Source organism: Ectobacillus antri, assembly GCF_003852715.1.
Classification (GTDB): Bacteria; Bacillota; Bacilli; order Bacillales; family Bacillaceae_G; genus Ectobacillus; species Ectobacillus antri.
Genome location: NZ_RIAV01000002.1, coordinates 173,015 through 288,357, shown reverse-complemented (window position 1 = coordinate 288,357; position 115,343 = coordinate 173,015). Strand labels below are relative to the sequence as shown.

At 39.3% G+C, this 115,343-nt stretch carries 126 protein-coding genes, 3 pseudogenes and 3 riboswitches (2 of these 132 running past the window's edge); of the genes and pseudogenes, 25 read left to right on the top strand and 104 right to left on the bottom strand.

Annotated features, from left to right (window positions below; genetic code table 11):
* Window positions 1–290, bottom strand: the beginning of a protein-coding gene (locus tag EEJ45_RS03940; RefSeq protein ID WP_124563478.1) for an aromatic acid exporter family protein. It extends 691 nt beyond the left edge of the window; only the first 290 of its 981 coding nucleotides appear in the window; its start codon is at window positions 288–290; its stop codon lies off the left edge, out of view.
* Window positions 291–409: 119 nt separating this feature from the next.
* Between EEJ45_RS03940 and EEJ45_RS03935 the strand changes: the two genes are divergently transcribed.
* A complete protein-coding gene (locus EEJ45_RS03935) occupies window positions 410–694 on the top strand; it encodes a hypothetical protein (protein WP_124563477.1) in 285 nt (94 codons plus the stop codon).
* A 27-nt stretch (window positions 695–721) separates the two neighbouring features.
* Here the strand turns inward: EEJ45_RS03935 and EEJ45_RS03930 are convergent, their stop codons facing one another.
* From EEJ45_RS03930 to EEJ45_RS03875, 13 genes and pseudogenes are all read right to left on the bottom strand, one after another.
* Window positions 722–1,444 carry an amino acid ABC transporter ATP-binding protein gene (locus tag EEJ45_RS03930; protein WP_124563476.1) on the bottom strand — a complete coding sequence of 241 codons (723 nt, stop codon included), beginning with the start codon at window positions 1,442–1,444 and terminating at the stop codon, window positions 722–724.
* Window positions 1,437–2,096 (bottom strand): amino acid ABC transporter permease, encoded by a 660-nt coding sequence (locus EEJ45_RS03925; RefSeq protein ID WP_124563475.1) that lies wholly within the window; start codon window positions 2,094–2,096, stop codon window positions 1,437–1,439. Before EEJ45_RS03925 ends, EEJ45_RS03930 begins: the two co-directional genes overlap by 8 nt.
* 134 nt (window positions 2,097–2,230) lie before the next feature.
* On the bottom strand, window positions 2,231–2,998 hold the full coding sequence (locus EEJ45_RS03920; RefSeq protein WP_124563474.1) for a transporter substrate-binding domain-containing protein: 768 nt from the start codon (window positions 2,996–2,998) through the stop codon (window positions 2,231–2,233).
* 370 nt (window positions 2,999–3,368) lie between these two features.
* Window positions 3,369–4,361: an anti-sigma factor domain-containing protein gene (locus EEJ45_RS03915; protein WP_124563473.1), complete on the bottom strand. Its 993-nt coding sequence runs from the start codon at window positions 4,359–4,361 to the stop codon at window positions 3,369–3,371.
* Window positions 4,354–5,073 (bottom strand): RNA polymerase sigma-I factor, encoded by a 720-nt coding sequence (gene sigI / locus EEJ45_RS03910; protein ID WP_124563472.1) that lies wholly within the window; start codon window positions 5,071–5,073, stop codon window positions 4,354–4,356. The genes EEJ45_RS03915 and sigI overlap by 8 nt, the downstream gene beginning before the upstream one ends.
* Window positions 5,074–5,146: 73 nt before the next feature.
* Window positions 5,147–6,100: a DUF5667 domain-containing protein gene (locus EEJ45_RS03905; RefSeq protein ID WP_124563471.1), complete on the bottom strand. Its 954-nt coding sequence runs from the start codon at window positions 6,098–6,100 to the stop codon at window positions 5,147–5,149.
* A gap of 112 nt (window positions 6,101–6,212) precedes the next feature.
* Window positions 6,213–6,414 (bottom strand): annotated as a pseudogene (locus tag EEJ45_RS19010) (IS4 family transposase); the annotation flags it as partial.
* A gap of 77 nt (window positions 6,415–6,491) precedes the next feature.
* Complete coding sequence (locus tag EEJ45_RS03900) at window positions 6,492–6,926, bottom strand: BrxA/BrxB family bacilliredoxin (protein ID WP_124563470.1); 435 nt, start codon at window positions 6,924–6,926, stop codon at window positions 6,492–6,494.
* Between the two features lie 59 nt (window positions 6,927–6,985).
* Window positions 6,986–8,080 carry a methylmalonyl Co-A mutase-associated GTPase MeaB gene (gene meaB, locus EEJ45_RS03895; RefSeq protein WP_124563469.1) on the bottom strand — a complete coding sequence of 365 codons (1,095 nt, stop codon included), beginning with the start codon at window positions 8,078–8,080 and terminating at the stop codon, window positions 6,986–6,988.
* 3 nt (window positions 8,081–8,083) lie between these two features.
* Window positions 8,084–10,234 (bottom strand): methylmalonyl-CoA mutase, encoded by a 2,151-nt coding sequence (gene scpA, locus EEJ45_RS03890; protein ID WP_124563468.1) that lies wholly within the window; start codon window positions 10,232–10,234, stop codon window positions 8,084–8,086.
* Window positions 10,231–12,102, bottom strand: coding sequence for a methylmalonyl-CoA mutase subunit beta (locus EEJ45_RS03885; protein WP_124563467.1), 1,872 nt, complete (start codon window positions 12,100–12,102; stop codon window positions 10,231–10,233). Before EEJ45_RS03885 ends, scpA begins: the two co-directional genes overlap by 4 nt.
* 135 nt (window positions 12,103–12,237) lie before the next feature.
* Complete coding sequence (locus tag EEJ45_RS03880; RefSeq protein ID WP_124563466.1) at window positions 12,238–12,696, bottom strand: NUDIX hydrolase; 459 nt, start codon at window positions 12,694–12,696, stop codon at window positions 12,238–12,240.
* 60 nt (window positions 12,697–12,756) lie between these two features.
* Window positions 12,757–13,452 (bottom strand): DUF421 domain-containing protein, encoded by a 696-nt coding sequence (locus EEJ45_RS03875; protein ID WP_124563465.1) that lies wholly within the window; start codon window positions 13,450–13,452, stop codon window positions 12,757–12,759.
* Window positions 13,453–13,565: 113 nt separating this feature from the next.
* On the opposite strand from EEJ45_RS03875, the gene EEJ45_RS03870 reads away from it, so the two are divergent.
* Window positions 13,566–13,721 (top strand): YflJ family protein, encoded by a 156-nt coding sequence (locus EEJ45_RS03870; RefSeq protein ID WP_124563464.1) that lies wholly within the window; start codon window positions 13,566–13,568, stop codon window positions 13,719–13,721.
* 12 nt (window positions 13,722–13,733) lie between these two features.
* Here the strand turns inward: EEJ45_RS03870 and EEJ45_RS03865 are convergent, their stop codons facing one another.
* The 8 genes from EEJ45_RS03865 to EEJ45_RS03830 all read right to left on the bottom strand — a co-directional run bounded on the left by EEJ45_RS03865 (window position 13,734) and on the right by EEJ45_RS03830 (window position 23,964).
* Entirely contained in the window at window positions 13,734–15,071 is a 1,338-nt protein-coding gene (locus EEJ45_RS03865; protein WP_124563463.1) for a dihydrolipoamide acetyltransferase family protein, read from the bottom strand.
* 17 nt (window positions 15,072–15,088) lie between these two features.
* A complete protein-coding gene (bfmBAB, locus tag EEJ45_RS03860; protein WP_124563462.1) occupies window positions 15,089–16,072 on the bottom strand; it encodes a 3-methyl-2-oxobutanoate dehydrogenase subunit beta in 984 nt (327 codons plus the stop codon).
* 13 nt (window positions 16,073–16,085) lie between these two features.
* Window positions 16,086–17,090: a thiamine pyrophosphate-dependent dehydrogenase E1 component subunit alpha gene (locus EEJ45_RS03855; protein WP_124563461.1), complete on the bottom strand. Its 1,005-nt coding sequence runs from the start codon at window positions 17,088–17,090 to the stop codon at window positions 16,086–16,088.
* An 18-nt stretch (window positions 17,091–17,108) separates the two neighbouring features.
* Complete coding sequence (gene lpdA / locus EEJ45_RS03850; protein ID WP_124563460.1) at window positions 17,109–18,530, bottom strand: dihydrolipoyl dehydrogenase; 1,422 nt, start codon at window positions 18,528–18,530, stop codon at window positions 17,109–17,111.
* A complete protein-coding gene (gene buk / locus EEJ45_RS03845) occupies window positions 18,514–19,626 on the bottom strand; it encodes a butyrate kinase (protein WP_124563459.1) in 1,113 nt (370 codons plus the stop codon). Before buk ends, lpdA begins: the two co-directional genes overlap by 17 nt.
* A 54-nt stretch (window positions 19,627–19,680) precedes the next feature.
* A complete protein-coding gene (gene bcd / locus EEJ45_RS03840) occupies window positions 19,681–20,775 on the bottom strand; it encodes a branched-chain amino acid dehydrogenase (RefSeq protein ID WP_124563458.1) in 1,095 nt (364 codons plus the stop codon).
* A 17-nt stretch (window positions 20,776–20,792) separates the two neighbouring features.
* Window positions 20,793–21,680 carry a phosphate butyryltransferase gene (gene yqiS / locus EEJ45_RS03835; RefSeq protein WP_124563457.1) on the bottom strand — a complete coding sequence of 296 codons (888 nt, stop codon included), beginning with the start codon at window positions 21,678–21,680 and terminating at the stop codon, window positions 20,793–20,795.
* 193 nt (window positions 21,681–21,873) lie between these two features.
* A complete protein-coding gene (locus tag EEJ45_RS03830) occupies window positions 21,874–23,964 on the bottom strand; it encodes a sigma 54-interacting transcriptional regulator (protein ID WP_380018252.1) in 2,091 nt (696 codons plus the stop codon).
* A 121-nt stretch (window positions 23,965–24,085) separates the two neighbouring features.
* Between EEJ45_RS03830 and EEJ45_RS03825 the strand changes: the two genes are divergently transcribed.
* Window positions 24,086–24,319, top strand: coding sequence for a DUF2627 domain-containing protein (locus EEJ45_RS03825; protein WP_124563456.1), 234 nt, complete (start codon window positions 24,086–24,088; stop codon window positions 24,317–24,319).
* 32 nt (window positions 24,320–24,351) lie between these two features.
* Entirely contained in the window at window positions 24,352–24,492 is a 141-nt protein-coding gene (locus EEJ45_RS03820) for a YycC family protein (RefSeq protein WP_124563455.1), read from the top strand.
* A 197-nt stretch (window positions 24,493–24,689) separates the two neighbouring features.
* On the opposite strand, the gene EEJ45_RS03815 is transcribed toward EEJ45_RS03820, so the two are convergent.
* The 12 genes from EEJ45_RS03815 to nusB form a co-directional block, all read right to left on the bottom strand.
* Window positions 24,690–25,190 (bottom strand): hypothetical protein, encoded by a 501-nt coding sequence (locus EEJ45_RS03815; RefSeq protein ID WP_124563454.1) that lies wholly within the window; start codon window positions 25,188–25,190, stop codon window positions 24,690–24,692.
* Between the two features lie 74 nt (window positions 25,191–25,264).
* A complete protein-coding gene (gene spo0A, locus EEJ45_RS03810) occupies window positions 25,265–26,053 on the bottom strand; it encodes a sporulation transcription factor Spo0A (protein WP_124563453.1) in 789 nt (262 codons plus the stop codon).
* A gap of 316 nt (window positions 26,054–26,369) precedes the next feature.
* Window positions 26,370–27,668 (bottom strand): SpoIVB peptidase, encoded by a 1,299-nt coding sequence (gene spoIVB, locus EEJ45_RS03805; protein WP_124563452.1) that lies wholly within the window; start codon window positions 27,666–27,668, stop codon window positions 26,370–26,372.
* 99 nt (window positions 27,669–27,767) lie between these two features.
* Window positions 27,768–29,501, bottom strand: a complete 1,734-nt coding sequence (recN, locus tag EEJ45_RS03800) for a DNA repair protein RecN (protein WP_124563451.1) — start codon at window positions 29,499–29,501, stop codon at window positions 27,768–27,770.
* A gap of 21 nt (window positions 29,502–29,522) precedes the next feature.
* A complete protein-coding gene (gene ahrC, locus EEJ45_RS03795; protein WP_124563555.1) occupies window positions 29,523–29,972 on the bottom strand; it encodes a transcriptional regulator AhrC/ArgR in 450 nt (149 codons plus the stop codon).
* Between the two features lie 171 nt (window positions 29,973–30,143).
* Window positions 30,144–30,974 (bottom strand): TlyA family RNA methyltransferase, encoded by an 831-nt coding sequence (locus tag EEJ45_RS03790; RefSeq protein ID WP_124563450.1) that lies wholly within the window; start codon window positions 30,972–30,974, stop codon window positions 30,144–30,146.
* A gap of 3 nt (window positions 30,975–30,977) precedes the next feature.
* Window positions 30,978–32,867, bottom strand: a complete 1,890-nt coding sequence (gene dxs, locus EEJ45_RS03785) for a 1-deoxy-D-xylulose-5-phosphate synthase (protein WP_124563449.1) — start codon at window positions 32,865–32,867, stop codon at window positions 30,978–30,980.
* Window positions 32,868–33,132: 265 nt separating this feature from the next.
* Window positions 33,133–34,020 carry a polyprenyl synthetase family protein gene (locus tag EEJ45_RS03780; protein ID WP_124563448.1) on the bottom strand — a complete coding sequence of 296 codons (888 nt, stop codon included), beginning with the start codon at window positions 34,018–34,020 and terminating at the stop codon, window positions 33,133–33,135.
* Entirely contained in the window at window positions 34,017–34,241 is a 225-nt protein-coding gene (locus EEJ45_RS03775; protein WP_124563447.1) for an exodeoxyribonuclease VII small subunit, read from the bottom strand. The genes EEJ45_RS03780 and EEJ45_RS03775 overlap by 4 nt, the downstream gene beginning before the upstream one ends.
* Entirely contained in the window at window positions 34,219–35,583 is a 1,365-nt protein-coding gene (gene xseA, locus EEJ45_RS03770; RefSeq protein WP_124563446.1) for an exodeoxyribonuclease VII large subunit, read from the bottom strand. The genes EEJ45_RS03775 and xseA overlap by 23 nt, the downstream gene beginning before the upstream one ends.
* A gap of 12 nt (window positions 35,584–35,595) precedes the next feature.
* On the bottom strand, window positions 35,596–36,453 hold the full coding sequence (folD, locus tag EEJ45_RS03765; protein WP_124563445.1) for a bifunctional methylenetetrahydrofolate dehydrogenase/methenyltetrahydrofolate cyclohydrolase FolD: 858 nt from the start codon (window positions 36,451–36,453) through the stop codon (window positions 35,596–35,598).
* Between the two features lie 20 nt (window positions 36,454–36,473).
* Window positions 36,474–36,866: a transcription antitermination factor NusB gene (gene nusB / locus EEJ45_RS03760; RefSeq protein ID WP_124563444.1), complete on the bottom strand. Its 393-nt coding sequence runs from the start codon at window positions 36,864–36,866 to the stop codon at window positions 36,474–36,476.
* A gap of 338 nt (window positions 36,867–37,204) precedes the next feature.
* On the opposite strand from nusB, the gene EEJ45_RS03755 reads away from it, so the two are divergent.
* Window positions 37,205–37,435, top strand: a complete 231-nt coding sequence (locus EEJ45_RS03755) for a hypothetical protein (RefSeq protein WP_124563443.1) — start codon at window positions 37,205–37,207, stop codon at window positions 37,433–37,435.
* Between the two features lie 159 nt (window positions 37,436–37,594).
* Here EEJ45_RS03755 and EEJ45_RS03750 read toward each other — a convergent pair whose 3' ends face one another.
* The 16 genes from EEJ45_RS03750 to EEJ45_RS03675 all read right to left on the bottom strand — a co-directional run bounded on the left by EEJ45_RS03750 (window position 37,595) and on the right by EEJ45_RS03675 (window position 48,700).
* Window positions 37,595–37,987, bottom strand: coding sequence for an Asp23/Gls24 family envelope stress response protein (locus EEJ45_RS03750; RefSeq protein WP_124563442.1), 393 nt, complete (start codon window positions 37,985–37,987; stop codon window positions 37,595–37,597).
* Between the two features lie 20 nt (window positions 37,988–38,007).
* Window positions 38,008–39,360, bottom strand: coding sequence for an acetyl-CoA carboxylase biotin carboxylase subunit (accC, locus tag EEJ45_RS03745; RefSeq protein WP_124563441.1), 1,353 nt, complete (start codon window positions 39,358–39,360; stop codon window positions 38,008–38,010).
* Between the two features lie 32 nt (window positions 39,361–39,392).
* Window positions 39,393–39,875 (bottom strand): acetyl-CoA carboxylase biotin carboxyl carrier protein, encoded by a 483-nt coding sequence (accB, locus tag EEJ45_RS03740; protein ID WP_124563440.1) that lies wholly within the window; start codon window positions 39,873–39,875, stop codon window positions 39,393–39,395.
* A 621-nt stretch (window positions 39,876–40,496) separates the two neighbouring features.
* Entirely contained in the window at window positions 40,497–41,018 is a 522-nt protein-coding gene (locus EEJ45_RS03735; protein WP_124563439.1) for a SpoIIIAH-like family protein, read from the bottom strand.
* Window positions 41,019–41,030: 12 nt separating this feature from the next.
* On the bottom strand, window positions 41,031–41,669 hold the full coding sequence (spoIIIAG, locus tag EEJ45_RS03730) for a stage III sporulation protein AG (protein ID WP_124563438.1): 639 nt from the start codon (window positions 41,667–41,669) through the stop codon (window positions 41,031–41,033).
* Entirely contained in the window at window positions 41,656–42,273 is a 618-nt protein-coding gene (gene spoIIIAF, locus EEJ45_RS03725; protein WP_124563437.1) for a stage III sporulation protein AF, read from the bottom strand. Before spoIIIAF ends, spoIIIAG begins: the two co-directional genes overlap by 14 nt.
* A 10-nt stretch (window positions 42,274–42,283) precedes the next feature.
* Window positions 42,284–43,450: a stage III sporulation protein AE gene (gene spoIIIAE, locus EEJ45_RS03720; RefSeq protein ID WP_124563436.1), complete on the bottom strand. Its 1,167-nt coding sequence runs from the start codon at window positions 43,448–43,450 to the stop codon at window positions 42,284–42,286.
* A gap of 3 nt (window positions 43,451–43,453) precedes the next feature.
* A complete protein-coding gene (gene spoIIIAD / locus EEJ45_RS03715; RefSeq protein WP_124563435.1) occupies window positions 43,454–43,843 on the bottom strand; it encodes a stage III sporulation protein AD in 390 nt (129 codons plus the stop codon).
* A gap of 20 nt (window positions 43,844–43,863) precedes the next feature.
* Window positions 43,864–44,067, bottom strand: coding sequence for a stage III sporulation protein AC (spoIIIAC, locus tag EEJ45_RS03710; RefSeq protein WP_124563434.1), 204 nt, complete (start codon window positions 44,065–44,067; stop codon window positions 43,864–43,866).
* Window positions 44,068–44,077: 10 nt separating this feature from the next.
* The gene (spoIIIAB, locus tag EEJ45_RS03705) at window positions 44,078–44,593 is read right to left on the bottom strand and encodes a stage III sporulation protein SpoIIIAB (RefSeq protein WP_124563433.1); all 516 of its coding nucleotides are present in this window, start codon (window positions 44,591–44,593) and stop codon (window positions 44,078–44,080) included.
* Window positions 44,587–45,501, bottom strand: a complete 915-nt coding sequence (gene spoIIIAA / locus EEJ45_RS03700; protein ID WP_124563432.1) for a stage III sporulation protein AA — start codon at window positions 45,499–45,501, stop codon at window positions 44,587–44,589. The genes spoIIIAB and spoIIIAA overlap by 7 nt, the downstream gene beginning before the upstream one ends.
* Before the next feature lie 72 nt (window positions 45,502–45,573).
* On the bottom strand, window positions 45,574–45,813 hold the full coding sequence (locus EEJ45_RS03695; RefSeq protein ID WP_124563554.1) for a YqhV family protein: 240 nt from the start codon (window positions 45,811–45,813) through the stop codon (window positions 45,574–45,576).
* A 167-nt stretch (window positions 45,814–45,980) separates the two neighbouring features.
* Complete coding sequence (gene efp / locus EEJ45_RS03690; RefSeq protein WP_124563431.1) at window positions 45,981–46,538, bottom strand: elongation factor P; 558 nt, start codon at window positions 46,536–46,538, stop codon at window positions 45,981–45,983.
* An 18-nt stretch (window positions 46,539–46,556) separates the two neighbouring features.
* A complete protein-coding gene (gene pepQ, locus EEJ45_RS03685) occupies window positions 46,557–47,618 on the bottom strand; it encodes a Xaa-Pro dipeptidase (RefSeq protein WP_124563430.1) in 1,062 nt (353 codons plus the stop codon).
* Window positions 47,611–48,051 carry a type II 3-dehydroquinate dehydratase gene (gene aroQ, locus EEJ45_RS03680; protein ID WP_124563429.1) on the bottom strand — a complete coding sequence of 147 codons (441 nt, stop codon included), beginning with the start codon at window positions 48,049–48,051 and terminating at the stop codon, window positions 47,611–47,613. Before aroQ ends, pepQ begins: the two co-directional genes overlap by 8 nt.
* A 145-nt stretch (window positions 48,052–48,196) precedes the next feature.
* Complete coding sequence (locus tag EEJ45_RS03675; RefSeq protein ID WP_124563428.1) at window positions 48,197–48,700, bottom strand: YqhR family membrane protein; 504 nt, start codon at window positions 48,698–48,700, stop codon at window positions 48,197–48,199.
* A gap of 172 nt (window positions 48,701–48,872) precedes the next feature.
* On the opposite strand from EEJ45_RS03675, the gene EEJ45_RS03670 reads away from it, so the two are divergent.
* Window positions 48,873–49,796 carry a DUF1385 domain-containing protein gene (locus tag EEJ45_RS03670; protein WP_124563427.1) on the top strand — a complete coding sequence of 308 codons (924 nt, stop codon included), beginning with the start codon at window positions 48,873–48,875 and terminating at the stop codon, window positions 49,794–49,796.
* A gap of 53 nt (window positions 49,797–49,849) precedes the next feature.
* Entirely contained in the window at window positions 49,850–50,218 is a 369-nt protein-coding gene (locus EEJ45_RS03665) for an SA1362 family protein (protein WP_124563426.1), read from the top strand.
* 11 nt (window positions 50,219–50,229) lie between these two features.
* Here the strand turns inward: EEJ45_RS03665 and EEJ45_RS18305 are convergent, their stop codons facing one another.
* The 3 genes from EEJ45_RS18305 to splB all read right to left on the bottom strand — a co-directional run bounded on the left by EEJ45_RS18305 (window position 50,230) and on the right by splB (window position 52,065).
* Window positions 50,230–50,403: a hypothetical protein gene (locus EEJ45_RS18305; protein WP_164464192.1), complete on the bottom strand. Its 174-nt coding sequence runs from the start codon at window positions 50,401–50,403 to the stop codon at window positions 50,230–50,232.
* 107 nt (window positions 50,404–50,510) lie between these two features.
* Window positions 50,511–50,939, bottom strand: coding sequence for a transcriptional regulator MntR (gene mntR, locus EEJ45_RS03660; RefSeq protein ID WP_124563425.1), 429 nt, complete (start codon window positions 50,937–50,939; stop codon window positions 50,511–50,513).
* Between the two features lie 100 nt (window positions 50,940–51,039).
* Complete coding sequence (splB, locus tag EEJ45_RS03655; RefSeq protein WP_124563553.1) at window positions 51,040–52,065, bottom strand: spore photoproduct lyase; 1,026 nt, start codon at window positions 52,063–52,065, stop codon at window positions 51,040–51,042.
* Between the two features lie 188 nt (window positions 52,066–52,253).
* Between splB and EEJ45_RS03650 the strand changes: the two genes are divergently transcribed.
* Complete coding sequence (locus EEJ45_RS03650; RefSeq protein ID WP_124563424.1) at window positions 52,254–53,105, top strand: mechanosensitive ion channel family protein; 852 nt, start codon at window positions 52,254–52,256, stop codon at window positions 53,103–53,105.
* Window positions 53,106–53,253: 148 nt separating this feature from the next.
* Complete coding sequence (locus EEJ45_RS03645) at window positions 53,254–54,027, top strand: NADH-quinone oxidoreductase subunit E (RefSeq protein WP_124563423.1); 774 nt, start codon at window positions 53,254–53,256, stop codon at window positions 54,025–54,027.
* A gap of 27 nt (window positions 54,028–54,054) precedes the next feature.
* On the opposite strand, the gene EEJ45_RS03640 is transcribed toward EEJ45_RS03645, so the two are convergent.
* Window positions 54,055–54,891, bottom strand: a complete 837-nt coding sequence (locus tag EEJ45_RS03640; RefSeq protein WP_124563422.1) for a lipoate--protein ligase family protein — start codon at window positions 54,889–54,891, stop codon at window positions 54,055–54,057.
* Window positions 54,892–55,048: 157 nt separating this feature from the next.
* Between EEJ45_RS03640 and EEJ45_RS03635 the strand changes: the two genes are divergently transcribed.
* On the top strand, window positions 55,049–55,432 hold the full coding sequence (locus EEJ45_RS03635) for a rhodanese-like domain-containing protein (RefSeq protein ID WP_124563421.1): 384 nt from the start codon (window positions 55,049–55,051) through the stop codon (window positions 55,430–55,432).
* 29 nt (window positions 55,433–55,461) lie between these two features.
* Here the strand turns inward: EEJ45_RS03635 and EEJ45_RS03630 are convergent, their stop codons facing one another.
* From EEJ45_RS03630 to gcvT, 5 genes are all read right to left on the bottom strand, one after another.
* The gene (locus EEJ45_RS03630) at window positions 55,462–55,842 is read right to left on the bottom strand and encodes a BsuPI-related putative proteinase inhibitor (protein WP_164464191.1); all 381 of its coding nucleotides are present in this window, start codon (window positions 55,840–55,842) and stop codon (window positions 55,462–55,464) included.
* A gap of 439 nt (window positions 55,843–56,281) precedes the next feature.
* Window positions 56,282–56,473 carry a hypothetical protein gene (locus EEJ45_RS03625; protein ID WP_124563419.1) on the bottom strand — a complete coding sequence of 64 codons (192 nt, stop codon included), beginning with the start codon at window positions 56,471–56,473 and terminating at the stop codon, window positions 56,282–56,284.
* A 150-nt stretch (window positions 56,474–56,623) separates the two neighbouring features.
* Window positions 56,624–58,081, bottom strand: a complete 1,458-nt coding sequence (gcvPB, locus tag EEJ45_RS03620) for an aminomethyl-transferring glycine dehydrogenase subunit GcvPB (protein WP_124563418.1) — start codon at window positions 58,079–58,081, stop codon at window positions 56,624–56,626.
* A complete protein-coding gene (gene gcvPA / locus EEJ45_RS03615) occupies window positions 58,078–59,421 on the bottom strand; it encodes an aminomethyl-transferring glycine dehydrogenase subunit GcvPA (protein ID WP_124563417.1) in 1,344 nt (447 codons plus the stop codon). Before gcvPA ends, gcvPB begins: the two co-directional genes overlap by 4 nt.
* A gap of 17 nt (window positions 59,422–59,438) precedes the next feature.
* Window positions 59,439–60,536, bottom strand: coding sequence for a glycine cleavage system aminomethyltransferase GcvT (gene gcvT, locus EEJ45_RS03610; RefSeq protein ID WP_124563416.1), 1,098 nt, complete (start codon window positions 60,534–60,536; stop codon window positions 59,439–59,441).
* Between the two features lie 235 nt (window positions 60,537–60,771).
* Here gcvT and EEJ45_RS03605 point away from each other — a divergent pair, with 235 nt between their 5' ends.
* Together EEJ45_RS03605 and EEJ45_RS03600 are read left to right on the top strand one after the other, a co-directional pair.
* On the top strand, window positions 60,772–62,451 hold the full coding sequence (locus tag EEJ45_RS03605; RefSeq protein ID WP_124563415.1) for a DEAD/DEAH box helicase: 1,680 nt from the start codon (window positions 60,772–60,774) through the stop codon (window positions 62,449–62,451).
* Window positions 62,438–63,232, top strand: coding sequence for a YqhG family protein (locus EEJ45_RS03600; RefSeq protein ID WP_124563414.1), 795 nt, complete (start codon window positions 62,438–62,440; stop codon window positions 63,230–63,232). Before EEJ45_RS03605 ends, EEJ45_RS03600 begins: the two co-directional genes overlap by 14 nt.
* A 237-nt stretch (window positions 63,233–63,469) precedes the next feature.
* Here the strand turns inward: EEJ45_RS03600 and EEJ45_RS03595 are convergent, their stop codons facing one another.
* The 13 genes from EEJ45_RS03595 to comGA form a co-directional block, all read right to left on the bottom strand.
* On the bottom strand, window positions 63,470–64,297 hold the full coding sequence (locus tag EEJ45_RS03595) for a MetQ/NlpA family ABC transporter substrate-binding protein (RefSeq protein WP_124563413.1): 828 nt from the start codon (window positions 64,295–64,297) through the stop codon (window positions 63,470–63,472).
* A 16-nt stretch (window positions 64,298–64,313) separates the two neighbouring features.
* The gene (locus EEJ45_RS03590) at window positions 64,314–64,979 is read right to left on the bottom strand and encodes a methionine ABC transporter permease (RefSeq protein ID WP_124563552.1); all 666 of its coding nucleotides are present in this window, start codon (window positions 64,977–64,979) and stop codon (window positions 64,314–64,316) included.
* Entirely contained in the window at window positions 64,969–65,982 is a 1,014-nt protein-coding gene (locus EEJ45_RS03585; RefSeq protein ID WP_124563412.1) for a methionine ABC transporter ATP-binding protein, read from the bottom strand. The genes EEJ45_RS03590 and EEJ45_RS03585 overlap by 11 nt, the downstream gene beginning before the upstream one ends.
* Window positions 65,983–66,051: 69 nt before the next feature.
* Window positions 66,052–66,157, bottom strand: a riboswitch (SAM riboswitch).
* Window positions 66,158–66,294: 137 nt separating this feature from the next.
* Entirely contained in the window at window positions 66,295–66,441 is a 147-nt protein-coding gene (locus tag EEJ45_RS18300) for a hypothetical protein (RefSeq protein ID WP_164464190.1), read from the bottom strand.
* Between the two features lie 256 nt (window positions 66,442–66,697).
* Window positions 66,698–66,925, bottom strand: a complete 228-nt coding sequence (locus EEJ45_RS03580; RefSeq protein WP_124563411.1) for a hypothetical protein — start codon at window positions 66,923–66,925, stop codon at window positions 66,698–66,700.
* Window positions 66,926–67,282: 357 nt separating this feature from the next.
* Complete coding sequence (locus EEJ45_RS03575) at window positions 67,283–67,486, bottom strand: YqzE family protein (RefSeq protein ID WP_124563410.1); 204 nt, start codon at window positions 67,484–67,486, stop codon at window positions 67,283–67,285.
* Between the two features lie 43 nt (window positions 67,487–67,529).
* Window positions 67,530–68,021: a shikimate kinase gene (locus EEJ45_RS03570; RefSeq protein ID WP_124563409.1), complete on the bottom strand. Its 492-nt coding sequence runs from the start codon at window positions 68,019–68,021 to the stop codon at window positions 67,530–67,532.
* The gene (comGG, locus tag EEJ45_RS03565) at window positions 68,018–68,377 is read right to left on the bottom strand and encodes a competence type IV pilus minor pilin ComGG (RefSeq protein ID WP_124563408.1); all 360 of its coding nucleotides are present in this window, start codon (window positions 68,375–68,377) and stop codon (window positions 68,018–68,020) included. Before comGG ends, EEJ45_RS03570 begins: the two co-directional genes overlap by 4 nt.
* 4 nt (window positions 68,378–68,381) lie before the next feature.
* Entirely contained in the window at window positions 68,382–68,804 is a 423-nt protein-coding gene (locus tag EEJ45_RS03560) for a competence type IV pilus minor pilin ComGF (protein ID WP_124563551.1), read from the bottom strand.
* Window positions 68,805–69,079: 275 nt separating this feature from the next.
* A complete protein-coding gene (comGD, locus tag EEJ45_RS03555) occupies window positions 69,080–69,529 on the bottom strand; it encodes a competence type IV pilus minor pilin ComGD (RefSeq protein ID WP_124563407.1) in 450 nt (149 codons plus the stop codon).
* Window positions 69,516–69,815 (bottom strand): competence type IV pilus major pilin ComGC, encoded by a 300-nt coding sequence (comGC, locus tag EEJ45_RS03550; protein ID WP_124563406.1) that lies wholly within the window; start codon window positions 69,813–69,815, stop codon window positions 69,516–69,518. Before comGC ends, comGD begins: the two co-directional genes overlap by 14 nt.
* Before the next feature lie 12 nt (window positions 69,816–69,827).
* On the bottom strand, window positions 69,828–70,865 hold the full coding sequence (gene comGB / locus EEJ45_RS03545; protein ID WP_124563405.1) for a competence type IV pilus assembly protein ComGB: 1,038 nt from the start codon (window positions 70,863–70,865) through the stop codon (window positions 69,828–69,830).
* Entirely contained in the window at window positions 70,843–71,895 is a 1,053-nt protein-coding gene (gene comGA, locus EEJ45_RS03540; protein WP_124563404.1) for a competence type IV pilus ATPase ComGA, read from the bottom strand. The genes comGB and comGA overlap by 23 nt, the downstream gene beginning before the upstream one ends.
* Window positions 71,896–72,112: 217 nt before the next feature.
* Between comGA and EEJ45_RS03535 the strand changes: the two genes are divergently transcribed.
* The 3 genes and pseudogenes from EEJ45_RS03535 to EEJ45_RS03525 all read left to right on the top strand — a co-directional run.
* A complete protein-coding gene (locus EEJ45_RS03535; RefSeq protein WP_124563403.1) occupies window positions 72,113–72,799 on the top strand; it encodes a helix-turn-helix transcriptional regulator in 687 nt (228 codons plus the stop codon).
* Window positions 72,800–72,886: 87 nt separating this feature from the next.
* Window positions 72,887–73,129, top strand: coding sequence for a DUF2626 domain-containing protein (locus tag EEJ45_RS03530; protein WP_124563402.1), 243 nt, complete (start codon window positions 72,887–72,889; stop codon window positions 73,127–73,129).
* A gap of 190 nt (window positions 73,130–73,319) precedes the next feature.
* Window positions 73,320–73,591 (top strand): annotated as a pseudogene (locus EEJ45_RS03525) (cation:dicarboxylate symporter family transporter); the annotation flags it as partial.
* A 55-nt stretch (window positions 73,592–73,646) separates the two neighbouring features.
* On the opposite strand, the gene EEJ45_RS03520 reads toward EEJ45_RS03525, so the two are convergent.
* From EEJ45_RS03520 to EEJ45_RS03485, 9 genes and pseudogenes are all read right to left on the bottom strand, one after another.
* A complete protein-coding gene (locus tag EEJ45_RS03520) occupies window positions 73,647–73,850 on the bottom strand; it encodes a DUF3912 family protein (RefSeq protein ID WP_124563401.1) in 204 nt (67 codons plus the stop codon).
* 274 nt (window positions 73,851–74,124) lie between these two features.
* A complete protein-coding gene (locus EEJ45_RS03515; protein ID WP_124563400.1) occupies window positions 74,125–74,595 on the bottom strand; it encodes a hypothetical protein in 471 nt (156 codons plus the stop codon).
* A gap of 5 nt (window positions 74,596–74,600) precedes the next feature.
* The gene (locus EEJ45_RS03510) at window positions 74,601–74,990 is read right to left on the bottom strand and encodes a group-specific protein (protein WP_124563399.1); all 390 of its coding nucleotides are present in this window, start codon (window positions 74,988–74,990) and stop codon (window positions 74,601–74,603) included.
* A 16-nt stretch (window positions 74,991–75,006) separates the two neighbouring features.
* Window positions 75,007–76,101 carry a CapA family protein gene (locus EEJ45_RS03505; RefSeq protein ID WP_124563550.1) on the bottom strand — a complete coding sequence of 365 codons (1,095 nt, stop codon included), beginning with the start codon at window positions 76,099–76,101 and terminating at the stop codon, window positions 75,007–75,009.
* A 140-nt stretch (window positions 76,102–76,241) separates the two neighbouring features.
* Complete coding sequence (locus EEJ45_RS18295) at window positions 76,242–76,412, bottom strand: hypothetical protein (RefSeq protein WP_164464188.1); 171 nt, start codon at window positions 76,410–76,412, stop codon at window positions 76,242–76,244.
* Between the two features lie 63 nt (window positions 76,413–76,475).
* Window positions 76,476–76,749 (bottom strand): annotated as a pseudogene (locus EEJ45_RS18640) (NADP-dependent oxidoreductase); the annotation flags it as partial.
* Between the two features lie 44 nt (window positions 76,750–76,793).
* A complete protein-coding gene (locus EEJ45_RS03495; protein ID WP_124563398.1) occupies window positions 76,794–77,858 on the bottom strand; it encodes an undecaprenyldiphospho-muramoylpentapeptide beta-N-acetylglucosaminyltransferase in 1,065 nt (354 codons plus the stop codon).
* 60 nt (window positions 77,859–77,918) lie between these two features.
* Window positions 77,919–81,302, bottom strand: coding sequence for a methionine synthase (gene metH, locus EEJ45_RS03490; RefSeq protein WP_124563397.1), 3,384 nt, complete (start codon window positions 81,300–81,302; stop codon window positions 77,919–77,921).
* Window positions 81,299–83,107: a bifunctional homocysteine S-methyltransferase/methylenetetrahydrofolate reductase gene (locus tag EEJ45_RS03485; protein ID WP_124563396.1), complete on the bottom strand. Its 1,809-nt coding sequence runs from the start codon at window positions 83,105–83,107 to the stop codon at window positions 81,299–81,301. The genes metH and EEJ45_RS03485 overlap by 4 nt, the downstream gene beginning before the upstream one ends.
* A gap of 82 nt (window positions 83,108–83,189) precedes the next feature.
* Window positions 83,190–83,300, bottom strand: a riboswitch (SAM riboswitch).
* A 166-nt stretch (window positions 83,301–83,466) separates the two neighbouring features.
* Window positions 83,467–83,578, top strand: a riboswitch (SAM riboswitch).
* A gap of 173 nt (window positions 83,579–83,751) precedes the next feature.
* On the opposite strand from EEJ45_RS03485, the gene EEJ45_RS03480 reads away from it, so the two are divergent.
* The 3 genes from EEJ45_RS03480 to EEJ45_RS03470 all read left to right on the top strand — a co-directional run bounded on the left by EEJ45_RS03480 (window position 83,752) and on the right by EEJ45_RS03470 (window position 86,706).
* A complete protein-coding gene (locus EEJ45_RS03480; protein ID WP_124563395.1) occupies window positions 83,752–84,861 on the top strand; it encodes a methionine biosynthesis PLP-dependent protein in 1,110 nt (369 codons plus the stop codon).
* A complete protein-coding gene (gene metC / locus EEJ45_RS03475) occupies window positions 84,858–86,027 on the top strand; it encodes a cystathionine beta-lyase (RefSeq protein WP_124563394.1) in 1,170 nt (389 codons plus the stop codon). The genes EEJ45_RS03480 and metC overlap by 4 nt, the downstream gene beginning before the upstream one ends.
* Window positions 86,028–86,418: 391 nt before the next feature.
* Window positions 86,419–86,706 carry an ArsR/SmtB family transcription factor gene (locus tag EEJ45_RS03470; RefSeq protein WP_124563393.1) on the top strand — a complete coding sequence of 96 codons (288 nt, stop codon included), beginning with the start codon at window positions 86,419–86,421 and terminating at the stop codon, window positions 86,704–86,706.
* Window positions 86,707–86,836: 130 nt separating this feature from the next.
* Here the strand turns inward: EEJ45_RS03470 and EEJ45_RS03465 are convergent, their stop codons facing one another.
* Together EEJ45_RS03465 and EEJ45_RS03460 are read right to left on the bottom strand one after the other, a co-directional pair.
* The gene (locus EEJ45_RS03465; RefSeq protein ID WP_124563392.1) at window positions 86,837–87,955 is read right to left on the bottom strand and encodes a class I SAM-dependent methyltransferase; all 1,119 of its coding nucleotides are present in this window, start codon (window positions 87,953–87,955) and stop codon (window positions 86,837–86,839) included.
* A gap of 1 nt (window position 87,956) precedes the next feature.
* Window positions 87,957–88,586: an MBL fold metallo-hydrolase gene (locus EEJ45_RS03460; protein ID WP_124563391.1), complete on the bottom strand. Its 630-nt coding sequence runs from the start codon at window positions 88,584–88,586 to the stop codon at window positions 87,957–87,959.
* 188 nt (window positions 88,587–88,774) lie between these two features.
* On the opposite strand from EEJ45_RS03460, the gene EEJ45_RS03455 reads away from it, so the two are divergent.
* The gene (locus EEJ45_RS03455) at window positions 88,775–88,954 is read left to right on the top strand and encodes a DUF2759 domain-containing protein (protein WP_124563390.1); all 180 of its coding nucleotides are present in this window, start codon (window positions 88,775–88,777) and stop codon (window positions 88,952–88,954) included.
* A 235-nt stretch (window positions 88,955–89,189) separates the two neighbouring features.
* Here the strand turns inward: EEJ45_RS03455 and EEJ45_RS03450 are convergent, their stop codons facing one another.
* The 11 genes from EEJ45_RS03450 to sodA form a co-directional block, all read right to left on the bottom strand.
* Window positions 89,190–90,146 carry an ROK family glucokinase gene (locus EEJ45_RS03450; protein ID WP_124563389.1) on the bottom strand — a complete coding sequence of 319 codons (957 nt, stop codon included), beginning with the start codon at window positions 90,144–90,146 and terminating at the stop codon, window positions 89,190–89,192.
* 13 nt (window positions 90,147–90,159) lie between these two features.
* Window positions 90,160–90,363 (bottom strand): YqgQ family protein, encoded by a 204-nt coding sequence (locus EEJ45_RS03445; RefSeq protein ID WP_124563388.1) that lies wholly within the window; start codon window positions 90,361–90,363, stop codon window positions 90,160–90,162.
* A 99-nt stretch (window positions 90,364–90,462) separates the two neighbouring features.
* The gene (locus EEJ45_RS03440) at window positions 90,463–91,026 is read right to left on the bottom strand and encodes a 5-formyltetrahydrofolate cyclo-ligase (protein WP_124563387.1); all 564 of its coding nucleotides are present in this window, start codon (window positions 91,024–91,026) and stop codon (window positions 90,463–90,465) included.
* Window positions 91,027–91,313: 287 nt separating this feature from the next.
* Window positions 91,314–91,463: a 50S ribosomal protein L33 gene (gene rpmG / locus EEJ45_RS03435; protein ID WP_028399211.1), complete on the bottom strand. Its 150-nt coding sequence runs from the start codon at window positions 91,461–91,463 to the stop codon at window positions 91,314–91,316.
* A gap of 70 nt (window positions 91,464–91,533) precedes the next feature.
* On the bottom strand, window positions 91,534–93,858 hold the full coding sequence (locus tag EEJ45_RS03430; protein WP_124563386.1) for a sugar phosphate nucleotidyltransferase: 2,325 nt from the start codon (window positions 93,856–93,858) through the stop codon (window positions 91,534–91,536).
* A gap of 5 nt (window positions 93,859–93,863) precedes the next feature.
* Window positions 93,864–95,045 (bottom strand): glycosyltransferase family 4 protein, encoded by a 1,182-nt coding sequence (locus tag EEJ45_RS03425; protein ID WP_124563385.1) that lies wholly within the window; start codon window positions 95,043–95,045, stop codon window positions 93,864–93,866.
* A 150-nt stretch (window positions 95,046–95,195) separates the two neighbouring features.
* Window positions 95,196–95,852 carry a phosphate signaling complex protein PhoU gene (gene phoU, locus EEJ45_RS03420; RefSeq protein ID WP_124563384.1) on the bottom strand — a complete coding sequence of 219 codons (657 nt, stop codon included), beginning with the start codon at window positions 95,850–95,852 and terminating at the stop codon, window positions 95,196–95,198.
* A 25-nt stretch (window positions 95,853–95,877) separates the two neighbouring features.
* Window positions 95,878–96,693, bottom strand: a complete 816-nt coding sequence (pstB, locus tag EEJ45_RS03415) for a phosphate ABC transporter ATP-binding protein PstB (protein WP_124563383.1) — start codon at window positions 96,691–96,693, stop codon at window positions 95,878–95,880.
* A 420-nt stretch (window positions 96,694–97,113) separates the two neighbouring features.
* The gene (locus EEJ45_RS03410) at window positions 97,114–99,246 is read right to left on the bottom strand and encodes a peptidoglycan D,D-transpeptidase FtsI family protein (RefSeq protein ID WP_124563382.1); all 2,133 of its coding nucleotides are present in this window, start codon (window positions 99,244–99,246) and stop codon (window positions 97,114–97,116) included.
* Window positions 99,247–99,330: 84 nt separating this feature from the next.
* On the bottom strand, window positions 99,331–100,602 hold the full coding sequence (locus tag EEJ45_RS03405; protein WP_124563381.1) for an MFS transporter: 1,272 nt from the start codon (window positions 100,600–100,602) through the stop codon (window positions 99,331–99,333).
* A 142-nt stretch (window positions 100,603–100,744) separates the two neighbouring features.
* Window positions 100,745–101,356 carry a superoxide dismutase [Mn] gene (sodA, locus tag EEJ45_RS03400; protein ID WP_124563380.1) on the bottom strand — a complete coding sequence of 204 codons (612 nt, stop codon included), beginning with the start codon at window positions 101,354–101,356 and terminating at the stop codon, window positions 100,745–100,747.
* Between the two features lie 228 nt (window positions 101,357–101,584).
* Between sodA and EEJ45_RS03395 the strand changes: the two genes are divergently transcribed.
* From EEJ45_RS03395 to ispG, 3 genes are all read left to right on the top strand, one after another.
* Window positions 101,585–102,340, top strand: coding sequence for a DUF1189 domain-containing protein (locus tag EEJ45_RS03395; protein ID WP_124563379.1), 756 nt, complete (start codon window positions 101,585–101,587; stop codon window positions 102,338–102,340).
* Window positions 102,341–102,415: 75 nt separating this feature from the next.
* Window positions 102,416–102,736, top strand: a complete 321-nt coding sequence (locus tag EEJ45_RS03390; protein ID WP_124563378.1) for a LysM peptidoglycan-binding domain-containing protein — start codon at window positions 102,416–102,418, stop codon at window positions 102,734–102,736.
* A gap of 115 nt (window positions 102,737–102,851) precedes the next feature.
* Window positions 102,852–103,934 carry a flavodoxin-dependent (E)-4-hydroxy-3-methylbut-2-enyl-diphosphate synthase gene (gene ispG / locus EEJ45_RS03385; protein ID WP_187695345.1) on the top strand — a complete coding sequence of 361 codons (1,083 nt, stop codon included), beginning with the start codon at window positions 102,852–102,854 and terminating at the stop codon, window positions 103,932–103,934.
* Between the two features lie 23 nt (window positions 103,935–103,957).
* Here the strand turns inward: ispG and EEJ45_RS03380 are convergent, their stop codons facing one another.
* The 4 genes from EEJ45_RS03380 to EEJ45_RS03365 all read right to left on the bottom strand — a co-directional run bounded on the left by EEJ45_RS03380 (window position 103,958) and on the right by EEJ45_RS03365 (window position 107,162).
* On the bottom strand, window positions 103,958–104,371 hold the full coding sequence (locus tag EEJ45_RS03380) for a Fur family transcriptional regulator (RefSeq protein ID WP_124563376.1): 414 nt from the start codon (window positions 104,369–104,371) through the stop codon (window positions 103,958–103,960).
* 13 nt (window positions 104,372–104,384) lie between these two features.
* Window positions 104,385–105,218 carry a metal ABC transporter permease gene (locus EEJ45_RS03375; protein ID WP_124563375.1) on the bottom strand — a complete coding sequence of 278 codons (834 nt, stop codon included), beginning with the start codon at window positions 105,216–105,218 and terminating at the stop codon, window positions 104,385–104,387.
* Window positions 105,215–105,991 (bottom strand): metal ABC transporter ATP-binding protein, encoded by a 777-nt coding sequence (locus tag EEJ45_RS03370; RefSeq protein ID WP_124563374.1) that lies wholly within the window; start codon window positions 105,989–105,991, stop codon window positions 105,215–105,217. The genes EEJ45_RS03375 and EEJ45_RS03370 overlap by 4 nt, the downstream gene beginning before the upstream one ends.
* 292 nt (window positions 105,992–106,283) lie before the next feature.
* Window positions 106,284–107,162 carry a YitT family protein gene (locus EEJ45_RS03365; protein WP_124563373.1) on the bottom strand — a complete coding sequence of 293 codons (879 nt, stop codon included), beginning with the start codon at window positions 107,160–107,162 and terminating at the stop codon, window positions 106,284–106,286.
* Window positions 107,163–107,282: 120 nt separating this feature from the next.
* On the opposite strand from EEJ45_RS03365, the gene EEJ45_RS03360 reads away from it, so the two are divergent.
* Window positions 107,283–107,534, top strand: a complete 252-nt coding sequence (locus EEJ45_RS03360; protein WP_124563372.1) for a DUF2624 domain-containing protein — start codon at window positions 107,283–107,285, stop codon at window positions 107,532–107,534.
* Here the strand turns inward: EEJ45_RS03360 and EEJ45_RS03355 are convergent, their stop codons facing one another.
* Window positions 107,535–108,431: a deoxyribonuclease IV gene (locus tag EEJ45_RS03355; RefSeq protein ID WP_124563549.1), complete on the bottom strand. Its 897-nt coding sequence runs from the start codon at window positions 108,429–108,431 to the stop codon at window positions 107,535–107,537. It lies immediately after the preceding gene.
* A 42-nt stretch (window positions 108,432–108,473) separates the two neighbouring features.
* Complete coding sequence (locus EEJ45_RS03350; protein WP_124563371.1) at window positions 108,474–109,778, bottom strand: DEAD/DEAH box helicase; 1,305 nt, start codon at window positions 109,776–109,778, stop codon at window positions 108,474–108,476.
* Window positions 109,779–110,140: 362 nt separating this feature from the next.
* Between EEJ45_RS03350 and vrrA the strand changes: the two genes are divergently transcribed.
* Together vrrA and EEJ45_RS03340 are read left to right on the top strand one after the other, a co-directional pair.
* On the top strand, window positions 110,141–110,827 hold the full coding sequence (vrrA, locus tag EEJ45_RS03345) for a VrrA/YqfQ family protein (protein ID WP_245999818.1): 687 nt from the start codon (window positions 110,141–110,143) through the stop codon (window positions 110,825–110,827).
* A gap of 82 nt (window positions 110,828–110,909) precedes the next feature.
* Window positions 110,910–111,851: a 4-hydroxy-3-methylbut-2-enyl diphosphate reductase gene (locus EEJ45_RS03340; RefSeq protein WP_124563370.1), complete on the top strand. Its 942-nt coding sequence runs from the start codon at window positions 110,910–110,912 to the stop codon at window positions 111,849–111,851.
* Between the two features lie 83 nt (window positions 111,852–111,934).
* Here EEJ45_RS03340 and EEJ45_RS03335 read toward each other — a convergent pair whose 3' ends face one another.
* The 4 genes from EEJ45_RS03335 to rpoD all read right to left on the bottom strand — a co-directional run.
* Complete coding sequence (locus tag EEJ45_RS03335; RefSeq protein WP_124563547.1) at window positions 111,935–113,056, bottom strand: Nif3-like dinuclear metal center hexameric protein; 1,122 nt, start codon at window positions 113,054–113,056, stop codon at window positions 111,935–111,937.
* Window positions 113,056–113,760: a tRNA (adenine(22)-N(1))-methyltransferase gene (locus EEJ45_RS03330; RefSeq protein ID WP_124563369.1), complete on the bottom strand. Its 705-nt coding sequence runs from the start codon at window positions 113,758–113,760 to the stop codon at window positions 113,056–113,058. The genes EEJ45_RS03335 and EEJ45_RS03330 overlap by 1 nt, the downstream gene beginning before the upstream one ends.
* 141 nt (window positions 113,761–113,901) lie before the next feature.
* Window positions 113,902–114,261, bottom strand: a complete 360-nt coding sequence (gene cccA / locus EEJ45_RS03325; RefSeq protein ID WP_124563368.1) for a cytochrome c550 — start codon at window positions 114,259–114,261, stop codon at window positions 113,902–113,904.
* Between the two features lie 392 nt (window positions 114,262–114,653).
* On the bottom strand, window positions 114,654–115,343 hold the 3' portion of the coding sequence (rpoD, locus tag EEJ45_RS03320; protein ID WP_124563367.1) for an RNA polymerase sigma factor RpoD. 426 nt of this gene lie beyond the right edge of the window; 690 of the gene's 1,116 nt are visible here — the last part of the coding sequence; its start codon lies off the right edge, out of view; its stop codon occupies window positions 114,654–114,656.

Below are 115,343 nucleotides of genomic sequence, written 5' to 3'. Positions count from 1 at the left end.
GGCACGCGAAGCATTACGGCAGTAGGTATGTATAAAAGCAATAAAATGCCAACAGCTAATGGATGATAGCCAAGAATTTCAAATATTACAAAGGAAAATAACATTGCCAATAAACATGCGCCAAACCTTTGCAATGATACCTCAAGTGATTTTTTCTTTGTGTTTTGTACACATAAGATGACTAAAATACCTGCTGAACTGTAAAACTGCAATTCAAACAATTGTGCAATAAAAATAGCAAATGCGGCGCCAACAGCTGTTTTTAAGGTCCGGTATCCAATTCTAAACATTATTATTTCACCTCTTATGTTTATTTTAAAGGAAAGCAGGTGAAAATGTACTACGTATTGCATAAAATTATACTTTTGCGAATATATTGGACGCACCAATCTAATTTAAAGGAGGATATATGCGCGCAATTCGCTTTTATCTCGGCGTTTCTTTATTATACGGTCTTTATAAAGCATTATTTTTATTTTTACATTTAGAACTGCGCATTACCATTCCATACGAAGCATTGTTGCAAGGTACAGGTTTTATTTTGTACATGCTTTTTTCATTCTCTGTTTCCCCTGCATATTTTAAACATTGGCGCTATACATTCGCTTTTCTGATTACTTCTGTTATTTGGACGTCTGACATTGTATGGATCTGGCTTTACCTACATATATTTCTTCCTTTTGTCATGTACTAAAAAACAAAAAAAGAGGCACTTTGGCCTCTACAACATTTTTTGTAAAAATTCCTGTGTACGTGCACTCTTTGGTGCGCTAAAAAATTCGTGTGGGGGCGCATCTTCAACAAGGTAACCACCATCTAAGAACAACACACGGTCTGCTACTTCTTTCGCAAACCCCATTTCATGTGTCACGATTGCCATTGTCATACCTGTATGCGCTAATGACTTCATAACTTCAAGCACTTCTTTTACCATCTCCGGATCAAGAGCCGATGTTGGTTCATCAAACAACATCACCTCAGGCTCCATCGCTAGAGCACGTGCAATCGCTACACGTTGCTTTTGGCCGCCTGACAAACGCCCTGGAAACTCGTTAGCTTTCTCTAGCAACCCAACTTTCCCAAGTAGCTCTTTTGCTTTCTGCTCTGCAGACGCTTTAGCTACTCCCTTTACTGTCACTGGTGCATACGTTAAGTTTTCCAACACAGTCATATGCGGAAATAAGTGAAAGTGCTGAAACACCATCCCTACATTTTGACGTACTCTCATAATATCTGTTTTTGCATCTGTAACCTCTTTATTGTTAATCCAAATACGGCCAGAAGTAGGCTGCTCTAACAGGTTCATACAGCGTAAAAATGTGGATTTTCCGGATCCAGAAGGACCTATAATAGCAACAACTTGTCCTTGCTCAATCACTGTGCTAATATTTTTTAAAACTTCTAGCTTGCCGAACGATTTGTGAAGTCCTTCAATCTTAATCACCTTTTTTCATTCTCCTTTCAATCGCTTTTCCGAGAAGCGTCAACAGCATAATGAGTAAGTAGTAAATAGCACCTACAAACAGAAGCGGTTCAAAGTAAGAATATGTTTCGCCGCCGACAATATAGGCACGGCGCATCAAATCAGCTGCACCAATAACTGTTACAACAGCTGATTCTTTTGTAAGAGTGATGAATTCGTTCATTAAGGCCGGTAGGATATTTTTAAGAGCCTGCGGTAAGATAATATTTAACATCATCTTACGGTATGGAATACCAAGAGCCATCGCAGCTTCTGTTTGTCCCTTATCAACAGCTTGAATACCAGCTCGAATAACCTCTGACATATATGCACCGGAGTTTAGTCCAAACGCAAGAACTGCTGCTAAAAACGCGGTAATATCATAGCCGGTGAGCTGCGGCAAGCCGTAATAGATAATCATGAGTTGTAGTACAAGTGGTGTCCCGCGAAATACAGACGTATACGCATCTGCGAACCAGCCTAAAGCTTTAATTCTAGCAATCTTACATAATGCCAGAAGAGTACCTAGGGTAAAGCCAAATATTGCAGACACAGCTACGATTTGAAGTGTAACTTGTAAGCCTTTTAGTATATACGGTAACGATGGCGCAATTTGTGAAAAATCAAGATTCATCTATATGCCGTCCTTTCCTCTCAAATCAGCTATCCAAAAGTACAATTAAAGTAACTTTCGAACATTTTTGTTATACCTTCATAAAGGCAATAAGGAATCTCCTACATTCTTTGAGGAGATTCCCATATTTATACTTATTGTTCGTCGCCGAACCATTTCTTAATTAACTTTTCCATCTCACCATTATCTTGCATCTTTTTAATTACTTTATTGAATTCTTCTGTTTGCTTGCTTCCTTTTGGAAATGCGATAGCCGAACCAGCCTCATCAGCAGCTTCAGGGATTTCAATGCTTTTTAGCTCGGACATTTTTGCTAAATAACCCTTTGCTACTGTGTCTTCAATGATAATTGCATCAACGCGACCTGCTTTTAGCTCTTCAAACAACTCAGGAATACGGTTTCGGTCTGTAATCTTAATTTCTGTTGCTTTTTGAATGTCCTTCGCTTTTCCTTCTTGAATAGATCCTGTTTGGACACCCACTGTTTTACCTTTTAAATCTTCTACTTTTTGTACTGCGCCATCCTTGGAGATTACCAGATTTTTAGCTGTAAAGTAAATATCTGTAAAGTCAGCATTTTTCTTACGCTCTGCTGTTGGTGTCATACCAGCCATAACAAAATCAACTTTTTTGGCTTCCATTGCAGCCAATAAACCCGTAAAGTCCATATCCTTAATCTTAATCTCGTATCCTAGCTCTTTAGCAATATATTTTGCTATATCTACATCAAATCCAATAATTTCATCACTCTTTGCTGAATCAATGTATTCGTACGGCTTATAATCTGCGGATGTTCCCATTACAAGCACTTTCTTTTTGTCTGAAGTCTCTTGTTTAGAACAAGCACCCAGAATACCTACAACAAGTAAGCTGGCCAATAAAATCGACAATAACTTTTTCATTATAATTCCCCCTGTTTTAAATTTTCTGAATTTACTTACTTATTATGTGGTAAACAAACCACATATGCAAGAAGATTTTTTGTTATTTTTATTCTACAAAATGTATTTTAACACATTTTTATATTTATACAATATTCTTTTTAAAATTTTCTATCTGTATTTTTCTTACATTATCAGTGAATTTCAATAAAACACCTATAAAACAAGGTTTTATTATTAAAAACCCCTAAATTATTCTAAAAAAATGTGCAACATTAAGCTTAACAAGTGAATATTTATGCTTTTTCATACAATTAATATAGTAGTATTATTTATTCCAAAACAAAAAAAGCAGAGCCTAAAGCTCTGCTTTTTAACAAATATATACATCTTATCTAGGCTCTTTTTCCCATTTTTTCTCAGGCTTTTCTTTATGTTCTGGCTGCTTCCCATGATTGGAACGATTGCCTTGTTCAGGTTTGTGCTGCGGCTGAACACGTTCCTTTTTTTGTTCAAACTTGTGCTTATCTTCATTCGAGCGAGACTGGTTAACAGGATGTTTCTGTTTCTGTTTCTGTTTCTGTTCCTGTTTCTGTTCCTGTTTCTGTTCCTGTTCCTGTTCCTGTTCCTGTTTCTGTTTCTGTTTCTGTTTTGGTACAACAGGCATAGCAGGAGGAGCATCCTGTGGAGGCACTGTTATGTGTGACTCATTTGAATGAATTATATCTTGTTGGTTTCTGTCTTCTTGTTGCTTTGGTTGTTTAAATTGCTTGTTTTGTTTTTGTAGGTACTTTCCTGTACTAATGCCTTGCTTTTTAGCAATAGCTCGTTGTTCTAGCGTACTTTGCTGATAGACAACTTGAACGCTTTGCGCTTCATAAGTAGCCTTCAAGTCTTTCAGATTCTGATTCAATCTGTCAGACATTTCCTTTTCCTTCGTAACAGCCGTAAATGTAATGCCCTGTTCCTTTAAGTAACCTTCTTCTCTACTTTCTGCTACGATATTGTTAATAACATTTTGCAAGGACTGATGTTTCCAATTTGATAAATGCTGAATAATACGCTTTCCATCTTTATTATACGCATACAATTCAACCACGCGGAGCTGGTCTGTTACTCCTACCTCTAAGCTCGGATTAATATCAATAGCAACATATGCTAACACCCGATCTGGCCGGTTACTATATAGCATCATCAAAAATACACAACACAAAATAGCAACTGCTGGCTTTAAAATAGAAAAGCTCCAACGCTGAACAGGTCTTATTGAGACTTCTTGTCCAATCGTATATGCCTGCTCTCGCTTGCATGTGATAAATTCTCCACTTGGGGTCAGAACGACCACAGTACTTCGTTTCATTTCCATAATAATCCCTTTATTCATCGCTCTTTCCTCCTTGTATATACTCCAAAATATGAGTATATTGGTTCACAAACACAATGCAAATGGCGATAATATAGCGACGATGACTTTCTAAGACCTTTCTACTTACATGAAAGGAACTTTCTATTCGTCTTAAAGGTAGCTTTTTCTTTTGAAACAATTCTTGTAACAACTCTTCTTCATGCGCCAATTGCTGCGCAATACACATGAGCTTTTGCCGTGTATCTCGATGCTTTGGAGAGTCTTTTACCAAATCGGAAAAAGAGATTTTAAATTCACTCAATACTGTCTGAAAATGCAGTATTTCGTCTTTTCGATCTGATGTTTCCAGTTCTTTCATATATTCAGACAAAGCCATTTTTATTTCAATGGCTTCTTCTTGCTGGTCTTCTTGTAAAAAGACAAGATTATGTTTAAATTCTTTACGCATATGATCAATAATATCTCTTTTTATAAGAAGCTCAGCAAATGCAAAAAATGACTTTCCCTTCTTATATGAATATTGCTGAATTGCTTGATGAAAAGCAAACAATCCGATGCTGTATTCGTCATCTTGCTCCGTAATATAGCGACGACAAACTGTTGAAACTGTTTTTCTTATAAAAGGGCGGTACTTCGTAAGAAATTCATCTAAATCTCCTTTGCCGGATTGGAGCTGCATAACAAGCTCTTCCGCGCCCGGTCTTTTCACTTTAAACAACAAACTTAACACAAGTAATTCTCCCCTCTTCTGTCAATAGCAGAATGGTCACTTCTTTAAGAAGTGACCATTATACCACAGGGTCTTACTGCTTGTCTTGATGCTTTTTGTGACCTTGTTTTCCTTGCTCTTTCTTTTCATGACCATGCTTTTGACCGTTATCATGGTGTTCTTTCTTTTCTTTTGGACCTTGTGTATGCTCAGGCTTTTGCACCGCTGGTTTTACCGGACGTTTCGCTGGTGTTGCAGGTACTGCTGGCGTTGCAGGTACTGCTGGCGTTGCTATTTCTAGTTGTGCCGGTGCTGTAACCGCCTCTTGTTCTTGTTCCGGCTGCATCACCTGTACATCCACAGACTCCTCAGGTTTTGTCTCTATTTGTTTCTGCTTGCTTTCCCCTATAATAACAAGTTCTTGCTTTGCTTGCTTTTTTTCTATTTTATTCGCAAGTTTTACAAAGCTTTTCTCTATATTTTTAGCAATGGCGGCTTTTGCCTTCGGATTCTTTACTTTATCGAGTACTTTTGCTAAAGCCTCAATATTGTGTCCGATATGAATTTTCACCTTTTCTTTTTCTGTAACAGGTTTTGCTACCTCTGTCTCTGTCTCTGTTTCTGTCGCTTCTTCCTCCGTTTTATCAGAAGCGTCATCTGCTACTACTATCAATTGATCTGTTTCAGAAGGCGTTTGCTCTGTATCTTCTCCCAAAAGTTCATCTGCTTTTTCTAATTTATCGGCAGCTTCTTTTAATGTATCTTGTGTGTAATTGTCTTTCCCCTCTTGGATCAATACACGCGCTTGTGCAATACGATCTGCGGCTTGTTCAGATAAGAGCTTCGCTTTGTCTAAATCGTTTGTCGCTAGTGCCAAACGAATATCTTCCATCATCGTTTTGATGAAATAAAAGAAATCGCCTTGCACAAGTGCTGGTGCTTCTTCTGTTGTTTTCTCCGTGTTTGTGTCTGCATAGGCCGTTCCCACCAAAAACGGACTGCACAGCAATATGGTTGTCATAGTGCCTTTTACGAATACGTTTTTCATATTACCTTCCCCCATTTGCTTAGGTCACTATATATATTCGGGGGCTTACTTATTTTTAAGGGGGTCGCATAAAAAATTTTTTAAAAAAGTTTTTAAGTTTGAACCTAATTACTCAACTTTCACAGAATGAAATTGGTAAATAAACCTTGATATATCTAGAAATTCCGTTAATCCATTGCTGAATTTGACTCTCAATCAGTTTTTAACTGTTTTATGACATCCTGAAGAATCTCGATCATCTACTGAAGAGCGACAGCCCAATTCAGTTCCTGCATTTCATCGCAAAGATCGTAAAATAAACCGCAAATCGTACGGGAAGTGTTCGTCAGAATGCTCACTTTTCCAATCGTAGGTGCAATGGGGAAATAAAAAAGCTGACAGCTGTCAGCTTTTATACTTCTTCACAATATTGATCGAAATACCCTTGTAATTTTTCAACAACCTGCATTGGAGAATGTCCTTCAATTTCGTGACGTTCAACCATCGTTAAGATTTTTCCATCCTTTAAAAGTGCAAATGAAGGTGAAGAAGGCGGATATCCTTCAAAATACTCACGCGCATGTTGTGTCGCTTCTTTATCTTGCCCTGCAAATACCGTTACAAAATGGTCAGGACGCTTATCGTAATGTACAGAATGCGCTGCTGCAGGACGAGCCACACCGCCTGCACACCCACACACCGAGTTAATCATTACAAGCGTAACACCCGGGCGTTTGAATGCATCGTCTACTTCCTCAGGCGTTGTTAGCTGCGTATAACCGGCTGCTGCAATTTCTTGACGTGCTTGTTGTACAACGTCGTTCATAAAAAAGTTAAAATTAACCATAATAAATCCTCCTTTGTGTAGCTATTATCATTTTATCAATTCCCTAGAAGGATTGCCATTTACAGCGCTTCATAATATGTCAATAGTTCCGCTACAGCTGTGGTTACCGTTTTTTTACCTTGCAAAATATCACGCTCACAAGCAAAAATATGCGCTCTCATTTCAGGTTGCGAAAAAAAGCGTTGCTCTAATTCCTCTCGGATTGAAGTGTATAGCCATTTCTTTTGTTGCTGTAAGCGCCGCTGTTCAAATACGCCAGAGGACTTCGTTTCTGCTTCAAACATGCGTACTGTCTGCCAAAATTCCGTTATCCCTTCACCTAAAAGAGCTGAGCATGTAGAAATGTTAACAGTCCATCCGTCTGTGATAGGCTGAAACACATGGGCCATACGTGTATATAAGGAAGCTGTTTGCAATGCTTGCACTTTATTTTCTCCATCTGCCTTGTTAATTAATATAGCATCGGTTAACTCTAAAATACCGCGCTTTATGCCCTGTAATTCATCTCCTGCTCCAGTCAATGTAAGGAGAAGGAAAAAGTCAACCATATCTCGAACCATACCCTCACTTTGACCGACACCAACTGTTTCTACAATAATAACGTTGTAACCCGCAGCTTCACATAGAAGCATTGTTTCTCGTGTCCGGCGATTCACACCGCCAAGTGCTCCTCCTGAAGGAGAAGGGCGTACAAAAGCATTTTTCTGCTGAATAAGACGTTCCATTCTCGTCTTATCTCCTAAAATACTACCTCGCGTCAGCGTGCTACTTGGATCAATAGCAAGCACTGCCACTTTATATCCCTGCTCACATAGCATCGTACCAAACGCTTCAATAAATGTACTCTTACCAGCACCGGGCACACCTGTAATTCCAATCCGAATGGATTTTCCTGTGTCAGGAAGCAGCAACTTAAGAAGTTGCTGCGCTTTGTCTTTATGTTTTTGCGCATTGCTTTCAATCAATGTAATCGCTTGGGCTAAAAATGCCCGATCGTTACACTTCACACCTTGTGCTAGCTCCTCCACAGAAATATTTCTTTTCTTAATGGGGGGATTTTCAGGAAACGGGGGCTTTGTCCCGTCCATAATCGTGGATGCAAAGGCTTCTGATTGTTCTATAGGAACCCATTCCGGTCGCTTCTCTTCTTTCATAATTTACTCCGTTTCTCCGACAAGACGACTTTGAATTTCTTCAAGAATCTTTTCTGCCGCCTGCGGGATCACAGTACCAGGTCCAAAAATCGCAGCTGCCCCTGCTTTATATAAAAACTCGTAATCTTGCACAGGGATTACTCCCCCTACAATGACAACAATGTCTTCTCTCCCGAATTTTTTAAGTTCTTCTACTAATTGTGGAAGCAAGGTTTTATGTCCTCCTGCTAACGAACTCATCCCAATGCAGTGTACATCGTTCTCTACCGCTTGCCGTGCCGCTTCTTCTGGTGTTTGAAATAGCGGCCCGATATCAACGTCAAAACCAAGATCCGCATAAGCGGTTGCCACAACTTTTGCGCCGCGATCATGCCCATCTTGTCCAAGCTTAACAATTAAGATGCGCGGACGACGACCTTCTTCTTCCGCAAATACATCTATTTTATCACGCACTCGTTCAATTTCCTGCCGGTTTTCATATTCCGAACCATATACACCACTTACAGATTGAATAACCGCCTTGTGCCGACCTGCCACCTGTTCAATTGCATCTGAAATCTCTCCAAGCGTTGCACGGACGCGCGCTGCTTGCACTGCCAGCTCCAAAAGATTATCATTTCCTTTTGCAGCCTCCGTTAAAGCTCTAAGCGCTATTTGTACTTGTTCCTCATCTCTTGCTTGCTTCAAAGCTTCAAGACGTGCTAGCTGGTTTTTAAGCACAGCGGTATTGTCTATATTTAAAATATCAAGCGGTTCTTCTTGCTCTAACCGATATTGATTTACACCGATAATTGGTTCTTTTCCAGAGTCAATATGTGCTTGCCTTCGTGCTGCAGCTTCTTCAATACGCAGTTTTGGGATGCCCTTTTCAATCGCTTTCGTCATACCACCTAATGCTTCTATTTCTTCAATATGCGTCCAAGCTCTTTCGACAAGAGCATTTGTCAATGACTCTACATAATAAGACCCTCCCCACGGATCAATAACCGAGCAGATTCCCGTTTCTTCCTGTAAATATAATTGTGTATTTCGCGCAATACGCGCGGAGAAATCTGTTGGCAGTGCAATTGCTTCATCAAGAGCATTTGTATGTAGGGACTGCGTATGACCGAGCGCAGCAGCCAATGCTTCGACACATGTACGTGCTACATTGTTGAATGGATCTTGCTCAGTCAAGCTCCAGCCCGATGTTTGAGAATGCGTCCGCAAAGCGAGCGACTTTTCATTCTTGGGGTGGAATTGCTTCATTAGCTTTGCCCAAAGCAAGCGACCAGCCCGCATTTTAGCAACTTCCATAAAATAATTCATACCAATCGCCCAGAAAAATGAAAGGCGAGGAGCAAACATATCAACATCTAGACCAGCTTGTATACCGGTACGCACATACTCTATACCATTTAATAGTGTGTACGCCAGCTCAAGGTCAGCTGGTGCACCCGCTTCCTGCAAATGATAGCCTGAAATACTGATACTATTAAACTTTGGCATGTGTTTTGAGGTATAAGAGAATATATCAGAGATAATTCGCATGGACATTTTTGGTGGATAAATATAAGTGTTTCTTACCATATATTCTTTTAAAATATCATTCTGGATCGTACCCGATAATTGCAAAGGTTGTACGCCTTGTTCCTCTGCCGCAACAATATAAAAAGCCATAATAGGTAAAACAGCACCGTTCATTGTCATGGAAACGGACATTTGATCAAGAGGAATATCTTCAAACAATATCTTCATATCCAAAACAGAGTCAATTGCTACTCCTGCTTTCCCAACGTCACCAACAACGCGTGGATGATTAGAATCATAACCGCGATGCGTAGCCAAATCAAACGCCACAGACAGTCCTTTTTGTCCCGCCGCCAAATTGCGCTTATAAAAGGCATTACTCTCTTCAGCGGTCGAAAAACCAGCATACTGACGAACTGTCCAGGGTCTGTTTGTATACATAAGCGCATAGGGGCCTCGGTGATAGGGTGCTACCCCTGGTTTACCGTCTAAATAATCCAAGGTTGCAATATCTTGTTCTGTGTATACCGTTTTAATATCAATTTTTTCATTTGCTTTATATGCCAAAGATACCTCTTGCTGCGGGCTGCTTTCTCTTTCAAATAGTGAGTCAAATTCTATCTTTGTAAAATCAGGAAACTTCATAATGCCACCTCCTGCATTTGATAAAAGTCCTCCAAAAATGTCAGTAAGTCTGCCGGGTGTTGAATGCAGCGTTCATATTCGTTCGCTTTTACACCGACAAGTGCTGTATATGCAATCGCTGTTTTTTTATGCATTGCTTCACTTCCATATACTAGCCTGATATCTGCTTGTACTTCTTGACTTTCCACAGAGAAACCACATGCAGTTAATAATGAAACAACATAGAAAGGAAGTTCGCCCTCTCCCATTTTCACAAGAGCTGCAATAGGCCGGGAGCCTCGTACTACTTTATGCCGTTCTGCTGCTTCTCGCAATCTTTCAATGTCTTCTGCATCTCGCATAACAGGTAAAGCTTTCATCTTCTCTCCCTGTGTTGCCCATGATGCCGTTACTTCACCAATTGTTGCGCCATTCTTAAAGGCAGTAATACATGCTTCTACATCACATGTTGGCAAAAGCACAGTAGCATGTCGCCCTGCTTTATACGCTTGTAGTGCCATCAACCGGTTTACCTGCACAGTTTCTGTTAAGAGCTTAGAAGTTTCATTATGGTTTATATACACGTTTGTACCTATTATTTTTTTGTGTGAAAGTAAAACATCTGTTTTTCGTTGTTCAGCTACTTTAGCAATCTCTTTATGTAGCCAGCCATCTTTTAAAACGATACTCATCCCACCTGCTTGTTCAATCCGGCAAAACAACTGCCATGCTCGCTCCGCAATTTCCTTTGTTAACGTTTCTATATAATAAGAGCCTCCAGCCGGATCTAATACTTTTGTCAAGTGCGATTCCCCGCGTAAAATATGCTGAATGTTTCGAGCCCAGCGTTCACCATTTTCATCGTTGTTACAGAGTGCTTCATTGTATACACTTACATGAAGTGTATCGGCTCCCCCTATAACAGCTGAAAAAGCTTCTGTTGTCGCTCGTAATAAATTTACATGCGGATCATACTTTGTTTTTGTACGACCAGATGTCCGAATATGCATGTGTATATCTCCTTGAGCTCCAAACATCTCGGCAATTTTCTTCCACAGAACGCGCGCTGCACGAAGCTTAGCGATTTCAGTAAACAACTGCGTATCTACGCACAAGCTGAACATCATTTGCTGCGCTATATGTACTGGATTCAAACCACGTTTTATTCCCTCGCGCATATACTCTGCTCCTGTTGCTAAAGCAACAGCCAGCTCCTGCACACTATTTGCACCAGCCTGATGATATGCATCTGTTCTGACAAATATAGTACGTAAACCCGGAGCCTTCTTCCTGCTCCAAGATATCGCTTCTTTCATTGCATCGTAACAAGCCCCAAAAGTTACCGGCATATGACCTGTTTCCGCCATATGCCCAAGCGGATCAGCACCCACGATACCTTTCATATCACTAGTGTTTGGATAGATTGATGCAATCATCCCGATCAGCGGTACTGCATGATATCCTGCATATAAAAAGATAGGATGATTTTCTATATCTACGCCCTGTAAAACGCTTTCAATATCTTGTTTACAACTAAGCGGAATCCCCTTTTTGGTCTTTTCGTTTGAATCTTCTCCTTGTCGCGTCGCTTCATCCACCACTAGGTGAAGAATAGATTGTCCATGCGCAATCGCACGCTTTACAGCCGCATTGGCTTCTTCAGGGGTTAACGCGGACAGCTCTTGCGCAATACCATCCTTATTCTCCTGCAATAGCTTAGGTCTTACAAAGGCCTGATTGTGTTTTGTATACAAAGGCTTTATTACAATATCTTCATATGTTTTTTGTTCTAGACTTTCTACACATTTCCCCTTTAGTGCTTTTCCAGCCAAACGCTTCCACTCGTCATACGATACCTCTTCAAATTCACGAAAGGTATATTTGTTCATATCCGAGTCCCCCTTTGCCACAATTAAAGTGATGAAAATATAAAATTTTCTAAATTATCACTCATATAAATCTTATTATAATTTTTCATATGGCGCAAAGGGCAAATTCAAAGTAACATGACAAAAGCACGCTTTTCAAGCGCGCTTTTCCATCAACGATTTATATGTTTCTATAATGATTTGATGTGAACCTACCATACAATCAGGTAAGGCATTCAGCGAGAAGAACTGCAACTTCAACGTTTCCTCATTTTGCTTGAACTCCCCATTAAACATTTTTGTATGATAGGCTACTGTCACAGTTTGAAATTCATCACCATTTGGGAGCTTCACTAAGTAATTTTTACCTGAAAATACTTCAATGAGCCGCAAATCATCCACAAGTAAACCAGTTTCTTCTTCTACTTCTCTTTTTGCTGTTTCTTCGGGTGATTCGCCCAGTTCCATCAACCCACCCGGCAGCCCCCATCTTTGCTGCGGTTCATTGCGTTGCTGCAACAAAACTTGTTCGTTACGTAAAATTAATACTACTGCTCCTACCAAAATAAGAGCTCTATGCCCAACAAGAGCTCTTAGGTTCTCCACGTATCCCATAAAAACCTCCATCTCATACTCTATATACTTTATTCTGATATATTGCATCTAAAGCAGCAACTATTTTTCTAAAATGAGATGGACAATTCCTTTGCTATTAGCTGTTGCTAATAAAACATTAGTAAGGACTATATCCTGCAATTGTTCATGTATCCAAGCTTCGCTGTTTCCGAGAGATGCTAGTGCTTCTTTACGAATTTTCCCTTGCTTAATTACGATAACAGGCAGCTCCGTTGCTTCCCCTTTTATATTTACATCTCTTCGAGCAAGAGGCTCATATTCAGGTTTTAGAAAAGCAGAAATATTTCCCCCAGGTTCCCAAAATGCTACTCCAACCTTATCAAACGTATCAATATTTTGCAGTCGTAATTCTGAAAAAAGATAATCAATACTAATTCGCGCACGCTGTAAATTCTTTAATTGCAAATCCCCGTTCCGAATTAATAAAAGGGGAGACGGTTCCAAAAAAGTTCTCCATCGTTCCCACTTCAAACTTAAGGCAGAGCTGGATGCATGTAATACGATTAAAACAAAGGTTGTAATCATAGCTCCCCCCAAATCTAACCTTTCATCTGTCAATGGATTAGATAGGTTTCCTCCTAACAACAAAGCCAGCACCACATCCGCAAATCGCAACTGTGCAATGGATCTCTGCCCCATTAACTTGGCAGCCAGCAGTAAAAACACGTAAGCAATAACGGCACGAAGAATCCATTCTATAGCTGTCAAATGCTCGGCATGTGAAAACAAATGCATAGCTTCCCTCCTTTTTTATAGTTTGAACCAATTCCTCAGCGATATATGTATTTTGTTCTTCTTAGACTATTTTTGCATATATACAATAATAGTCATTTATGAGGAGGGCGTATATGGCACACATTTATTCAAAAGGCTGGTATATCCAGCAGTTAAAATCAGTTGGTATTTCCAAGCATGAACAACGGAAATTAGAGTTGTATCGTACTCATGTTTTAGCAAATTTGTATCGTACCCACGTGGAAAACAAGAAAAAGCTCACCGAGTAGGTGAGCTTTCATTTAATAAACCGATGTATTTTCTTTTGATACATTCTCCAAAATTTCTTTTACACGGGCTAAAAACTTGCCACAAATGAGACCATCAAGAACACGATGGTCAAGAGATAAACAAAGGTTTACCATGTCACGTGCCGCAAACATACCACCTTCCATAATGACCGGACGTTTTACGATGGATTCAATTTGTAAAATAGCAGCTTGTGGATAGTTGATGATACCCATAGATTGTACTGATCCGAAAGAGCCAGTATTATTAACAGTAAACGTTCCACCTTGCATATCTTCACTCTTTAATGTTTTTGTTCTTACTTTATGAGCCAATTCCGTGATTTCCCGTGCAATACCTTTAATGGATTTTTCATCCGCATGTTTGATTACTGGTACGAACAATTCTGTTTCAGTTGCTACAGCAATGGAGAGGTTAATATCTTTCTTTTGAATAATTTTGTCGCCCGCCCACATGGAGTTGATTTGCGGGAATTCTTTGAGCGCTTGTGCCACTGCTTTCACAAAGAAAGCAAAGAACGTCAAATTGAAGCCTTCACGCTTTTTAAACTCATCTTTTAAGCTATTGCGATACGTTACCAGGTTGGTTACATCTACTTCCACCATCATCCATGCATGAGGTGCTTCATGCTTACTACGTAACATATTTGCGGCAATTGCTTTACGTACACCGGAAACAGGAATCTCAATATCCCCTGGCATCGCAGATATAGAAACTGACTTTGCAGCTTCAGCTGTTGGAGCTGCCACTTTCGGTTGCTCTATTTTTGCGGCTTCAATAACTCGTGTTGAAACTGCCGCTTTCGGTTGCTCTGCTTTTGTGGCTTCAATAACTGGTGTTGAAGCTATAGATTGCGCCACTGCCACAGGTGCTGGAATGTTTCCAGTTTCAATTATTTTCAGCAAGTCTTTTCTAGTAATACGGCCATTCATACCTGTTCCTTGTACTTGATTCAAATCAATGTTATGCTCACCTGCAAGTTTTAAGACAGCCGGAGAGTAACGCGCTTTCGGTACATCACTTTTTACCAGCGCTGCTTCAGCTTTCATTTCAGTTTCTGCCTCTACTGCAGGTGTTGAAACCTCAGTACCTTCTAATTCTATAAGACAGATAACTTCTCCCACTGCTAATGTATCTCCTTCACCAGCAATTAATTCTTTAATAATACCGGCAAAAGAAGATGGAATCTCGGCATTCACTTTATCAGTCATTACTTCTGCAAGTGGATCGTACTTATTCACACGATCTCCTACAGCTACAAGCCATTTACTAATTGTGCCTTCCGTTACACTCTCACCGAGCTGAGGCATCGTAATTTTTTCTACAGACATCCCAATTTCCTCCTCAATCAGAATGCAGCCAAATCGCGCATTGCTTTTTCTACTTTATCCGGATTAACCATAAAGAATTTTTCCATTGTTGGTGCATATGGCATTGCAGGTACATCCGGACCAGCCAAACGTGCAATCGGTGCATCTAAATCAAACAAGCAATGCTCGGCAATAATAGCAGCTACTTCACTCATGACGCTACCTTCTTTGTTGTCTTCAGTAACAAGAAGTACTTTACCTGTTTTAGATGCCGCTTCGATAATCGCTTCTTTATCAAGTGGATAAATCGTGCGCAAATCTAATACATGGGCAGAAATACCATCTTGCGCCAAGCGCTCTGCTGCCTGCAGAGCAAAGTGTACGCAAAGACCGTATGTGATAACAGTAATATCATCACCTTCACGTTTCACATCAGCCTTACCAATCGGTAATACATAATCCTCTTCCGGTACTTCACCTTTAATCAAACGGTACGCACGCTTGTGCTCGAAGAATAATACCGGATCTTCGTCACGGATTGCTGCTTTTAACAGTCCTTTAGCATCATAAGGCGTTGATGGAATAACAATTTTCAAACCAGGTTGATTTGCAAATACCGCTTCGACAGATTGAGAGTGATATAAAGCACCGTGCACACCGCCACCAAACGGAGCGCGAACTGTAAGAGGACAAGTCCAATCATTATTTGAACGATAACGAATGCGTGCCGCTTCAGAAATAATTTGATTGACAGCCGGCATAATAAAATCTGCAAATTGCATTTCTGCAATAGGACGCATACCATACATTGCAGCGCCAATTGCTACGCCAGCAATGGCAGATTCAGCAAGTGGCGTATCCATTACACGGTCTTCTCCAAACTGATCATACAATCCTTGCGTTGCTTTGAATACTCCGCCCTTTAAACCAACATCTTCTCCTAATACAAATACGCGCTTGTCGCGTTCCATTTCTTCGCGCATTGCCAAAGTAATCGCGTCAATATAAGACATTACAGCCATTAATACTTCCCCCTTATTCCGCGTATACGTGCTTTAATGCAGATTCCGGATCCGCGTATGGCGCTTTTTCCGCATAATCTGTTGCTTCGTTTACAACTTGCATAATCTCGTTCGTAATTTGTTTTTCCAACTCATCTGTTAACAAACCAACTTCTTTTAAGTACAATCCAAACGTATAAATCGGATCTTTTTGTTTCGCTTCCTCCACTTCTTCTCTGGAGCGATATGCGCGATCATCATCATCACTGGAGTGCGCTGTCAAACGATAAGAAATCGTCTCAATTAACGTCGGGCCTTCGCCACGTCGACCACGATCCGCCGCTTCTTTTACAGCTTTATATACCTCTAGAGGATCATTTCCGTCTACTGTAAATCCTGGCATACCATAACCGATTGCACGATCAGAAACCTTTTCGCAGGCAAGTTGCTTCTCAATTGGTACTGAAATTGCATATTTATTATTTTCACACATGAAAATAACAGGCAACTTATGCACACCTGCAAAGTTAGCACCTTCATGGAAATCTCCTTGGTTAGAAGAGCCTTCACCAAACGTAACGAATGTTACTAAATCTTTGCCTTCCATACGACCTGCAAGTGCTACACCTACCGCATGAGGTACTTGCGTTGTAACCGGTGAAGAACCTGTTACAATACGATTTTTCTTTTGACCAAAGTGTCCAGGCATTTGGCGGCCGCCTGAGTTTGGATCTTCCGCTTTTGCAAAAGCAGAAAGCATTAAGTCTTTTGCTGTCATACCAAATGTTAATACAACGCCCATATCACGATAATAAGGAAGAACATAATCTTTATTGCGATCAAGTGCGAATGCTGCTCCTACTTGCGCTGCCTCTTGACCTTGACAAGAAATAACAAATGGAATTTTACCGGCACGGTTTAACAGCCACATGCGCTCATCAATCTTACGCGCCAATAGCATCGTACGATACATTTCTAATACTGTTTCATCACTCAAGCCTAGCTCTTCATGACGTTTCGCTTTTACATTTTCAGTCATGTTCATATCCTCCCGAAATTAAGAATGCAATGCTTTTCCGTACACTGCAAGCGCCGCCTCACCAATCGCCTCCGACAAGGAAGGATGGGGGTGAATCGTTTTAGAAATCTCCCAAGGTGTTGCGTCCAATACACGTGCAAGTCCCGCTTCCGAAATCATATCTGTCACATGAGGACCAATCATATGCACACCAAGTAAATCATCTGTTTTTTCGTCTACAACCAGCTTTACAAAACCATCAGCTTCTCCATATACAAGCGCTTTGCCAATGGCACGGAATGAAAACTTACCTGTTTTCACCGTAAATCCTTTTTCCTTTGCTTCTTGTTCTGTATAACCAACTGATGCAACCTCAGGGCTACTGTACACGCATTTTGAGATAAGTGACGCATCCAATACATCGGGATTTTGACCTGCGATGTGTTCTACCGCGACAATTCCTTCATTCGAAGCAACATGCGCAAGCTGTAAGCCACCAATCACATCTCCAATTGCGTATATATGTGATTCCTTCGTTTGATAGTAAGCATTAGTTTTAATGTAGCCCTTTTCAACTATAATATCAGTATTCTCAAGACCAATATTTTCAATATTAGCTTGACGTCCTACAGATACAAGCATTTTTTCAGCAGAAAACTCTTTCTCTACCCCATTATGCTCAGCTTTAATAGAAACACCTTCTGCTTTTACAAGCGTATCAGGCAATACTTTTGCATTGGTTACAACTTTTATGCCCTTTTTCTTAAATAGACGCTGCATTTCTTTAGAAATATCTTGGTCTTCTAAAGGTAAAATACGATCCGCATATTCAATCACTGTTACATCAACACCGAAATCAGACAGCATAGACGCCCACTCAATTCCAATTACGCCGCCTCCTACGATAATGATTGATGCAGGTAATGTTTGAAGTTGCAAGGCATGGTCCGAAGATAACACATGCTCTCCATCCAATTCTAACCCTGGAAGTGATTTTGGACGAGAACCTGTTGCAATAATTACATTTTTCGGAATTAGCATTTCATTTTCAGAACCATTGTTCATTTCTACGGACACTGTACCCGGCATCGGTGAAAAAATAGACGGTCCAAGAATACGTCCATATCCCTCATACACATCTATTTTTCCTTGTTTCATTAAATGTTGCACACCTTTGTGCAATTGATCAACTATGTTATTTTTTCTCTCTTGTACCTTCGTGAAATCCAATGTTACATCACTCGTCATAACACCAAATTCAGCACTTTTTTTCGCCGTTGCAAATACTTCCGCACTACGAAGCAACGCTTTACTTGGAATACACCCAGCATGTAAACACGTTCCGCCAAGCTTACCGCTTTCCACCAAAGCTGTCTTTAATCCTAATTGTGAAGCGCGTATAGCAGCTACATAACCACCTGTTCCGCCTCCGATGATGACCAAATCATACTCTGTTGCCATAGGAATCCCTCACTTTTTTCCCTACCGTATATTCTTTTGCTTCTTCTTCTTCGCGAAGTACACGCAGCGCACCTTCTGTCAAAGCCTGTAATTCGTTTTCACCAGGATGTACAATCACATCAGCAATCCAATCAATATGGGATTTAATGTCTTCGACTAGCCTTTTGCTGTAAGCTAGCCCACCGGTTAAAATAATGGCGTCGACCTTACCACGAAGTACAGCGCTAGCCGCTCCAATTTCCTTCGCAATTTGATAAGCCATTGCCTTATATACAAGAGCAGCTTCTTGATCCCCTGCTTCAATCCGCTCCTCAACTTTCCTTGCATCATTCGTGCCAAGAAGACCAACCAGTCCCCCTTGACCAACAAGCTTCTTCATAATTTCATCTCGGTAGTATTCACCGGAAAAGCACATTTCAACAAGCTGACCTGCAGGTACAGTACCTGCACGCTCAGGGCTAAATGGACCGTCCCCATGTAGTCCGTTATTTACATCAATGACACGCCCTTGCTTATGAGCACCAACTGTAATGCCTCCGCCCATGTGTGTCACAATTAAATTCAACTTTTCATACTTTTGCTTCAAACCTTTGGCAACACTGCGCGCTACTGCCTTTTGGTTTAATGCGTGAAAAATACTTTTGCGCTCGATTCCAGCCACACCACTTATCTTAGCAACTTTCTCCATTTCATCAACCACAACCGGGTCTACAATAAATGCAGGGATATTTAATCCTGTTGCAATCTCATGCGCTAAAATCCCGCCCAAGTTTGAAGCATGATGACCACTATAGCCAGCACGCAAGTCAGCAAGCATTGCTTCATTCACTGCATAAGTTCCGCCCTCAATCGGACGAAGCAATCCACCTCTGCCACAAACAGCACTTAGCTTTGATATATTAATTCCTTGCGCATGCAACACTTCTAGGATGGTTCTTTTTCTAAATTCATATTGATCAATGATGCGTTTGTATTTTGCAATTTCTTCTTCATCGTGACGAATAGTTTCTTCAAAAATTGGACGTTCATCATCAAACACACCAATTTTAGTGGATGTACTTCCGGGATTAATTACAAGAATACGAAAACTAGACAATGTTTTTCCCTCCATAAACTTACAGGAAGATGAGTTTCCTCATCTTCTTGGTCATTAACGGCGGCTTAAAATGTGGTGGCCGTTTTTTAGAAATGTGCTTCTAGAATTTTTCATACGCTCAATGCGCTCTTCTGCAAGACGATCTGCAGCTAAGTACGTTGGAATTCCGTCACGTTTAGAAATCTCAATAACCTTAGCAATATTATCGTAAATACCTTCTACCTTCTTCAGCGCACGCTCTCTGTTATAACCATAAAGTTCATCTGCAACGTTGATTACACCACCTGCGTTGATTACATAATCCGGCGCATATACAATCCCCATTTCATGAATGATGTCACCATGACGAGCTTCTTTTAACTGGTTATTCGCAGCGCCCGCAATCACTTTCGCTTTTAATTGCTTAATTGTTTCATCATTTACAGTTGCACCTAATGCACAAGGTGCATAAATATCACACTCTACACCGTAAATATCTTCTGGACTAACCGCTTTAGCACCAAACTCTTCTACAGCACGCTGTACAGACTCTTTATGGATGTCTGTAACAATTAGCTGCGCACCTTCGGCATGTAAATATTTACATAGGTTGTATGCTACATTCCCTACCCCTTGAATCGCAATTACTTTTCCTTCCAAGCTATCCGTTCCGAATGCTTCTTTTGCCGCTGCCTTCATACCACGGTACACCCCAAAAGCTGTTACAGGAGACGGATTACCAGAAGAACCGAAAGAAGGTGAAATACCTGTTACAAAATCCGTTTCCTCATGAATAATATCCATGTCATCCACAGTTGTACCAACATCTTCGGCTGTGATGTAACGTCCGTTTAATCCTTGGATAAAGCGACCAAATGCACGGAACATCGCTTCATTTTTGTCCTTTCTTGCATCACCAATAATAACTGTTTTACCACCGCCAAGGTTAAGACCCGCCGCTGCGTTTTTGTACGTCATACCACGCGCAAGACGAAGTGCATCTTCAATAGCTGCTTCTTCAGACGCGTATTGCCACATTCTTGTTCCACCTAAGGCTGGACCTAACGTTGTATCATGAATTGCAATAATCGCTTTTAAGCCTGACTCTTTATCTTGACAGAATACCAATTGCTCGTAATCATATTTCTCCATATATTTGAAAATTTCCATTGTAAAATCCCCCTTTTTTATAATGAAGCAGTTGCAACGGCAAGTGCAATTGAATACAACTTGGCTTCCGCTGAATCCGCTCTTGATGTTAATACAATCGGTGCCTTCGCACCCGCAATGATCGCTCCTACTTTCGCATTCGCAAAGTACACTAGCGATTTATAAAGTACATTTCCACTCTCAATATTTGGAACAAGTAAAATATCTGCCTGACCTGCAACATCCCCTGTGATACCTTTATGTTCAGCTGCTATTTTTGAGATGGCGTTATCCAATGCCAATGGTCCGTCTACTATACAATTGGTAATCTGCCCACGACGATTCATCTGTGCTAAAAGCGCCGCATCTATAGTAGCCTGCATTGCAGGATTTACTACCTCTACTGCTGCAAGAGGCGCCACCTTCGGCATTTTGACACCAATGGAGTTCGCTACCTGTACAGCATTTTGTATAATAGCGACCTTTTGTTCTAAATCAGGCGCAATATTCATTGCAACATCTGTCAAAAAGATCAAGCGATCATAACCAGGCACTTCAAACAGCGCAACATGCGATAGAACCTTTCCTTTTCGAAGGCCATACTCTTTATTAAGCACTGCCTTTAAAAGAGTTGCCGTTGCAATATTCCCCTTCATCAAAATATCTGCTTTTCCTTCTTTGACAGCACGTACAGCCATTTCAGCAGGCTGTGTACAATGACGTACTGTAACTGCAGCAGAATCGGAGATGTTGTAAAATCTTAACAAACCTTCAATTTTGGTTTCATCTCCAAATAATATAAAGTGAGCTAATCCTGCCTGTATGGATTTTGCTACAGCTTCTATTACTTCATTATCTTCAGCCGCCGCTACAGCTATTACTTTGGGCTGCAATGCGGCGCGGTCGATAAGCGTTTCTAACTTCATATGCATTCAATCCTTTCTCATCGCCGTCACTCTTAATAAAGCAAATAGCATGCCAACTTTTAAAAATACGCATTATTTTTAAAAACCTCTCATATTATTCCCATAATAGCAAGGGATAACGCTTACAAACGAAATTTTCTGTATCTTAACAGTCAGGCGAAATAACCATGCAATAAATTGCGTTATACGCAATTTATTGCATGCTATTTTTTGCACGATTATATTTTTCAAGTTTGTAATATAAATTTCGTACGGAAATACCGAGCATCTTGGCCGTTTGGGTTTTGTTTCCTCCACAACGCTCTAAGCATTCAACTATTCTTTCTCCCTCAAATTGCACTACCATATCTTCCAAGGACCCTTCTGAAACCGAACCAACATGAACGCGTGGTACAGGTGAAGACTTCCCGAGTGTCGGTAAGTGCAATACATCAATATACAAATCTCCTGACGCCATAAAGATGATAGCTCTTCCTAGAATATTTTCGAGCTCCCTTACATTCCCTGGCCATTCATGATTTTGCAGTACACGTATTGCATCACCGGTCAACCCTTCTACATTCCGCCCATAATCTTGGTTGATTTTTTGAATCAACCTCGTTGCTATACTCTCTATATCTTCTTTACGCTCCCGTAACGGAGGGATATAAATTGGAATTTTGTTCAAGCGATAATATAGATCTTCACGAAAACGTCCTTCTGCAATTGCCTTTTCTAAGTTGACATTAGTAGCAGCAATAACCCGTACATTAATCGGAATTGCTTTTGTTCCTCCAACACGAACAATTTCTTTTTCTTGCAAGACACGTAATAATTTTGCCTGTGTGCCAGCAGAAAGTTCTCCAATTTCATCCAAAAAAATACTTCCATTGTTCGCTTCTTCAAAAAAACCTCGTTTGCCTCCGCGCTTTGCTCCTGAAAAGGCACCCTCTTCATACCCAAACAATTCGCTTTCCAATAAAGATTCAGATATAGAAGCACAATTGACTCGAATAAATTTGTTATATTTACGGCTGCTTTCATTATGAATCGCATGAGCAAACAATTCTTTTCCAGTTCCGGACTCACCGCGCAAAAGTACAGTTGCCGGTGTATCGGCCCCCATTTTTGCTTGCTCTATAGCTGAAGTGATACCTTCAGATACACCGATAATATCTTCAAAAGAATACTTCGCCTCTAAAGTTCGGATAATTTGTCGTGCACGACTTAATTCATTAGTCAATTTCTGAATTTCAGATACATCACGAATGACTCCCACACTTCCCTTAAGTACGCCATCTACAATAACGGGTGCAACATTGACCACCACATCTCTTTTTTTAGGACCTACCTTCATTTGAATACCTCTTACAGGACGACGCGTTTTTAATACGCGCATATGCATACTTTCTCCTTCTGCGATATCCGCTGTCGCTGGCTTTCCGATAACTTCCTCCTGTGACAATCCAGTCATCCTTGTATATGCTGGATTAATAAGGAGACCGCGACCTTGTTCATCCACTACTGAAATCGCTTCTTCCGAAGATTGAATAATTGCTTGCAAAAGTGTGTGGACCTCTTTAAGATCAGTCACCTCTTCGGCCAAATTTACAATTTCTGTAATATCTGTAAATACCGAAAAAGCACCTTGCAACTCCCCTCGCTCACCAATAATCGGAATTCTGGTTGAGATAATGCGTTTGCCATTTTCAAGTTCTACTTCTTGATGCACTTCGATTTGTTTTGTTTCTAAAACACGTGGCAACTGACTCTTCGGCACGATTTCCAAGATATACTTGCCAATTACGTCAGCTTTATTATACCCAATCATCTTTTCTGCACTATGATTAAAGAGTAGAATTTTTCCTTTTGGGTCTACAACAATCATGCCATCGTGAGCCGAATTGAAAATAAGATCTCGCTGATGAGTTTGCTCTTCTAAACGTCTAATAAGTTCATTCTTTTCAGTAAGCAGACGCACAATAATATCGGACATAGCTCCGGACACCACAAACGTTTCTTCCCCGTATCTTTGCACAAGCTCTTCATATACATAGCGATTACCTGTTGCATCAAACACAATATCAGCTTGAGGCGCGTTAGACCAATGCACATACGTAGCAACCCCTATATCTTTCGCCAACTGAATTCCCTCTGCATTGACATTAATATCAACCACCGCTATTACCTCAGCAACGTTCGAACGATGTATAAGCCTTAAAATAGCCGTACCACCCACTCCGGCTCCTACAATCATGACTTTTCGCTTCATCATGACACCTCTCACATATGCAAATTTTTTCATACTCTCATCTTACCTTACCAATATACACTTGACAAATTCACAATATATATAAGATGCTGTTAAAGAGAAATGTAATTCACTGTATTAGGCAACAGAGGGACGAATGAAAGGGGGACTTACCTTGCATCGCTATATCGCACTACTACTTGCTCTTATTCCCGTTATTATGGCAATTATCGGCATTAAATTAATGCGGGATACTGTATTTGGCATTTTGTTATCTCCCATTCCTTCACTGCCCCTGCAATTTCTTGTGGGCGCCGCAAGCTTCGCGATTGGTATTTACATATTCGGAGGCTTTATTCTTCACCGCGACCGAAAAAGAAACAAGGTGCAAGCTCGCTTTAAACGTTAAACATTCACTTAGAAAAAGGAGGGACCCACGCTATGCGACCATTACAATTATCACCTGAAACTGCAGTTAAGTTAGCAAAAGCATTAAATGTACCATTAGAACAATTAATGCATATGCCGCAGCATATTTTAGTTCAAAAGCTTGTTGAACTTGAAAAACAAAAAAGCGACTAAACAAAAAAGCACCTGCAAAAATCTTGTCAACAAGATTTTTGCAGGTGCTTTTTAACCGATAGCTACGTTAAAACCCTATGTTGATAATGGCAACAGAGAGACCACAGGAGCGTAGCCATTTAGGGAGGCTCCCTGACCGCCAGGCGGAAAGCAAACTCCTACAACGGAAACCAACAGGCACTCTTAACAGAGGCTAGCTATAAAACACCGGCGTCTTGTAACATATCTTCAATCATTAAAGAAGGCATATCTAGCACAGGTAATCCAGCTGACAATAACACATCTTTTACATATAAAACCATGTCCTCACGTTCTTGTTCCGTGCAATCATTCCATATTTGCTTTAATACAGGATTGGTTTTTACAATTACATGAAACAATGCATCAATAAAATCATAATCCAGTAACTCAAAATATTGCACTAACAAAGAAATACCTTGCTGCTTACGTCGCACATAAAATGAAAAGGTCGCTTCTGCAATACCTGTCGACCGTAACTGCACTGTGCTTTTCTCAATATTATGATAAGCAACAATCTCGTATAATATTTCATCCGGTGCAAAAGGATTGTAAATTTGCCCTAAAAAGCCTTTTTCAGCCCCTTCATCTTGCACACTGTGTAGCATACGATATTCTTTCCCTTGTAACGTTTGTTTTAAATTGTGTAGTGCTTCTTCTAAGTTTTCTTTAACAATCATGTATATGACTCCTCCTGTTAGTACTGAAAAGCAAAAAACACTGCCTTACAGACAGTGTTTCAAGCCTAACTCTCTCAAGATGCCTTATGCTCTAGTCTTAGTTTGTCTGCGACCATTGCAATAAATTCGGAATTTGTCGGCTTCGCTTTTGACATAGAAACCGTATACCCGAACAAAGACGAAATGGAATCGATATTTCCGCGGCTCCACGCCACCTCAATGGCATGACGAATGGCTCTCTCCACTCGACTTGCAGTTGTATTATATTTTTTTGCAATATCCGGATACAGAACTTTCGTAATTGAACCAAGAAGTTCAATATCATTATACACCATTGAAATCGCTTCACGTAGATACATATAACCTTTAATATGGGCAGGAACACCAATCTCGTGAATAATCGTTGTAATGCTAGCATCTAAATTTTTCGGCTTTCCATCTGTATTTGTACGAAATACAGGGAGTGGGCGTTTAATAATGGAATTTGTCTTTCCACTCACCTGACGAATTTGATTTGTTAAATTTTCCATATCAAATGGCTTTAATACAAAATAGGAAGCACCTAAATCTACAGCTTTCTTTGTTACATCCTCTTGTCCAAACGCCGTCAACATAATTACATTGGGTTGTTTCAATTTATCCATCGCGCGCAACTTTTCAAGTACAGCCAACCCATCAAGATGGGGCATAATAATGTCCAACACAAGTACGTCCGGGTTCTTTTCCTTCATTAAATCAATGCACTCTTGCCCATTGTACGCAACACCAATCACTTCCATATCATTTTGGGCAGATACATATCCTTCTAGCATGGATACTAATTCTTTGTTGTCATCGGCAAGACACACCTTAATCTTCTCCACAGCTTTTCCTCCCCCTATTTACTTCTCCCTAAACGAAAACACAGGTTTGTACATGTAGTTTTCGACAATTGTTTAATATATCCTTTTAACTTTTACTTAATTTACTAAAAAAGCAAAAAAACCTCTGTTTTGCTCCTTTTTACTCGTTTTTTCGTCAATTTCCTATCATATTTATCATAATGTCACAAGAGTATCAACATTCACAATTGTATTATGTTTATTTACGAAACAAAATATGCATTTATATTCTATTGTACAACAAAAAGCAGTACTTAGAAACCTTAGAAAGGACAAAAACTAAAAAGCGAGCTGTATTTCAGCTCGCTTTCTTCCCATGTTCTTGCTGCTCATAAATATTGATACCTGCTTGATGAAGCATCCACTCAATATGAACACCATAACCTGAGGTAGGATCGTTTACAAATACATGCGTTACTGCACCAATAAGCTTACCATCTTGTATGATAGGGCTTCCGCTCATCCCTTGTACAATACCACCTGTTTTTTCAAGTAAACGTTTGTCCACAATTTTTACAATCATACCTTTTGTTGCAGGTGCTTTTTGAGGAACACTGCTTACAACTTCAATATCAAAAGCCTCTACCTTATCTCCCTCAACCACTGTTAAAATTTGCGCTTTGCCTTCTTTTACTTGACTAGATAAAGCAATTGGGAGCGCTTGATCCATAATACCATTACGGATTTGAGTGTCCAATTTACCGAATATCCCAAACGGACTATTGATTGTAATGTTTCCAATTACTTCACGATCTGGTGAAAAACGCGCTAATTTTTCCCCCGGATCTCCATTGCTTCCTTTTTGAATGGACGTTACAGTGGAGCGCATAATTTGTCCATCCTCTACTTCAATTGGTTTTTTTGTATCACTGTCTGAAATAACGTGTCCTAGCGCCCCGTATTTCATGGATTCAGGATGCACGAAGGTCATTGTCCCAATTCCAGCAGCAGAATCTCGAATATACAATCCAATTCGATAAGAAGAATCACCTTTGTCCTTTACAGGCTTAAGTTTTGTTTGAATGTACTTAGAATCACGGAGAACGACAAGATCAAGTGCTTCGCCCGTTGTACCACTATTTTGAATAAACGGCGCAACATCACTCATTCGTTCAATTTCTTTACCATTAATCTTTGTAATCATATCGCCAACTTTGATACCTGCAATTTCACCAGGCGATACTTTTCCGGTTTCTGTTTGGATTAAATGATGACCTACTACCAATACGCCTTTTGCATTTAATTTGACACCTATTGATTGTCCACCAGGAAGAACTTTGAAGTCTTTCAATACCTTTACATTTACTGTTTTGACAGGAAATCCAGCTAGCTGCAATACCATATCCGCTTCTCCACTTTCATGAGCAGCTACAGCCATAGTCTCTTTACTATCTACAGTGAAAATGGAAGGATTTGAAGAGATAACTTCAAATACGCGCTTACCTGACAACTTAGAATGTTGTCCCTCAAATAAAACAACGTCCTTCGGAATTGCAATCAATTCTCGAACGGGCGTACAAAATCCCATTACAAGAAGCGAGATAAGGAGAAATGCACCAAATAATTTCCGAATATGTTCCAATTTCAATCCTTTCACTCTCCTCGCTTCTACCCACATTCAGCCAAGTGGCTTCATCTTTTAATTTCTCCTTGTATGGCTCTGTTTATAACTGGGAGATGCAAAAAAGCTATCCTATTATTGGATAGCTTCTGCTTTTAGATTATGTGCTTGCTGTAATAATTCACGCGCATGTTGCGTTGTAACCTCTGTTATTTCCACACCTGAAATCATACGAGCAATTTCAATTACCTTTTCTTCGTCCCTAAGCTTTGCTACAGATGTTTTTGTACGGTTATCTTCAATTTGCTTACGAATGAACAAATGCGTATCCGCCATTGAAGCAACTTGCGGAAGGTGAGTGATACATAACACTTGAGAGCCGATAGAAACTCGATAAATTTTTTCTGCAATGGCTTGTGCAACTCTGCCGCTAACGCCAGTGTCTACTTCATCAAAAATAACAGAAGTAACACCTTGATGCTTACTAAAAATACTTTTAAGCGCTAAAATAATGCGTGATAATTCGCCGCCGGATGCAACCTTAGATAACGGTTTGAGCGGTTCACCTGGATTAGTGGAAATGTAAAATTCTACTTGGTCGTAGCCTGTTGATGTTAACCGTACTGATACACCATCTACCACAGGATCATCCGCGCCGCCCAATTGCTTGTCTAACATAATTTTAAAAGTGGTTTTTGCCATATACAATTCCTGCAACTCTTTATGAATGGCTTCTGTCAGATGCACCGCAAGGCTATGTCGCAAATCACTTAACCTAACAGCTTCTTTCATTACTTGCTCTTCTAACTGCTTTAGTTGCTTTCGAGTCGCTTCAATATGTACATCTTTATTCTCAATGGTTGCTATTTCTTCTTCTATTTTATCCGCATACATTAAAATATCTTGGACAGATTCACCATATTTACGCTTTAATGTACGAATTTCATTCAGTCTCGTTTCAATATAATCAAGACGAGCCGGATCATATTCCATCATATCTAGCTTCTCACGTAACTGATAACTCATGTCCTCAAGTACATAATAACTATTAGCAACACTTTCATGGATACCTTGTAATGAAGTGTCCAAATCAGAAACAGCCTCTACCTCATTCATCGCGTAACGAACATGGTCTAAACCACAATCATCCCCTGCTAAAGAACGATATGCATCACTGAGAGATTTGTAAATTTTTTCGAAATTAGAGATTTTCACACGCTCTTCTAAGAGTTCCTCATCTTCTCCCACTTGTAAATCTGCTTTTCTAATTTCTTCGAGCTGAAATTGAATTAAATCCAAACGATGAGCCATTTGCTGTTCATTATTGGTCAGCGCGTTCAGTTTTTTCTTTGTTTGCTCGTATTGTTCAAAAAACGAGCGATAACGCTCCAATTGCTTAGATACAGCATCATTATCAAATGAATCCAATAAGAACATGTGTCTATCTTCCGACATAAGATCTTGTGTTTCATGCTGCCCATGTATATCCACTAATGTTTTACCAACATCTTTTAGCATACTAAGCGTAACTAACTTTCCGTTAATTCGACAAGTACTTTTGCCAGTTGCTGAAATATCTCGCTTTAAAATCATCATTCCATCAGAGACATCAATATCAAACTCTTGCAGCTTTTCTATACAAGGGTGTTGTTCATCATCTAAGTAAAATAATCCTTCAATTTCAGCCTTCTCTGTTTCATAACGGACGAATTCCGCAGACCCTCTTCCTCCAACCAACAAATGAATGGCGTCAATGATAATGGATTTACCTGCCCCCGTTTCACCGCTAAGCACCGTAAGGCCTTTTTCAAATGAAATATTCAATGCTTCTATAATAGCAAAGTTTTTAATTGATAACTCCGATAACAATGCTTATTCACCTCATTAACATCATAACATATTTAGGAATTTCTCCGACACCACGTTCGTATCTTCCGGAGTTCGACAAATAATCAAACATGTATCATCTCCGCAAATGGTTCCTAAAATTTCATCCCACTCCAAATAGTCTATCAAAGCCCCTAAAGCGTTTGCGTTTCCAGGTAGTGTTTTCAATACAATCATATGACCTGCTGTATCCATTTTTACAAATGCATCCACTAAATTGCGTTTTAATTTTTGCAATGGATTAAATCGTTGGTCCGCTGGTAAACTGTACTTGTATCTACCATCATGTAAAGGTACCTTTACTAAATGTAATTCTTTAATATCTCGCGACACTGTTGCTTGTGTCACATTAAAGCCACTATTTCGCAAAATATCTACAAGCTCGTCTTGTGTTTCAATTTCTTTGCTTGCAATAATTTCTCTAATTTTAATATGGCGCTGACCCTTGTTCATCACTTGCACCTCACACAAACTTAAAAATTTTTCCGTCGTCATCCCTAATGTTAACTGATAGTACAAAGATTGTACATATTTGTTTTGTAACACTATAAGGCTCCCATATATTTTGTTTCTGTTATTACACCATAATTTACTGACTGTTTACAAAAAGAGGAGCAACGCTCGTTACTCCTCCTTAGCTTGTTTCAAGATATGATGTGCCTCTTCCACAACTTGCCCAAAAGTTTGCTTCATATAATTTTCTCCACATTCCTTGTTTCCTTGCCATTTTAAATGGACTAAAAATTCAATATTACCGTCTCCTCCTGTAATTGGAGAATACGTTAACTGATGCACATCATATCCTTGATCCAATGCAAATATCACAATGTTTTCAATAACCTTAACATGTACCTTTGCGTCCCTAACAATTCCTTTTTTTCCTACTTGATCTTTTCCGGCCTCAAATTGTGGTTTAATAAGGGCAACAACATCACCACCTGGCATAAGCATCGTTTTTAAAACAGGCAAAATCAACCGCAATGAGATAAACGATACATCAATACTCGCAAATTCCGGTAGACCTTTTTGCAAATCCGCTGGTGTAACATACCGAAAATTTGTACGCTCCATTACAATAACACGGGGATCTTGACGAAGTTTCCATGCAAGCTGATTATATCCTACATCAAGTGCATAGGACAGCTTCGCTCCATTTTGTAACGCACAATCAGTAAAGCCACCTGTAGATGCTCCGATGTCAATCATAATCTTATCTTGTAAATGAATATCGAACTCTTGTAGCGCTTTTTCTAACTTATAGCCACCTCTACTCACATAAGGCATAAGTTGACCTTTTACTGTTATTACTGCATCAGATGAAACTTTTTCACCTGGCTTGTCTACACGTTCTTCATTCATATACACAAGTCCAGCCATCACGGCGCGCTTCGCTTTTTCTCGCGTTTCCACGAGACCGCGTTCTACTAACAAAACATCAATTCTTTCTTTTTTCATACATTACGCCCTTTTTTCTTTTGACGGCAACAACGCTTGTACACGCTCTACCGTATCTTTTGTTGTCATGCCAATCTCTTCAAGCAACTTATCTACACTGCCATGCTCGATAAATACATCCGGAATTCCCATGCGGTCAATTTTCGCTTGATAGCCTTTTTCTTGGGCAAACTCTACAACTGCACTTCCGAATCCACCAGCTAAGCAAGCTTCTTCAATGGTTAGCACTGGCATATTTGCACCAAGAAGTTCATGTAAATACACCTCATCCATCGGCTTAATAAAGCGCGCATTAACAACTTTAACAGATATCCCGTTTTCTGCAAGAATTTCAGCGGCTTCCATTGCCATAGGAATGGTTGTACCAAACGTTAAAATAGCCGCATCTTCACCTTCACGTAAGGTTTCCCACGTACCGATTGGGATTGCTTTTAGCTCTTCCTCCATTTGTACACCATACCCATTACCGCGCGGATAACGCAAAGCAATTGGACCTTTGTCATAAGAAAGAGCCGTATATACCATATGCTGTCCTTCGTTTTCATCCTTAGGCATCATAATGACCAAGTTTGGCATATGGCGTAAAAATGCAATGTCAAATACACCTTGATGAGTCTCTCCATCTGCTCCTACCAATCCAGCACGGTCAATTCCGAAAAACACATTGAGGTTCTGACGACATACATCATGTAGAACCTGATCGTACGCGCGTTGCAAGAATGTAGAGTAAATTGCCAAAAACGGTTTCATCCCTTGTGTTGCAAGCCCTGCTGCCATTGTTGTCGCATGTTGTTCTGCAATTCCCACATCAAACATACGATTTGGAAATTCCTTCGCAAAGTTTTCTAATTTAGAACCCACTGGCATTGCCGGTGTAACAGCTACAATGCGCGAATCTTCCCTCGCCAGTTTACGGACCGTTTCACTGATTACTTTACTCCATGCTGGCGGTGCGCTGGCAGGCCCAACAAAATTGCCTGATTCGATTTTATAAGGACCTGTTCCGTGCCAAGTACCAATTACATCACTTTCAGCTGGTTTATAACCCTTCCCTTTTTTCGTAATTACATGAACAAGAACAGGCCCTTTGGTCTTCTTAGCATAATGCAAGTTTTCCAACAAGCTTTCAAAATCATGCCCATCCACTGGACCGAGATAAGTAAAGCCAAGTTCTTCAAAGAATACACCAGAGACAAGCATATATTTTAAGCTATCTTTCAAACGCTCCGCTGTAGCAGCAACCTTGCCGCCTACTGCTGGGATTTTTTTTAGTAGATACTCTAGTTCATCTTTTACCCAATGATATTTTCCTGCTGTACGCAAACGTCCCAGTACATTGTGCAATGCCCCTACGTTCGGGGCAATGGACATCTCATTATCATTTAAAATTACAGTAATATCTGTTTTCTCATGACCAATATGATTTAGTGCCTCTAATGCCATACCACCCGTTAAAGCACCGTCACCGATAATTGGTACAATGTATTCCTTTGTTTTCTTTAAATCACGAGCAATCGCCATCCCCATTGCAGCGGATAGAGACGTTGAGCTATGACCAGTTTCCCATACATCATGCTCACTTTCACAACGTTTAGGAAACCCACAAAGTCCTTTATATTGACGAAGTGTTCCAAAATCTTTAGCTCGCCCTGTTAAAATTTTATGTACATAAGATTGATGTCCCACATCCCACAAGAATTTATCTTGAGGACTGTTAAATACTTTATGAAGAGCAATCGTCAACTCGACAACTCCAAGATTAGGCGCAATATGTCCGCCGGTCGTAGACAATTCCTTAATTAAAAACTCACGTATATCTGCGCTCAACGCCACCAGTTCGTCAACTGACATCTTTTTCAAAAAACCTGGATTTTGAATTTGCGTCAGATCCATCAGGACCACTCACTTTCATCTCATAATCGAAATTATTTTTATCCGGAAACCCTCACCATGTAACAGGCACTCTTGTATTCCACCGCATATACCCTTAAGTCAGCTAAACAGCGTGCAAGACACCTTTTTAAAGGGTTATGAAAAAATAGCCGCTAACACAAAGTGATAACGGCTACCATTTCTATATAGTTTTACCGATGATAATGAAAAAAACTTTGTGTTTCATTTATACCATAAAATGAAATATTGCTCAACAAAAGTCCCTTTAATTGTTTCTGTTTACTACCAGGTCACAAAGCGCGTGCAAGTAGACCGTATTCAATTCCAGGTCATCAATAGCGTTTCTTGCTTTTTCTGCTGTTTCATACAGAGCTATTTTCGCACCTTCTATTGAAAGTAACTCTGTATACGTACTCTTTCCGTTTCCGATATCGCTGCCCACCGGTTTACCAATCTCAGCTTCTGTTCCCTCTACGTCTAAAATATCATCACGAATTTGAAACGCCAACCCTAGATTTGCAGCAAATACAAGCAATTTGTCAACCTGTTCCTCATTCGCTCCTGCTAATACTGCACCTGCTAGTACCGCAAACTCCAACAGTCTTCCTGTTTTACGTCTGTGAATATACTCTAAATCAACAACAGACAACGATTGTCCTTCTCCTTGCATATCCGCTACTTGACCAGCGACCATTCCCTCTGGACCGGCGGCATTAGCCAATTCAGAAATGATGCGTAGCCTGATTTCTGGTGTTACATCACTATGTGAGTAACGTGCAATAACCTCGAATGCCATCGTAAGTAAAGCGTCTCCCGCAAGCGTGGCGATTGCCTCTCCAAATACTTTGTGGTTAGTTGGTTTACCCCTGCGCAGATCATCATCATCCATACATGGCAAATCATCGTGAATTAAAGAGTACGTATGAATCATTTCTAATGCACATGCTGTTGCCATTCCTAATTCCTTTGGTTTACCAAAAGCCTCAAGTGTTGCAAACAATAACAACGGTCGCACTCGCTTTCCACCTGCTTGTAACGAATACAACATGGATTCCTTCAAAATGGATGGACTCTCTAATCGTTCAACAAAAGCTATGAGCTCATGTTCAATAAACTGTTTGTTTTCTTTTGCGAAAGTTGTAAAATTCATCATGTGCCTTCCCCTTGAAACGGGCGCAGTTGACCGTCTTCACTTAAAATAGTCGTCATTTGTTGTTCCACATGTTTTAATTTATCATCACAGAGTTTAGAAAGCTCCATTCCTTCTTTGAAATAGGTGATCGCTTCTTCAAGCGGTACATCACCTTGTTCAAGCTTCAATACAATCTGCTCAAGCGCGGCAATAGCTTCTTCAAAGTTCATTTGTTTTTTCATTCAATTCACGCTCCTCAATTCCCCATACATGACAATCTGCAATTCCATCTGTTAGCCTAACTGAGATTGTATCACCCGGCTCCAATTGCTTTACGCTGTTTACAATCCGTTGTTCTTTATAAGCCACGCTGTATCCGCGAATCATTACTTGCAATGGACTTAAAATCGCTAGCTTTTCCGCAACTCTTAAAAATGTATGTTCATGAGCTGATAGTATATCTTTCATTTCTCTTTCAAGCTGCTTACGAAGCATGTAAGCTTGCTGCTTGGATACAGCTATCTTTTGGGCAGGATGTTCTGCCTGCAAACGAAGCTGTAAACGTTCAAGCAAACGTTGCTGATTTTGCTGATAGCGTGTCGCACCTTGTGCTAATCGATCGATCAGCCGGTCTAAAAGCTCTTCCTTTTGCATGTACAACTGCTTCGGATGTCGAAGTATATAGGAAGATTGCAATGATTGAAGCTGCTCTTTTTTACTATTTATAACCTCACGCAATGCGCGTTGCAATCTAAGTCTTCGCTGCCCAATTCTCTCTTCAATTTCTACCATACTCGGAACCGCCAGTTCAGCAGCTGCGGTTGGTGTAGGTGCTCTTAAGTCAGCTACAAAATCTGCAATTGTGAAATCTGTTTCATGTCCTACCGCAGAGATAAGTGGAATGTGACTGTTAAAAATAGCACGTGCCACGGGTTCTTCATTAAATGCCCATAGCTCTTCAATAGAACCACCACCACGCCCTACGATTAATACATCGATATCACTGCGCAAATTTGCTTGTTCAATAGCCCGCACGATAGAAGCTGCGGCAAACTCTCCTTGTACCAAAGCAGGCAATATCATAATATCAGCAATAGGGTATCGCCTTTTAATCGTAGTTACAATATCGCGAACTGCAGCGCCGGTTGGAGAAGTGATGACACCAATGGTACGTGGATAAGCAGGCAATGGTTTTTTATACACTTGAGAAAACAGACCTTCGCGTTCTAACTGCGCCTTTAACTGCTCGTAAGCGAGATACAAATTTCCTATTCCATCAGCTTGCATATCTTGTACATACATTTGATAGTTTCCACCCGCTTCATATATACTGATTTGACCTTTAACCAGTACCTTCATTCCATCTTCGGGACGAAAAGCCATTCTACGATTCGCGCTGGCAAACATAACTGCTGAAATGCGTGCTTGTTCATCTTTTAAGGTAAAATACATATGCCCACGGCTATGATATTTAAAGTTTGAAATTTCTCCCTTTAGCCAAACTTGCTGCAAATGCACATCCCTATCCATTTTCGCTTTTAGATAACGGGTTAACGCTGTAACCGTTAAATATTGTTTTTCCATTGTCTTCTTCCCTTAGTTGCTTGCAACTGTACGTTCTGCCGATAATACTGTGTTATGAAGCAACATTGTAATTGTCATCGGTCCGACACCTTTTGGAACCGGAGTGATGTAGCCAGCCACCTGTTCTACTTCATCAAAATCCACATCTCCGCAAAGTTTTCCTGTTTCTAAACGGTTTACACCAACATCAATAACAACAGCGCCTTCTTTGACATAATCTGCTGTAACAAACTTCGCCTTGCCGATCGCGACTACAAGAATATCAGCCTGCTTTGCAAGTTCTTTTACATTTGGCGTGCGAGAATGACAATAGGTAACTGTTGCATGTTCATTTAAGAACAGTTGTCCCACTGGTTTACCGACAATATTACTCCGTCCAATAACAACAACATGCTTACCGCTAATTTCAATATTTTTTTCTTTAACCAATTCAATAATACCGTGCGGTGTACAAGGTAAAAATGTATCTTGTCCTATCATCATGCGACCGATATTAATTGGATGAAAACCATCCACGTCTTTTTCAGGTGAGATTCTTTCAATAACAGCTTCTTCGTGAATATGCTTTGGCAGCGGAAGCTGAACGAGAAGACCATGAATACGCGCATCCTCGTTGATTCGATCAATTTCCTGTAAGAGCTGCTCCTGTGTAATGGTTTCTGGCATTTCAATTAATTCAAAGTATATACCAGCTTCTTCACTTGCTTTTCCCTTTCCAGTAACATACGAACGAGAAGCTGGATTATTACCGACTAAAATTACAGCCAACCCTGGTGTAACCCCCTGGCTTTTTAGTACATTTACTCTTTCTTTAATTTCATTGCGTTTCTTTTGTGCAATTTCCATTCCTTTAATGAGCTCTGCTGCCATCTCTTACTCCCCCGTATCTGTTAAATTGTTTCTTTTATTTTGGATAAAACGCCGTTGATAAAGCGGCGAGATTCCTCATCACCAAACGTTTTTGCCACTTCAATAGCTTCATTAATGGAGACACTGTGCGGGATATCTTCCATATATTTCATTTCATATACAGCAATACGCAGGATATTGCGATCAACAATCCCAATGCGATCCATTTTCCAGTTATCCAGGCTTGGCGCAATCAGAGCATCCAATTCTTCCTTATGCGCAGTGCAACCTGTTACCAACTTTTCTAAAAATTCATTATTACTTTCTTGCTCTTCTAATGTATTTTTTATAGCTGACATTGCATCCAATTCACTCGTTATATCCATTTGGTACAAAGCCTGCATAGCTTTTTCCCTTGCCTTTCTTCTTTTCATACGTAATTCTCCTTTTGTTTTCTATTTATATTTTGTTATAGTATCGCAATTTATCACATGTTGTACAGATTATGTTATTCTTGCACAATATCATGATAATACCACAATTCCTCTTTTTATACACTTCTTCTTACTAGATAAAAGTGAAAAATATGAACTACAATACCCGTAACCACACAAAATGTACGGATTTTTCAGACAAGAACAAGTATGAGTTTTCAATTCCTGTCATTACTTAGAAACAACGTATACATGGTGAATTCTTTTTAAATACTAATCCTAAAACGTTTCATACTCATCACTTTTATCATACAAATGCTTATTATAGGGGGGACATCATGGAATTTCGTATTTTAACAACAGAGGAAATTCATGACTTTTGGGAGTTACGGTTGCATGGTTTGCGTGAGCATCCCGAGTCATTTAGTGCGAGTTACGATGAATTTGTAAAACACCCCATTGGAGAGATCATGGAAAGCTTTCCAACAGAAAATAATCATTTTGTTCTCGGCGCATTCTCAGAAGGTCAATATGTTGATGAAGCACATATGGTTCTAATGTTGGATTAAATCTTATACTTCTTGAGGGCAAGCGTTTCTTGCTTACTTGATAAACGAGTACCTAGGAGGTATTTAAAGAAAAAGCTCAGTTACAGTTCGTTGTTGATTATCAACATAAAGCTTTAACACAGCCAAATAAAAAAGACTTGCGCCTGCGCGCAAGTCTTTTTACAGACCTTCTATCTCTGCTTTTTGCGTTTCAAAAGTAACTCCCACAACATGAACATTAATCTCTTTTAATTCAAGTCCTGTCATCGTTAAAAGCGCTTGACGGATGTTGTCTTGAATTTTTTGTGCAGTCGTCGGAATTGATACTCCAAAAAACATTTGCACATATACGTCTACAAGAATACCTTCATTTGTTAGCTCTACTTTTACGCCTTTACCGTGATTTTTCTTACCTAGCTTTTCAACAACACCTGTAGCAAAGTTACCGCGCATCGCAGCTACACCATCTACTTCTGCAGCTGCAATACCTGCAATGACTTCAATGACTTCAGGGGCAATTTCAACTTTACCAAGCGTTGTTTCTTGTCCCATATCTAACATATGCTCAGTCATGTGTGAACCTCCTTTTTGATTTATCTCATAACAATCTCATGCTCTTCTAAAAACTTTGTATTAAAGTCACCTTCTACAAATGCAGGATGCTCCAAGAGTTGTAAGTGAAACGGAATTGTAGTATGCACACCTTCAATTACAAATTCACTTAACGCTCGCTTCATCTTCGCAATTGCTTCTTCACGCGTCTTTCCATGCGTAATCAACTTTGCCACCATGGAATCATAATAAGGCGGGATGACGTATCCAGGATACACGGCTGAGTCAACACGTACACCATACCCTCCCGGTGGAAGATACATTTGCACTTTTCCTGCAGAAGGCATAAAGTTTTTAGCCGGATTTTCAGCATTAATTCGACATTCAATTGCCCATCCTTGGAATTGAACATCTTGCTGCTTCAAAGATAATGGTTCTCCGGCTGCCACACGTAATTGCTCTTTTATTAAGTCAACGCCGGTCACCATTTCAGTAACAGGATGCTCTACTTGAATTCTTGTATTCATTTCCATGAAATAAAATTTCTTTTGCTTATGCTCGTAGATAAACTCAACTGTGCCGGCACCGCGATAATTTACGGCTTGTGCTGCTTTCACCGCGGCTTCACCCATTTGGGCGCGAATCTCTGCATCAAGAGCAGGAGATGGTGTTTCTTCAAGCAATTTCTGCAGGCGTCGCTGAATGGTACAATCCCGTTCTCCCAAATGAATAACTTGTCCATGCGAATCAGCTATAACTTGGATTTCAACGTGACGGAAATCCTCTATGTATTTCTCGATGTACACGCCAGGGTTTCCAAAAGCTGTACTTGCTTCCTGCTGTGTAATCTGGATGCCTTTTACAAGTTCCTGCTCGGTTCGGGCTACGCGAATTCCTTTCCCGCCACCTCCGGCCGTTGCCTTAATAATAACAGGATAGCCCATTTTTGATGCAAGTTCAACTGCAGACTCTACACTTTTGATGATTCCTTTAGATCCAGGTACAATTGGAACACCCGCCTGCTCCATTGTGTCACGCGCTACATCCTTTGTTCCCATTTTAGATATAGCCTCGGGGCTAGGACCAATAAAAATTAAATTGCATTCTTCACATAGTTCCGCAAAATCAGCGTTTTCAGCCAAGAAGCCGTAACCAGGATGAATAGCATCACATCCTGTTAATTTTGCTACACTAATAATATTTGTAAAGTTCAAATAGCTTTCTTTAGATGCTGTAGGTCCTACACAATAAGCCTCATCTGCAAGCTGTACATGAAGTGCTTCACGGTCAGCTTCAGAATAGATGGCAACAGTCTCAATACCTAATTCTTTGCAAGCGCGAATAATGCGTACAGCAATCTCACCTCGGTTTGCTATCAATACCTTTTTAATCATAAGACAAAACTCCCTCTTACGTGCTTAGTCAATTATCGTACTAAAAATAAAGGCTGTCCGTATTCTACAAGTTGTCCGTTTTTCACTAGGATCTCTACGATTTCTCCCTCAACTTCTGCTTCGATTTCATTGAATAGTTTCATTGCTTCTACAATACATACCACTGTATCTGCAGAAATGCGGTCACCTACTTTTACATAAGCCGACGCATCCGGAGATGGGGAAGCGTAGAATGTACCTACCATTGGCGAAGTGATTTTATGGAGATTGTCTTCAGAAGTAGCCGCTTTCGGAGCTTCTTGTACCGGCACTGAAACAGGTACAGAAACAGGTATAGATTCCGTTGCAGCTGCTTTTTCTTCCACTATCATAGAACGAGGTGCTTCATAAGTTAGCGCAGTACTGATTTGCTTCTTCATCCTAATAGTCGCACCATCTAAAGTGTATTCAAATTCATCAATGTTTGAGTTATCAATCAACTTAATCAATTCACGTACTTCTTGAATTTTGAACATTATCATTCACTCCCATATACTTGTTTACTACTTTATCTTACGACAGTTTTTTGAAAATTCCAACCACGCAAAATTTTAACATACCTTCTCTGTTAATATAGCTAAATATTATTACCTAGTAATAATATCAACTACAATACAAAATTGGCAAGACCACTTTCAAAATAAATTATATCACATTTTATGGAAATCAATAAGGAATTGTAATACTATCCTTTTCGCCATAATCTTTAACATTTCCTTCACAGACGATTAATATAAGACTGCTATGATGTTCCTGTAATTTAATTCCTCGTTAAGGAGCGTGTGTCATGAACATTTGGTTGTTTTTGTTCGTTCCCATGGTTTTCGTGTGGCTTGCCGTTGTATGGATCGAGTATCAAGCAAAGAAAAATGCCCGAATGCTACAAGAACCCTCCATTTTCCACATGAACACACATCACTTGTTATACAGAGAAAGATATTGTGTTATAGAAAAACGCCCCATTCGAAACTGACACGTTTTTTTTCGCGTTTCTCTACTAAACAAAAGGCTTATTACAGTTTGATATTGATAATTAACATCAAGCTGTAGCAGCGCTATACAAAAAGAGAAACCGCCATGAAAGGCGGTTTCTTCATTTACTTGGCTGGATCAAAACGTACTGCAACTTTTTGTGCGCCAATTTCTTTTGTGACAAGCTGGATGATGTTGTTTGCTTCTTTGCTGGAGTACTTATCAGCTTTAACAGTAATTTGTACATCTGTTCCGTCAGCTCGTACTAAAGCGTCTTTATAGCCCTGTGATTTAATTAATGTCTCTAACACTGCTTCTTTCGCAGACACTTTTTCAATTGCTTCTAGTTGATCTTTTGCTTTGCTTTTTTCTTCTGCAGAAGTGCCAACTGATGTAATTACTTCTTGTAATTTCTCTTTGGCTTCGCTGCGCTTATCTTCCATTTCCAAACGCAGCTGTGCAAATTGCTCATCACCAGATGTTTTGACTGCTATTTCACCCGCTTTTTTGCTGTCAGTTCTTAGCTGTTCTACAGACTTGCTCACCATATCAGATTTCGGTCCATCTGGCGTTGTTACATAATATACGGACAATACAACCACTAAACTCAGCATTGTTAACAACCAAATCGTTTGCTTTTTTACCATTTTAAATCCTCCTCAGCTCTTTTTAGGTGCTACAGATACGCGGTGACTTGGAACATCTAAGTAACGCGTAACCATTTCAATCATTGCTTTTTTCACTTCTATGTTGTCGGCTCCTTTTGCCGTAATGGCCACTCCTCGCACAGGCGGTTTATCTTCCTTAAGTACAATGGGCTCTTCCTTGTCACCTACGCGGATGGTCTTTGGTCTTTCTTCCACAGATTCATCTTCAACGGTTCGTGTCCCACCGTCACGATCGGTTTCATTCGTTTTTTGATGGCGGTTAATGCGCTCTTTTTCTAGCACTTTCACTGCAGTAGAGTCCAAGTTTACAATTACTGTTACATCCTTAACTCCTTGCATCCCTTCCAGTAGCGCCTGTAAATCTTCTTCATACTGCTTTTCGTATTTTTCAATGGCAGAACCGCTTGTACTTTTTTGCGCAAAAGCAGCTACATCTTTAGGCTCTTCTGGATCGGTACGAAATACAGGCGCTTCCTGCGGTTTGCTTTGAAACAAACTCCCGGAAAACATCAGTAAAATGCCAGCGACCAGCAACAGCGCAATGAACTTCGGGTTAAACTTTTTCCGCTTCTTCTCTTCTTCATTTGGCCGTAGCCACTTTTGCCAAACACTTTGTTTATTGTCGTTCATGTCCCCTCCCTCCTTCCTGTACCATTATTTTGCTTTCCTCTAGTTGCCACTCCCGCGCCAGGAATTGTTGTATATCTTGTGTTGCTTGCTTGTCGACGGTCTGCTGATGTGGCGTGCTTGTGTCAATTTTAATGCGCTTCACTGCTTCAACTGTACCAGATGTTTTTCTGTCCGCTTCTTTGAAAGTGACTGAGATTTCTTGAATATCTTCTGGTGATTTTACTTCACTCACAGCAGTAATACGTAAATCGACCACTTGCACGCCATATTCGACTTCCAGATCTTTTGCAACCTGTTTTTTCATTTGGACAGCCATCTGTTCTAAAATATATGCACGTTGTGAGGCTTGTATTTCTTTTTTCTTCTGATCTATTACATTTTCTATATTTTTTTTTGATGCAGAAGTGTTAAAGCCGGCAATGACCTCTTGTACGTCTGTGCGCAATAATTTAAAAACAGGTGTAAGAATTAATACGATAAGCAATAGACTCACCACAAACTTAACATATTTTTGTAAGCTCGTATTCGGAAGCAACATGTGAAGTACGGTTGCCAGCAGCAAAAAAACGATAATGGTTCGGATCCACTCTGTAATATAAGCCACGATATCCCTCCTACCGCATCATCAACGTGACATTACCAGCCGCGATAATAATGGTAATACTTAAAAAAAACATGAGAGAAACAATTGCCAAACATGCAAATACATAAATAATACTTTTTCCGATAATATCCAAACATTGGATGATAGAACCGCTACCTACCGGTTGTAAAATTGCAGCGGCAAATTTATAAATAAACGCAATCGCAAAGATTTTTATCGCCGGAAAGATAACAATCAACAGCAGAATGATGACACCCGCAATTCCTACTGTATTCTTCAGCAATGCGGAAGCAGTCACAACCGTATCAGCAGCCTCGGTAAACATGCGTCCGACTACTGGAATAAAATTACCCGTAACAAACTTAGCTGTCTTAACCGCAATACCATCCGCTACCGCCGTTGCAGTTCCTTGTACGGACAAAACGCCAAGAAAAACCGTTAAAAAAATTCCTATTAATCCTACGCTTACATTTTGAAACAACTTCGCCAATTTTGTTACCTTGTATTGATCACTCATCGTACTCACAATGCTTAAAATCGTTGCCAAGAATAAAAGAGGTAGTACAACATAATTCATGAGCACACCACTCGTATTCATGAGAAATACGATAATTGGGTGAAAGAAAGATACGGACACAACACCGCCGCCTGCGGCAATCAACCCCAATAGAATCGGTAGCAATGCCAGAATAAAATCAATCATCATTTGAATCGTGTCTTTAGCATACGTTGTAACAACATAAAAGCTATTAAGCGCAAAAATCATCAGCACCATGTAAACGACCACATCGGCAATTTTACCCACATTACTTTTATCAAATGCAGATTGCAAAGACTGTAGCAACGCGCTGAAGATTGTTAACATAATCAAAGTACCAAGCAACTTGCCGTTGGCAATTAATTCATGAAATAAGTAAGAAAGAAATCCACCAACCCATTCTTCTAATGAAAATTGTTTCTCTCCTTTAATAAATTCCATAAAACTTCCCTTTTGACTTTCCGGCAAATACACACCGTATTTGCTGACAAGCTCGTCCCAGTACTGCTTAATCTCTGTAACACCAATCTGTTCTAGCTGACTATTTGCAATTTCTTGTTGTACAGGGGAGGCTTGTACAGATACGGAACAAAAGAAAAGAAAGAAAAAGAGAAACAGCATACCTCTTTTTCGCTTCATTGTTTATCCTCCCTTTGGTAAAAAGCCTAAAATAGTTTCAATAACTACTGTTAAAATGGGGATGGCCATTACAAGAATAAGAACTTTACCAGCTAATTCAATTTTAGAAGCAATTGCTCCCTGCCCTGCATCCTTTGTAATTTGTGCACCAAATTCAGCAATATAAGCGATGCCGATAATTTTTAGTAACGTTTCTACATACACGTTATTCACGTTCGCTTCGCTAGCGATGCGCTGAATCATGTCCAATATGGCCCCAATTTGATCAATTAAAAGCAAAAACATCACTGCACCGACAAACACGATAAACATCGAAGTAATGCTTGATTTTTGCTGATTTAACACTGCCGCTAAAAAGGTGGCAATTAATCCGAGACCTACAATTTGTAAAATTTCGATACGTAGCGCCTCCTTTACTGAAACAAAAACACACTCTTGATTTTATCGAACAAACTATTGATTAATGCTGCAACATGAAGCAGGATCACAACAAAGCCAACTAAAATGGTCCAGTTTGCAATATCTTCTCGCTTCAGCTCTTTTAACACTGTGTGAATGAACGCCAAGATAATACCGATGCCTGCGATTTGAAAAATAAGTCCTACTTCCATAGACATCACAATCCCCCTAGTACAATAAAATGACGATGAGCAGCCCAGCTAATATTCCCAAACTTTTCATCATTTTTTCATATCGTGCCTGCGCATCCTTTGCCTCGTCTTCTTCTCGCTCCAGATGATTAATACAAAGGAGGATATGCTTTTGCTGTGATTCTCGATCATGCTGACCAAGCGTCTCTCCAAACTGTTTTAAAATTTCTTTCTCTGTTTGCTTTAACGCCGTAAGCTTCCATATCTCTCCCAAACTGTCATCCCACGCCTCACGAACCGTTTGATTTCCGTTCTCCAAGCGCTTTTGAAAGCTTTGAAACAACCAATTGATTGGTTTTGGCATTTGTGCTTCAAGTCGCTGTGCTGCTTCTCGCAAAGGGGTATGTCCATACATAATCTCTGCCTCTAGCGACTGCAATGCTGTTTTAAGAAGTCGAATCTGTCGTGGACGCTCGCTCATTTTTTTTGCGTATTGAAATCCAATACATGTCGTTGCGCTGACCACTAGTACCGCACCAATCAACTTCAACATATTTGCCCCGCCCCCTGTACTCGAAGCATCTGACCTTGACCCGTTTTTACAGCTACAATCGTTCCAGGTCCTTTTGTTTTAGAAAGCTCAATCACGCGGTCAAATACACCATACTCTATCATCTTTCGTAGAGAAGGTCGTTTTTTCACGTCTTCATACCCATAACCGTGCGCTGTAATAAATAAACCAACACCTGCATAAACCGCTTCTAATATCGCTTCGACGTCTTCTTCTCTTCCAACTTCGTCCGCAATGACTATTTCAGGGCTCATTGAACGAATTAACATCATCATCCCTTCTGCTTTTGGACAAGCATCCAACACGTCTACTCTTACCCCAAGCTCATATTGCGGGACCCCTTTGACTGATCCGGCAATTTCCGAGCGCTCGTCCACAATACCTACCTTTGCCGAAGGAATTCCTTTGTGGCCTATGCTGATAATTCGTGCAAAATCTCGTAGCAATGTGGTTTTCCCTGTTTGGGGTGGACCGACAATCATTGTATTTTTCCAATTGTTTTCATAGACGTATGAAAGTAGCGGTTCAGCAATCCCTAGCTTTTGTCTGGCAATTCGAATATTGAATGAAGATACGTCACGAATCAATTTAACAAATCCTTTTTCTGTAACAACTCGTCCTGCCAACCCAATACGATGTCCACCTCGTATAGTGATATATCCTCTGCGTAGCTCTTCCTCTAGTGTATAAATTGAAAATTGACTAATTCTATTTAGCAACTGCATCGCATCTTCTGTTGTCACAACATAGGGATATACTTTTACACAACCGGCGGCACTGCATTCTAACGGGCGCTGCACACGCATACGAATTTCTTCTAAATCATCTAACTGTACAGTCTGCAATATTTCTTGTACTCGCATTGGTAACATTTCTAACAATTCCCTCATACGCGGCTCCTTATCATTGTAGTTCTGTCAAAGTTCTGTACTGATTGTCGATAGTTGGTTTTAACATAGCCATCATTTTAAAAGTGCGATAAATATACAGCCAACCCCTAAAATCAGAAAGAACAGTTTTACAAACGACAGGCCGCCTGCCACTTGCGTCACACCGATAATCATGGTAATGACCAATACAGTCGGTCCGACAAGAGCTAACATCCCATTAATGAATAACGCTTTTTTTACATCATTTACATACAGCATGGACAAGGCGGCCGTAATCTCAATGCTACCTGATATGAGCCGAAGCAATGCCATTGCCAATACGGCAGACTCAATCCACGTCAGCCATTTCAACGATCCACCTTCTTTCCATTCGCAAAATACGTTTTGTAACACATTATGCAGAGGTTGTCCGTTTCAGAACAATTTTGCATGTAAATACGCGCATAAGAAAAAGGCATTCCCTAGGGAATGCCTTTTTCTTATGCGCGTGAAACGTATTTCGCTTCGGCTGTATTAATAACCAATATTTCGCCTTCGTTGATGAAAATCGGAACTTGCACTACAAGTCCTGTTTCCATTGTAGCTGGCTTTGTAACGTTAGAAGCTGTATCACCTTTGATACCAGGCTCTGTTTCTACAACTTTTAACTCAACTGTATTTGGAAGCTCAACACCAAGCACTTCTCCTTGGAAAGTCATAATATACACTTCCATATTTTCTTTCAAGAATTTCAACTCGCGCTCAATACGTTGAGTTGGTAATTCTAATTGCTCATAGCTTTCGTTATCCATAAATACATGCTCATCACCCATTGCATATAAATATTGCATGCGGCGGTTTTCAATGTGCGCTTTTTCTACTTTTTCACCTGCACGAAATGTTTTCTCTTGAATTGCACCTGTACGTAGGTTACGCAGTTTAGAACGTACGAAAGCCGCTCCTTTTCCAGGCTTTACGTGTTGAAACTCCAATACTTGCCAAAGACCGCCGTCTGTTTCGATTGTTAAACCAGTACGAAAATCATTTACTGAGATCATGAAAAAAATCCTCCTGTATTATAGAATAATCAGCTCTTTTGGTGAATGCGTTAAAATTTCATTGCCTTCTGCAGTAACAAGCACGTCATCCTCAATGCGCACACCGCCAAGACCCGGAACATAAATGCCAGGCTCTACTGTTACAATCATGCCCGGTTCCAGTATCACTTCAGAGCGGAACGCTAATCCCGGTCCTTCATGAACCTCCATACCGATTCCGTGTCCTGTAGAATGACCGAAATACTCACCATAGCCTTTTTCCGTTATGTAATCACGAGTCAAAGCATCTGCTTCGCGTCCCGTCATACCTGCTTTAATGCCGTTTACACCACGCAACTGCGCTTCTAAAACAATATCATAAATATTCTTCAAATCAGCTGCAGGTTCTCCGACAGCAACCGTGCGCGTAATATCAGAGCAATAGCCTTTATAGTATGCACCAAAATCAAGTGTAATCAATTCGCCTTGTTGTATCACTTTGTCAGAAGCTACGCCATGTGGCAATGCCGAACGAAGTCCTGAAGCCACAATAATGTCAAAGGAAGAAGAAGTGGCCCCTTGCTTGCGCATGAAAAATTCAAGCTCATTAGAAACCTCTAATTCTGTAACACCCGGTCGAATAAAAGACAAAATATGAGTAAACGCCGCATCTGCAATTTGAGCCGCATCCTTTAATATCTTAATCTCAGATTCCGTCTTAATCAAGCGTAACTTTTCCACAAGTCCAGATGTTGGGACTAAATCCGCTTCTACTGCTGTTTCATATAATTTAAAAGAGGCGTATGTTAATGCATCTTGTTCAAAACCCAGCTTTTGAATGCCTAATTCCTTCACTTGTTTTGCCACTTCTTCTACTAACGTACCTGTATGTTGCACAATCTCATACCCAACCGCTTGGTTTTGCGCTTGTTCCACATAACGAAAATCTGTAATGAAGATAGCACGATTATTTGTAATGACTGCAACACCTGCTGAGCCAGTAAATCCTGTCATATATGTACGATTATACTGACTTGTGATTAATAACGCATCAATTTCCTTGTTGGCAAACAAAGAACGTAATTGTAATAACTTATCCATTATGTTCCTCCCCCAATAATGCCAAAACGGCTAGTTTGTATCCATAAAACCCCAGACCTACAATTTGTCCTGCTGTAACTGGTGCTGTAACTGAAATATGACGAAATTCTTCACGCTTATGAATGTTAGAAATATGTACTTCAATTACAGGAACTGAAATGCTTGCAATTGCATCCCGGATTGCATAGCTGTAATGCGTGTAAGCGCCAGGATTCAGTACAATCCCTTCATATAGTTCATCCGCTTCATGTAACTTATTAATAATAGCGCCTTCTAGATTAGATTGAAAGCAATCAAGTACAGCACCGTGCTCACTTGCAAATTGACGCAATCCAGACTCAAGGGACTGCAAGGTTTCGACGCCATACACGCCAACTTCTCGCACACCAAGACGATTTAAATTAGGTCCATTAATAAGTAGTAATTTTTTCATCGCAAACTCCTTATCAAGTAAAACTTCCATCAATACGAACTACTCTTCTGATGGATAGCAAGCTAGATCATATCGCCTCGTATAGAACTGCTTTGTGTTAAAACGTGACAAAAAAGAATGTTCATACAACATTCTACCATACCCTTTACTTATTTGAATAGTTCGCCTCTTTCCCTACACCCGTCAATTTTTGTTCGCTTGCTTCAAAAGAGACGGAATAGGCGATGAATACACCGTGTAAGATGAAAATACATATAGTTGTAACGAGTGTAGCTCTTGAAAGTTCAAAAGGCATATCGACAACAGGGGATAGAAAGCCAATTCCAAAAAATAAAATACTCCACAATATTAACCCCTGTATCACACCGGGTATAACCCCCTGAAACTTCTTAAAGAATGCACCGTACAATATCGCAAGTAAAATGGACAAGATTGTCATGACGATTACCCCGGATAAATTTCCCCATACCCCTTCCTTCCATTTTCCTAAAGCAAACGGCATAAGGAGATGATTCGGTCCAACATTTGTAAAGGAAAAGATATGAAAGAAATACCAGACCAATCCCCAAAAAAGACCGGCAAATAAACCAATTTGTATTGCTTTTTTCGCTAACGATGTTGGTTTTGATTGATTTTTATGATTATTCAATAGGTACACCTCCGCTCGTTAGTATATCCTTCCTATGAAAAATCATGTCGGTTAGTACGGCTGAATTTGTAGCTAACTTTATACACTTTGACATAGCCCCTTTCAGTTTCTCTTGTCATGCGGTTAGTTTTACAGATACAATGAAGAAAAACAAATGCAGGTTGGTGTTTACATGACAGAGGAGACAAAACAAATATATGGGGGACAAGCTGTTGTAGAAGGAGTTATGTTTGGCGGTAGAGAATATACAGTTACAGCAATTCGTCGAAAAAATAAAGAAATTGAATTTTTTCGATTACCTCGAACAAATAACAGGCTTTTGCAAGTTACAAAAAAAATTCCTTTTATACGCGGTATCGCAGCAATTGTACATGCCAGTGCAACTGGAGCTAGGCACTTAAACTTTTCTTCGGAACGATTTGGCGTAAATCCAGAAGACGATGATGAGATTGCTAAGCAAAATGAAAATCAATCCAAACTGACGATGCTACTTGGGGTTGCAGTTGTAGGTGTTTTATCTTTTATCTTTGGCAAAGTGGTTTTTACGGCAGTACCTGCCATTCTTGCAGCCTTAGCTAAACCCATTTTTCCAACACACACTGCGCAGGTACTTTTAGAAAGCATCATAAAATTGTTCTTTTTATTAGGTTACATTTATATGATTTCGCTTACACCGCTCGTAAAACGAGTTTTTCAATATCATGGGGCTGAACACAAAGTAATTAATGCATATGAGAACAACTTACCACTTACCGTAGAGAATGTGCAACTTCAAACGAGACTTCATTATCGCTGCGGTAGCAGTTTTATTCTCTTTACCGTTATCATCAGTATGTTTATTTATTTATTGGTGCCAACAGAACCGCTTTGGCTACGTCTTGTAAACCGCTTAGCATTAATCCCTGTGGTTCTTGGTATCTCATTTGAAGTACTGCAGCTCACAAACAAATTGCGAGACGTTCCGGTGCTTCGCTTTCTGGGCTATCCGGGACTTTGGTTACAATTGCTTACAACAAAAGAACCGAATGACCAACAGGTTGAGGTTGCGATTGCTTCTTTTAATGAATTACTTCGTTTAGAGCAAAAGCATTCATAAATATTCCGCTCTTCTCAATATGATTAAATAAATGCCTTTAGGAGGTGTGTGCCGTGAGCGGCCGTTCATTTGCGCTAATTCTATTTCTACTTGTTATTGGGCTAGCAGCATATCAGATGATTACTTCCACTATGAATGACCCGGCAGGTATGATCCAAAACGTGTTGACTATTGGTATTGTTATCGGCGCCTTCTTTTTGCTATTCAAGTTATTTTCCAGTAGCGGAAGTGCGCGCTCATCTTATAATCGTGCTGCAAAGCAATCAAAACGTAAGTATGCAAAATCATTTACTGCACCATTGAAAATGCAGGATGCGCAGAAGGGAAAAAACGGCTCTGTATTTAAGAAAAAGCGCAAACCATCCCACCTGACTGTTATTGAAGGAAAAAAAGGTAAAAAGAAAGACCGTGCTTCATTCTAGCACGGTCTTTTTTAGATTTCATATGGATTACCACTTATCACAGCGCGCATATCAGGAGTAATTTGAATAATCGGGGCTGTTGCAACTTGCACATGTTTCCCCTTTTTTTCTTCAGTCAATAATTTGCTCTTTTCAAAGCCGTATGGATTGCCACTTAAGTACTTACGCATCTCTTCTGTAATCAATTCACACCTCCTAATTTTACCTTTATATACAAATTATACATGTTTAAACTTTAAGAATAAACAGTTTTTTACAATAAAAAAGAAAGCTGTACAAACACAGCTTCCTGTCATTGATTTTGTTCTTCATTCACTTTTTGGATAGCACGTAATACCTCAATGCGCGTTTTATCTTCTTCAAAAAATTGTACTAAATCACCAATGCGATCAATCGCTTCCCAGCTTAGGTGATGCTCGATCCCTTCTACATCGTCATAAATCTTGGCTTCGTTCAGTCCGATGATACGCATGAACTGTTCTAATAATTCATGACGATATACAAGGCGTTTGCCAATTTTTTTACCTTTTGTCGTTAAAATAAGGCCTCTGTACTTTTCATAAATCAAATATTCATCTTTATCAAGCTTTTGTACCATCTTAGTAACCGAAGATGGGTGTACATTTAGCGCTTCTGCAATGTCTGAAACGCGTGCATACCCTTTTTCTTCAATTAACAAATAAATTTGTTCTATATAATCTTCCATACTCGGAGTAGGCATTGGTTTCCTCCATCCAAACGTTTTCTTCGCTTTTTTTCCGTCTCTAAGCAATCAATAAAATCATACAACAGAAACAGCGAAGTGACAAGGGAAGAAACCTTTAAGTAAAGTATTGTATATGGGCATCAGGAAAGTAAGTATTGATATACGAACGAATAGTTTTTTCTAAAAGAGCCGCTTCTTCAGTAGGATACACATACTTTCCAATTCCGTATCTACCCCATTTATATTTACGCTTTTCTTCATCCATCTCAAGCTTTGTATTTGGATACCGCTTTTCAATCACCTTTTTCGCTGGTTTGGTAAAACGATGTTGAATCATTTCAAAAGATAAATTGGGTAAACTTATGTCTTTAAGAGAAGCATGCAATCGTTCAAATAATTCTCGATACCCCTCTTCCCAATCATCGTGCATATAAATGGGGGCTACAATAAACCCAAGCGGATAACCGGCATTTGCTACCTTACGTGCCGCTTCAATTCGGTCTTCAAACGGCGATGTACCGGGCTCAAAGTTTTTAATAACATAACGTGAATTAATGCTAAAGCGAAAACGCGTTTTCCCATTATGCTTCGCATTTAGGAGATGATCGACATGTGAATACTTCGTTACAAACCGCAATTGTCCGTATTCAGTTTGACCAATAAATTCTATCGTTTTCTTTAAAGCATGTGTTAAATGATCAATACCAACAATGTCTGATGTACATGCTGCCTCAAAACGAGTTATCTCCGGAGCACGCTCTTCCATATACTTTTGCGCTTGTTCAAAAATTTCCTCTAAATTGACATATACACGTACATACGGTTTGCTCCCTAACGTTGTCTGTAAGTAACAATAATGACAATGTCCCATACAACCTGTCGCCAACGGAATGGCATATTCAGCTGATGGCTTAGACGTATCAAATTTTAAAGTCCGGCGCACACCTACAACAAGCGTCGCTTTAGCATATCGATACTTTTGTAGTTCATTTTCTCCAGGCAGATCACGAATTTGATTATGTGAAGTAGTTTCTCTAATTTCAAGGCCCATTGCTGTAAACTGTTCGTACAACTCTTTTCCAAGTGGATATTCTAAGGCCTGTGGCTCAAAATATACCAATTTGGGCAAAAATGGCTTCAAGCGACTCATTCCCTTCGTTACTTTCTCTTTATGTAGTATAAGCGCTGCACATTTTTTCATCAGCCACCACAACCATCAATAATTTCCATATAAAAATTCTCCTTCTCTTCACTCAAAAAACTCTTGCCAATCACTTTTTTCTTTGTAATGCTATATGATTGGGGACTATAGTAAAAGGAGGCGATTATATGCTAGAAACAATTCTTTCCTTAGACTGGAGTAAAACAAAAGCATATATCTTTTCTGTGTTGCTCACATTTTTTATCTCCTACTTTGGATTTGCGTTAATACGCTATTTTTTACATCAGCTTTTTCAACGAACCAATCTCATTGAAGAGAAAAAAGAACAAACGATTGAAACGGTCGTAAAAAATACATCGAAATATGCAACCTTAATTATTGTGTTGCTAGTAGCTATCAAACCTTTTATTGATTTAAAGCAGTTGCTCGTGGCTGGAGGAGTTATCGGGATTATCATTGGCTTTGGCGCGCAGTCTGCAATTAGAGATTTTCTGTATGGTTTTTTCTTTTTATTTGAAGGTCAATTAAAAAAAGGGGATTTTGTAACGATAAACAATGAACAAGCAGGTTCTGTAGAAGATTTAGGATTTCGAGTTGTCAGCGTCCGATTAATGGATGGCAAATTGATGACCGTGTCAAACGGAGAAGTGCGCAAAGTGGTTAACGGGAATGTACATCATCGTCGTATTTTCGAAAGTGTGGTTGTAGGATTTCAAGAAGATCCTACTCGTATTCGCATATTCCTTGAAGAAGTTTGCGAATTATTAAATGAACTGCACGATGACTATTTACTCCGTCACCCACACGGTGAAATTGTAGAGCCATATCAGTATTGGGGCATGTCTTCACTTGATGCATGTCCATACGGATTTCGTTTCTCCATCGTAGCAACAGTACATGATGTTCACTACTTAAAAGCTGCACAAGAAACCAAATTTTTGCTGGCTAAAAAAATACATGAGGAAGGTATCATCTTGCCAACCGTGCAAGCGGTTTATACAAGATCCATGCAGAGCTAAACGCATTTCCAAAATTTAAAACTTTCATAAACAGCTGACAAAATAGAAAAATACAGATAGAAACAGTTGACGCATCTCTTTTCTTACCAGTATTATATTTCTTCGTGAGCACATAAAGGACGACATAAAAGACGAGAGGGGAAGCAGAATGTCATTAAAGAAAAAAACAGAAGTACGCACAGGCAAGATGGTTCGAGAACTCATGCTTGCAGACTTAGACGTCACAGCATCTCTAGTGATGGTATATAGTGAGTCAAATGTAAATAAGGAAATTAAGGTGGAGGGCTTAAATCCAAAATCTAACGAAGAACTATTCATTAGCGGAGATATAGATTGGAACAGTAACGTTATATATAAAATCGTGGATTTCTCAGGCAAGGTTGAGGTAGGGAAAGCCATTCTAACAGAAATGAAAAAAAATAACTTATCCCTTTCCATTGAGCGGATTATGTGGAGCAAGGATAAGCAAGGCCATATCGAAACAGCTCCCGAACCTAAAACACCAGAGCCTGAAGCTACACTAACTCTTGTTCCTGAAAAAGCCGCGCCCCAGCCTATGACACAAACTGTAGAAACAAGTCAAAAAGCAAAAACGATTACAGTAGCAAAACCTGTAGAAGCAGCGCAGGCTGAAGAACCACTGATGCAAACAGTGAAAAACACTTCCCAAACCATTCCCTTACAAACACCATCAGCAGAATGGCAGGAACGCTACAGCCGCTTAATTGCAAAAGCAGTCAGTGTATGTCAGGATTATGAGCTGGGCATGGACGTGGATGATTCTATCTCCGACTTAAAAGGCGAGCTAGAAATACAAGGGGTTAAAGTAGTACCTGATAAAGATATTTTAGACATAGTAGCACAACTGCGCACATTAAAATTAAAAGGCATTGACCTTCATAAAATTTTAGACCTTGTATGATAAAAATGAGAGGCACTCTAGTGCCTCTCATTTTTTATAATTCCATTCTTTTGTTTCATACTTCTCTTTCATAAGCTGCTCTACTTCAGCTTTTTGTTCGTTCGTTAACTCATACGTCTGCAATTCTACATGAAGTCCCTTTTCAAAACCATCTCGGAATGCTTCTTTTAACTGCTTTATCGTAAATGTTTTATCTGTTAACGCATTTACAGCGACTGCTTTAGAAGAAAACATGCTCTTCATTCTTTCTTTAATGCGTTCATTAGGAAACAAAAATAAATCATAGAGCGTGTCTAAGTCAATTTCAAGCGGAATTGAACCATGTTGCAAAATAACACCCTTTTGGCGCGTTTGCGCGCTACCGGCAATTTTTCTTCCTTCTACAACAATTTCATACCAAGAAGGTGCATCAAAACAAACGGAAGAGCGTGGATTTTTCAAATCATCTCGCTCTTGCTGCGTTTTAGGAACAGCGAAATAAGCATCCAAGCCGAGCGATTGAAATCCTTCTAAAATTCCTTGTGAAATGACCCGATATGCTTCTGTAACCGTTTTCGGCATATCCGGATGATCTTCTGATACAATTACGCTGTACGTCAATTCTTTATCATGAAGAACACTGCGGCCTCCCGTTGGACGACGTACAAATTCAAAACCTCTTTTTTCGACTTCATCCATATTAATTTCCTTTTCTACTCTTTGAAAATAACCAATAGACAAAGTCGGTGTTGCCCATTGATAAAATCGAACAATAGGAGGCATTTTTCGTTCACTTTGCCAATTTAATAAACATTCATCAAGTGCCATATTATAAGCAGCGGAACGCGCACCTGAATCAATATAATACCATTTTTCTTTTTCCATAATTAACACCTCATGCTGTAGTCATAGCTTTTCTTTCACTTTAGTGTAACAAATCAGATACACTTTGTGAAAAGATATGAAAATGAACCTTGTTCTTGCATAAATAGGCACGAACATTATAATATTGATGATAGATAAGATAAAGGGGGCAATTTTGGTGTCAACAAGCTTAATTATCATTTTAGGCACTGTAGTGGCGCTCGTTGCATATAGTGTGGCGATGTACTTCTATCAGAAAAAACTGATTAAAAATTTAAATGAAGAAGAGTTTCGTGCCGGTTATCGAAAAGCACAGCTTATCGATATTCGTGAGCCGGATGAATATAAAGCAGGTCATATTCTCGGCGCGCGTAACATCCCGCTCTCACAACTTAGAATGCGCTATAAAGAAATTCGTGCTGATCAACCTGTTTACTTCTACTGTCAAAATGGATTGCGTACAGGCCGTGCTGCACAGCTCCTCAAGAAAAAAGGCTATAAAGAGCTCTATCAGCTACAAGGCGGTTTTAAAATGTGGACAGGAAAAATTAAAGCAAAATAAACAAGGTGTCCTGACATAGGACACCTTGTTTATTGTTCCTGCTTAGCTCCCCCAACCAATAGTACTTTTTGAAATGCACCCGGCTTGACACTATCATCGTTAACCTCAATTGGTTGTAGCCCTGCCACCACTTTATAACTTTTTTCTTTAGCGCCCGGTACATCGTATTTCCAAGCGGTTTTCCAAATCTTTGTTTCACCCGGTTCTAACTCGACTTTTGTAAGTGCCTGTGAAAACATTTTATCGGCAGAATATTTATAGACCTGTCTCTCTTTTGTCGAAATGATTACTTCAAATTGTTGCGAAGAAGGAAATGTCATAATCAATTGATTTTCACTTGTGTTTGTTAACGTTAAGCGCACTTCTAATTGACTCTCTTGCGGCTGAGCTTCTACCTCAAATGTGTACATATCGTCCTCCTCCTTTTGTACCTCTGTTTTAGATTTTTCCTTTGAAGAAACTTCTCTTATTTGTCCATCCTTTTCCACTCCGCACCCTACAAGACATAGCAAGAAAAGAATAAATATAACCCTAACCTTCATCCCTGCCACCACTCCCTTCTTTTTTAATTTAGACGTCTACTTCTTTTCTATCCACAATCTACCATCTTTAAGCATATATGTCCACACCATAGATATACATTCTATACAATCGCCAGTAACTCCTCAGATAACAGCGATAGAAATAAAGAAAATGTAAAAAAGGAAATGACAACTTAAGTTACTGAGTGAGATTTGTTTATAGAAGTGCGGGAGGAGTACAATTAAGACACACCAAGAAAAGCGAGCGCAACAAGAAACTTTAACAGCGTCAAAATTAAAAAGCTGAACAACTGTTCAGCTTTTTACATTACTTCTCAAAGCGACGAAGCATTTCTTCTCGCATACCAAAGCTTACAACTGCTAATCCGATGTACATAAATAAAAGTACATAAGAGTTTACCGCTCCGTACCATCCGTTATCAAAAATTAAGTAGACAGTCAAAGCAGCAACCAAAACAAATGCTGTTAAAAACAAATAAAAACTCACCTTTTGGTTCATCCGATTCCCTCTTTTCCTACAAACTCAACGTTTAAATGTTTATTGTAACGAAACTTGTTCTATGCCACAAGTGTAAAGAAAAAATAATAAAAAATCCCCCTACTAGTTTGTCTTGTAGGGGTAAGTCCGTTTATACAAAGAAAGAATTGCTTACTTTTCATATTTAAGAATTGGTTTACGCGCTGCCATTGTTTCATCCAAACGCTTAATAACAGTTGTATGAGGTGCTTCTTGCACAATCTCCGGATTTTCTTCTGCTTCTTTTGCAATTTGAATCATTGCATCAATGAATGCATCTAATGTTTCTTTTGACTCTGTTTCTGTTGGTTCAATCATAATACATTCTTCCACATTGAGCGGGAAGTAAATTGTTGGGGGATGATACCCAAAGTCAAGCAAACGCTTCGCAATGTCAAGCGTCCGAACACCAAGCTTTTTCTGACGCCTTCCAGATAATACAAACTCATGCTTACAATGCTTATCAAATGGCAAATCATAGTACGGCGCCAAACGTCGCATCATATAATTTGCATTCAGAACCGCTTCTTCTGTTACCCGTTTTAATCCATCAGGTCCCATAGAACGGATGTACGTATATGCACGTACGTTAATCCCGAAGTTTCCGTAATATGGTTTTACTCGCCCAATTGATTGCGGGCGGTCATAGTTGAAACGATATCCTTCTGCTGTCTTTTCTAAAATTGGTTTTGGCAAATATGGAATTAAGTCCGCTTTCACGCCAACTGGACCTGAACCCGGACCACCGCCACCATGAGGACCTGTGAATGTTTTGTGCAAGTTCAAGTGCACCACATCAAAGCCCATATCACCTGGACGCGCTTTACTTAATACAGCGTTTAAGTTCGCTCCATCATAATATAGCTTACCGCCCGCCTCATGGACGATTTCTGCCATTGCTAAAATATGCTCCTCAAACAAACCGAGCGTATTAGGATTGGTCAACATAAGTGCAGCTGTATATTCATCAACAACACGTTTTAAATCTTCAAGATCAACAAGCCCAGCTTCGTTAGATTTTACAGTGATTGTTTCAAACCCAGCTACCGTTGCAGAGGCTGGATTTGTACCGTGTGCAGAATCCGGTACAATAACCTTTGTACGTTTAAAATCTTGCCGTGCCTCATGATAAGCACGAATGAGCATTAAGCCTGTCCATTCACCATGCGCACCGGCAGCAGGCTGAAGTGTTACTTCGTCCATGCCTGTGATTTCTTTTAAATGTTCTTGTAAATCGTACATTAATTCTAGTGCGCCTTGCACAGTACTTTCATCTTGCAGCGGATGAATATATGAAAATCCAGGAAAGCGAGCTACATTTTCATTAATTTTTGGATTGTATTTCATGGTACAAGAGCCCAGCGGATAAAAGCCAGAATCAACACCATGATTACGGCGCGATAATGCTGTGTAATGACGCATAATATCTAATTCCGATACTTCTGGAAGCTCAGGCTCCTCTTGGCGAATATAGACGCTGTCAAAAATATCGCTAAGTTCCACCATTTCTACATCCAGTTCAGGTAAGCTATAACCAATACGTCCTGGTTGGCTGATTTCAAAAATGAGCGGTTGGTCTTGATATGTCATTGCTGATCCCCCATTTCCTTCACAAGTGCATCGATCTCTTCTTTTGTACGAAGTTCTGTTACTGCAAGAAGCATATGATGGTGCAGTTCAGGGTAGTATGTACCCAGATCATAGCCGCCAATAATCTCTTTTTGAAGAAGAGCTTTATTCACATCAGCTACTGGGCGCTTGCAATCTACGACAAATTCATTAAAAAACGGTCCTGTAAATGTCACTGTAAAGCCATTTTCCTCAAATTTCTTTCTGGCATACTGCGCTTTTGCAATATTTTGAACGGCAATTTCTTTTATACCTTTTTTGCCAAGCGCAGTCATTGCTACGGAGGCAGCCAATGCATTTAACGCCTGATTAGAACAGATATTGGATGTTGCTTTATCACGACGAATATGCTGTTCACGCGCTTGTAACGTAAGTACAAAGCCGCGTCGTCCTTCCGAATCCTTTGTTTGACCTACCAAGCGTCCTGGAATTTTACGCATAAGTGCTTTTGTCGTAGCAAAATAGCCGCAATGTGGTCCGCCAAACTGAGAAGGAATACCGAACGGCTGTGCATCCCCAGCTACAATGTCCGCACCGAACTTTCCTGGTGGTGTCAATGCCCCAAGTGCAAGTGGATTGGAGGATACAACAAACAACCCTTTATGTTGATGCGCAATTGCCTCGAGCTCTTGTAATTTTTCGATTTGACCAAAGAAGTTCGGATACTGTACAACAACACAAGCCACTTGCTCATCCATTTCCTGTCTTAGCACATCAATATCGGTTACACCATCTTTATATGGAATTTCAACCACTTGTAAATTTTGACCGATTGCATAAGTTTGTAACACATCTCTTGTTTCCGGATGAACTGCTTGAGAAACAAGAATTTTCTTTTGTTTTGTATGTCCGGCAGCCAACATTGCTGCTTCTGCTAAAGCTGTTCCACCATCGTACATGGATGAGTTTGCAACGTCCATTCCCGTTAATTCACAAATCATAGTTTGAAATTCAAAAATGGCTTGTAGCTCGCCTTGTGAAATTTCCGGCTGATACGGTGTATATGCTGTATAAAATTCTGAACGTGAAATAACATGATCTACAATAACCGGAACATAGTGATCATATACACCTGCTCCTAGAAAAGATGCATACTCCTTTAAATTGGCATTTTTGGCTGCCATTTTAGAGAGTTCCTTCATTAGTTGCGGCTCTGATTTAGCTGCCTTAATATTAAGTTCTCCTTGAAACCTTACGCGCTCAGGAATATCTGCAAACAATTCCTCGACTGTTTCAACACCAATCGTGCGCAACATCTCCTGTTTGTTTTCTTCTGTCATTGGAAGATAGCGATGCAACATCAAAATTCCCCTCTCTGTTACTTAGAACGCTTATAGAATGGTGTTGGTACCACAACCGCCTTAGCAAGCTTTCCGCGGATTTGTACCTCTACTTCTGTACCTAACTCTGTATATTCTAGATCAAGCAAGGCAAGACCAATATTTCTTTTACTGCCTGGTGATTGCGTACCGCTTGTTACTTCCCCGATTTTAACACCGTTTTTAAATACTTCATAATGGCTGCGCGGGATACCACGGTCACGCATCTCAATACCCACTAGCTTTCGTTTCGTACCATTTTCTTTTTGTGCCTTTAACACGGCTTTGCCAATGAAATCAGCTTCCTTGTTAGGCTTTACTGCAAAGCCAATTCCCGCTTCAATGGGAGTAATATCTTTTGTCAGCTCTTGCCCATATAAAGGCAGTGTTGCTTCAAATCGCAGCGTATCACGCGCACCCAATCCGCAGGGCTGTAAGCCTTCTTCTCGTCCAACTTCTAACATCATATCCCATAGCTGAGCTGCATCTTCGCTTTTGCAATAGATTTCAAAGCCATCTTCTCCCGTATAGCCCGTACGAGATACAAGAGCAGGAATACCTTTTATATCTACATGATCTTTAAATTTAAAAAATTTGATTTCTTTCAAATCTTGCTCTGTAAGCTTTTGTAAAATAGATTCTGCTTTTGGTCCTTGCAGAGCCAATTGTGCAATTTCTTCGGAAACATTTGTTACTGTTACATCTCCCTGTACATGTGAAACAAGCCAATCATAATCTTTTACAAGATTCGCAGCATTCACAACTAACAAGTAATCATGATCTGCTTTTTTGTAAACCAATAGATCATCTACTGTACCGCCGTCTTCATAACACATTGCTGTATATTGCGCACCACCATCTTTTAAAAGTGCGATATCATTTGTCAGCATACGTTGTAAATAGACCAAGCTGTCCGTTCCTTTTACTTCGATTTCTCCCATATGAGATACGTCAAAAAGTCCTGCGGCCGTTCGAACGGCTTCATGCTCCTCTTTAATGCTTGAAAATTGAACCGGCAAATCCCAACCGCCAAAGTCGATTGTCTTTGCACCGTACTTAGCATAAACATCAAACAGCGGTGTACGTTGTAACGTCATCCTGTGTTCCCCCTTATCGCAAACTGGCAAACAACTAAACATTTTTTGCACAAAACCTATCAGATATACGGAATCTTCATAAGTTTTTTCGTGAAAACGTAAATAAAAGTTATTATTTACGGATAAAATACGAAAGATTCTATATATGACTCATCATTATCCTAACATTTTTCTTTCTATTTCATCAATATTCTAGCAAAAAAAATAATTTCGAATTTGTAGAGGGCGTGAATATATGAATGTGACAATTACAACGGATTCATCTTGGTACGACGAATTTCTGCAGCGCGTAATGGAAGATGGTCCTTGGACAAATTGGGAGTTATATAATCTAGCTTATGCAACGGAAAAGCAGCTCCTTATTCCTTCTTTCGAAGGTTTACAGGCCCCGTCTTTTTTACCTGAACTCACTATTTTACCGCATCAATTTGAAGTTGCACGTACTGTACTTGAAGAGATGAACGGAAAAGCAATTTTGGCTGATGAGGTAGGTCTTGGCAAAACCATTGAAGCCGGACTTATTTTAAAAGAATATATGATTCGTGGTCTTGTCAAAAAAGTATTGATACTTGTACCTGCTTCTTTAGTATCACAATGGGCTTATGAATTGAATACAAAGTTTCATATCCCGGCGGTCGCTCAGAAAAAAAGCTATTCGTGGGAGCAAGTAGATGTTATTGTATCTTCTATCGATACTGCAAAACGAGCGCCGCACCGGGATATCGTACTGAGTCAGGAATACGATTTAATCATTATTGATGAAGCACATAAGTTAAAGAACAATAAAACAAAAAACTATGAATTTGCACAGCTTTTAAAGAAACGATTTTGCTTATTGCTAACCGCAACACCTGTACAAAATAAAATTGAAGAAATTTTTAATCTTGTTTCATTACTAAAGCCAGGTCATTTAGGAAATCAGTCAAACTTTGACGAATATTACACTTCTAAAAATAGGACACTTGAAACTGATCAGCATTTAAAAGAACTAATAAACGGTGTTATGGTGCGCAATCGGCGCAACGATACTGGCATTGAATGGCCAAAGCGCCATGTGTACACAGAATTTGTGGAATTTAATAACGAAGAACGTGCATTATACACAACAATTGAAAATTGGAAAGAAAATGCCTATTCTTCTGCTTTTTCCGCTTTAACATTAAAGCGAGAAGCATGTAGTAGCAGAGAAGCTGTATATTTTTCTTTGCAAAAACTAGTAGAAAAACGCACCAAGGAAGACTCTTCCTATGAAGTCGATCCTTACATTCATCTATTAATGAGCCACGTTAATAGCATTCCTTTTAACTCAAAAGCAAAGCGAATTTTAGAAATCATTAAAGAGATTGACGACAAAGTAGTCATTTTTACGGAATACCGCGCCTCACAAATGTATTTACAATGGTTCTTAAAACAAAATGGTATTTCTTCCGTTCCGTTCCGCGGGGGATTTAAGCGCGGAAAAAAAGATTGGATGAAAGAGCTATTCCAAAATCATGCACAGGTATTAATCGCTACAGAAGCTGGCGGTGAAGGTATCAATCTCCAATTTTGTAACTACATGATTAATTATGATTTGCCATGGAACCCAATGCGTCTTGAGCAGCGTATTGGTCGCATTCATCGCCTTGGTCAGCAAAATGATGTTCATATTTACAATATGGCGACAAAACATACAGTCGAAGAGCATATTTTAAAACTTTTGTATGAAAAAATTGATTTATTTGAGCGTGTAATTGGTGAGCTCGATGAAATTTTGACACGTATTGATATGAAAAATATTGAAGAGCACATTCAAGACATTTTTGCCCATTCCAAAAGCGATGGGGAAATTCGTATTAAAATGGATAATTTGACATCTATTATTGACTTTGCCCGACGCCACGATACAGGAGTTGACCGCTATGCAGCAACATGAAATTCATCACTACTTACATCGCTTTTTCACTGCCAATCACTGTGAAGTTCTCGCACAAACAGATTATCATCTAGATGTGCAGCTTACGATTGAAATGGATAAACTGCTCATGAACAGACCATTTTATTGGCATTATTTAGAGAAAACTGGAGGCGTACCAAATCCAATGCGCCTTACATTTATTACAGATCAAAATAAAGCGCCCAAAGATTTGAAAGGCGAACCTATTCACTATGGGTCGCCTCGTTTACATCAAATTTTTGGCGTGTCACGAAGTCTTGGCTCTTATATACGTATGTATGAGCGCGTACACGCACAAGGACAACAAACACCACTACATCCGTGGCTTGGTGTAAATATGAAAATCTCTTATCAATGTGATAGAAAAAAAGATACGCTGTATTCACTCGGCCTTCACCTGTTAACAGGGACGATGATGAACAATTTTCATGAAACATTGCAGGAGATTCCGCTTACACCAAAAATTCCTGATTTTTGTTTTACCCTTAGTCCCATCATTAAGCCACAAAGCGGCATAAAACGGGTAGAAGAGGCTTTAAAAGCTATCATTGCCCGGGAAGATCACACATGGGCAGCTGAGGCAAGAAAGCGTTGGAATCACGATTTGCAGCTACTTCACAAGTTTTATGAAGATAAGGAAGAGTTACCCGATAGCTTTGAAGTAGAAAAGCAAGCACTCAAAGAACAATACGAGCCGCAAATCGTTATGCAAGTGATTAATGCGGGGTTATTTTATTTATCGCCTCGGTACATGCAGTAACATCCTAGTATGGCGCTACTTAGCATGCTTTTAATAGGGATTGTTTTTTCCAATTACATGCTCCATAACATACATGCCTTTGTTTAGAGGGACAACGCTTGATATGATCTTTCAATTTAGATGAAGAGGTTCTGTCTAGCCCGTTTGGAACATACAGATTATTGCTTCCCTAACTTACGTTCTATCTTCATCACCTCTATCGATAGTAAAAGCAGCGCTCCAAAGGCGCTGCTTTTACTATTTACGATTTACCATCCACTCTGGTTTACCAAAACCTTTAAATTCTTTATCAATGATTGTATCAAATTCTTTAGACTCAACAGCTTCTTTTAAATCCTTAGCAAATGCTTTATCTAAATCTTTTGTATTGACCACCACTCGATTGCGATATAAATCAGGCATTTTTTCCAGTTGGATGGCGTCTAACAAGTTCATTTTAGCTGCCAATGCAAAATTGCCCGGAACAGCTGCCAAATCAACACTTTCTACAGACCTTGGCAATTGTGCAGCTTCAATTGGTTGGAATTTTAAACTCTTTTGGTTTTCTGTTACATCTTTTTCAGATGCCTTTAACGGGTCCACAGAAGCATTCAGTTTAATGATTCCCTCACTTTGTAGCATCGTTAATGTACGTGCTGCATTAACAGGGTCATTTGGGATTGCGATGGTGCTGCCATCCTTTACTTCTTTCCATGACTTAAATTTTTTTGAATATACACCCATTGGTGCAGTCGGTACAACAATTACTTCTGATAACTGCATATTATTTTGTTTCGCAAATGTTTCCATATATATTTTGTGTTGAAATAAGTTTGCATCAATACTCGCCTCTGCCAACGCTTTATTCGGTTGGATGTAGTCACTAAACTCCACAACCTCTACTTTGTACCCCTTTTTCTCAAGCTGCGGCTTAATCGCTTTTGTTACCATATCACTATATGGTCCTGCTGTGGCACCAATTTTTATCGTTTTGGATGTTCCCGCTTCTTTAGTTGTTGTTTCTCCTCCACATGCAGCTAACATTCCTACTAGGAATACCAAAAATATCATCATATATCTTTTCATTGTGTAGCTCTCCTTTTTATCTCTTATCTAGTACTTTTGCCAAACGATCGCCGCCAATTTGAATGATTTGTACCAAGCAAATAAGTATAACGATTGTTGTAATCATAATTGCATTATCATAACGGTAATAACCGAAGCGAATAGCCAAATCACCAACGCCACCACCACCAACAATACCTGCCATTGCAGAGTATGCAACCAAGCTGATAGTTGTTAGCGTCACACCTTGTAGAATCCCAGAGCGTGCTTCTGGTAGCAGCACATCTTTAATAATCATCCACGGCGTGGCACCTGCAGCAACAGCAGCCTCAATCACACCCTTATCAATCTCTCGCAACGCCGTTTCTACGATACGAGCAAAAAACGGAATGGCGGCAGCAGACAAAGAAACAGAAGCAGCTGTCGGACCAATTGTCGTTCCTGTAATTAACTTCGTTAATGGCAAGAGTGCCACAAGTAAAATAATGAAGGGGATTGATCGAACCATATTAACCACAAACCCTACCACATTTCTGACAGGAATGTTTTCTAAAAACAAACCTCGGTCTGTCACAAATAACAAAACGCCCAGTGGCAACCCAACAATGATTGCTACAACCAATGAAATGCTGACCATATACAACGTTTGGAAAAATGCTTTATTTAAATCTGGTAAAATTTCTATTAAACTATCAAGCGGCATCATACATTACCTCCAATCGCTTCGTTTTGGCTGTAATATAAGCAATTGCTTGTCGTACTTCCGCAGCATCACCAATTAGCTCCATCACAAAAATTCCAAGTGGTGTTTCTTGTATATACTCAATTTTTCCATGCAAAATATTACCTTGTACACGAAACTTCTGAAATACATCTGATACAACGGACTCTTCTGCAATTGAGCCTTGAAATTGGATTTTAATGATAGTACCTTTACGATGTTCTAATACTCTCTTTGGTATTTCAAATTGCAATACACTTTCAATGAATTGCTGTGTTAATTTTTCACGTGGGTTTGCAAATAATTCATATACAGGACCTTCTTCTATGATTTTGCCATCCTGCATCACAGCCATTCGATCGCATATCTCTTTAACGACCTCCATCTCATGTGTAATGAGAACAATTGTAATCCCTAATTCATGATTGATATCTTTTAATAGGCGCAAAATACTTTTAGTTGTTTTGGGATCGAGCGCTGATGTAGCTTCGTCACACAGTAAAACAGATGGATCATTAGCAAGCGCTCTTGCGATACCCACACGTTGCTTTTGACCGCCGCTAAGCTGTGCTGGATATACGTCCTTCTTATCTGCTAAACCTACCAAATGCAGCAATTCAATTACTTTTTTCTCAATTTCTTGTTTGCTTTTTCCTGCCGCCTTTAAAGAAAACGCAATATTATCATAAACCGTTTTCGAGCTAATAAGATGAAAATGCTGAAAAATCATTCCTATTTTAAGCCGTGCTTGTCGCAATTGGTTTTTATGTAAGGCTGTTAAATCCACTCCACCTATCAGTACCTGTCCAGCAGTAGGGCGTTCTAATAAGTTTAAACAACGCAGCAGTGAACTTTTCCCCGCACCACTATAACCTACAATTCCAAAGATTTCACCACTGTGAATTTTTAAAGAAACACGGTCTACCCCTATTACAGTTCCTTTCGTTGTTTCATACTCTTTTGTAAGATTACGTATCTCAATCACATCTAGACCTCCTTTAACACAATAAAAAAGCCTCTTTCATCCGAAAGAGACATCGTCAACTATAGTCGCGACTTATCTTTCAGAATGGGTACATTCTGCAGGAAGTGGCACCTTTCCAGTTATGGTGGTTGCCGGACGTCATTGGGCCTGATCCCTCAGTCTCTCTTGATAAGTGAATTATTTATTTTCTGATTAGTCCGAATAATACACCTTAGAATTCAACTTGTCAACACTATATTTTTAGTTTATTTTAGAAAACGTTTACATTTTCATGGTAATGAGACAAAAAAGTCATTGACACTTGTCAATGACTCATATTTTACCGTTATATTTGCGACCATTATTATGTTCTTGCTGCTGATGTTCAGTTATGCGCTTTTGATATGCCTTTGTTCTGGCACTTACATGATTCGCATCATTTTCTTCGTTCTTTTTAGAACCTCCTGCTCCGTTGCTCACTGCAATCCCTCCCTCATATAAGTTATTCGTAGCTTATGCTATCGTTTGCATTTTATACAAAAGAAGGTCATTTAGCAGTATATTTTGCATATAAATACTTCTTTTTTAGAAGGTAACAAAAACGAAGTGCCCAATTGCGGTATTGTTACTTGGGATAAATTTAAGACATTGCCTACCTTGTCTATTCTTCTTTCCCATCCCAAAAATATCGGCTTTTCTTTTTGTAACTAATTAGTAAAAAGAAACACTTTATTAGCTACTCTTCTACATAGCGACTTAACATATCATACAAACCGCGATTGGCCCTTACAGCAATTTGTTCATCAGATTCGTGCGGATATTTATCACGTAAGCGAATCAATGCTTTTGCCAATAAATTCTCTAGTACAGAACGACCGCTTTTTCCATAGATTGCTTCGGCATACGCAATCAACTTTGAATCCTCTACATTCGAAGAATGATTGTTGCAAAAAAACTTACTCATAGTCCCCCTCCTTTTGATAACGTTTTCATTTTTATTCATGTTATAAATTTCACAATAATATATGTTGTGTTGTAGTGTATGTGTACATTATAAAACAATATTGACATAATGTTTATATATTTTTTTCATTAATTTATGACAATTATCTGACTTTTTATACATACCTTAAAACCTTCATTTATGAATAGCTTGTAGTGCTATCATCATAATGAATGTTATCCATCCAGTTACAATACCAATACTTAAACTCAACAAAGTCCATAACCAAAGACTTGTTTTTTTTTGCATATTAAAACCTCCTTGTTTGTCATGAATATATGTAAAAATTCATATAAAAAACACCGTATCCGGTGTTTTTTATGCTTGCTTTTTAGACTGCTTATCAGATGCTTTGCGATACAATAACGTTACACCTAACGGCAAAACGCCAAACCAGCGATTTAAAAACGGTGCTTTTTGATTTTTCTTTTGTTGCCGCTTCTCTTTTCTTTCTTCTTTAGGGCTATCCATATAAGATACAAACTGTTGTGTCATAAACTTAATATAATCATTCATAGACATACTATCATCTCCACTTACAATGATATTCCCAGTATGTCCGGCTTCACCTTTCTTTAATCAAGAAGGTGAGCTCTTCTACAATGTGTTCAATACATTTCCCGGTCGTATCAATTTGGTAGTGCGCCTGTTTATAGTACGCTTGCCTACTTTGAAAAAGCTCAATAAATGCGCTACGATCTTTTAATAATGGTCTTGATGTATCCCCTTGTAATCGATTAAAGATGTGTTCAACATCGCAGTATACGTATAATACTATTCCGTGCGTTAGCATCCATTCACGATTTTCCTGTTTTTGTACCGCACCTCCTCCAGTCGTAATAATAACAGGATCTTCTTGAATTGACTGCAGTGCTGCAGTTTCATATTGCCGAAATTTTTCTTCTCCTTCTTCTAGGAAAATATCACGTATAGCTTTACCAGTAAAAAGCTCCACTAACTCATCCGTATCGACAACCGGTATATTCCATTGCTTACTTAACGCCTTACCAATTGTGGTTTTTCCAGCTCCCATAAAGCCCGTTAAATACAATCTCATGTTCGTTCCTCCGACCAAATTAAAATCTGTTTTGTTTCTTTATTATAGCTGAAAACAGCTTTATATACGTGATTTTGTTTGGTGCGACACTCGACTCTGTATTTTGAAGAATCAATGGCTGCAAAGGTTACTTGACCCTCTTCATATACATAAGTATCTTTCACATGACCATTAACAATATCAGTATGTAAATCTGCAAGCGCTCGGTACATGATTATATCTAATGCTAATAGTGCTTCTCCCTCTTGATAAAACCTCTTTTCCATTAGCAAAATATTAGCCTGATGAATAAGCAAGGCAAGTAATATGAAAGAGAAAGCAATGGTAACCGGCATTACAAAACCGCGTTCCTTCACATAATCACTCCTTCTGAAACGTTGTTACCATACCTGTATGTATCTCCCCCTCATTATCCTCCGCTCTTATAACCAAATATGCAGGATAATATATATAAGTAATACTTTTTATACGTTGCAGCGCGATCTCATGACCTTTGTCTCCTACTTTCCGAATCACATTCATGCCCTGCATGACATGAGAAACTACGTTGCCAGTTTGATCTGTAAGTACAAGTCTTCTATCGTAAGTTTGTACATCTTGCGCTTCTCTAAATTCTATTTGTAATTGTTCTACATACAACAACCATTCTAATTCATTAAACGGAGCGCTTTTCTTAGATTGTACATGAAATAACGCAGGTGCAATTACAAAAAACAGACCTAATATGGAGAGACACATCACCATTTCTAACAAAGTAAAGCCTTGTTCACCTCTGACTGACATATGTGCATATCTTCCTTTCCCGCGCTTGCAGATCTCCCCACTTTACACATACTTTTTGTTTATCGTCCCAAAAGATTCGATATTGTTTTTCCTGTATCATCGATACATTTTGATAATGTGCGGATACTTCATTACGCAATGCTGCATAGGCATAATAGTGTTGCTTAACATGCTCTCTCTCCCGCAACACTATTATAATTTGAGGAAATACAACCATGCATAACCCCATTAATAAATTAAGCGCGACGAGCATTTCTAACAATGTAGTACCCCTGTCAGATCGAACTGTAATAAAAGCGCCCTTTTCCAAGATGAAACACAACCTTATATGTGCTTTTCTTGTAGGAGACATACATAGTACCTCCTCTCGCTATGTTGCCGTTCGCACTGTAAATAAGAGGAAGTGACAATGTTCCAAAGTGAACTTTAATATCTGCATCATAATCCCGCACCAATATTGCCACTGCCCCTTCACCGGTAATTACATAACGCGAATCAGAAGAAAACCAATGCAACCGATGTCGCATGTTATGACTCATGGCCGTCTGCTGCATAAACATAATATCCTTTTGCAATTGCTCCAAAAAATGCTCAATTACTCTTGTTTCGTACTTGGGATATAACCCAAATGACACTATGAGCAATATAGCTACAATACTTAATACAAGCAGGGTCTCCAAAAACGTGAAGCCCTGCTGCCTTTTACTAAGCTTACTCCGTATCACTTAAAGTAACTGCTCCTTCATCACTTACAACAATAACCTTACCATTCGGACATTTATCGGTAGAGATATAATCCCCGTCAACCAATTGTGCTGCTGTTGGCCATGTATTGTTCTCAAGTTGATACGCCTGCACCTGTGCCTCCGTAGATTTTACCAATGCTTCACATCCCTTAGCGTTTACACGCTCTCTCTGCTGAACAACACCTGGAATAATTAGAAGCAATAAAACAGAAATTACAACCAATACTAAAAGCATCTCCAATAAAGTAAAGCCTTTTTCATTCATACAGTTCACTCCCTATAAAGAATTCATCATTTGGAACATAGGTAGCATCATCGCCAAGTACATTAGAGCAACAATAATACCAATGCAGCAAAACAACATGGGCTGAATAATCATCATGAAACGATGTAAACGGTTTTCAAGCTTCTCTATGACAAGTTCGCTATATGCGCCTAATTCCTCTGCTAAATTAGCGTTGGCTTGACCATGAGACACAATATATGCCAGCTCAGGTTCATAGTAAGAGCGCTGCATTAAAATACGCTCAAGCGTTTCACCTTCTGCTAGCATCTTTGTCATCACCTTCGCCTCACATTGAAAGAACAGGTAATGTGGCTGTTTTTCCATCAATATAAATGCTTCACGTACCGATAATCCTCCTTGTAGTAAGCTACTGATTTGTACTGCAAAATAGTAAGAATTAAAGGACATAACAAAATCTTTAATGCCAGGAATGGCTAGCCAAATGTCCATACGCCTTCTTGGGGTCACTTTTCTAATACATATAAAGTATCCAACAACACCAAGACCACCTAAACCTACACATCCCAAACAAACATAAGGTAACAGATGCAACACCATGAAAATATAGTCTGATAAAGGAGAAGAAGACTGCATAGAACTATAAAGCAAGGAAAACTGAGGAACCAACACACCGTTAAATGCCCAGACCATAGCAAGCAGAAATAATAGAAGCATAAGTGGATACTGTAAAGATTTTTTTATTTTCTTTATATGCCCTTGCTTTCTTTCTAAAATCTTTCCTCCTTGTTGCAAGGCAAAAACAACGTCACCATGTAGCTCAGCGTAAAACATATATCCTAGCAAATCAGAATGAAATTGCAAATTACGGAATACAACATACAAACTGCTGCCCGTCTTCAATTCTTGAATTGCATGCTCCAGTTGTTGCTTTCGCTTCTCATGCATATACAGCTGCAAAAACTCCAGTGCATGTAAAAGAGCATAGCCTTTCTCCAGCAATCCACCAAGTTGCCGAAGCAACTCAGCCTGTTCGTGTAAACTCCACTTAGTTTTCTCTTTGAAGATCATCCGCTTCTACAAAACCAAGCGCATAGCCTTTTTGCATCATTTTCTGTAGTGTTGGATAGCTATACGTTCCCTTTATTCCTCGTGCTTCCAATAAAACTTGTTCCAAGTCTTTTCCGTAGAGCAGCTCATATACACTTAGACGACGGATTTTACGCATCTTTTTACAAAGGGGAGAACACTTTTCTCGACAAAACGGGCACGGTATTTCTACAAGACGTTGCGCAGCTACAGCAAGAAGCGCTTGCTCCACCTCAGCATGTGTAATGTGAAAGTCCAATAATCGAAGAACAGCTCCCTTCGCATCATTTGTATGCAATGTAGTCAGAACAAGATGACCTGTTAAACTCGCACGCACTGCTATCTTTGCTGTTTCCTCGTCCCGGATTTCACCTACCAAAATAATGTCAGGATCGTGACGAAGAATGGCCTTTAAGCCACTCGCATATGTGATACCAGCACGCTCATTAATTTGAATCTGGAGCATGCCATCTTTACGTTTTTCAATAGGATCCTCAAGTGTGACCACTCTGCGATTTAAGGTATGCTGTGCAGTATGTAGCAGAGAATACATGGTTGTCGTTTTTCCAGATCCTGTAGGACCTGTAAACACAATCAGTCCGTGTGAATAATGAAGAAGTGAAAGAAGTTTTTTAGCTGAATTGGGGAATAACGAGAGATGGGACAGCGGTTTAGTGGCTGCTTGCAGATGAACGCGAATTACCAAACTTTCTTGATTGAGTGTGGGAAGTGTGGATAAACGTAAATGAAGATTGGCGTAATGAGCATTGACTTCAAGAGCCCCATTTTGCGGTTTTCGTTTTTCACCAATGTCCATAGAAGCCAAAAATTTAAAATGTGAAATGAGTTTTTCTGCAAATGCTTTAGCAATCACATGCTTCTGAATTAAATCTCTATCTACCCTCATTTCAATCACAGCATCACGCTGTCTCGGTATCACATGAATATCAGATGCCTTTAACTCAAATGCCTCCTTAATAACCGTATCAGCAAATTGTTCAATGGTATTCATAGCATCGCCTCCTCTCTTTTATATATATCACAAATAAAGTAGAGGGAAAAATATATAAAACAATCTTTTATAATAGTCATTACAAAAAAAAGACCATAAACATTTACAATAAAAGCAACTTTAATTTTGAACAATTGATGAAATTTTGTAAATTTTTTCTATTACATATGTACTCTATATTATAATAGTACTATGCCTATCTAAGGAGGTAGTAGCAATGGATCAAGCTTTAAAAATTACAAACGTGCTGGCGGACCCAACACGTTATCATATTTATCAATATATTTCTAAAAAACATGGAGACGTAACTGTACAAGAAATTGCTGATGCGTTTGCTGTTCATCCGAATGTAGCACGCTTGCATCTTACAAAACTTGAAGATGTTCACATGCTTGTTTCTGATACACAAAAAACAGGAAAAGGAGGACGCCCAAGTAGAGTGTACCGCGTATCTACAACAGTTGTGCAGCTACAATTTCCATTTCGTGATTATCAAACACTATCAAAGATCGCAATTGAAGCATTAATCAGTCTTGGAGACCCTGGAAAACAAGCGCTATTTCAAGTAGGACAAAAATTTGGGCACGTAGCTATACAACAGCATATACTACAACATACTACTGAGCTATCTTTTGAGGATAAAATTAACATTGCTAAAGAAGCTTTTCATACAGCTGGCTTATCACCAGAGTTCAAAGTGAACAATGAGACAAAACAAGTGTTTTATCAAGTCTATAATTGTCCTTTTAAAGAACTAGCTACCACTACGCATGCAATTTGTGATATGCATGGTGCATTTATGGAGGGTGTGTTTCAAACATTATTTACAGATATCGACTTACAGCGTACTGATAGTATGTTACACAGCTGCAAATCCTGTAATTATCAGCTTTTAGCTCAATAAGAAAAACTGTTGTAAATGTTTACAATAGTAAGAAAAGTACCTTATAATAATAAATGATTATGCGTTCAAAAGGGGAGGGGGAAAAAGATGGACCGCATGTTTCGCGTTTTAGGGTTTTGGACAGGAATTTTCGCAGTAATGTTTTATCTAGGAGATATGCACGCAACAGCCCTTTTATTTTTCGGACAAACCGGCTTTTTTGTACTTTTAGGTTATTTAAAATTAACAGAGCGTATGTATATCTATGTGTTTGGCGCGTACTTAACTGTATTCTTTATCGGCTTTACCTACTATACAACGTTCTTGTTCACCCCTGGCGTAGGGCATTAAAAGAACAACACTAAAAGATACTGGGACAAAAGGTTTTTATCCAAAGAAAAATCCGAACTATTAGTCGAAATTCTCTACACAGAATTCGATTTAGTTCGGATTTTTCCTTTATGAATGTTCGTTATTCTCTATTCTTTCGGCTTTAGAGTTACATGATGCAGTTATGTCCCGACCTCTTTTTCTTTTCATTCTGTTAAATATTAGCAATTTCATGTTAGCTTCTTACGTAGAATTATTGGTGATGTTTGTGATTCACCTGGTATTAATTGCAGCAACAGGTCTAAACCCGGTTCAGTATGTAAAAAAGTATTCTCGGTGTGAGCATTTGCATTCACTTCTCGTACAGGCGCAGGTACAATGCCATTAAATATTGAAACGCAAACAAAGAAGCTCGGTGTATCTGAAGGAATTGCCGCATCCTTTGGCGTTTCCATCGGGCAAAATGGTTGTGGAAGTACTTTTATGTTATAGATGGATTGAAGGCGACATTACGGAGTATATAAAAGAGATTTCTCTTTTATATACCGTTTTTTTCACACCAATCATGAAATTGTGCAACATCCACATCTACTAAGACCAAATCCTTTAACTCAACATCTAAATACGTATAACCTACTTTCAATACGTATCCTGACGGCTTTTTTTTGTCAACAATCCCAAGTTGATTGCGATACGGTCCATGATTAATATATGCTTTTTGCCCTATAATATCAAAGTCCACGAGACTCACCTCTTATCCGTTCGTTATTTCTGTATATATATGATACAAACGGAGAAATAGTCCCTTATCAGCTATCTTTTTTCATACCATAACATTTTATTGAGATAATTTAATTTGAATAAGAATTAAAAAACCTACTATAGCTGAAATGGCTATGGTAGGGCAAAAAGTGGTATGCATACTATTGTTACCACCTCGTCTCTTCTGTCTAAAAGAGTATTAATTTTCTAAGTTGTATGGACGTGCCTTTTTACCTTTATATAAACCTTACCGGTTATAAATATAAACCAATCTTTCCATTTGTTATTCGTAACAAATGAGCATCCACTTCTTCCATTGTTAAATCAAAAATAGACATATCGCCAAGCATAGGAAATTCATATAATTGCTTTTCCATCTTCTTTATTATTTCTGATGTAAACATATCACTTGAGATGGCGCATTCTGTTTCCAGTATTACAATCAGATCCAAGATTTCAAAGCCAAGACCATTGATAAACGCAATGGCTTGGTGACGCATATCAGAACTACCTCTCACAGTATCCAGCCACTGCTGAAACAACTCTTCCCCTAAAAGCTCACATAATTCATCATCATGCTCACCGGATAATATTTCTTCATATCCATAATCATCTACGAGTTCCTCTATTTCCTCACGAGCTTCACATAATAATTGCTCTTTAGAAGCTTGTTTTTTAAAATCACTTTCCTGTACAACCTTCAAAAACAGTTTATTTCGCTCCATACGACTCACCTCGAATTATATATATGAATATTATTCAATAGATAATCACCTAACATACCAATATCACCTTGCACGATGTTCACTTCAGGTAAATGATAAAATGTGGTAGCTAGTTCATCATTATCATGACAAACCACAATAGATTTGCCCCATGCCAAAGCCATTCCCAATTCCGTGTGACTGCCTTTGCCCCCAGGAAGCAGCAAGATGAATACATCTGCCTCCTTCACAGCCGCTTTCTCAAGAACACCAATTTCTTTCAATCGCTTACTATCAGTTGCCTTCTTATTTTGGGTCCAATCATATGTATGAATCCAGCCAGCTTCTGTTAAGTGCAATGTCAACCTACGAACCATTTCTTGATTTGCAAATTCTGAGGCGATATAAAAGCGCATTCTCTCTCCTCCATTATCATTGACTATTCTTCTTGTTTATAATAGTCCCTTCAGCCGTTACTTCTACATCATATGAAATAGATTGCATATAGCGAAGCATTTGCTCTCGCTCTTGTCCATTCAACGGTTGAATTTGATTATTACGAATGACATAGGGCTGAAAAGACATCTTCTTTTCTTTTCCTTTAAACGTAATTGTAAGTACACCCGTTTCAGCCGAGTGACCACTCACATAATCAGGAAACAGAAAATTACCCAGTGAATAAGCTACAGGCATGTCACCGTAATATTCAAAACCTTGTAGCCAATGTGGGTGACTACCAATAATTACATCTGCCCCCGCTGCTTTCATTTGTGTTGCATATTCCTTTTGATACGGTGCTGGACGATTTGTTTTTTCCACACCCCAATGCATATAAACAATTAAATAGTCTGCATCACCTTTTTGCGCTCGAATAGTATTTGTTACTTTATTTAAGTCATATCCGCCAGCAACCCCTGGCTTGTCGCCAGTCGCAACCCATGCGCTGTCAGGCATAAAGCGAACGAAGGATAAGAATTTAAATTTCTTTCCTTTAATAACAACTTCTTTAGCTGTATAAGCTTCCGTTTCATTGCGACCAACACCTATATACTTAAAGCCCATGTTTTCTACATACTTAATCGTGTCGATCATACCTGCTTGTCCGTAATCAAGTGTATGATTATTACCTAATGAAACAATATCAAATCCTGTATTTTTAATAGCTTGTAATGTACTGGGATGACTTTTAATCCAAAACAATTGCCCAGGATACTTTTCGTTTCGTTCTGTAAAAGCACTTTCTAAATTGACAAATGCGTAATCAGCTGCTTCAATTTCCTTTTTCACGTATTGAAATGGATAATCTGCCCCATTTCGTTCAATAACAGGTCTAAGCTGCCAATCAAACATCGTATCACCTGCAAATGCAATAGAAATTTCCGCTTCTGATGGAGGAGGTGGAACCACTACTTGATCTTGCGCTTGTTTTGTAGGCTTAGCAACCGCCACAGCGTGTTGCTTTTGAGATACCATGATAAATAGGCCTATTCCACAAACTATGGTTAATGCAGAAATAATGCCTATCATAATCAATCGCTTCTTTTTTCTCCACTCACTTCTCATGCTTGCTCTTCCTCCTGGCTGTCTTTGAATATATTAATCATACAACAGGAGAGAAGCAGTATAAACAGAAAAAACGGAAGAAAATGTCCACTACAAGCAGGGCTTCATTTTTCCTCCGTTTTATTCTTTTCTAGTAAAATATTTAATTCAGCAATAATTTCTAAACGTTTTAACTTTCTTTCTCTTATAAATCGTTTAACAATGTGATATCCAATCCATAAAACACATAGCCCGATACAAGCAACGAGCATTATATTGTCATAAAATGCAAGCATATAGTCCTCCCGCTTAATGAATATGACACTTTATATCATTGTATCACATTTTTTTCAATTCAGATACTGAGATGCATAGCCTACAAGAAAGAGATTATTTTGCATCAGAGCACTATTGAGAAGCAAAGTTGTTTGTGTGCGCATACCGAGATCTGTTTTTTCTAAGTTATATAAAGCAATTTGTCCACAAATAGGAATACGTGCCCCTTTATTAATAAAACGTAGCACACGATCTGAGGTTTCACCGCCAACGTTATCAAAATATATGTCTATGCCATTTGGACAAGCAGCGTTTAAAGCATCCTTTAGAAGCGGTTTTATAATTAATTACCGAATCTGTAGAGTACGGCTACTTACAAAAATAACCCTGCAAACGCAGGGTTATTTTGATGCTTTTTCTATATATTCAATAATTTCTTTTAAACAACTAGACGCGGAATAGCCACGCATGTTTTCTTTATAACGAAGACGGTATCCATATACCTCATTCACAGACTGTAATAATGATGCTTCTGTTAGCTGTTCCTCCTGCAAAACGCGGCAATATCCCTTCTTCTCAAACGCTGCTGCATTTAAAATTTGATCGCCACGGCTAGAGGCCTTTGGAAGTGGAATTAAAATCATTGGCTTTTGCAATGTTAAAAATTCAAAAATTGCATTTGAACCAGCACGTGAAATCACCATGTCCGTAGCCGCCATAATGTCAGGCAATTCATCGCTTACATATTCAAACTGTTGATATCCTTTTACTTCATTCAATGACTCATCACGATTTCCTTTTCCGCAAAGATGCACAATTTGAAACATTTCAAGCAGTTGTGGCAATGCTTCGCGTACTGTTTCATTAATACGCTTTGCCCCTAGACTTCCGCCCATAATCGTAATGACTGGTTTTGTACTTGTGAATCCAAGATAGCGAAGACCGCTTTCGCGATTTCCTTTTAAAATATCCTCACGAATCGGAGAGCCAGTATGTACCGCCTTACCTGCCGGTAAATGTTTGATTGCTTCTTCAAATGTAACGAAAATTTTGGTGGCAAATCGAATCGCAATTTTATTAGCAAGCCCCGGCGTAATATCAGACTCATGAAGAAACACGGGAATACGGTTCATCCAGCCCGCAATCACAACAGGTACAGAAACAAAACCACCTTTTGAAAAAATAACATCGGGTTTGAGCTTACGAATTAAAAAGTAAGCCTCCGCTACCCCCTTCATTACAAGAAACGGGTCTTTAAAATTTTTCATATCAAAGTAACGACGCAATTTACCACTTGAAATTTCATGATAAGGAATACCTTCTTTTTCAATAATATCTTTTTCGATTCCTGTTTTAGATCCAATGTAGTGTATATTCCAGCCGCCCTCTTGCAGCTTAGGGATTAAGGCTAAATTTGGCGTTACATGACCGGCGGAACCTCCACCTGTAAATACGATTGTTTTCACTTTTGCAGCTCCTTTACTATAAACGTCCTATATCATTATAGTACATTTTTGCTGCAAACTTTACATTACACTAAAATATCTTGCTTCCGGATGTGAAAATACCATTGCCGTAACCGAAGCCTCAGGGTTCATCATATAACCGTCCGTCAATTCAACACCAATTTCTTCCGGACGTAGCAAACGAAACAATTTTTCTTGATCAGCAAGCTCCGGACAAGCTGGATAACCGAACGAAACTCGAATACCTCTATATTTTGCGCGGAAACGTTCCTCCATTGTCATACGCACCGAATCTGGAAAGCCCCAGCGGTCACGAATTAACATGTGCGTATATTCAGCCAAAGCCTCGGCCAATTCAAGCGCTAATGATTGAATGGTGTGACTGCGTAAATAATCTCCCTCTTGCTTCCACTTTTCAGCTACTTCTCGTACACCAGACCCGACAGTAACGGAGAAAAACGCTACGTAATCACGTTCTGTTGGATGTAAGTAGTCAGCAAGAGTGCGATGCGGTGTCTTTTGCTGACGAGGAAAAGTGAAGCTTTCAAGTAGTTTCTCTTGAGATGGATCATAGATATAAATATTCTGTCCATCTGCTTTAACAGGGAAAAACTGATATACAATTTGCGGACGAAGCCAAGTTTCTTCCTGTAGCAACTCATCAATAAGCGCATTTAATTCGACAGCCTTCTCATCTCCTTGTGCCAATAATTTTTGTACATTTCCTTTCACACCCAGATGATGCCCAAGGAGCATCTGCCTGTTTAAAAAAGGAGTAATATATGACACAGGAATATCTTTCATAACAACACGTTGCAATGTATGAGGATGCAATACTTCCGCTACTTCTAGTGGAACAGGTACATATTCTTCCGGTACTATCGCTACTGAAGGGGCAAGCGTTACTTTTTTCTCTCTTTTTTCTACCATTAGTTTTTCACGTTCATCAGGATGCTGTAAACGATTGACAAGATCAAGACCATTCATTGCATCACTTGCATATAAAACCAATCCTTCATAAGATGGTGAAATGCGTGTATCTGTAAACTTTCGTGTCAAAGCTGCTCCACCTACCAAAATCGGCATATGAATACCTGCTGCCTTTAGGTCCTCGGCTGTAGTAACCATCTGCTGTGCTGATTTCACCAGAAGACCGGATAAGCCAATAATATCAGGTTTATGCTCCTTCACTTGACGAATCAACTCATCCGAGCGAATATTAATACCCAAGTTAACGATTTCAAAGCCATTGTTTGCTAAAATGATCTCAACAAGATTTTTTCCAATATCGTGTACATCTCCTTTGACTGTTGCCAGTACAACCTTTCCTTTCTTTTTCACATCTCTTTGCTCCATATGTGGTTCCAAATAGCTTACCGCTGCCTTCATACTTTCTGCACTTTGCAGCACTTCCGCCACAATGAGCTCATTATTGTTAAACAAACGCCCTACTTCATCCATGCCTGACATAAGCGGTCCATTGATAACATCAAGCGGCTTCCAACCTTCATCTAAAGCGATTTGCAAGTCATCAAATAAACCTTGCTTTGTTCCCTCTACAATATAATTTGCTAATCTTTCCTCCAGTGTAAGTGTTTCTTGCACCTCAACACTTTTCTGCTTTGCAACGCGGTAAAAGGATGTAAACTCTTCCAACGTCTCTTGATTTGTTTGAAATAGCAAGCGGTCTGCCAATGCTTTTTCTTCATCTGAAATAGAAGCATAGCGCTCTAGCTTTTCAGTATTAACGATTGCATAGTCAAGACCAGCTTTTGTCGCATGATATAAAAATACAGAATTTAAAACCTCTCGCCCAGCGGGTGGCAATCCAAATGAAATATTACTAACACCAAGTATTGTTAAACATTCCGGCAACGCCTCTTTTATTAACCGCAAGCCTTCTACAGTCGCTAGAGCTGATCCTATATATTCTTCATCACCTGTTCCGACTGGAAATACAAGTGGGTCGAAAATAATATCTGAAGGTCTTACACCGTATGTTTCAGTCAACAATTTATAACTTCTTAATGCGATTTCCAATTTTCTCTCCGCAGTGACCGCCATTCCGATTTCATCAATCGTCCCTACTACAATTGCAGCACCGTATTTATGCACAAGCGGAATTACCTTTTCAAAGCGCTCCTCTCCGTTTTCGAGATTAATAGAATTTAAAATCGCTTTACCTTGGATATACGTAAGTGCACGTTCCATGACGTCTTCATCAGTAGAATCAATAACAATGGGAACCTTCAGCATTTTGGTCACAGTTTGTAAAAACTTTTCCATATCTTCTTTTTCATCGCGATCAGGATCTGCCATACAAATATCGATGACATGGGCACCCCGCTTCACTTGTGCCCTAGCTATTTCTGCTGCTTCTTCGAATTTGCCCTCAGCGATTAAACGTTTGAATGCTCGAGAGCCAATAACATTGGTGCGTTCACCTACAAAAAGCGGACGCATGGAATCTTCATATTGTAGGCTCTCGAGGCCGCTTACAGCATGACCTTGTCTTACTTTTTTGGTTCTCGGCGAAAGCGATACAAGCTCCTGCTTCATTGCACGAATATGAGCGGGTGTAGTCCCGCAGCAGCCCCCAACAATATTTATCCAGCCTTCTTCTGCGAATGCTTTCACTTTTTTTGCGAGCGATTGCGGCGATTCATGGTAATGACCGTCTTCGTCTGGCAAACCTGCATTGGGATAACAAGAAATATAACTTTCCGATACCTCGTTCAAAGTTCTGATATGATCACGCATAAATTCGGGACCAGTCGCACAGTTCAGACCAACCGCGAGTGGTTTTAAGTGTTCAATAGATAAGTAGAAGGCTTCTATACTTTGACCCGCAAGTGTCGTTCCCATCGGTTCAATCGTACCTGATATCATAAGAGGCACCGTAATACCCGTTTCTTCAAATGCCTGGCGTATCCCAATTGATGCAGCCTTTACGTTGCGCATATCTTGGCTTGTTTCTACAAGCAATACATCCACACCGCCCCGCAATAAACCAAGCGCTTGTCGCATATATGCCTGAATAAGCTCTTCAAATGAAACACCACCTGTTACGCTAATGGCTTTTGTTGTCGGTCCCATTGCTCCTGCCACAAAGGCTTCTTTTCCCACTTCAGCAACTGCTTGTTTGGCAAGTTTGGCTGCTAATTCATTTAATTCCTCATCTAAATGAGATAAATGATAGTCGCTTAATACAATATTAGTAGCTCCAAATGTATTGGTTTCAATAATGTCGGCACCCGCTTCTAAATATTCTTTATGGATGGATAAAATAATATCTGGCCTTGTTTTTACAAGATATTCATTACATCCTTCATATACTTCGCCACCAAAGTCGTCTGCTGTTAAATCATATTGTTGAATCATTGTTCCCATTGCGCCATCAAGAATTAAAATTCGTTCCTGCAATGCTTGTTCAATCCTGCTCATACGTTCGCCTCCTGTTGTATTTTTGCATATTGCACAAGCTCTTCCGTTAGCTCGTAACGCAGAAAAGGCGTAATCAAATAGATTCCATGAAACATTGTTACTGCAGCATCCAACAGCTCTTTGGAAATGGCCAAGCCCTCTTGTATAGCTCGCTGCGGCTGGCAATCCATCCTTTGCCTTACGTTTTCAGGAAGGGTGATGCCCGGCACCTCATAATGTAAAAAGTCTGCATTTCTCTTACTGACCAGCGGCATGATTCCTATGAAAATAGGTACTTTTATATGTCTCGTTGCTTCGTAGGTTCTTAGAAGTGTTTCCACATCATATACAGGCTGTGTAAGGAAATAATCTGCGCCAGCAGCAATCTTCTTTTCCATTCTTTTTACAGCAGCATCGATATGTCGTACATTTGGATTAAATGCAGCAGCCACTGAAAAAGAAGTAGCATCGCCAATTGATTTGCCAAGAGGTGATTTTCCTTGATTCATTTGTTTCATCATAGAAATAAGTTCGAATGAGGAAACATCATAAACAGACGTGGCTCCTGGAAAATCGCCGACACGAGCTGGATCTCCCGTCAAAGCAAGCACCTCATTCATACCGAGGGAAGCAAGACCCAGTAAATGGGACTGTAAACCAATTAAATTGTGATCTCGACATGTTAAGTGTGTTAACACAGGTATGTTCTGCCTCATTAGCATCGTGCCAAGCGCCATGTTAGAAATACGTGGACTGGCTAATGAATTATCAGCGAGAGTAATCGCATCAGCTCCTGCTCGTTTTAACGCCTTTGCTCCTTCAAAAAAGCGACTCGTATCCAAAGTTTTAGGAGGGTCTAACTCAACGATAATTGTTCTTTCCTCTTTTGCCTTTGCAGATAAACCCTTTCCTGTCTGACGGGAACGAGTCTCTGCTATGGTAATGATATTTCTTCTCTCTACCTCTTTCCTTAAGACTGGTACTTGTTGTAACGCTTCTCTCATCGCCCGAATGTGTGCAGGTGTAGTACCACAGCAACCACCAATCAGTTTGACACCTTGATTGGCGAATTGATTGACCATATCTTTAAAGTATTCAGGTGTTCCCTCATACACATATGTACCATCTACATATTTAGGAAGACCTGCGTTCGGGTAGGCAGAAAGATGCCCCTTCTTTGGAAGTGGAACATAGGTCAACGATTCAATCATATGAAGCGGTCCCAATCGACAATTTAGGCCCGCAACATCAGCGCCAGATTGAAATAGTTCAGCAAATACATCTTCAATATATCTTCCGCTTTGTGTCAAGCCAGCCTCATGTAAAGTTACCTGCGTAATAATCGGCACATCTGTTCTTGATCGCAAAATACGTAGAGCCCGTACCAATTCCCTTTCGTCATAGAAGGTTTCCAGAATAAGCCCATCCACACCTTCCTCAAGCAAAGCATACGCTTGCTCAAGCAACATAAACTCACGTTCTGCTTCTGTTGTTATCATGGCTCCCGTATGCTTCACGCCGCCAATCGTTCCAAGGATATAAGCACCCTCTGCACCGACTCTAGCGTTTCTAACCGCAGCTCTATTAATGGCAACAACCTGCTCCTCCAAGCCATATGCGCGCAATTTCCCTTCATTAGCACCATATGTATGCGTTTGGATAACCTCTGCTCCTGCATCTCTATATTGACGATGTATATCAATGATGCGCTCTGGTTGTTCTAGATTGAGTTCTTCCAAGCAACTCTGCAATCCATGAGAATGGAGCAATGTTCCTATGGCTCCATCACCTAGTAAGATACCTTCCTCAATTCTTTTTCGTAACATTCATCGCACCCCTTTTTGTAGGGCAAATGATTTCACAAAAAATCCTCTCCTTTATGAAAGGAGAGGATTCGGAAACATCCGCCCCTTATCACGCAAAACTTGTTGTTTTGCAGGTTGTAGCACCGTTTCAAACAATTCGTTTGAAGGTTGCCGGGCTTCACAGGGCCTTTCCCTCCGCCGCTCTCGATAAGAGTTTGATACAACTTATGCGCTTTTCATGATAATTTAGCATATTCGCTTTTTAGAAGTCAATAAAAATAAGCAGAATTATTTTTAAATTTTAAATTAACAAAAAAATCATTGCTTTTTTCTAGGTATTAAGTATACAGTATAAAAAAGACTTCGAACTTCATATGTATTTCTTATCCAGAGAGGTGGAGGGACTGGCCCTTAGATACCTCAGCAACCATTAACAATTCTGTTAAAAAGGTGCTAACTCCAGCAAATTCAAAGGAATTTGACAGATAAGAAGAAGCGTATTCTGCATCAAAAGCCTTCTTCTTTAGAAGGCTTTTTTTATGTTAGATTGTGTTTTAATAATTGGCAATTGTTGATGTAGAGGAGGGAGACTCCTGCGCAACGCGAACACCTGTAACGAAAATCAACAACGAACTAGAAAACCTTATATTAAAGGGGGAGAAAATATGAGACAGGAAACAAAGTTGGCTCAAATTGGAAATAGAAGTGAACACACTACAGGAACTGTGAGCGCTCCTATTTACTTATCTACAGCCTACAGACATGAAGGAATTGGCAGATCAACCGGATATGACTATACGCGTACAGGCAATCCAACGCGTGAGATTCTCGAGCAAGCCATTGCAGAGCTGGAACACGGAGATAAAGGGTTTGCCTGTAGCTCAGGTATGGCAGCTATTCTTCTTGTACTTTCTTTATTTAAATCTGGAGAGGAATTGATTGTATCAGAAGACTTATACGGCGGTACTTTCCGCTTATTTAATGATTTAGAAAACAGATGGAACATTCGATGTAGATATGTATCAACTCATGATCTACATCATATCGAGGAAGCCATTACATCAAACACAAAGGCTATTTTCATTGAAACACCTACTAACCCACTCATGGAAGTCACAGACCTTTCCGGCGTAGCTGACATTGCGAAAAGATATAATTTACTGCTCATAGTTGATAATACCTTTTACACACCGGTGCTACAGCAGCCTATCTTGCTTGGTGCCGACATTGTCATTCATAGTGCTACAAAATATTTAGGAGGGCATAATGATGTATTGGCTGGTCTTGTTGTAGCGAAAGGAGCAGCACTTTGCACGGCACTCGGTCATTTTCATAACGCTTCCGGTGCTGTTTTAAGTCCCTTTGACTCTTGGCTTTTAATGAGAGGCATGAAAACTCTAGCACTGCGCATGAAGCAGCATGAAGAGAACGCAAAAGCCTTGGTTTCTTTCTTGCAATCTTCCGCATCAGTAACAGATGTCCTGTACCCTGGCAAAGGGGGAATGATTTCGTTTCGTTTACAACACGAAGAATGGATTGACCCATTTCTGCAGTCTCTGTCTCTAATCACATTTGCAGAAAGTCTAGGTGGTACGGAAAGCTTTATTACATATCCGGCTACTCAAACACATGCAGATATTCCTGCTGAGGTGCGGCTACAACGTGGTGTATGCAATCGTCTTCTTCGCTTTTCGGTGGGCATTGAGCATGTTGAGGATTTGATACAAGATTTAACGCACGCACTTTATCTTGTACACGAGGAGGTTCAAATATGAGCAACTTATCCTTTGATACGCGCTTATTGCATAATAAACATAAATTTGATTCACAAACAGGTGCTGTCAGTGTACCTATTTATCAAACGTCCACTTTTCATCAAATAAATCCCGATACATTTGGCAAATACGATTATAGTCGTTCCGGAAATCCTACTCGCGAAGCTCTAGAAGAGGTAATTGCCGATCTTGAAGACGGTGTGAAAGGATTTGCATTCTCATCAGGTATGGCTGCTATCTCAACTACCTTTTTGCTCCTATCACAAGGAGATCATGTTCTCATTTCTGAAGATGTATACGGCGGAACCTTTAGAGTTGTAACAGAAGTACTGGCACGTTACGGTGTAGAGAACACCTTTGTTGATATGAGTAATTTACAAGCTGTAAAAAACGCAATTAGGCCAAATACAAAAGTACTATATGTAGAAACTCCTTCCAATCCACTTTTAAAAGTCACCGACTTAGCTGCTGTATGTCAAATTGCTAAAAAACACGGCGCTTTGACCTTTGTAGATAATACCTTTATGACACCTTTGTATCAGCGTCCCTTATCTCTAGGAGCTGATGTAGTCTTACACAGTGCAACAAAATTTATTGCTGGGCATAGCGATGTAACTGCGGGTTTAGCTGTGGTAAAGGATGCATCTTTAGCAAAACAACTCGGCTTTTTACAAAATGCTTTCGGTGCAGTGCTCGCGCCACAAGATGCCTGGCTCGTACTTCGCGGGCTGAAAACATTACAAGTTCGCTTAGAGCGAAGTGCACAAAATGCATCAGCTATGGCCGCCTATCTCGATCAACATCCGAAAATAAAGCATGTACATTATCCGGGGCTTACTCATCATCCAGGCTATGACGTACACCAACGTCAAGCATCACATCCCGGTGCTGTTCTTTCCTTTGAATTGCACGAAGAAATATCTCTAAACTCATTCTTATCATGTATTACACTGCCAGTCTTTGCTGTGAGTTTAGGCGCTGTTGAATCTATATTATCTTACCCAGCTAAGATGTCTCACGCCGCTATGTCTGTGGAAGAACGAGAAAAACGAGGCATCTCATCGAATTTGCTTCGTTTATCTGTTGGCTTAGAACATATTGATGATCTTGTATGTGACTTTGAAAATGCTTTTGAGAGAACAAAAAGTCACATTCAATTATCCTAACAAAAAACATATCTTCTATAACAATCAAGAGATACAAGCAGTTGCTAAAGAAGTATTTTCGCAACTGCTTGTATTATGGCACTATATAAAGAACAAAAATTATGCTACAATGTTATTTATATAAGTACATTTATATCTTCTTTTTAAAAAATTAACTGTATTTGATTAGGTTTGAAAAATGCATCAACAGGAGCCTTGTAAATCAATTTCCAAATCTGAATAGAGTTAAGAAAAAAAGTCTATGACTGCAGGTACTTATATGATTACACAGCAATCTCTTTCTTTACATTATCTTTACGTTTGGTCAAAAGATTTGCAAAGGAGATTCTTTTTACCTTACAATTTTTTGTATATCTTAATGTCAAGAGCATATACGGAGGTGTAAAAGCAAATGATTGAAACATTCGAAAATGAAGCCAATTTATTTGAAGAAAATGCTGAGATGTTGAAAGTACTGGCTCATCCCGTTCGCCTTTGTATTGTGAAGGGATTAATTGAAAAAGGGGCATGTAATGTATCAACCATGTATACAAGCCTTGACATGCCACAGTCTACCATTTCACAGCACTTAGCTAAGTTAAAAAGCTCTAAAATTGTTACGAGTGAGCGAAAAGGTTTAGAAATCTTTTATAGTGTTGATAACGAAAAAGTAACACAACTTATAAAGATATTATTTTAATTAGGGGAAAGGTAAGCAGCATTTATAAAATGTTGCTTTTCTTATGTGAAAAATTAAATAGGGCCCTTGTTTTATATGTAAAAAGTGCGGCATTTGCCGCGCTTTTTACATACTACTTGTATATGGTCGCTCATAAAGATGCATGACGCATTTCATCAGTCATAGCTATAAACAAATCATGGTAACCTTCTAGTTTCTTCCCCATAATCGCTATTTGAAAGGCGTCACTTATACCACCTGTTAGCAAGGATCGCACCGCTCGATTATGAGTACTTACTGTAGAAAACGGGTCTAAATCAACATGATCAATCAACTGTTCGAGGATACCTGTCGCAAGCAAAAATGTTGTTTGTTTAACACGAAGCAGCGTTTCCATTTGATTTTCTGCTGCAACTGACTGCAGACCATCCCAATGTATATGCGTCGTCAAATCCATATCCCCTGGATATAACAATGGATTTGAAATCAATTGATGCTTATAATATCCTCGTAAGCTTCCTTGGCGATGAACAGTCTCACACCATTCTTCATTGGTATAGCCATAGTCTACAGTGATAAATAGCCCCTGCTGCAAGACACGGCCGATTTCAGCAATATAAGATTTCATCGCAAGAGGCACTTCCATTCTTTGTCCATACTTCAACTTGAGATCTTGCTTTTGTAAATAAGATATAACCTCTGGATTCTCTAATACAATAGCACGCTCTATCAGTTGCTGTTGTTCATTAAAAGTGATATATATTTCAAACAACTCATCTTGCTGTTCCACAACATGGACAGGAAATGCATCAAACAGTTCATTTGCAAACACAATTCCTTTAAAGCTATCTACTTCTTGGATAGATGTGCACCAGCGTACGCCTAAGTCTACTAATCTCTCTTGTTGCAACGTTCGATGATACGGACTAACTTCCACCATTATATAAGTTAAAGTTTTATAGGTTTGCGGGGAAATACGTTGCCATTCCGTTAGCACATCATATGCAAATTGTCCTGTTCCCCCACCTATTTCACAAATAACAGGGGAAGTGACATTGGCTTCTACTAACGAAACAAAAAATTTAGCCCATTGCTTTGCAAATATGGATATATTACTACTTGTATAAAAATCACCTTGTTTTCCAATCTTCTGTTTGTATTTCATATAATAACCAAAAGCGGGATCATATAATGCTTTTTCCATAAAATCTGCGTACGAAATAGCCTGCAATTTACTTGCTTTAATCCCCTCTATAATTGCTTGCATCATGTTACGCATTTAAAAATGGATTATGTTGTTTTTCAAATCCAATGGTTGTTTCCGGTCCGTGTCCGCACATTACAACGGTATCATCAGGCAAGGTAAAAAGTTTCTCTTCAATACTTAACACCAATTCATGAAAGCTACCGCCACGTAAATCCGTACGTCCTACGCTCATTTGAAATAAGACATCACCAGAAAATACTACACCTGCTTCTTTACAATAATACGATACACTTCCAGGGGAGTGACCCGGTGTCTCAAGAACCTCAAAAGTAAAATCACCTATTTTAAGCGTGCTTTCTTCCGTAATTATACAATCTGCAGCCTTTGCTGTAATACTTCCCTGTCCAAAATAGTTAGAACCATTAAGAGTTGCATCCGCCAGCCAATCTTGCTCAGCTTCATGCACATACACAGGGATAGAGAAAGCATTTCTCACCTCATCCACAGCACCAATATGATCAAAGTGTGCATGAGTCAGTAAGATCGCTAATGGATGTAAATGATGCTTTCGTAAATAAGTAATAAGACGTTTCCCTTCACTACCTGGATCAAAGACAATACATTGCCCCTGTTCATTATGTAAGATATATGCATTGGTTTGCAATGGACCTAACGGCAATTGTCTCCATTTCATATGTATCATTTCCTCCTTTTTTTACTGCTCTACCTTCTTCTTCATGATACAACATTTTGCAAAATGTACAAATAAGTGTTGTATTCGCTTTCCGTTAACCCTCGACATTTGAAAATGTAAGTTGTACAATAATAAAAGAAGAAATATTGCAAATCTTAGAAAGAGCGGGATAATAAAGGGGGATTTATATGAAATACGGTCTTGTTGTGATTTTCGTACTAGTAACACTTTTATCTGTGTATTCCAGCTACAAAACATTAAAAGAAAAGAATATGCTTGGTGCGTCACTTTCTGTTGCCACACTGGTTGTATTCGGTTGGTTCACAATCATGACAATCATCAAAAATGGCTATCCGCCTACACATTAAAAGCTCTGATATCTCAGAGCTTTTTTCATAGCTGTATTCTTTTTCTGTATATTTCTTCCCTCTATTGTTAAGAAAGCGCCGCATACCACACTAGAATGATAATAATATCCGCGAAAGTCCGTTCCTAATCACTCTGTAATTTACTAATACCTGCTCCTAAATTGCTAAAATTACTTGTCTAAAGCAATACAGGTATATATAAAAGTCTGCTATTACGCAGACTTTTTTGTTTTATTTAGTGTTGCCCAATTTTTGTTTTTACTAACCAAGCTCCCCCAATTACCCCTGCATCGTTACCTAGTGTAGCAATTGCCAATTTCGTGCTCTTAGCAACACGTGAAAATGCATACTGTTCAAAATAACGTTGTACGGGATTCAAAAGTGCATCACCAGCTTTTGATACACCACCACCAATAACAACTTTTTCCGGGTTCATAATATTACTGATATTAGCAATTGCCAAACCGAGGTAAGATGCCATTTCTTCTACCACTTGCTTTGCCAAAGCATCTGCTTCTGCTGCTTCAAACACATCTTTAGACGTAACCATTTCAAGCTGAGACAATTGACTCTCTTCACTTTTTGCAAGGGCTTCTCTAGCCAAACGTGCAATACCTGTTGCTGATGCTACAGTTTCCAAGCATCCCGTTTTTCCACAGTTACAAGGCGCTCCTCCATGGGGTACAACCGTAATATGACCGATTTCGCCAGCGGCACCGCTCACACCGTGTACAATTTCGCCGTTCGCAATCACACCGCCACCTACACCTGTTCCCAACGTTACACAAACAAGATCTTTAGCACCTTCTCCGGCACCTTTCCACATCTCACCAAGAGCTGCAATATTAGCATCATTATCAACAATAACCGGAAGCCCTGTTTCAACTTCTAATAAATCCTTTAATGGATAGTTTTTCCACCCTAGGTTAATCGCCTCATAAATCACACCTGTTGTTAAATCAACCGGACCAGGTGCCCCCATACCGATACCTAACAAGCGTTGCTTCATCTCACCTAACTCATGCAACTTTTTATCAATCGCTTTGGCAATATCCAAAGTGATATGCTTACCGCTTTCACTGATGTTCGTTGGAATCTCCCATTTATGAAGGATTTCACCGTACATACTGATAAATGCTAACTTAATCGTCGTTCCACCAAGATCGACACCAACCAACCATTTGTCTTCCATTTTATTACCGTCCTCACCGCATTTTTTCTTTTAATTGCTGCACTTCACTGCGAAGCACCATCAATGCCGCTTCATATGTTTGTTTTTCAATCAGCTGTGATTGTGACAACTCACGTAACTCATCTTCCATCAATTCTAGGTCCGCAATGCGATCACCTGTATAAATAATGGTTCCAAACCGTTTTAAAAGCTGCTGAATGTCATAAATGGATGTCATCTTCTCACCCTTTACCTATCCTTAAGAAAACGTTCACATCTTTTATTATAAAAAGAAGCACATCATGCGTCAATTTGTGACATGAATCCTATAGCTTTCCTATAGCTTTCCTATAAAAATATCTGTTTCTGTAATTACTTTTTGTACATATTGATCGTGCATATCCATCGGTATCGACGAAATAATTTGCTCAGCAAATGCTAAGGCAACTGTTCTCCCTTTGTACTTTGATAAATACCGGTCATAATAACCACCACCATACCCTATCCTGGCACCTTCCCTTGTAAAAGCTACACCAGGAATAAGCATAAGTTCAATTTCATCGGGAGTTGCAAGTACAGTTTCAGCAGGAATTGGCTCTTGAAGTTCCATATAAATAGTCTCTAACTGTTTGAATGAGGTAATATACCGAAATTCCATGTCTCTTGTTTTAGGTGTACATTTTGGAACAGCTACCTTTTTGCCCATTTGCCATGCATGTTTGATAATGCTGTGTGTATCCGGCTCATGTCCCATTGAGATTGTAATTGCAATAGTCTTTGCTTTTTTCCATTCAGCTTGTTTATATAACTGTTGTGCAAGCACTAGTGATTTCTCTGTACGCTCTTTCAACGTCATATGCTTCAATTCCATTAATATTGCTTTTCTCAGCTCTGTTTTCATCACTTCACCTCTGTACATTACAAAAACTGCAAAGTAAATTGTATGTCACATAAAACCCTGCTAAAGTTCCTTGTTGATTTTCGTTACAGTGATTGACTTTTTCCAAACGAGTGTTTCTCGCTCCAATGAACAAGCGACACTTATTAATATTAAGCTTTAGAGCTACCTAAGCAAGCAAATCCATGTTTACATACAAAAAGCGAATGCCTCCACTGATAGCCATGTACATTAGCTCCACCTGCATCCTTATATCTTTCCAACAAAAAAACAGTAGGAATCCCTACTGTTTACTTTGTTTCGCGGTGTAATGTAACTTTCTTTAATCTTGGGCAGTATTTTTTTAGTTCGATACGCTCAGGATTATTACGCTTGTTTTTCTTAGTGATATAGTTACGATCTCCGCACTCTGTGCATGCTAGAGTAATGTTTACGCGCATGTTAATTTCCCTCCAGTCTTTAATAACATAAATCAGACTTTACTATGATATCACTTTTTAAATAAAAATTCTACACCTTTTGATATTGTCTAATTTTTTCTATTATGTTAAGGATTTTCTTACGTGCTTTAGCTGCATTTGCAGACTGAGCATATACAATAATTTTTGGCTGCTGGGCGTCAGATATAATGTATGACCATTCACCATGCTCATACAAAAACTTAATTCCCTCAGACACTTCAAGTTCTTGTTGTGCTCCTTCTTCAGTTAGCATGCGCATGACTCGCCCTTTTTCTTTCCATGGGCATAGTACTTCGTCCCATAGCAAATGAAAGTGGGGACGATTCTGTACAATGGTATGTAAAGGAGCATTCTCCACTGCCATAATCTCCATAATTTTTCCAACTTGTAATAGTGCATCCTGACCGAACTGACCGGAACGATCTTCGTGTTCAGAGCAGCATATATAACTGCCTCTTTGCTTAATAGTAAGGGGATATACATGTCGTAAAATGTGAGATGCAACCGTATCTTTAATATTCGTATATACATTGCCGTATACATCATATAATTCAAAATCATTGCCTTGTTCTTGCAACACCATGCCTGCATCTGCTCCACTGCTTCGTATCATACCCATGACATCATTAGGATTTGTCTCCACCCATGTAATCCGGCAATGCAGTTGTTTGAAGAAATGTGATAGCATCTCTCTCTGTAGGGAGCTGGATTGATATACACATAGATGAAATGCACATTGGCGAATGCTGCTGACGCGAATTATTTGAAGAATAGCACTTACATATTCTATGTGTTGAGGAGGACACAATACATTTGTTCCTAATTGTTCCATCTCTACATATTTGGATTCATCTAGAACATATGCCGACTCTACTTCTTTTTCAAAGCGACCTGATATAATGGTTCCGCAGCTATCATAAAAACGCAATACAACCTCTCCGTTACTTTGCACGTAAATAAACACACCTCCCTGTACACGAGCCTTTGAAATCATATATCTAAAGCAAGCATCATTTGTGTGTTTGCACTCACGCGTTGTAATACCTGCAGCATGTAAAGTCTCCATAAAAACACGAGTTACAATCTCCGCATAGCGATGACAGTCATATCCTATTAAAATAGTAGCTTTTGATGTAAGCGCGATACTATATGCATGTGCAATTTTCACAATGGTTTCAGGCTTGATGTGTATATTTGCCCTACCTTTAATTTCGCCTCGATAAAATAACGACGCATCATGCTCCTCTTGTGCTGTGACAGACGAAAGAAGAACAGAGCCGCCTTCAATGATTCGATCTGGCCAAACCTTTACATTTGACTTAATAACTGTATTTTTACCAATCACACTTCGATCTGCAACAACGCTTTTGTCGAAAAGAGTAACACATTCTTCAATAATCGTACCATATGAAATAACAGTCCCATTTACTTCCGAACATTGTCCTACATGTACATCATTGCCTATAATGGATTTACTGATTTGCACATCCTCACTAATAAAGCTGTTTTTTCCGATAATTGTGTACGGATGAATCACAGCTCCCTTCTTAATCGTAACACAATCGCCAATTAAGGCTGGTCCTTGAATTTTTGCACCGTTCTCGATCCTGGCTCCCTCCCCCATCCATACTCCGGGGAATACTTCTGTACATTCCATTGATACTTCCACTTTTTTGGTAAGTACATCAAAATGAGCTTGTCGGTAGTTTTGAAATGTACCAATATCCAACCAATACCCTTCACTCATATAACCATACAAAGGTTCTCCTTTACTAAGAAGTGTAGGAAAAATATCATGACTAAAATCATAAAAAGTGTGTGCCTTCATATAAGAAAAGATGGACGGTTCTATAATATAAATACCCGTGTTTACTGTATTAGATACAACTTCATTCCAACTGGGCTTTTCAATATACTTCATAACCCGGCCTTCTTCCTCTGTAACAACAAGGCCGAAGTTGAGCGGATTAGCAACTTCCTTTTGAAAAATTGTAACCATCCCACCTGTACTTTTATGAAAATCCATGCCTTTTAATAAATGAAAATCTGTAAGAGCATCTCCGCTTACAACCACAAACGTCTCATCTAAAAATTCTTCCGCCTGCTTTATACTGCCTGCAGTACCTAAAGGCGGTGTATCTTCAAAATAATATAACTTCATTCCCCATTTACTGCCATCTCCAAAATAGTTACGAATTGCCGCTCCCATGTATTGAACCGTAACTGCTACTTCACGAATACCATGCTTTCTCAACAATTCCAGGCTATATTCCATAACAGGTTTATGCATTAGAGGCAGCATAGGTTTTGGGAGATTACAAGTTAACGGCCTTAAACGCATGCCTTTGCCCCCGGCTAAGATAACTCCCTTCATCCTGTTTACCTCCCCTTTTGATAGACACTATCCTCATATACACGAACGGTATCCATAGCAATTTTGCTCCAACTGTACTGTTTTTTGACGAGGTTATATCCGTTTTGTGCAATTTGACATGCAATTTCAGGTGCATTTATAATTTCTTTGATTCGCATGGTTAAGCTGTGAGCACTGCCCGGTTCCATTTTATAGCCGTTATGGCCATGCTGTACTACTTCACTAAGTCCTCCTACATCTGAAACAATAGTTGGCTTGTTAGCAAGCATCCCCTCTAATGCAACAATTCCAAAAGGCTCATATAAGCTCGGTACAACAACAATATGACAACTTTGCAAAAAAGCACGTTGTTCTTCTTCACTCACATGACCGACAAAATGGATGAATTGTCCTAAACCACGCTCAGCAACTACGTGCTTGTAAAATTCAAGCATCGGACCTTTTCCTGCTATGATAAAGATTAAGGTTGAATCAAATCGAATCAGTTCAGGCGCAGCTTCAATAATTGTATAAAAACCTTTTTCGTTTACAATGCGACCAATTGCAAATACAATAGTACGATTTTGCAAATCATAGGTCCGATACACAGTAGCTAAAGGCTTTGCATTACAGAAGAATGCTTCATTAATACCATTTGGAAACACAAATATATTTTGCAAAGAAGGATTTAATATGCGTAGTACTTCTTTTTTCATATACTCACTACATACGATGACAGCTTGCGATTCCTTTACTAATTCCTTTTCTTTCATATGTATTTCCCATTGCAGGGGTGTATGGATGCCTTGATTTCTGCCATGCTCAGTCGCATGGATGGTAGTAATAAGCGGCAGGCCCTTGCTTTTCTGAAGCTGTTTTGCTGCTTCACCTACCAGCCAATCATGAGCATGAACAAGGTCAAAAGCTACTTCTTCACATAAACATAAAGCATATTGTAAGATAGCTTCATTAAGTTCGCTAATCCAATGATAAAAATGTTCCCGGCTACCCTTACGGCATACACGGTGTACGTGTACAGCTTCCACTTCTTCGTATAACTGGGAACCTTCTACATACGTAGTGATAATATGAATGATATGACCTGCGTTGGCCAATGCTTTTGACAATTCGTGCACATGCCTCCCAAGCCCTCCAATCAGCATAGGCGGATACTCCCATGACAAAATCAATACACGCTTTCGTTCCATACCTTCCCCCCTTATATTTTTATTTTCTCGTATACAAAAATGATAGCACCAGTCTTTTCCATCCACAATAAGCCTATTTTGTCAAATAAACAAAAAATTTGTTGCAACGAACTGAAAATAAATAAAAAAGCGTCCCTTAAGGGAACGCTTTTATTCGTTCAATAAATAATGCTTACCTTTAACAAGGTAGAACACATTCTCAGCAATATTGGTAATGTGATCTGCTATACGCTCAATGTAGCGGGCAATGAATGATAATTGTGTAATCTGATTGATTCCTTCAGGGTTCTGTGGAATAGAAGACATGAAGTCTCGTACGGCTTGTCCGTATAGTTCATCCACCACATCATCCATTTCAGCAATTTGTTTCGCAAATGTTAAATTTTCTTCTTGATACGCATCCATAGATAATTCCAACATAGAACCAGCTTGTTGAAACATAGTTTCTAGTACATTTATTGTTACAGCTACTTCTTTGTCTCCTAAACGAATTGTTGACTTTGCAATGTTAACAGCATGATCAGCAATTCGTTCTAAATCGGTTGCAATTTTAATGGAAACAAAAATACGTCGCAAATCTGTTGCAACTGGTTGCTGCTTTGTAATTAACATTAGTGCTAACTCGTTAATTTCTTCTTCTAAATCGTCCATACGGTTGTCATTATCAATGACCTGCAAAGCCAACTCTACGTTGCGAGTACGCAGTCCTTCCATCGCTATTTCCAACGCTTCCTTAGACAACGCCCCTAGCTCAACCAACTTAGCTCGCAACGTTTTTAAATCGTAATCAAATTGCTCACGTACCATGCCATTACCTCCTGAGATAAATGAATCAGCCAAATCGTCCTGTGATATAATCTTCTGTTCTCTTGTCAGTTGGTGTTGTAAACAATCGGTTTGTATCTGTATACTCCACAACTTCACCGCTTAAGAAGAATGCTGTACGATCAGAGATACGTGCCGCTTGTTGCATATTGTGTGTTACAATGACAATACTGAAGTCCTTTTTCAGCTCTTGAATCAATTCTTCCACTTTTAAAGTAGAGATTGGGTCTAACGCGGACGTTGGCTCATCCATTAGAATTACATCCGGTTCAATTGCTAAGCAACGCGCAATACAAAGACGTTGCTGCTGTCCACCTGATAATCCATACGCGTTGTCATGTAAACGATCTTTTAATTCATCCCAAATCGCCGCACCGCGCAAGCTCTTCTCCACAATTTCATCGAGTGTCTTCTTATCTCGAATACCATGAATTTTCGGACCATAAACAACGTTTTCATAAATGGATTTTGGGAACGGATTTGGCTTTTGGAATACCATTCCTACATGTGTGCGCAATTCTTCTACATGGTATGCCTTATCAAAAATATTTCTGTTTCGGTATTCAATTACACCTGTTGTACGTACAATAGGTACAAGTTCAACCATACGATTTAACGTTTTTAAATAAGTAGATTTTCCGCACCCGCTTGGACCAATGATTGCTGTTACTTCGTTTTCATATATACTTAAATTAATATCTTTTAACGCGTGATCTTCACCATACCATAAGTTTAAATCTTTTGTATCAAATACAATATTTTTAGGCGCTTCTGCCTTAGTCACTTGTTCTTTTGTTTTTACATTTACAACTGTAGAAACCATTTTGTTTTCCCCTTTCATCCACATGTCAGGAAGCATCTGTCTTGCATTCCGTTTGTCCGCGCCACACTCTGATAACATACAGTACGTAATCATATATACATTAGTATGACCGAAAAAATTATTACAATTCTTCCTTAATTACGAATATAAATGTAACGTGGTTTAATCGTATACACGGCAAACGTACTGACCATAACTATAAGAATAAGGTTTAACTATTAATGCGGTTTTAATACTTTGTAAATGTTTTGTAAATAGAGACACTTTCTTTAACAAAAAATTCCTAAAATTACTTATAAATTTTTGCAGCAGATTCGAAAGAGGTCTGCGAACCTATCTCATTAACATCTGTCAATCATTGCAATCAAAGGTTAACAAAACCTTGACAAAAGAGCTTTGCGCCAATATGCGCAAAGCTTTTTATGGATTATCTGTACTCTCCGGTACAATGGTAGGATCTGCTTCTATTTTAACAGCTTCTTTTTTCAGTTCAAAATATGCATCTAACGCTCTGCGACCGATAACTTTATTAATGCGATTATTATCATCAGAAACCCATGGTACAACTACTGAGAAAGCAACCTCTGGATTATCGTAAGGTGCATATCCAACTAACGTTAAATTGTACGTTGGTGGCAATGTCCCCTTTGGACCGCTCTTTCGTTTTGCTTCATCAGGACCATCATAAAAGGTCTGTGCTGTGCCCGTTTTACCCGCAGGCTGATATGGAGCTGTGCCGAACACATTTGTCGCAGTTCCTTCTGAATCGGACATTACAGCTCGAAAGCCTTCTTGTACACGTTTAATATACTCTGTGCTCATATCAATCCGATTTAATACTACGGGTTCCATTGATTTTACCACTTTACCAATTTCACCTGGTTTTGAAACTGGATCGCGCACTTCTTTTACAATTTGCGGTTTGATACGATATCCACCGTTGGCAATGGTTGAAACATATTGTGCCAATTGAAGAGGTGTATAGGTATCGTATTGACCAATGGATAAGTCAAGCAATAGTCCGGGCACTTTTGTTTCTGCTCCTTTAAATCCGACCGATTCATTTGGAAGATCAATACCTGTCGGTACACCTAGCCCAAATTGGCTGAAATAATAGCGCATTGTATCATATGCCTTAGAAGGAATATATAGCGGTGCGCCAGGTACATATTTGGCTCCTGCAATTTCCATCGCAATTCGGAACATATATACGTTAGATGAACGCGCTAACGCGTAGTAATCATTAATTTCTCCCATTGTTTTATAAGACTTTTTAACTGGTGTACCTTTGATTCTGATGGGTTCATCTATTAGTTTGCTACCAGGCTGAATAACGCCTGTTTGAAAACCAGTTAGCACAGTCGCACCTTTTACTGCTGAACCCGCTTGATAAGAACTGGTCATAGTTCCAAGCGCGTAATCACTCACCTGTAGCTGTCCTTGTTCATTCGTGACAAGTTGCTTGCCCGCCATAGATAAAATTTCTCCGTTGCGCGGATCCATCATCACAACAAACGCGCGGTCTAAAAATTGGGTGCCACCCTTAGACTTGGCCACCTTTAGCTCTTCTTCAATAATTTGCTCTACTCTTTTTTGTAATTCCATATCGATGGTCAAAATCAAGTCCTTGCCGCGCTCTCCTTTAGACAAATACACCTGTTCTAAAATATTCCCATCTTTATCTGTCACATTTTTAATTTGTGCCTTTGTTCCGTGCAGCACATCTTCATATTGCTGCTCAATATAGCTTTTTCCAACGCGGTCATTCCGGTTATAATCACGCACCAAGTAATAATCAAGCTGTTCGCGCGGTAGACCTTCATCTGCATTAGTGACTCTTCCCAGTACAGATGTAAACATATCACCATACGTATAATTACGTTCCCAATCTGTAGTTGTATCCACTCCCGGCAAGCGATCTAGATTTTCGCTGATGCGCGCATATTCTTCAGGCGTTACATCTTTATTTTTGATAATTTGCGGTGTCATGGCATAACCACCGTCCATTTTCCGCTTAATCGCTAACACTTCTAAGTCTGCAGGCGTAAATTGATTTAAATCTGCAGCAGTGACACGTTCTAATTGCAAATTATAAATGTCTTTATCGCTCAGCTTCTTTGCTTCAAATGCATCCCATTCTTTTTTGGTAATTTTCTTTTTAGCCTTATCTGGGTTCAATTCAATCCAAAAATCTTTTTTATCTCGCTCTGTCAACTTATCTGTAGGCATATCCATAAGCTTAGCCAATTCTTTTGCAAGCTCAAGGCGCTCTTCGCTCTTCGATCCTTTCATACGTGTATATGTAATAGTTCGAAGTGGTGTATTATCAACAACTGTTCTACCATAGCGATCAAACATCTTTCCGCGCGGTACAGGTGTGTTAACCGTTAAATTTTCCGTACGCTCAACTTCTTTAGTATAGTCTTCTCCATATACAATTTGAACAACACCCAATCGCAAAATGAGCGCAGAAAACATAACAAACACGATGAAAAACAATATATTCAGCCGAATTGGCACATGACTCTTTTTCTTCTTTTGCTTCTTTTTCATGACGGTCCCCCTTTTACAGCAAAGAGACACCTCAGCAGGTGTCCTTGTACGTACAGTTTATTGTAGCATAAATAAACAACTAAGTTAACCATCACCCTCTGTAACTCCTTGTCTTGATCTAGAAACATCTAAACCTTCTGGTGCTTTTTGAGTATGATCAATGTTTCGAATCACAAAATAAATAAGTGAATGTCCGATTCCGACAATCATGAGTAAATATGAAAGGCTCTCTTTTGGATCAAAAAAGCAAACTGCAAATAAAAACGCGAGTATAGAACAAATTCGGCCACCATTTAAAAATAATTCACGAACAACAATATATTCTACACGACGCTCCTTTGCTTTAGTCGCTCTTCCAATTACATCGTATGTCATAGAATTATAAGGCACCAACAAGATAGGGTATGCCACTGAGATACAAGCAGCATACAATAGTAGTTTGGGATATGTAACATCAATTGCCACTAAATAGACAGCGGCATATAAAATAAGCCCGCCAATCAATATCGCTTTTTTACGAAAACGATCTTTAATAAGACGTGTAGCCATATAGTACATTAAAAAGGAAATACCAGAGCTGATTAATCCAAACTTTCCGATCGCAAGTTCACTGCCAGTCACAATGAACACAAATACAGAAATAACAAATATAAATGTTCCTTCGCGCAGTCCTTGAAAAAAATGTGCCCATGTAATTCGCTTCCAATTTCGGTTGTGCTGCCGTTCCTGAAATGCTTCTATTAATTCATATTTTCCATCACATTCACGCCGTGACAGGAAAAAGCTTAATACAACAGCGATGCTAAACATAATTAAAGATAAAATAAAAATAAACGTATAACCATTCCACTTTTTCATGTGCGAAATAATCAGTCCGGCTACAATAGGACCAATCATGCCGGAAAATGATGTTAACAACCCTAAAAAGCCATTAAAAAAGTCGCGTGTTTCTGGTTCCGTAATTTCGAATGTTAACAAATTAAATGCTAACCAATAAAATCCATAGCCCGTACCTAAAATTGCACCAATTAGAAGAATGAATTGGGAGGCGTTTGTACCTAAGACTAGTACTGTAATAAAGAACACTGCAAGTGCACTTACACCAAGTCGCAAAATAATAATTCTGTCAATTCGTTTCGCCAGTTTTCCAGCTATCACAAATGTAAGAGGCTGCAAGACAACAACTGATAAATTGTACAATCCTAAATTAACAAAGTCCTTTGTTTGTTTCCACAGATAGATATTTACAAATGTGTTTGATAGGGATATGGCAAGTGTATAAAGCCCACCTACGATTAAAAGTAAAACCAAGTCGCGATTCACTTGCACATCACCAAGTAAATACTTCATCTTCATGATATAACTCTCCTTTGCTTCACGCTTTAGTCTCTCAAAAAGAGCAAAGAGTATACACAAAACTGCTAAACCGGGCTCACTTTTAACCCCATAAATAAGTAAAACCCCCTTTCTCATGAGAAAGGGGGTTTTACTTATTGCATTATTTTGCGTCTTGGTAACGTTTTTCTACTGCGTTCCAATCTACTACATTCCAGAACGCACCAATGTAGTCAGGACGACGGTTTTGGTAGTGCAAGTAGTATGCATGCTCCCAAACGTCCAGACCTAATACCGGCGTTTTACCTTCCATTAGTGGAGAATCTTGGTTTGGTGTGCTTGTTACTTCTAATTCGCCGTTGTTTACAACAAGCCATGCCCAACCAGAACCGAAGCGAGTTGTTGCCGCTTTTGTAAACTCTTCTTTGAATGCATCGTAGCTTCCAAATTTCTCGTTAATTGCAGTCGCAAGCTCACCTACAGGAGCGCCACCGCCATTTGGAGAAAGGATTGTCCAAAATAAAGAGTGGTTCGCATGACCGCCGCCGTTGTTACGAACAGCTGTCCGAATTGCTTCCGGTACTTCGTTCAAATCAGAAATTAAAGCTTCCACACTCTTTGCAGCAAGCTCCGGATAGCTTTCCAAAGCAGCGTTCACATTTGTGATGTACGTGTTGTGATGCTTTGTATGATGGATATTCATAGTTTCTTTGTCAAAATGTGGTTCTAAAGCGTCGTAAGCGTAAGGCAATTGAGGCAATTCGTATTTCGCCATTGTAAATTCCTCCTAAAGATATGTATTTTGAGCAATATATAAGCTGCTCAGCTTTATTTTACAACATTTTCAGAAAAGTGAGAATTACAAGGTACACTTCTCATCATAAAAGTATCAAATTTTAAAAGGGATTTCAAATGATATGTTTTGCACATGCCAATTGTACAATCTTGTAGACTATCCCGGTTTTGCGTTACAATATGAAGAGTACGTAGAAGGAGGAATACAATGTCCATATTTACACAGCTTGTAAAAAGCATATACTCACCGAAAGATATAGCGCGTTTTCGCTTTCAAAAAGTCGGAAAAACCATTTTATACATATTACTCCTTTCATTGCTTGCAACCATCCCTGAGACAACCCAATTCGGCACAATGCTTAAGCAGCAATTTTCACAGTTGCAAAATATGGTTACTTCAGAGCTCCCGGACTTTACAATTGAAAACGGGGAGCTGCGCGCTAACATCTCTGAACCCATTATAAAAGAAGACGAAACGTTTACCTTTTTATTTGACCCAAATACAACAGAATACAAAAGCGATGCCCTAAACGGGTTATATATCTTACAAGATCGGGCCATTACAGTTTCGGCAGGGCAAGTACAAACCTACACGTATGATACTTTCAAAGAGTGGACAGTTACAAAGGAAGATATAGAAACATTTTTATCACGTGTGAAATCTATGTATCCAATCGCATTGTTCATTATCGGGTTCTTTTTATTCTTAGTAAACGCCTTTACAACTTTTATTGGTGTTACCTTTGTTGCTTTTATCGGTAATATACTGGCTCGTTCTTTACAGCGCCCGATGCAGTATAAACAAGCTTGGACGCTTACAGCCTATAGTTTTACATTACCGACTGTCTTCTTTATTATCATGGATTCTTTACGAATTCATGTAAGTGCGCATCTATTCGTATTTCTATTTACAGCGATTTTTGTTTTATATTTGACTATAAAAGAAATTCCACCAAAAAAGTAAAAGCCTAAATGCCGCAAATGCGGCATTTTTTTATGGGACAAGCATATATTTCTCTACAAAAGGAGTGAGAACTATATGAAACGACTATTCGTTACGTTGTTTATACTCGTAATTGGCTATGCTGTATTTTATGATATCAAAATTGGCACACTGCCCTTTTTAAGCTCTTATCCAATCCAAAAAGAAACAGTAGCTTTACCACAAGGAGAAAAAGCTACTTATAAAAACATTGAAGTGAAAAGCGGCGATACAGCACTGTCGATTGTGGAAGCCATCAGCAAGTCCAAATCACCTTCCATTGAAAAAGTGGTAGCAGATTTTAAAAAATTAAACCCGGGGGAATCCCCCTCCAAACTGCGCATCGGAAAAACGTACAAATTTCCAATCTACCAATAAAGAGAAATTACAGCATAATTCTTGTCGCACAGCAGAAGCATTGATACAATAGACAAGAATAACAAATGATACACACATAACCCTTTATAAGGAGAGCGATCTATTCGTGAGTGAAATTACACATCGTACGAAAACACGTCCCGTCAAAGTAGGGAATTTAACTATTGGTGGAAGCAATGAATTATTCATACAAAGCATGACCACAACCAAAACACATGATGTGGAGGCAACAGTAGCAGAAATTCTGCGTCTTGAAGAAGCTGGTTGTCAGGTTGTTCGTGTTGCTGTTCCAGATGAGCGTGCCGCAGATGCCATTCCTGAGATTAAAAAACGCATTAATATACCGCTAGTTGCAGATATCCATTTCGACTATCGTCTAGCTTTAAAAGCAATTGAAGGCGGAATTGATAAAATTCGTATTAACCCTGGTAATATTGGACGCCGGGAGAAGGTAGAAGCTGTTGTGAATGCGGCAAAAGCAAAAGGTATTCCCATTCGAATTGGTGTAAACGCAGGCTCTCTGGAAAGAAAAATTTTAGAAAAATACGGATACCCTACTGCTGATGGCATGGTAGAAAGTGCTCTGCACCATATTAAAATTCTTGAGGATTTAGACTTTCACGACATCATTGTGTCCATGAAAGCTTCCGATGTAAATTTAGCAATTGAAGCATATGAAAAAGCAGCAAAAGCATTTGATTATCCGTTACACTTAGGAATTACAGAGTCCGGTACATTATTTGCTGGCACTGTAAAGAGCGCAGCTGGTCTAGGCGCTATCCTAAGCAAAGGTATTGGGAATACATTGCGCATTTCCTTAAGCGCCGATCCAGTAGAAGAGGTTAAAGTCGCACGTGAGCTACTCAAGTCTTTTGGACTTGCTTCAAACGCGGCGACACTTATTTCTTGTCCAACATGTGGTCGTATTGAAATTGATTTAATTAGTATTGCAAATGAGGTAGAAGAATATATCTCTAAAATTAAAGCGCCAATTAAAGTTGCAGTTCTCGGCTGTGCGGTAAACGGTCCAGGCGAGGCGCGCGAAGCTGATATTGGTATCGCAGGGGCACGAGGAGAAGGTCTCCTTTTCCGAAAAGGCGAGATTGTAAGAAAAGTGCCTGAAGCGACTATGGTGGAAGAGCTAAAAAAGGAAATTGATAAAATTGCTGAGGAATATGCAGCAAAGCAAGAGAAATAAAAAAGGGAGCGCTCAGCTCCCTTTTACTGTGTACATTTTGGACATTTACCATATACCTCAAATTTATGTCCTGTCACTTCATATCCCGAAAAGCCATCTAAAAGATCATCCATTGGGCACATTTGAATTTCTTTCGTTTGCCCGCATTCCAGGCAAATGAAATGATGGTGATGTTCTTTTACCGGACAAGTAAAACGGAAATGCTTTTCGCCATTCAATTCAGTTTGTTCCACTATCCCTAAGTCTACAAAAATAGATAGGTTTCGGTAGATGGTATCAAAGCTGAGGCCAGGATAATAATCCTTTAAATTCTCAAGAACATCTTTTGCTGTTAAATATTTATTATGCGTGGCAAATAGCTGCAACATATCCTCACGTTTGCCTGTATACTTATACCCTTTATCCTTCATGAGTTGCAGCGCAGATGTTACATTCATTTACATCCCCTCATTACGCAGTTTTTTTCTTTTTCCAAAGAATAGCTCCTACGAGGATTATAACCGCAATGACAACAATTGTGCCACCAGGAGCTAAGTCTAATTGATACGAAGTAATTAATCCACCAACAACAGCTAACTCTCCAAAGAGAACAGAAAACAAGATCGTTTGCTTAAAGCCTTTTGCAATCCGAATACTTGCTGCAACGGGTAATGTCATCAATGATGAAACAAGCAAGATCCCCACAACACGCATAGAAGCCGCAATCACTAGTGCAACTAGCATAATAAATGCAAAATGAATCCATTTCGATTTTAATCCTGTTGCAGTAGCATATTCTTCATCAAATGACAGCAAAAATAACTCTTTATACAGTAAAATGATACTGATAACAACCAGAAATGTAATAGCTGTAATCGCAATTAAATCATTTTCACTCACCGCACTTACACTACCAAATAAATAATTAAAAAGATCTGTGTTAAATCCTTTTGCTAATGAAATAAAAATAACCCCTAAACCGATGCCGCCTGATAAAATAATAGGAATAGCAAGCTCTTGGTAATGCTTATACACCACCCGCAACTTTTCAATAAATAGGGCGCCGCCCATGGAAAAAAGCATACCCATGTATAAAGGATTGATGAACCCTCCTGTAAATACCGTCTTTTCTAGCAATAAACTTGCCGCAATGCCTGATAATGTTACATGACTGAGCGCATCAGCAATTAAGGAAAGACGACGAATGACAACAAACACACCTAATAAAGGAGCTGCTAAACCAATTAGCAGTGCTGCATACAGTGAATTCCTTAAAAAATCATATTGTAAAAAGTCTTGTATCATTGTATCCTCCCGTGCGCGTGCCCATGCTCCAAAACTTGCACATGATGACCATAAAAATTTGATAACTCATCTTTCTTCATCTCTTCAAACTTTTCTGTTTCTCCATGAAAGTGTAAATATTTATTCAAACAAGCTATATGCGTTACTTTATCCGTAATGGTACCAATATCATGTGTGACAAGCAATAACGTGATTCCCAAATTTTGATTTAAATCTCCTAACATACTATAAAAGCTTTCTACATTTCCTGCGTCAACACCCACAGTAGGCTCATCTAATATTAGTAGCTGTGGCTCACTTACAAGCGCACGTGCAATAAATACACGCTGTTGTTGACCGCCTGAAAGCTCTCCAATATTTCGAGCGGAAAACTCGCTCATCCCAACATTAGCAATCGCTTGTTTCACTTTGTTTTTATCCGTCTTATTGAGAAAACGGAATAAGCCTTTTTTTGAAACAAGCCCCATTGCTACCACTTCAAACACAGTAGCTGGAAATCCCGAGTTAAAACTGTTCGCTTTTTGTGATACGTAACCGATCTTACTCCAGTCTTTAAACTTACGACTATCTATTCCAAACAAACGAATTTGGCCGTCTTTTGGCTTTAAAATACCAAGTATACATTTTAATAAAGTTGATTTTCCTGAGCCGTTTGGTCCAACTAGACCAAGAAACGCGCCCTTTGGAACCGTTAGATGAATATGTTCCAAGACATTTTCACCTTCATACCGATATGAAACATTATCAACTTCAATAATAGCGTGTTCTTTCATATTCTTCACCTTTTATATGCGTAATAATTACGATTTGTTTATGACGAGCTTAAACTAAATTATTGTAACGCATTGCAGATAACACGTCAAATAATTAATTTTTAACGATAAGTCTCTGTTAAGATTCGTTGTTGATTTCCGTTGGAAGTCAGGGAGTCTGCGAGATCTCCCTTTGACTCACTTTTCTCGTAAGAGTCTTACACCCTTCACTCCCATTAACAAGTGCTAATTATCAACAGCAGGCTTTAACGGAGCCAATAATAAAAGAAAAAACAGAGCTGCAACAGCTCTGCTAGTGAATTGCCGATTTAAATTTAGCCCCCTGTGTTTCTTGTGTACTCATAATTGTAATAAATGCTGCTGGATCAATTTCATGAACGATGGACTTTAATTTCGTAACCTCTAGCCTTGTCACAACAGCATAGATAACTTCCTTTTGCTCATCTGTATAGCCGCCTTTCCCCATCAACTTCGTTGTCCCTCGGCCTAAACGATGTAAAATAGCATCTGATACGTCTTCATAGTAATCTGATACAATGAGCACGGCTTTTGTTTCATCAAGACCTTGGATAACTGTATCAATTGTTTTAAAGGCAATGTAGTATGTCATTACAGAGTACATCGCTTGCTCCAACCCAAACACAAAGGCAGCCCATGCAAAAATAAAAATATTAATGAACATAACAAACTCACCAACAGAAAATGGCAATTTCTTTGTTAGTAAAATGCCCATAATCTCAGTTCCATCTAATGAACCGCCATGTCTGATTACCAACCCTACCCCTACACCAAGTATAAGTCCTCCAAATACGGTTGCTAAAATTGGTTCTGTGGTAAATGGATCAAAATCATGCAGGCTACTTTCAATAAGAGCTAAACATACAACTCCAAAGATAGATGAAAACATAAATGTTTTTCCTATTTGCTTATAACCAGAATACATAAATGGTAAATTTAAAATCACAACCAACGTAGAGAAGCTTAACCAAGGCATATGAGGTGTTAAATAATCTAAGATAAGAGAAACACCTATAATGCCGCCATCAATAATCTGATTTGGCATTAAGAACAATTCGATGGCAATTGCCGCACAAGCCGCTCCAATAATAATCATCACAAGCCTGTAAATTAAATGAAGTAAACTTTCTTTTTTATGCTGTTTTTTCACCATAATTCCTCCTTAAATATTGTTTTATTTTATTGTAGCGTATGCTTACCTTAGCTTTCCCGGAATATGAACAAGCCGGCTGCACATATATTGGCATAGAACGCGTTACAAGGGGGAAATCATATGAATATCATTCAACATTTAGTGAATAAAAAATTAAATAATATGACTGGTCCCGACTTACTAAAATTAAGTAAAGAGTACAATATTTCTATCACTGTTGAGCAAGCGCAGCAGGTATCCGTCTTAATTAAAGGACAGAACATCAACATTTATAATGACGCAGAACGACTCGCATTAATCCAAAAAATCGCAAAGGTCACGTCACCAGTAACCGCTCAACAAGTCAATACCCTACTACAAAAGCTACTATAATTAGCCTACTATAATCTTATCCAGTAAAGTACGATCAAATGTCCCATTTTTCAACATTTCAATTTCATGCTTGTATGGAGGCTTTTTATTATTCTTATCCTCGCCCACATATGGTGTTTCTAAAATTTTCGGCACGTGAGCAAGCTGAGGATGATGTACAATATAATGTAAAGCTTCAAAACCAATTCGTCCAAAGCCGATATTTTCGTGTCGGTCTTTTTTTGTTCCTCGCTCATTTTTACTATCATTAATATGCAACACGCGCAAACGTTCTAAGCCAACGATACGATCAAATTCCTCCAACACACCGTCAAAATCATTTACGATATCGTATCCTGCATCATGCACGTGACAAGTGTCAAAGCAAACTGAAAGCTTTTCATTGTGCGTAACACCTTCTATAATTTGAGCTAGCTCTTCAAAGCTACGACCACATTCTGTTCCTTTGCCCGCCATTGTCTCCAGAGCAATTTGAACGGATTGATTCGATGTAATCACTTCGTTTAATCCTTCAATAATCTTTCGAATGCCAACGTCGGCTCCAGCTCCCACATGAGCGCCCGGATGAAGTACAATTTGCTTAGCCGCGCGCAATGCTTCTGTACGCTCAATTTCCATTCTTAAAAAATCGACTCCAAGCTGAAATGTGGCTCCATTTTCAGAGTTACCTATGTTAATGATATAAGGCGCATGCACAATAATCTCATCAATCCCATGCTCATCCATATGTAAAAGCCCCGCAGCAATATTCAAATCCTCAATCGGTTTTCTACGCGTATTTTGCGGTGCACCGGTATAAATCATAAATGTGTTCGCACCGTATGAAACAGCTTCTTCACTTGCTGCAAGTAACATTTTCTTTCCACTCATTGAAACGTGTGACCCAATTTTCATCATCATACCTCCAGGCTTTGAAAAAAGATAAAGAGCCTATGCTCTTTATCTTTTTTTACCGTATTTTCTTTTGATTTTCTCACGGTCTTCTGCAAGCTTTTTCTTATACCCAGGCTTTACTTGTTTTGGCTTTTTCACAACCTTTTGTGCCATTATATCCAAGTCATCCTGTTGCTTCTTACGTGTTTGTCTCTTATGACGTGCACCTAATTCTACCCATTCGCCATCTTTTAAATCCATATGACGGAAATTAATATTACGCTTTTCTAATCTTTCTAAAGCATCGGAATCAGACAACTCATATAGGGTAATAGCATGACCGGATTGTCCAGCACGCGCCGTACGACCAACACGGTGTACATAGAAATCAAGATCTTCTGGCAATTCGTAGTTAATAACATGACTGACTCCTTCAATATCAATACCCCGTGCTGCCAAGTCAGTCGCCACGATATATTGATATTCTAAATCACGAATTTGCTTCATCATTTTCTTGCGCTCACGCGGCGTTAAATCACCATGAATTCGACCTACTTTAAGACCACGCTCTGCCAACCCCATCGCAACTTCCTCTGCCGTTTTTTTCGTATTTGTAAATACGATTGCGAGATATGGTTGATATGTCACTAAAATATCTTTTAACAAGTTTAATTTATTTCGATGACGTAACGGTATAATGGCATGTTCAATCTTTTCCGCAGCCACTTGCTTAGGGTTAACCTGTACATACTCGGGATTTTCCATATATTTTTTCATAAACAATTTCAGCTTTTCCGGAATTGTTGCTGAAAAAACAAGCATTTGTAAGGTTTTAGGCATACGGGCTGCAATTTTATCCACTTCTTGAATGAAGCCCATATCCAGCATCAAGTCAGCTTCATCCACAACAATCATGTTCGCAGTATGCACAAATAGCGCTTGCTCCGCTACAAGGTCCTCAATGCGTCCTGGCGTACCCACTACAATATGAGGTTGCTTTTTCAGCTTTTCAATTGTGCGCTGTTTATCCGTACCTCCAATAAAGCAACGAACTGTAAGTTCCTTACCTGCCGGAGAAAACTTCGTTAATTTTAATATCTCTTGATAAATTTGTTGTGCCAATTCTCTTGTAGGTGCAGTAATAACTAATTGTACCTCTTCACGCTCAGCAGCGATTACATTTATACAGGGAAGTAAATATGCGAGTGTTTTACCAGAACCAGTTTGAGATTGGCCAATAACACTCAATCCTTTTTTGGCAACTGGAAAAATTTTTTCCTGGATTTCTGTAGGCTTAGAAAAACCCTGTTCTTGAAGTGCTTCTATAAGGAACGGTTGAAAATCAAACTTCTTAAATGCTTCAGTTTTCATTTCGCCACCTTCTTTCGTTAATTTTTCGTTCAAAAGTAAGACAAGACTATATTATAACAGATTTTTCATAGAAAATCCACGCTAGACAACTTAGTATCTATCATCACAAACACACAATACTTAGCTGATTGAGCGTTTGCGTAAGCGTAACAAGTTTTCTCACTTAACAGTGACAGAATATTGAAACGCTAGAATTTTTCGCTCCATGTCACATAGTCTTAACTGCTCTTATATCTTGATTTTAAAAAGAATGTTGTTTTTCTATTAGGATGTATATAGTTTACTTTTCTGCATCGAAAACTAAACCCTTTTCTCATTTGTGCATATGGTAGTATATACACCCATCAAAGGAGAGTTGTCTTATGATAAGAACACCCTATCCGCACAACATGCAACCACGTCACATGTCACCCTTACCGCCTCAGCAAATGCAGAGGCATCCTCTGCAAGGAGCACCTCATCCTATGAGAATGCCCTATACAAATTCGCCTAGTCCTACTATAAATCCGCACCCTTCTTACTATCAGGGAATGCAGCCTCATATGCAACAAAAGCCACCAGGACTACTTGCAAGGTTATTTGGCAAAAAAACACCTATGCCAGGCCCCAACCAACAGCCTTTTCAGGTACAAGCAAATCATCAGCAAGGACCTGTTCGCATGATGCCTGAAGCAGCATCTGCCGCAGCCGGAGCCGCTACACAAAATACAGCAGGTATTGGAAGCTTTTTTTCCAATATGCTGTCTAACCCATCAGCTATGCTCGGTAACGTAGAAAAAGTGGTAAAGGTTGCACAAACTGTTAGCCCAATGGTTCAGCAATACGGACCTATTGTAAAAAGCTTCCCTAGTATCGTGAAAATTCTTACTTCTAAATCAACAGAAAAAAGTGAAGAAAGTGAAGAAAGTGAAGCAAATACAGAAGTAACTCCTCCCTCAGCAGATTTAGTAAAACCTGTTCAAAAAAAGAAGAAAACGACAGTGCCTGAGCCTGAAGTAAAACCAGAACCACCGGTGAGTAGCCAAATGAAACCAAAACTGTATGTATGATAACTTTTGTCAACTTCCGCTCTGTCCTATATAATGAAAAGGAAAACTATTAAGGATTCCTTGTTAAAGGAGAGGATTAGTTGTGGAAGTTATTAAAATTGCCCCGCGTGGTTACTGCTACGGCGTAGTAGATGCAATGGTTATTGCACGCAATGCGGCACTTGATAAAGAATTACCTCGACCAATATACATTTTAGGCATGATTGTCCATAACAAACACGTAACAGACGCATTTGAAGAAGATGGTATTATTACATTGGATGGACCAAATCGTTTAGAAATTTTAGACCAAATCGAATCAGGTACTGTTATTTTCACAGCGCACGGTGTATCTCCTGAAGTAAAAAGACGTGCTAAAGAAAAGGGACTTACTACCATCGATGCCACATGTCCTGATGTGGCAAAAACACATGATTTAATTCGCGAAAAAAAAGAAGAAGGGTATCATGTGATTTACATCGGTAAAAAAGGGCATCCAGAGCCAGAGGGTGCTGTTGGAATTGCACCTGAAATTGTGCATTTAATTGAAAAAGAAGAGGAAATCGACCATCTTAATATTCCTACAAATAAAATTTTGGTGACAAATCAAACAACAATGAGCCAATGGGATGTGCAACATTTGATGAAGAAAATTCAGCAGCGCTATCCCACTGCAGAGATTCATAAAGAAATCTGCTTGGCCACTCAAGTTCGTCAAGAAGCTGTTGCTAACCAAGCAGGAGCAGCTGAATTGACAATCGTTGTAGGCGATCCAAAAAGTAATAACTCCAACCGTCTTGCTCAAGTCTCTGCTGAAATTGCTGGCACGAAAGCCTATCGTATATCTGACGTAAGCGAAATTCAGTTAGAGTGGTTAGAAGGTATTACACGCGTGGCCGTTACAGCAGGAGCTTCTACACCTACACCTATCACAAAAGAAGTTATTGCCTTTTTAGAACAATATGACCCGGCAGATGAAAAAACATGGGAGCGAAAACGCCAAGTGCCACTTCATAAAATCTTACCAAAAGTAAAAGTGAAATAAGAAAAGAGAAATCGACCACTTAGGCAGTATTGAACAAAAGGCTAAGCAGAACAACAAAAAGGCAGGAGCATGCTCCTGCCTTTTTATATAAAAGTAAAGGGATCTGTATGAACAAGCGAAGCATAAATTTCAACGTCATAGCGCTTTTCTACTACTCGTTGCTTCAATTGTTCTTGCACACCAGTTTTCATAACCTTTTCTACATTATGTCCCGGGTCTACAATGTTAAGCCCCATAAGCATTGCATCATGCGCAACATGATAATACATATCTCCTGTTACATACACATCTGCTCCACTTCGCTTGGCGTGTGAAATGTATTTATTTCCATCCCCACCTAACACAGCTACTTTTTTCACTGTATCTTGTAAGTTTCCAACAGTACGTACCCCCTTGACATCTAAACACTTTTTAACGTGCTGGGAGAATTGCTCTAAAGTCATCTCCTTAGGTAGTTTACCTATTTTACCTAACCCTAATGTTTTCCCTTGATTTTCAATTCGATAAATATCATAAGCAACTTCTTCGTATGGATGAGACTCTAGCATGGCGCGTACAATTTTACGCTGCATGTGCGCGGGAAATATCGTTTCGATGCGGACCTCTTCTACCTTCTCTAACATACCTTGCTTTCCGATATACGGGTTGGTTTCCTCTCCAGGCATAAATGTCCCCATACCGTTACTAGAGAACGTACAATGACTATACCCGCCAATATGACCTGCTCCCGCTTTGCCTAATGCTTCTCGCACACTTTCAGCATGTGATGAAGGAACAAATACAACTAGCTTTTTAAGAACCTCTTCATATGTAGGCACTAATACTTTTGTCTCCACTAGACCTAACGCTTCAGCAAGGAGGTCATTTACACCCCCTTCCCCTACGTCAACATTTGTATGTGCTGCGTATACGGCAATATCATATTTAATACACGTTTCAATAATTTTTCCGTATACATCGTTCGTTGTAATATGTGTAAGAGGTCGAAAAATGAGTGGGTGGTGGGCAATAATAAGCTCGCATTTTTTTGAGAGGGCTTCTTGCACAACCTCTTCTGTTACATCTAAAGCAATCAAAACTCGATGAATGGGCTTGTTTAATGTACCGATTTGAAGACCAATCTTATCTCCCTCTACCGCTAAGTATTTCGGGTACAACTCTTCAAACAGTTCAATGATTTCATAGCCGTTCGGAATTTTCCCCATCATAACACCTCTTCAATTAATGCTATTTTTTGTAATACTTCTTGCTTTTTCTTTTGATTTTCTTCTGTATCGGCTGCCTGTTCTAATTGATGAAAAATACGAGATAAATTTTGTTTTTCGTGCATCCATTTTTCAACAAACACATCACTTTTCTCTTGTAACAAAAATGGTCCGAGCAACATGCCATGTTCTCGAAAAGTAGTGTATGGTGCATTTCCATCTCCACGCTCGGCTACAAGAATTTCATAAATCTTGCCGTCTTCCTTTAAAATGATTTCTTTTATAAGCTCCCAATCATGTTCAACAAGCCACTTCCGAATATTATGAGCTCCAATATTCGGTTGCAAAATGAGACGTTTTACGCCTACAAGTTTTTCCTTGCCATTATCTAATATATCGCGAATCAACGCACCACCCATACCGGCAATTGTAATAACATCCACTTCACCGGGTTCAATAACCGCCAAGCCATTTCCTTTTCGCACAGATATGATATCAGTTAGTCCACATTCGCGAACCTTTGCTAAAGCCGATTGATATGGTCCCTCAACAACCTCACCAGCTACTGCCCCTTTTACAATCTTGCGCAAGACCGCATAACATGGCAAATAGGCATGATCCGAACCAATGTCAGCCATCTTTGAACCTGTCAGCAATTCAGCAGCTACAGCTTCCAGTCGTTTTGAAAGTTTTACTTCATTCATTCGTTTTTCACAAACCCTTCTTTTTTCAATATGATTTTATCATAAGAATTTCAGCAATGAGATGCAAGTCCGACAAACCATACACACTCAAAGCTGCTTCATACAAAATGAAGCCCTCCGCATCTGCGAAGGGCTTTTACATTATTTCTTTTTAGCCAAGTAGTCAGCAACTTTTGCCGCTTGGTCTGCTGGCAATAAACCAGCTGGCATGTTGCCTTTACCGTTTAGGATGACATTTTGGATATCATCCTTAGACAGCTTACTACCAATGTTAGAAATGTTAGGGCCAACACCGCCCTGTAACTGTTCACCATGACAACTTGTACAGCTTTGTTTTACAATATCCTCAGGTTTGGAAGCAGCTTGCGTTGCTTTTCCACCATTTTTTTGCGCCGCAGCAAGCTCATCCGCTTTATGCAATCCTTGAAAAGAAAGTAAAAACATGCTGAGTATGCCTAGTACGGCAATAAGTGCGAACGGAATTAATGGGTTGCGTTTCATTGTTTTTCTCCCCCTCTATGTACCCCCATGTTATATAGACATTACTATTGTACTTGAAAACGCTGTATCGGAAAAGTACAAACTGTATGTTAGCGAAAAAATATTCTAGAAATTTTGTAAATTCTCCATAATTATAAGAACCATACGCATTTTTTGCCAAATCTCACGTCTAAACGAGGAAATATTGCATATTTTATAAAGAAAACTGCAACAGAACAAAGAAAGGACTCGAAAAATATAGAAAGGAGCATTTGCAAATCAATAGACAATTCTGTAAAATGAATTACAAGAATTGTAATTCACAAATTCCTTTCTTTGCATAACTGTAAAACAATCATTACAAAACAAAAGAGTTTACTTCACAAATATGAAGTAAACTCAAAGTATCAAACCTATTCAAGAAAATCTTTTAAACGTTTGCTACGGCTTGGGTGTCTCAATTTACGAAGCGCCTTTGCTTCAATTTGACGGATACGCTCACGCGTTACACCGAATACCTTTCCTACCTCTTCAAGTGTACGAGTTCGGCCGTCATCCAATCCAAAACGTAGACGAAGCACATTTTCTTCACGATCTGTTAATGTATCAAGCACGTCTTCCAGCTGCTCTTTTAAAAGCTCATATGCTGCATGCTCAGCAGGAGAAGTGGCCTCTTGATCTTCAATAAAATCACCAAGGTGCGAATCATCTTCTTCACCAATTGGTGTTTCTAACGAAACAGGTTCCTGTGCAATTTTTAAAATTTCACGAACCTTTTCCGGAGCAAGATCCATTTCTTCACCAATTTCCTCAGGAGAAGGCTCTCGCCCAAGATCTTGGAGAAGCTGGCGCTGAACACGAATTAATTTATTAATCGTTTCAACCATATGAACTGGGATACGAATGGTTCTTGCTTGGTCAGCAATGGCACGTGTAATTGCTTGACGAATCCACCAAGTTGCATACGTACTGAATTTAAAGCCTTTGCGGTAATCAAATTTTTCTACGGCTTTAATTAAACCCATGTTCCCTTCTTGAATTAAATCAAGGAACAACATACCGCGCCCTACATAACGTTTCGCAATACTTACTACCAATCGTAA

Coding starts and splice junctions, on each gene's coding strand:
- lpdA (WP_124563460.1), bottom strand. CDS start 18,530: ATGGCAACAGAGTATGATTTGGTCATCATCGGAGGCGGAACAGGTGGT.
- EEJ45_RS03535 (WP_124563403.1), top strand. CDS start 72,113: ATGGATCAAGCTTTAAAAATTACAAACGTGCTGGCGGACCCAACACGT.
- EEJ45_RS03750 (WP_124563442.1), bottom strand. CDS start 37,987: ATGACTGAGCATATGTTAGATATGGGACAAGAAACAACGCTTGGTAAA.
- EEJ45_RS03395 (WP_124563379.1), top strand. CDS start 101,585: ATGTCCATATTTACACAGCTTGTAAAAAGCATATACTCACCGAAAGAT.
- EEJ45_RS03775 (WP_124563447.1), bottom strand. CDS start 34,241: ATGAAAAAACAAATGAACTTTGAAGAAGCTATTGCCGCGCTTGAGCAG.
- EEJ45_RS03755 (WP_124563443.1), top strand. CDS start 37,205: ATGGAATTTCGTATTTTAACAACAGAGGAAATTCATGACTTTTGGGAG.
- EEJ45_RS03650 (WP_124563424.1), top strand. CDS start 52,254: ATGCTAGAAACAATTCTTTCCTTAGACTGGAGTAAAACAAAAGCATAT.
- EEJ45_RS03370 (WP_124563374.1), bottom strand. CDS start 105,991: ATGAAAGAACACGCTATTATTGAAGTTGATAATGTTTCATATCGGTAT.
- EEJ45_RS03790 (WP_124563450.1), bottom strand. CDS start 30,974: ATGAAAAAAGAAAGAATTGATGTTTTGTTAGTAGAACGCGGTCTCGTG.
- bcd (WP_124563458.1), bottom strand. CDS start 20,775: ATGGAAATTTTCAAATATATGGAGAAATATGATTACGAGCAATTGGTA.
- EEJ45_RS03875 (WP_124563465.1), bottom strand. CDS start 13,452: ATGCATTTGTTTTCACATGCCGAGCATTTGACAGCTATAGAATGGATT.
- EEJ45_RS03405 (WP_124563381.1), bottom strand. CDS start 100,602: ATGAAGATGAAGTATTTACTTGGTGATGTGCAAGTGAATCGCGACTTG.
- comGB (WP_124563405.1), bottom strand. CDS start 70,865: ATGATCTTCAAAGAGAAAACTAAGTGGAGTTTACACGAACAGGCTGAG.
- EEJ45_RS03330 (WP_124563369.1), bottom strand. CDS start 113,760: ATGAATGAAGTAAAACTTTCAAAACGACTGGAAGCTGTAGCTGCTGAA.
- EEJ45_RS03515 (WP_124563400.1), bottom strand. CDS start 74,595: ATGGAGCGAAATAAACTGTTTTTGAAGGTTGTACAGGAAAGTGATTTT.
- spoIIIAE (WP_124563436.1), bottom strand. CDS start 43,450: ATGAAGCGAAAAAGAGGTATGCTGTTTCTCTTTTTCTTTCTTTTCTTT.
- metH (WP_124563397.1), bottom strand. CDS start 81,302: ATGAGCAGGATTGAACAAGCATTGCAGGAACGAATTTTAATTCTTGAT.
- EEJ45_RS03440 (WP_124563387.1), bottom strand. CDS start 91,026: ATGAAAACAGAGCTGAGAAAAGCAATATTAATGGAATTGAAGCATATG.
- EEJ45_RS03390 (WP_124563378.1), top strand. CDS start 102,416: ATGAAACGACTATTCGTTACGTTGTTTATACTCGTAATTGGCTATGCT.
- aroQ (WP_124563429.1), bottom strand. CDS start 48,051: ATGAAAAAATTACTACTTATTAATGGACCTAATTTAAATCGTCTTGGT.
- EEJ45_RS03920 (WP_124563474.1), bottom strand. CDS start 2,998: ATGAAAAAGTTATTGTCGATTTTATTGGCCAGCTTACTTGTTGTAGGT.
- gcvT (WP_124563416.1), bottom strand. CDS start 60,536: ATGACGTTACAACGTACACCGCTGTTTGATGTTTATGCTAAGTACGGT.
- EEJ45_RS03480 (WP_124563395.1), top strand. CDS start 83,752: ATGAGACAGGAAACAAAGTTGGCTCAAATTGGAAATAGAAGTGAACAC.
- EEJ45_RS03530 (WP_124563402.1), top strand. CDS start 72,887: ATGGACCGCATGTTTCGCGTTTTAGGGTTTTGGACAGGAATTTTCGCA.
- rpmG (WP_028399211.1), bottom strand. CDS start 91,463: ATGCGCGTAAACATTACTCTAGCATGCACAGAGTGCGGAGATCGTAAC.
- EEJ45_RS03630 (WP_164464191.1), bottom strand. CDS start 55,842: ATGTACACATTTGAGGTAGAAGCTCAGCCGCAAGAGAGTCAATTAGAA.
- folD (WP_124563445.1), bottom strand. CDS start 36,453: ATGGCAGCAGAGCTCATTAAAGGAATGGAAATTGCACAAAAGAAACGC.
- EEJ45_RS03870 (WP_124563464.1), top strand. CDS start 13,566: ATGGCACACATTTATTCAAAAGGCTGGTATATCCAGCAGTTAAAATCA.
- EEJ45_RS03735 (WP_124563439.1), bottom strand. CDS start 41,018: ATGGTAAAAAAGCAAACGATTTGGTTGTTAACAATGCTGAGTTTAGTG.
- pstB (WP_124563383.1), bottom strand. CDS start 96,693: ATGGTTTCTACAGTTGTAAATGTAAAAACAAAAGAACAAGTGACTAAG.
- EEJ45_RS03855 (WP_124563461.1), bottom strand. CDS start 17,090: ATGACTGAAAATGTAAAAGCGAAACGTCATGAAGAGCTAGGCTTGAGT.
- EEJ45_RS03365 (WP_124563373.1), bottom strand. CDS start 107,162: ATGGTGAAAAAACAGCATAAAAAAGAAAGTTTACTTCATTTAATTTAC.
- bfmBAB (WP_124563462.1), bottom strand. CDS start 16,072: ATGGCTGTAATGTCTTATATTGACGCGATTACTTTGGCAATGCGCGAA.
- accC (WP_124563441.1), bottom strand. CDS start 39,360: ATGATTAAAAAGGTATTGATAGCAAACCGAGGTGAGATTGCTGTACGC.
- nusB (WP_124563444.1), bottom strand. CDS start 36,866: ATGAAAAGAAGAAAGGCAAGGGAAAAAGCTATGCAGGCTTTGTACCAA.
- EEJ45_RS03335 (WP_124563547.1), bottom strand. CDS start 113,056: ATGGGGAAAATTCCGAACGGCTATGAAATCATTGAACTGTTTGAAGAG.
- meaB (WP_124563469.1), bottom strand. CDS start 8,080: ATGAAAGAAGAGAAGCGACCGGAATGGGTTCCTATAGAACAATCAGAA.
- ahrC (WP_124563555.1), bottom strand. CDS start 29,972: ATGAACAAGGGTCAGCGCCATATTAAAATTAGAGAAATTATTGCAAGC.
- EEJ45_RS03460 (WP_124563391.1), bottom strand. CDS start 88,586: ATGAAATGGAGACAATTGCCGTTAGGTCCATTGCAAACCAATGCATAT.
- EEJ45_RS03935 (WP_124563477.1), top strand. CDS start 410: ATGCGCGCAATTCGCTTTTATCTCGGCGTTTCTTTATTATACGGTCTT.
- spoIIIAA (WP_124563432.1), bottom strand. CDS start 45,501: ATGAGGGAATTGTTAGAAATGTTACCAATGCGAGTACAAGAAATATTG.
- cccA (WP_124563368.1), bottom strand. CDS start 114,261: ATGAAACGCAACCCATTAATTCCGTTCGCACTTATTGCCGTACTAGGC.
- EEJ45_RS03575 (WP_124563410.1), bottom strand. CDS start 67,486: ATGTCTATGAATGATTATATTAAGTTTATGACACAACAGTTTGTATCT.
- comGA (WP_124563404.1), bottom strand. CDS start 71,895: ATGAATACCATTGAACAATTTGCTGATACGGTTATTAAGGAGGCATTT.
- accB (WP_124563440.1), bottom strand. CDS start 39,875: ATGTTCAAAATTCAAGAAGTACGTGAATTGATTAAGTTGATTGATAAC.
- EEJ45_RS03885 (WP_124563467.1), bottom strand. CDS start 12,102: ATGAACAAATATACCTTTCGTGAATTTGAAGAGGTATCGTATGACGAG.
- EEJ45_RS03375 (WP_124563375.1), bottom strand. CDS start 105,218: ATGATACAAGACTTTTTACAATATGATTTTTTAAGGAATTCACTGTAT.
- EEJ45_RS03570 (WP_124563409.1), bottom strand. CDS start 68,021: ATGAGATTGTATTTAACGGGCTTTATGGGAGCTGGAAAAACCACAATT.
- EEJ45_RS03830 (WP_380018252.1), bottom strand. CDS start 23,964: ATGAAAAAATTTGCATATGTGAGAGGTGTCATGATGAAGCGAAAAGTC.
- EEJ45_RS03600 (WP_124563414.1), top strand. CDS start 62,438: ATGCAGCAACATGAAATTCATCACTACTTACATCGCTTTTTCACTGCC.
- EEJ45_RS03905 (WP_124563471.1), bottom strand. CDS start 6,100: ATGAAAAACGTATTCGTAAAAGGCACTATGACAACCATATTGCTGTGC.
- EEJ45_RS03820 (WP_124563455.1), top strand. CDS start 24,352: ATGCGACCATTACAATTATCACCTGAAACTGCAGTTAAGTTAGCAAAA.
- EEJ45_RS03670 (WP_124563427.1), top strand. CDS start 48,873: ATGACAGAGGAGACAAAACAAATATATGGGGGACAAGCTGTTGTAGAA.
- EEJ45_RS03590 (WP_124563552.1), bottom strand. CDS start 64,979: ATGCCGCTTGATAGTTTAATAGAAATTTTACCAGATTTAAATAAAGCA.
- EEJ45_RS03900 (WP_124563470.1), bottom strand. CDS start 6,926: ATGGTTAATTTTAACTTTTTTATGAACGACGTTGTACAACAAGCACGT.
- vrrA (WP_245999818.1), top strand. CDS start 110,141: ATGATAAGAACACCCTATCCGCACAACATGCAACCACGTCACATGTCA.
- EEJ45_RS03595 (WP_124563413.1), bottom strand. CDS start 64,297: ATGAAAAGATATATGATGATATTTTTGGTATTCCTAGTAGGAATGTTA.
- dxs (WP_124563449.1), bottom strand. CDS start 32,867: ATGGATCTGACGCAAATTCAAAATCCAGGTTTTTTGAAAAAGATGTCA.
- efp (WP_124563431.1), bottom strand. CDS start 46,538: ATGATCTCAGTAAATGATTTTCGTACTGGTTTAACAATCGAAACAGAC.
- EEJ45_RS03640 (WP_124563422.1), bottom strand. CDS start 54,891: ATGGAAAAAGAAAAATGGTATTATATTGATTCAGGTGCGCGTTCCGCT.
- EEJ45_RS03470 (WP_124563393.1), top strand. CDS start 86,419: ATGATTGAAACATTCGAAAATGAAGCCAATTTATTTGAAGAAAATGCT.
- EEJ45_RS03465 (WP_124563392.1), bottom strand. CDS start 87,955: ATGATGCAAGCAATTATAGAGGGGATTAAAGCAAGTAAATTGCAGGCT.
- EEJ45_RS03485 (WP_124563396.1), bottom strand. CDS start 83,107: ATGTTACGAAAAAGAATTGAGGAAGGTATCTTACTAGGTGATGGAGCC.
- EEJ45_RS03505 (WP_124563550.1), bottom strand. CDS start 76,101: ATGATAGGCATTATTTCTGCATTAACCATAGTTTGTGGAATAGGCCTA.
- EEJ45_RS03695 (WP_124563554.1), bottom strand. CDS start 45,813: ATGGCATTGCTTCGGCTCATATCAGGTAGCATTGAGATTACGGCCGCC.
- EEJ45_RS03780 (WP_124563448.1), bottom strand. CDS start 34,020: ATGATGAATTTTACAACTTTCGCAAAAGAAAACAAACAGTTTATTGAA.
- gcvPB (WP_124563418.1), bottom strand. CDS start 58,081: ATGACATATCAAGACCAACCGCTCATTTTTGAAATCAGCCAACCAGGA.
- EEJ45_RS03350 (WP_124563371.1), bottom strand. CDS start 109,778: ATGAAAACTGAAGCATTTAAGAAGTTTGATTTTCAACCGTTCCTTATA.
- EEJ45_RS03625 (WP_124563419.1), bottom strand. CDS start 56,473: ATGAACCAAAAGGTGAGTTTTTATTTGTTTTTAACAGCATTTGTTTTG.
- phoU (WP_124563384.1), bottom strand. CDS start 95,852: ATGGTACGTGAGCAATTTGATTACGATTTAAAAACGTTGCGAGCTAAG.
- metC (WP_124563394.1), top strand. CDS start 84,858: ATGAGCAACTTATCCTTTGATACGCGCTTATTGCATAATAAACATAAA.
- EEJ45_RS03450 (WP_124563389.1), bottom strand. CDS start 90,146: ATGGAAGACAAATGGTTGGTTGGTGTCGATCTTGGTGGAACGACGATT.
- EEJ45_RS03360 (WP_124563372.1), top strand. CDS start 107,283: ATGAATATCATTCAACATTTAGTGAATAAAAAATTAAATAATATGACT.
- EEJ45_RS03580 (WP_124563411.1), bottom strand. CDS start 66,925: ATGAGTAAGTTTTTTTGCAACAATCATTCTTCGAATGTAGAGGATTCA.
- sodA (WP_124563380.1), bottom strand. CDS start 101,356: ATGGCGAAATACGAATTGCCTCAATTGCCTTACGCTTACGACGCTTTA.
- EEJ45_RS03430 (WP_124563386.1), bottom strand. CDS start 93,858: ATGAAGGGAGTTATCTTAGCCGGGGGCAAAGGCATGCGTTTAAGGCCG.
- mntR (WP_124563425.1), bottom strand. CDS start 50,939: ATGCCTACTCCGAGTATGGAAGATTATATAGAACAAATTTATTTGTTA.
- EEJ45_RS03915 (WP_124563473.1), bottom strand. CDS start 4,361: ATGAATAAAGGGATTATTATGGAAATGAAACGAAGTACTGTGGTCGTT.
- EEJ45_RS03865 (WP_124563463.1), bottom strand. CDS start 15,071: ATGTCTGTAGAAAAAATTACGATGCCTCAGCTCGGTGAGAGTGTAACG.
- scpA (WP_124563468.1), bottom strand. CDS start 10,234: ATGAAGTTTCCTGATTTTACAAAGATAGAATTTGACTCACTATTTGAA.
- spoIIIAB (WP_124563433.1), bottom strand. CDS start 44,593: ATGTTGAAGTTGATTGGTGCGGTACTAGTGGTCAGCGCAACGACATGT.
- EEJ45_RS03455 (WP_124563390.1), top strand. CDS start 88,775: ATGAAATACGGTCTTGTTGTGATTTTCGTACTAGTAACACTTTTATCT.
- gcvPA (WP_124563417.1), bottom strand. CDS start 59,421: ATGTTGCATCGCTATCTTCCAATGACAGAAGAAAACAAACAGGAGATG.
- xseA (WP_124563446.1), bottom strand. CDS start 35,583: ATGGAAAAACAATATTTAACGGTTACAGCGTTAACCCGTTATCTAAAA.
- EEJ45_RS03410 (WP_124563382.1), bottom strand. CDS start 99,246: ATGAAAAAGAAGCAAAAGAAGAAAAAGAGTCATGTGCCAATTCGGCTG.
- EEJ45_RS03425 (WP_124563385.1), bottom strand. CDS start 95,045: ATGGAACGAAAGCGTGTATTGATTTTGTCATGGGAGTATCCGCCTATG.
- spoIIIAG (WP_124563438.1), bottom strand. CDS start 41,669: ATGAACGACAATAAACAAAGTGTTTGGCAAAAGTGGCTACGGCCAAAT.
- EEJ45_RS18295 (WP_164464188.1), bottom strand. CDS start 76,412: ATGCTTGCATTTTATGACAATATAATGCTCGTTGCTTGTATCGGGCTA.
- yqiS (WP_124563457.1), bottom strand. CDS start 21,680: ATGAAGTTAGAAACGCTTATCGACCGCGCCGCATTGCAGCCCAAAGTA.
- EEJ45_RS03355 (WP_124563549.1), bottom strand. CDS start 108,431: ATGATGAAAATTGGGTCACACGTTTCAATGAGTGGAAAGAAAATGTTA.
- pepQ (WP_124563430.1), bottom strand. CDS start 47,618: ATGGATAAGTTATTACAATTACGTTCTTTGTTTGCCAACAAGGAAATT.
- EEJ45_RS03445 (WP_124563388.1), bottom strand. CDS start 90,363: ATGACATCCATTTATGACATTCAGCAGCTTTTAAAACGGTTTGGAACC.
- EEJ45_RS03925 (WP_124563475.1), bottom strand. CDS start 2,096: ATGAATCTTGATTTTTCACAAATTGCGCCATCGTTACCGTATATACTA.
- EEJ45_RS03560 (WP_124563551.1), bottom strand. CDS start 68,804: ATGTCAGTCAGAGGTGAACAAGGCTTTACTTTGTTAGAAATGGTGATG.
- EEJ45_RS03510 (WP_124563399.1), bottom strand. CDS start 74,990: ATGCGCTTTTATATCGCCTCAGAATTTGCAAATCAAGAAATGGTTCGT.
- EEJ45_RS03380 (WP_124563376.1), bottom strand. CDS start 104,371: ATGAATGTAACATCTGCGCTGCAACTCATGAAGGATAAAGGGTATAAG.
- EEJ45_RS03645 (WP_124563423.1), top strand. CDS start 53,254: ATGTCATTAAAGAAAAAAACAGAAGTACGCACAGGCAAGATGGTTCGA.
- EEJ45_RS03880 (WP_124563466.1), bottom strand. CDS start 12,696: ATGGGATACGTGGAGAACCTAAGAGCTCTTGTTGGGCATAGAGCTCTT.
- EEJ45_RS03815 (WP_124563454.1), bottom strand. CDS start 25,190: ATGATTGTTAAAGAAAACTTAGAAGAAGCACTACACAATTTAAAACAA.
- EEJ45_RS03605 (WP_124563415.1), top strand. CDS start 60,772: ATGAATGTGACAATTACAACGGATTCATCTTGGTACGACGAATTTCTG.
- spoIIIAC (WP_124563434.1), bottom strand. CDS start 44,067: ATGTCTATGGAAGTAGGACTTATTTTTCAAATCGCAGGCATCGGTATT.
- comGC (WP_124563406.1), bottom strand. CDS start 69,815: ATGAATGAAAAAGGCTTTACTTTATTGGAGATGCTTTTAGTATTGGTT.